111 protein-coding genes, 1 tRNA gene, 2 pseudogenes and 1 riboswitch (2 of these 115 running past the window's edge) are annotated in these 113257 nt (G+C 62.0%); of the genes and pseudogenes, 52 read left to right on the top strand and 62 right to left on the bottom strand.

Annotated features, from left to right (window positions below):
* The 5 genes from IEV88_RS01395 to IEV88_RS01375 all read right to left on the bottom strand — a co-directional run.
* Nucleotides 1–1009, bottom strand: the 5' portion of a protein-coding gene (locus tag IEV88_RS01395; RefSeq protein ID WP_188159511.1) for an NAD(P)(+) transhydrogenase (Re/Si-specific) subunit beta. 407 nt of this gene lie to the left of the window's left edge; only the first 1009 of its 1416 coding nucleotides appear in the window; its start codon is at nt 1007–1009; its stop codon lies off the left edge, out of view.
* 51 nt (nt 1010–1060) lie between these two features.
* Nucleotides 1061–1702 carry a class I SAM-dependent methyltransferase gene (locus IEV88_RS01390; protein WP_188159510.1) on the bottom strand — a complete coding sequence of 214 codons (642 nt, stop codon included), beginning with the start codon at nt 1700–1702 and terminating at the stop codon, nt 1061–1063.
* A gap of 64 nt (nt 1703–1766) precedes the next feature.
* The gene (locus IEV88_RS15300; RefSeq protein WP_206711307.1) at nt 1767–2264 is read right to left on the bottom strand and encodes an NAD(P) transhydrogenase subunit alpha part 2; all 498 of its coding nucleotides are present in this window, start codon (nt 2262–2264) and stop codon (nt 1767–1769) included.
* Nucleotides 2261–3550 carry a Re/Si-specific NAD(P)(+) transhydrogenase subunit alpha gene (locus tag IEV88_RS01380; protein WP_188159509.1) on the bottom strand — a complete coding sequence of 430 codons (1290 nt, stop codon included), beginning with the start codon at nt 3548–3550 and terminating at the stop codon, nt 2261–2263. The genes IEV88_RS15300 and IEV88_RS01380 overlap by 4 nt, the downstream gene beginning before the upstream one ends.
* A gap of 77 nt (nt 3551–3627) precedes the next feature.
* Complete coding sequence (locus tag IEV88_RS01375; protein ID WP_188159508.1) at nt 3628–3855, bottom strand: aa3-type cytochrome c oxidase subunit IV; 228 nt, start codon at nt 3853–3855, stop codon at nt 3628–3630.
* 238 nt (nt 3856–4093) lie between these two features.
* Here IEV88_RS01375 and IEV88_RS01370 point away from each other — a divergent pair, with 238 nt between their 5' ends.
* Both IEV88_RS01370 and IEV88_RS01365 read left to right on the top strand, forming a co-directional pair.
* The gene (locus IEV88_RS01370) at nt 4094–5596 is read left to right on the top strand and encodes a sigma-54-dependent transcriptional regulator (protein WP_188159507.1); all 1503 of its coding nucleotides are present in this window, start codon (nt 4094–4096) and stop codon (nt 5594–5596) included.
* Between the two features lie 75 nt (nt 5597–5671).
* Nucleotides 5672–8419, top strand: a complete 2748-nt coding sequence (locus tag IEV88_RS01365; protein ID WP_188481184.1) for a tetratricopeptide repeat protein — start codon at nt 5672–5674, stop codon at nt 8417–8419.
* A gap of 722 nt (nt 8420–9141) precedes the next feature.
* Here IEV88_RS01365 and IEV88_RS01360 read toward each other — a convergent pair.
* A complete protein-coding gene (locus IEV88_RS01360) occupies nt 9142–9387 on the bottom strand; it encodes a DUF2312 domain-containing protein (protein WP_188160499.1) in 246 nt (81 codons plus the stop codon).
* A 211-nt stretch (nt 9388–9598) separates the two neighbouring features.
* On the opposite strand from IEV88_RS01360, the gene IEV88_RS01355 reads away from it, so the two are divergent.
* The gene (locus IEV88_RS01355; protein ID WP_188159505.1) at nt 9599–9865 is read left to right on the top strand and encodes a DUF7218 family protein; all 267 of its coding nucleotides are present in this window, start codon (nt 9599–9601) and stop codon (nt 9863–9865) included.
* Between the two features lie 48 nt (nt 9866–9913).
* Nucleotides 9914–10927, top strand: coding sequence for a sodium:calcium antiporter (locus IEV88_RS01350; protein ID WP_188159504.1), 1014 nt, complete (start codon nt 9914–9916; stop codon nt 10925–10927).
* Between the two features lie 16 nt (nt 10928–10943).
* On the opposite strand, the gene IEV88_RS01345 is transcribed toward IEV88_RS01350, so the two are convergent.
* Nucleotides 10944–11510: a hypothetical protein gene (locus IEV88_RS01345; protein WP_188159503.1), complete on the bottom strand. Its 567-nt coding sequence runs from the start codon at nt 11508–11510 to the stop codon at nt 10944–10946.
* Nucleotides 11511–11595: 85 nt separating this feature from the next.
* Nucleotides 11596–11721 (bottom strand): type B 50S ribosomal protein L36, encoded by a 126-nt coding sequence (gene ykgO, locus IEV88_RS01340; protein WP_155136725.1) that lies wholly within the window; start codon nt 11719–11721, stop codon nt 11596–11598.
* A gap of 293 nt (nt 11722–12014) precedes the next feature.
* Here ykgO and IEV88_RS01335 point away from each other — a divergent pair, with 293 nt between their 5' ends.
* The 7 genes and pseudogenes from IEV88_RS01335 (at nt 12015) to IEV88_RS01305 (ending at nt 19230) form a co-directional block, all read left to right on the top strand.
* Nucleotides 12015–13229 (top strand): lytic murein transglycosylase, encoded by a 1215-nt coding sequence (locus tag IEV88_RS01335; RefSeq protein WP_188159502.1) that lies wholly within the window; start codon nt 12015–12017, stop codon nt 13227–13229.
* Nucleotides 13230–13296: 67 nt separating this feature from the next.
* Nucleotides 13297–15267, top strand: a complete 1971-nt coding sequence (mnmC2, locus tag IEV88_RS01330; protein WP_188159501.1) for a tRNA (5-methylaminomethyl-2-thiouridine)(34)-methyltransferase MnmC2 — start codon at nt 13297–13299, stop codon at nt 15265–15267.
* A 480-nt stretch (nt 15268–15747) separates the two neighbouring features.
* On the top strand, nt 15748–16194 hold the full coding sequence (locus IEV88_RS01325) for a MarR family winged helix-turn-helix transcriptional regulator (protein WP_188159500.1): 447 nt from the start codon (nt 15748–15750) through the stop codon (nt 16192–16194).
* Between the two features lie 33 nt (nt 16195–16227).
* The gene (locus tag IEV88_RS01320) at nt 16228–17793 is read left to right on the top strand and encodes a PAS domain-containing protein (protein ID WP_188159499.1); all 1566 of its coding nucleotides are present in this window, start codon (nt 16228–16230) and stop codon (nt 17791–17793) included.
* Entirely contained in the window at nt 17790–18179 is a 390-nt protein-coding gene (locus tag IEV88_RS01315) for a response regulator (RefSeq protein ID WP_188159498.1), read from the top strand. The genes IEV88_RS01320 and IEV88_RS01315 overlap by 4 nt, the downstream gene beginning before the upstream one ends.
* Nucleotides 18180–18222: 43 nt before the next feature.
* Nucleotides 18223–18372, top strand: a pseudogene (locus tag IEV88_RS15370) (DUF2256 domain-containing protein); the annotation flags it as partial.
* A 120-nt stretch (nt 18373–18492) separates the two neighbouring features.
* Nucleotides 18493–19230, top strand: coding sequence for an SDR family NAD(P)-dependent oxidoreductase (locus IEV88_RS01305; protein WP_188159496.1), 738 nt, complete (start codon nt 18493–18495; stop codon nt 19228–19230).
* A gap of 39 nt (nt 19231–19269) precedes the next feature.
* On the opposite strand, the gene IEV88_RS01300 is transcribed toward IEV88_RS01305, so the two are convergent.
* Entirely contained in the window at nt 19270–19788 is a 519-nt protein-coding gene (locus IEV88_RS01300) for a type III secretion system chaperone family protein (protein ID WP_188159495.1), read from the bottom strand.
* Between the two features lie 171 nt (nt 19789–19959).
* Here IEV88_RS01300 and IEV88_RS01295 point away from each other — a divergent pair, with 171 nt between their 5' ends.
* Complete coding sequence (locus IEV88_RS01295; protein WP_206711305.1) at nt 19960–21780, top strand: amidase; 1821 nt, start codon at nt 19960–19962, stop codon at nt 21778–21780.
* A 2-nt stretch (nt 21781–21782) separates the two neighbouring features.
* Here the strand turns inward: IEV88_RS01295 and IEV88_RS01290 are convergent, their stop codons facing one another.
* Nucleotides 21783–22541 carry an SDR family NAD(P)-dependent oxidoreductase gene (locus IEV88_RS01290; RefSeq protein ID WP_188160497.1) on the bottom strand — a complete coding sequence of 253 codons (759 nt, stop codon included), beginning with the start codon at nt 22539–22541 and terminating at the stop codon, nt 21783–21785.
* Nucleotides 22542–22561: 20 nt separating this feature from the next.
* Entirely contained in the window at nt 22562–23296 is a 735-nt protein-coding gene (locus IEV88_RS01285) for an SDR family oxidoreductase (protein ID WP_188159494.1), read from the bottom strand.
* A gap of 168 nt (nt 23297–23464) precedes the next feature.
* Between IEV88_RS01285 and IEV88_RS01280 the strand changes: the two genes are divergently transcribed.
* The 4 genes from IEV88_RS01280 to IEV88_RS01265 all read left to right on the top strand — a co-directional run bounded on the left by IEV88_RS01280 (nt 23465) and on the right by IEV88_RS01265 (nt 28185).
* Complete coding sequence (locus IEV88_RS01280) at nt 23465–24352, top strand: AraC family transcriptional regulator (RefSeq protein ID WP_188159493.1); 888 nt, start codon at nt 23465–23467, stop codon at nt 24350–24352.
* Nucleotides 24353–24439: 87 nt separating this feature from the next.
* On the top strand, nt 24440–25576 hold the full coding sequence (locus IEV88_RS01275; protein WP_188159492.1) for a M14 family metallopeptidase: 1137 nt from the start codon (nt 24440–24442) through the stop codon (nt 25574–25576).
* Between the two features lie 95 nt (nt 25577–25671).
* A complete protein-coding gene (locus IEV88_RS01270; protein ID WP_188159491.1) occupies nt 25672–26637 on the top strand; it encodes an early set domain-containing protein in 966 nt (321 codons plus the stop codon).
* A gap of 177 nt (nt 26638–26814) precedes the next feature.
* Nucleotides 26815–28185, top strand: coding sequence for a glycoside hydrolase family 9 protein (locus tag IEV88_RS01265; RefSeq protein WP_188159490.1), 1371 nt, complete (start codon nt 26815–26817; stop codon nt 28183–28185).
* Between the two features lie 50 nt (nt 28186–28235).
* On the opposite strand, the gene IEV88_RS01260 is transcribed toward IEV88_RS01265, so the two are convergent.
* The 4 genes from IEV88_RS01260 to cpdR form a co-directional block, all read right to left on the bottom strand.
* Nucleotides 28236–29834: an ABC-F family ATP-binding cassette domain-containing protein gene (locus IEV88_RS01260; protein WP_188159489.1), complete on the bottom strand. Its 1599-nt coding sequence runs from the start codon at nt 29832–29834 to the stop codon at nt 28236–28238.
* Between the two features lie 131 nt (nt 29835–29965).
* Complete coding sequence (locus IEV88_RS15365; RefSeq protein ID WP_373291169.1) at nt 29966–30163, bottom strand: GIY-YIG nuclease family protein; 198 nt, start codon at nt 30161–30163, stop codon at nt 29966–29968.
* A 94-nt stretch (nt 30164–30257) separates the two neighbouring features.
* Nucleotides 30258–30332: transfer RNA gene (locus IEV88_RS01250), tRNA-Val, on the bottom strand.
* A gap of 160 nt (nt 30333–30492) precedes the next feature.
* Nucleotides 30493–30852, bottom strand: a complete 360-nt coding sequence (gene cpdR, locus IEV88_RS01245) for a cell cycle two-component system response regulator CpdR (RefSeq protein ID WP_188159488.1) — start codon at nt 30850–30852, stop codon at nt 30493–30495.
* Nucleotides 30853–31074: 222 nt separating this feature from the next.
* Here cpdR and IEV88_RS01240 point away from each other — a divergent pair, with 222 nt between their 5' ends.
* Both IEV88_RS01240 and IEV88_RS01235 read left to right on the top strand, forming a co-directional pair.
* A complete protein-coding gene (locus IEV88_RS01240; protein WP_188159487.1) occupies nt 31075–31989 on the top strand; it encodes an N-formylglutamate amidohydrolase in 915 nt (304 codons plus the stop codon).
* A gap of 387 nt (nt 31990–32376) precedes the next feature.
* The gene (locus IEV88_RS01235) at nt 32377–33591 is read left to right on the top strand and encodes a glycosyltransferase family 4 protein (RefSeq protein ID WP_229731387.1); all 1215 of its coding nucleotides are present in this window, start codon (nt 32377–32379) and stop codon (nt 33589–33591) included.
* A 25-nt stretch (nt 33592–33616) separates the two neighbouring features.
* Here IEV88_RS01235 and IEV88_RS01230 read toward each other — a convergent pair whose 3' ends face one another.
* The 7 genes from IEV88_RS01230 to IEV88_RS01200 all read right to left on the bottom strand — a co-directional run bounded on the left by IEV88_RS01230 (nt 33617) and on the right by IEV88_RS01200 (nt 41894).
* A complete protein-coding gene (locus IEV88_RS01230; protein WP_188159486.1) occupies nt 33617–34642 on the bottom strand; it encodes a cupin-like domain-containing protein in 1026 nt (341 codons plus the stop codon).
* Nucleotides 34643–34717: 75 nt separating this feature from the next.
* Entirely contained in the window at nt 34718–36232 is a 1515-nt protein-coding gene (locus IEV88_RS01225; RefSeq protein WP_206711303.1) for an FMN-binding glutamate synthase family protein, read from the bottom strand.
* A 133-nt stretch (nt 36233–36365) separates the two neighbouring features.
* Complete coding sequence (gene gcvPB / locus IEV88_RS01220) at nt 36366–37940, bottom strand: aminomethyl-transferring glycine dehydrogenase subunit GcvPB (RefSeq protein WP_188159484.1); 1575 nt, start codon at nt 37938–37940, stop codon at nt 36366–36368.
* Nucleotides 37940–39280 (bottom strand): aminomethyl-transferring glycine dehydrogenase subunit GcvPA, encoded by a 1341-nt coding sequence (gene gcvPA, locus IEV88_RS01215; RefSeq protein WP_188159483.1) that lies wholly within the window; start codon nt 39278–39280, stop codon nt 37940–37942. The genes gcvPB and gcvPA overlap by 1 nt, the downstream gene beginning before the upstream one ends.
* A 27-nt stretch (nt 39281–39307) precedes the next feature.
* Nucleotides 39308–39670 (bottom strand): glycine cleavage system protein GcvH, encoded by a 363-nt coding sequence (gcvH, locus tag IEV88_RS01210; protein ID WP_188159482.1) that lies wholly within the window; start codon nt 39668–39670, stop codon nt 39308–39310.
* Nucleotides 39671–39694: 24 nt separating this feature from the next.
* Nucleotides 39695–40855: a glycine cleavage system aminomethyltransferase GcvT gene (gcvT, locus tag IEV88_RS01205; RefSeq protein WP_188159481.1), complete on the bottom strand. Its 1161-nt coding sequence runs from the start codon at nt 40853–40855 to the stop codon at nt 39695–39697.
* Nucleotides 40856–40985: 130 nt separating this feature from the next.
* Nucleotides 40986–41081, bottom strand: a riboswitch (glycine riboswitch).
* Between the two features lie 93 nt (nt 41082–41174).
* Nucleotides 41175–41894: a MipA/OmpV family protein gene (locus tag IEV88_RS01200; protein WP_188159480.1), complete on the bottom strand. Its 720-nt coding sequence runs from the start codon at nt 41892–41894 to the stop codon at nt 41175–41177.
* A gap of 195 nt (nt 41895–42089) precedes the next feature.
* Between IEV88_RS01200 and IEV88_RS01195 the strand changes: the two genes are divergently transcribed.
* From IEV88_RS01195 to IEV88_RS01175, 5 genes are all read left to right on the top strand, one after another.
* On the top strand, nt 42090–43433 hold the full coding sequence (locus IEV88_RS01195) for a TldD/PmbA family protein (protein ID WP_188159479.1): 1344 nt from the start codon (nt 42090–42092) through the stop codon (nt 43431–43433).
* A 4-nt stretch (nt 43434–43437) separates the two neighbouring features.
* Nucleotides 43438–44265 (top strand): 3'(2'),5'-bisphosphate nucleotidase CysQ, encoded by an 828-nt coding sequence (locus IEV88_RS01190; protein WP_188159478.1) that lies wholly within the window; start codon nt 43438–43440, stop codon nt 44263–44265.
* Between the two features lie 22 nt (nt 44266–44287).
* Complete coding sequence (locus IEV88_RS01185) at nt 44288–44527, top strand: DUF4170 domain-containing protein (RefSeq protein ID WP_188159477.1); 240 nt, start codon at nt 44288–44290, stop codon at nt 44525–44527.
* Between the two features lie 38 nt (nt 44528–44565).
* Entirely contained in the window at nt 44566–45267 is a 702-nt protein-coding gene (locus tag IEV88_RS01180; RefSeq protein ID WP_206711302.1) for a protein tyrosine phosphatase family protein, read from the top strand.
* Nucleotides 45268–45352: 85 nt separating this feature from the next.
* Nucleotides 45353–45865: a hypothetical protein gene (locus IEV88_RS01175; RefSeq protein ID WP_188159476.1), complete on the top strand. Its 513-nt coding sequence runs from the start codon at nt 45353–45355 to the stop codon at nt 45863–45865.
* A 753-nt stretch (nt 45866–46618) separates the two neighbouring features.
* Here IEV88_RS01175 and IEV88_RS01170 read toward each other — a convergent pair.
* Both IEV88_RS01170 and IEV88_RS01165 read right to left on the bottom strand, forming a co-directional pair.
* A complete protein-coding gene (locus tag IEV88_RS01170) occupies nt 46619–48286 on the bottom strand; it encodes an NAD+ synthase (protein ID WP_188159475.1) in 1668 nt (555 codons plus the stop codon).
* A gap of 51 nt (nt 48287–48337) precedes the next feature.
* Complete coding sequence (locus IEV88_RS01165; protein ID WP_188159474.1) at nt 48338–49258, bottom strand: MBL fold metallo-hydrolase; 921 nt, start codon at nt 49256–49258, stop codon at nt 48338–48340.
* Nucleotides 49259–49430: 172 nt separating this feature from the next.
* Here IEV88_RS01165 and IEV88_RS01160 point away from each other — a divergent pair, with 172 nt between their 5' ends.
* The 5 genes from IEV88_RS01160 to IEV88_RS01140 all read left to right on the top strand — a co-directional run bounded on the left by IEV88_RS01160 (nt 49431) and on the right by IEV88_RS01140 (nt 55414).
* Nucleotides 49431–50810, top strand: a complete 1380-nt coding sequence (locus tag IEV88_RS01160; protein ID WP_188159473.1) for a class II 3-deoxy-7-phosphoheptulonate synthase — start codon at nt 49431–49433, stop codon at nt 50808–50810.
* A gap of 137 nt (nt 50811–50947) precedes the next feature.
* Entirely contained in the window at nt 50948–51862 is a 915-nt protein-coding gene (locus IEV88_RS01155) for a Gfo/Idh/MocA family protein (protein WP_188159472.1), read from the top strand.
* Nucleotides 51863–51889: 27 nt separating this feature from the next.
* On the top strand, nt 51890–53062 hold the full coding sequence (locus IEV88_RS01150) for a DegT/DnrJ/EryC1/StrS family aminotransferase (RefSeq protein WP_188159471.1): 1173 nt from the start codon (nt 51890–51892) through the stop codon (nt 53060–53062).
* Nucleotides 53063–53218: 156 nt separating this feature from the next.
* Nucleotides 53219–53803: a thymidine kinase gene (locus IEV88_RS01145; protein WP_188159470.1), complete on the top strand. Its 585-nt coding sequence runs from the start codon at nt 53219–53221 to the stop codon at nt 53801–53803.
* Nucleotides 53804–54241: 438 nt separating this feature from the next.
* A complete protein-coding gene (locus IEV88_RS01140) occupies nt 54242–55414 on the top strand; it encodes a vWA domain-containing protein (protein ID WP_188159469.1) in 1173 nt (390 codons plus the stop codon).
* A gap of 116 nt (nt 55415–55530) precedes the next feature.
* Here the strand turns inward: IEV88_RS01140 and IEV88_RS01135 are convergent, their stop codons facing one another.
* The 3 genes from IEV88_RS01135 to IEV88_RS01125 all read right to left on the bottom strand — a co-directional run bounded on the left by IEV88_RS01135 (nt 55531) and on the right by IEV88_RS01125 (nt 57381).
* Complete coding sequence (locus tag IEV88_RS01135; RefSeq protein ID WP_188159468.1) at nt 55531–56031, bottom strand: baeRF12 domain-containing protein; 501 nt, start codon at nt 56029–56031, stop codon at nt 55531–55533.
* Between the two features lie 118 nt (nt 56032–56149).
* Nucleotides 56150–56494: an Hpt domain-containing protein gene (locus IEV88_RS01130; protein WP_188159467.1), complete on the bottom strand. Its 345-nt coding sequence runs from the start codon at nt 56492–56494 to the stop codon at nt 56150–56152.
* A gap of 131 nt (nt 56495–56625) precedes the next feature.
* Nucleotides 56626–57381, bottom strand: a complete 756-nt coding sequence (locus tag IEV88_RS01125; RefSeq protein WP_188159466.1) for a hypothetical protein — start codon at nt 57379–57381, stop codon at nt 56626–56628.
* Nucleotides 57382–57569: 188 nt separating this feature from the next.
* Here IEV88_RS01125 and IEV88_RS01120 point away from each other — a divergent pair, with 188 nt between their 5' ends.
* Nucleotides 57570–59081 (top strand): helicase HerA-like domain-containing protein, encoded by a 1512-nt coding sequence (locus IEV88_RS01120; RefSeq protein ID WP_188159465.1) that lies wholly within the window; start codon nt 57570–57572, stop codon nt 59079–59081.
* Nucleotides 59082–59116: 35 nt separating this feature from the next.
* Here the strand turns inward: IEV88_RS01120 and IEV88_RS01115 are convergent, their stop codons facing one another.
* The 5 genes from IEV88_RS01115 to IEV88_RS01095 all read right to left on the bottom strand — a co-directional run bounded on the left by IEV88_RS01115 (nt 59117) and on the right by IEV88_RS01095 (nt 62261).
* Nucleotides 59117–59566, bottom strand: a complete 450-nt coding sequence (locus IEV88_RS01115) for a YHS domain-containing (seleno)protein (RefSeq protein ID WP_188159464.1) — start codon at nt 59564–59566, stop codon at nt 59117–59119.
* 164 nt (nt 59567–59730) lie between these two features.
* A complete protein-coding gene (locus IEV88_RS01110; protein ID WP_188159463.1) occupies nt 59731–60456 on the bottom strand; it encodes a hypothetical protein in 726 nt (241 codons plus the stop codon).
* Between the two features lie 237 nt (nt 60457–60693).
* Nucleotides 60694–60852 carry a hypothetical protein gene (locus IEV88_RS01105; protein ID WP_188159462.1) on the bottom strand — a complete coding sequence of 53 codons (159 nt, stop codon included), beginning with the start codon at nt 60850–60852 and terminating at the stop codon, nt 60694–60696.
* Between the two features lie 129 nt (nt 60853–60981).
* Nucleotides 60982–61446: a DUF2852 domain-containing protein gene (locus tag IEV88_RS01100; RefSeq protein ID WP_188159461.1), complete on the bottom strand. Its 465-nt coding sequence runs from the start codon at nt 61444–61446 to the stop codon at nt 60982–60984.
* Between the two features lie 119 nt (nt 61447–61565).
* Nucleotides 61566–62261, bottom strand: coding sequence for a hypothetical protein (locus tag IEV88_RS01095; RefSeq protein WP_188159460.1), 696 nt, complete (start codon nt 62259–62261; stop codon nt 61566–61568).
* Between the two features lie 241 nt (nt 62262–62502).
* On the opposite strand from IEV88_RS01095, the gene IEV88_RS01090 reads away from it, so the two are divergent.
* Entirely contained in the window at nt 62503–62967 is a 465-nt protein-coding gene (locus tag IEV88_RS01090; protein ID WP_188159459.1) for a hypothetical protein, read from the top strand.
* On the opposite strand, the gene IEV88_RS01085 is transcribed toward IEV88_RS01090, so the two are convergent.
* The 3 genes from IEV88_RS01085 to IEV88_RS01075 all read right to left on the bottom strand — a co-directional run bounded on the left by IEV88_RS01085 (nt 62943) and on the right by IEV88_RS01075 (nt 66642).
* The gene (locus IEV88_RS01085) at nt 62943–64400 is read right to left on the bottom strand and encodes a sensor histidine kinase (protein ID WP_188159458.1); all 1458 of its coding nucleotides are present in this window, start codon (nt 64398–64400) and stop codon (nt 62943–62945) included. The two genes, IEV88_RS01090 and IEV88_RS01085, sit on opposite strands and share 25 nt — an antisense overlap.
* Nucleotides 64401–64462: 62 nt before the next feature.
* A complete protein-coding gene (locus IEV88_RS01080) occupies nt 64463–65887 on the bottom strand; it encodes a dihydrolipoyl dehydrogenase family protein (protein ID WP_188159457.1) in 1425 nt (474 codons plus the stop codon).
* A 29-nt stretch (nt 65888–65916) separates the two neighbouring features.
* A complete protein-coding gene (locus IEV88_RS01075) occupies nt 65917–66642 on the bottom strand; it encodes a DUF547 domain-containing protein (protein WP_188481182.1) in 726 nt (241 codons plus the stop codon).
* 273 nt (nt 66643–66915) lie between these two features.
* Here IEV88_RS01075 and rpmH point away from each other — a divergent pair, with 273 nt between their 5' ends.
* From rpmH to IEV88_RS01025, 10 genes are all read left to right on the top strand, one after another.
* A complete protein-coding gene (gene rpmH / locus IEV88_RS01070) occupies nt 66916–67050 on the top strand; it encodes a 50S ribosomal protein L34 (protein ID WP_188159455.1) in 135 nt (44 codons plus the stop codon).
* A 27-nt stretch (nt 67051–67077) separates the two neighbouring features.
* On the top strand, nt 67078–67557 hold the full coding sequence (gene rnpA / locus IEV88_RS01065) for a ribonuclease P protein component (RefSeq protein ID WP_188159454.1): 480 nt from the start codon (nt 67078–67080) through the stop codon (nt 67555–67557).
* A 12-nt stretch (nt 67558–67569) separates the two neighbouring features.
* Nucleotides 67570–69402, top strand: a complete 1833-nt coding sequence (gene yidC / locus IEV88_RS01060; RefSeq protein ID WP_188159453.1) for a membrane protein insertase YidC — start codon at nt 67570–67572, stop codon at nt 69400–69402.
* Nucleotides 69399–70037 carry a ribosome biogenesis GTP-binding protein YihA/YsxC gene (yihA, locus tag IEV88_RS01055; protein ID WP_188159452.1) on the top strand — a complete coding sequence of 213 codons (639 nt, stop codon included), beginning with the start codon at nt 69399–69401 and terminating at the stop codon, nt 70035–70037. The genes yidC and yihA overlap by 4 nt, the downstream gene beginning before the upstream one ends.
* A gap of 273 nt (nt 70038–70310) precedes the next feature.
* Nucleotides 70311–71201, top strand: coding sequence for a YihY/virulence factor BrkB family protein (locus IEV88_RS01050; protein WP_188159451.1), 891 nt, complete (start codon nt 70311–70313; stop codon nt 71199–71201).
* A gap of 171 nt (nt 71202–71372) precedes the next feature.
* A complete protein-coding gene (fsa, locus tag IEV88_RS01045; protein WP_188159450.1) occupies nt 71373–72026 on the top strand; it encodes a fructose-6-phosphate aldolase in 654 nt (217 codons plus the stop codon).
* Nucleotides 72027–72046: 20 nt separating this feature from the next.
* A complete protein-coding gene (locus IEV88_RS01040) occupies nt 72047–72976 on the top strand; it encodes an aldo/keto reductase (protein ID WP_188159449.1) in 930 nt (309 codons plus the stop codon).
* Between the two features lie 86 nt (nt 72977–73062).
* Nucleotides 73063–73395 (top strand): Grx4 family monothiol glutaredoxin, encoded by a 333-nt coding sequence (gene grxD, locus IEV88_RS01035; protein WP_188159448.1) that lies wholly within the window; start codon nt 73063–73065, stop codon nt 73393–73395.
* Nucleotides 73396–73469: 74 nt separating this feature from the next.
* On the top strand, nt 73470–74567 hold the full coding sequence (locus tag IEV88_RS01030) for an AI-2E family transporter (protein ID WP_188159447.1): 1098 nt from the start codon (nt 73470–73472) through the stop codon (nt 74565–74567).
* Between the two features lie 160 nt (nt 74568–74727).
* Nucleotides 74728–74892: a hypothetical protein gene (locus IEV88_RS01025; RefSeq protein WP_188159446.1), complete on the top strand. Its 165-nt coding sequence runs from the start codon at nt 74728–74730 to the stop codon at nt 74890–74892.
* 119 nt (nt 74893–75011) lie between these two features.
* Here the strand turns inward: IEV88_RS01025 and rpsD are convergent, their stop codons facing one another.
* Nucleotides 75012–75629 (bottom strand): 30S ribosomal protein S4, encoded by a 618-nt coding sequence (gene rpsD / locus IEV88_RS01020; RefSeq protein ID WP_188159445.1) that lies wholly within the window; start codon nt 75627–75629, stop codon nt 75012–75014.
* 492 nt (nt 75630–76121) lie between these two features.
* Here rpsD and IEV88_RS01015 point away from each other — a divergent pair, with 492 nt between their 5' ends.
* On the top strand, nt 76122–76535 hold the full coding sequence (locus IEV88_RS01015; protein ID WP_188159444.1) for an SET domain-containing protein: 414 nt from the start codon (nt 76122–76124) through the stop codon (nt 76533–76535).
* Between the two features lie 150 nt (nt 76536–76685).
* On the opposite strand, the gene IEV88_RS01010 is transcribed toward IEV88_RS01015, so the two are convergent.
* From IEV88_RS01010 to IEV88_RS00975, 8 genes are all read right to left on the bottom strand, one after another.
* Complete coding sequence (locus tag IEV88_RS01010; RefSeq protein ID WP_188159443.1) at nt 76686–78485, bottom strand: glycoside hydrolase family 15 protein; 1800 nt, start codon at nt 78483–78485, stop codon at nt 76686–76688.
* On the bottom strand, nt 78482–79210 hold the full coding sequence (gene otsB / locus IEV88_RS01005) for a trehalose-phosphatase (protein ID WP_188159442.1): 729 nt from the start codon (nt 79208–79210) through the stop codon (nt 78482–78484). The genes IEV88_RS01010 and otsB overlap by 4 nt, the downstream gene beginning before the upstream one ends.
* Before the next feature lie 71 nt (nt 79211–79281).
* Nucleotides 79282–80688: an alpha,alpha-trehalose-phosphate synthase (UDP-forming) gene (locus IEV88_RS01000; protein WP_188159441.1), complete on the bottom strand. Its 1407-nt coding sequence runs from the start codon at nt 80686–80688 to the stop codon at nt 79282–79284.
* A gap of 107 nt (nt 80689–80795) precedes the next feature.
* The gene (locus tag IEV88_RS00995) at nt 80796–81206 is read right to left on the bottom strand and encodes a potassium transporter TrkG (protein WP_188159440.1); all 411 of its coding nucleotides are present in this window, start codon (nt 81204–81206) and stop codon (nt 80796–80798) included.
* The gene (locus tag IEV88_RS00990) at nt 81167–81478 is read right to left on the bottom strand and encodes a hypothetical protein (protein ID WP_188159439.1); all 312 of its coding nucleotides are present in this window, start codon (nt 81476–81478) and stop codon (nt 81167–81169) included. The genes IEV88_RS00995 and IEV88_RS00990 overlap by 40 nt, the downstream gene beginning before the upstream one ends.
* Before the next feature lie 17 nt (nt 81479–81495).
* On the bottom strand, nt 81496–82227 hold the full coding sequence (locus tag IEV88_RS00985; protein WP_373291168.1) for a queuosine precursor transporter: 732 nt from the start codon (nt 82225–82227) through the stop codon (nt 81496–81498).
* Between the two features lie 152 nt (nt 82228–82379).
* A complete protein-coding gene (locus IEV88_RS00980) occupies nt 82380–82673 on the bottom strand; it encodes a GNAT family N-acetyltransferase (RefSeq protein ID WP_188159437.1) in 294 nt (97 codons plus the stop codon).
* A 40-nt stretch (nt 82674–82713) separates the two neighbouring features.
* A complete protein-coding gene (locus tag IEV88_RS00975) occupies nt 82714–83004 on the bottom strand; it encodes a GNAT family N-acetyltransferase (RefSeq protein ID WP_188159436.1) in 291 nt (96 codons plus the stop codon).
* Between the two features lie 250 nt (nt 83005–83254).
* On the opposite strand from IEV88_RS00975, the gene IEV88_RS00970 reads away from it, so the two are divergent.
* Together IEV88_RS00970 and IEV88_RS00965 are read left to right on the top strand one after the other, a co-directional pair.
* Nucleotides 83255–85702, top strand: coding sequence for a CehA/McbA family metallohydrolase (locus tag IEV88_RS00970; protein WP_188159435.1), 2448 nt, complete (start codon nt 83255–83257; stop codon nt 85700–85702).
* A gap of 190 nt (nt 85703–85892) precedes the next feature.
* Nucleotides 85893–87440, top strand: a complete 1548-nt coding sequence (locus IEV88_RS00965) for an alpha-N-arabinofuranosidase (protein ID WP_188159434.1) — start codon at nt 85893–85895, stop codon at nt 87438–87440.
* Between the two features lie 51 nt (nt 87441–87491).
* Here IEV88_RS00965 and IEV88_RS00960 read toward each other — a convergent pair whose 3' ends face one another.
* Complete coding sequence (locus IEV88_RS00960; protein ID WP_188159433.1) at nt 87492–88280, bottom strand: RNA methyltransferase; 789 nt, start codon at nt 88278–88280, stop codon at nt 87492–87494.
* Between the two features lie 165 nt (nt 88281–88445).
* Here IEV88_RS00960 and IEV88_RS00955 point away from each other — a divergent pair, with 165 nt between their 5' ends.
* Entirely contained in the window at nt 88446–89657 is a 1212-nt protein-coding gene (locus tag IEV88_RS00955; RefSeq protein ID WP_188159432.1) for an NADP-dependent isocitrate dehydrogenase, read from the top strand.
* A gap of 137 nt (nt 89658–89794) precedes the next feature.
* On the opposite strand, the gene IEV88_RS00950 is transcribed toward IEV88_RS00955, so the two are convergent.
* The 9 genes from IEV88_RS00950 to IEV88_RS00910 form a co-directional block, all read right to left on the bottom strand.
* Nucleotides 89795–90547, bottom strand: coding sequence for a hypothetical protein (locus IEV88_RS00950; protein WP_188159431.1), 753 nt, complete (start codon nt 90545–90547; stop codon nt 89795–89797).
* A 60-nt stretch (nt 90548–90607) separates the two neighbouring features.
* The gene (locus IEV88_RS00945) at nt 90608–90829 is read right to left on the bottom strand and encodes a hypothetical protein (protein ID WP_206711301.1); all 222 of its coding nucleotides are present in this window, start codon (nt 90827–90829) and stop codon (nt 90608–90610) included.
* A gap of 124 nt (nt 90830–90953) precedes the next feature.
* Nucleotides 90954–92015 carry a zinc-binding metallopeptidase family protein gene (locus tag IEV88_RS00940; RefSeq protein WP_188159430.1) on the bottom strand — a complete coding sequence of 354 codons (1062 nt, stop codon included), beginning with the start codon at nt 92013–92015 and terminating at the stop codon, nt 90954–90956.
* 55 nt (nt 92016–92070) lie between these two features.
* Nucleotides 92071–93327, bottom strand: a complete 1257-nt coding sequence (locus IEV88_RS00935) for an FAD-dependent oxidoreductase (RefSeq protein ID WP_188159429.1) — start codon at nt 93325–93327, stop codon at nt 92071–92073.
* Nucleotides 93328–93423: 96 nt separating this feature from the next.
* On the bottom strand, nt 93424–93843 hold the full coding sequence (locus tag IEV88_RS00930; protein WP_188159428.1) for a hypothetical protein: 420 nt from the start codon (nt 93841–93843) through the stop codon (nt 93424–93426).
* Nucleotides 93844–93942: 99 nt separating this feature from the next.
* Nucleotides 93943–94341, bottom strand: coding sequence for a hypothetical protein (locus IEV88_RS00925; RefSeq protein WP_188159427.1), 399 nt, complete (start codon nt 94339–94341; stop codon nt 93943–93945).
* Between the two features lie 236 nt (nt 94342–94577).
* Nucleotides 94578–95066 (bottom strand): helix-turn-helix domain-containing protein, encoded by a 489-nt coding sequence (locus tag IEV88_RS00920; RefSeq protein ID WP_188159426.1) that lies wholly within the window; start codon nt 95064–95066, stop codon nt 94578–94580.
* A 112-nt stretch (nt 95067–95178) separates the two neighbouring features.
* Complete coding sequence (locus tag IEV88_RS00915; protein ID WP_188159425.1) at nt 95179–96546, bottom strand: L-serine ammonia-lyase; 1368 nt, start codon at nt 96544–96546, stop codon at nt 95179–95181.
* 5 nt (nt 96547–96551) lie between these two features.
* Complete coding sequence (locus IEV88_RS00910) at nt 96552–97349, bottom strand: competence/damage-inducible protein A (RefSeq protein ID WP_188159424.1); 798 nt, start codon at nt 97347–97349, stop codon at nt 96552–96554.
* Between the two features lie 102 nt (nt 97350–97451).
* Between IEV88_RS00910 and sfsA the strand changes: the two genes are divergently transcribed.
* The 3 genes from sfsA to radC all read left to right on the top strand — a co-directional run bounded on the left by sfsA (nt 97452) and on the right by radC (nt 99833).
* Nucleotides 97452–98174 (top strand): DNA/RNA nuclease SfsA, encoded by a 723-nt coding sequence (gene sfsA, locus IEV88_RS00905; RefSeq protein WP_188159423.1) that lies wholly within the window; start codon nt 97452–97454, stop codon nt 98172–98174.
* Between the two features lie 77 nt (nt 98175–98251).
* Entirely contained in the window at nt 98252–99103 is an 852-nt protein-coding gene (map, locus tag IEV88_RS00900) for a type I methionyl aminopeptidase (RefSeq protein ID WP_188159422.1), read from the top strand.
* A gap of 4 nt (nt 99104–99107) precedes the next feature.
* Nucleotides 99108–99833: a RadC family protein gene (gene radC, locus IEV88_RS00895; protein WP_188159421.1), complete on the top strand. Its 726-nt coding sequence runs from the start codon at nt 99108–99110 to the stop codon at nt 99831–99833.
* Between the two features lie 117 nt (nt 99834–99950).
* Here the strand turns inward: radC and IEV88_RS15190 are convergent.
* Both IEV88_RS15190 and IEV88_RS00890 read right to left on the bottom strand, forming a co-directional pair.
* Nucleotides 99951–100817 (bottom strand): annotated as a pseudogene (locus tag IEV88_RS15190) (substrate-binding domain-containing protein); the annotation flags it as partial.
* Nucleotides 100818–100855: 38 nt separating this feature from the next.
* Nucleotides 100856–102625 (bottom strand): response regulator, encoded by a 1770-nt coding sequence (locus IEV88_RS00890; RefSeq protein WP_188159420.1) that lies wholly within the window; start codon nt 102623–102625, stop codon nt 100856–100858.
* A 258-nt stretch (nt 102626–102883) separates the two neighbouring features.
* On the opposite strand from IEV88_RS00890, the gene IEV88_RS00885 reads away from it, so the two are divergent.
* The 3 genes from IEV88_RS00885 (at nt 102884) to IEV88_RS00875 (ending at nt 105135) form a co-directional block, all read left to right on the top strand.
* Nucleotides 102884–103102, top strand: a complete 219-nt coding sequence (locus IEV88_RS00885; protein ID WP_188159419.1) for a hypothetical protein — start codon at nt 102884–102886, stop codon at nt 103100–103102.
* Between the two features lie 70 nt (nt 103103–103172).
* Complete coding sequence (locus IEV88_RS00880) at nt 103173–103430, top strand: ribbon-helix-helix domain-containing protein (RefSeq protein ID WP_188159418.1); 258 nt, start codon at nt 103173–103175, stop codon at nt 103428–103430.
* A 76-nt stretch (nt 103431–103506) separates the two neighbouring features.
* Entirely contained in the window at nt 103507–105135 is a 1629-nt protein-coding gene (locus tag IEV88_RS00875) for a chloride channel protein (protein WP_188159417.1), read from the top strand.
* A 68-nt stretch (nt 105136–105203) separates the two neighbouring features.
* Here IEV88_RS00875 and IEV88_RS00870 read toward each other — a convergent pair whose 3' ends face one another.
* Nucleotides 105204–105524 (bottom strand): YMGG-like glycine zipper-containing protein, encoded by a 321-nt coding sequence (locus IEV88_RS00870; protein ID WP_373291167.1) that lies wholly within the window; start codon nt 105522–105524, stop codon nt 105204–105206.
* Nucleotides 105525–105797: 273 nt separating this feature from the next.
* Between IEV88_RS00870 and purB the strand changes: the two genes are divergently transcribed.
* A complete protein-coding gene (purB, locus tag IEV88_RS00865) occupies nt 105798–107099 on the top strand; it encodes an adenylosuccinate lyase (protein WP_188159415.1) in 1302 nt (433 codons plus the stop codon).
* A gap of 4 nt (nt 107100–107103) precedes the next feature.
* The gene (sseA, locus tag IEV88_RS00860) at nt 107104–107958 is read left to right on the top strand and encodes a 3-mercaptopyruvate sulfurtransferase (protein ID WP_188159414.1); all 855 of its coding nucleotides are present in this window, start codon (nt 107104–107106) and stop codon (nt 107956–107958) included.
* Between the two features lie 455 nt (nt 107959–108413).
* On the opposite strand, the gene IEV88_RS15295 is transcribed toward sseA, so the two are convergent.
* The 5 genes from IEV88_RS15295 to recA form a co-directional block, all read right to left on the bottom strand.
* Nucleotides 108414–108653, bottom strand: coding sequence for an SDR family oxidoreductase (locus IEV88_RS15295; RefSeq protein WP_373291166.1), 240 nt, complete (start codon nt 108651–108653; stop codon nt 108414–108416).
* Between the two features lie 44 nt (nt 108654–108697).
* The gene (locus IEV88_RS00850; protein WP_188159412.1) at nt 108698–109276 is read right to left on the bottom strand and encodes a hypothetical protein; all 579 of its coding nucleotides are present in this window, start codon (nt 109274–109276) and stop codon (nt 108698–108700) included.
* A gap of 93 nt (nt 109277–109369) precedes the next feature.
* Nucleotides 109370–110176, bottom strand: a complete 807-nt coding sequence (locus IEV88_RS00845; RefSeq protein ID WP_188481180.1) for an SDR family oxidoreductase — start codon at nt 110174–110176, stop codon at nt 109370–109372.
* A gap of 81 nt (nt 110177–110257) precedes the next feature.
* On the bottom strand, nt 110258–112915 hold the full coding sequence (gene alaS, locus IEV88_RS00840; RefSeq protein WP_188159410.1) for an alanine--tRNA ligase: 2658 nt from the start codon (nt 112913–112915) through the stop codon (nt 110258–110260).
* A 290-nt stretch (nt 112916–113205) separates the two neighbouring features.
* On the bottom strand, nt 113206–113257 hold the end of the coding sequence (recA, locus tag IEV88_RS00835; RefSeq protein WP_188159409.1) for a recombinase RecA. 1034 nt of this gene lie beyond the right edge of the window; 52 of the gene's 1086 nt are visible here — the last part of the coding sequence; its start codon lies off the right edge, out of view; the stop codon is at nt 113206–113208.

The following is a 113257-nucleotide window of genomic DNA, read 5'->3' as shown; positions in this document are numbered from 1 at the left end:
TTTCGCGCAAGGAGTGCTGCGCCTGGGCCACCGCCATGCCATAGCCCGGCACGATGATGACCTTGCCGGCATTCTTCATGATGAAGGCGGCATCGTCCGGCGAGCCCTGCTTGACCGGGCGGTCGTCTTCGCCGCCGCCGGCGGGACCCGCATCATCGCCGCCGCCAAAGCCGCCGAGAATGACCGAGATGAAGCTCCGGTTCATGCCCTTGCACATGATGTAGGACAGGATCGCGCCGGACGAGCCGACCAGCGCGCCGGTGATGATCAGTGCCATGTTCTCCAGCGTGAAGCCGATGCCCGCTGCCGCCCAGCCCGAATAGGAGTTCAGCATCGACACGACGACCGGCATGTCCGCCCCGCCGATCGGCACGATCAGCAGGAAGCCGAGCGCCACCGCGACGATGGTGAGGAAAAAGAACAGCCACGCGCTCTGCACGCCCGCGCAGAGCAGGATGATCAGCAACAGCGCCACTGCAGCCAGCGCGATATTGATGATGTGCCGCCCCGGCAGGATGATCGGCTTGCCCGACATGCGCCCGTCGAGCTTGGCAAAGGCGATGAGCGAGCCGGAGAAGGTGATCGCGCCGATGGCGACACCGATCGCCATCTCGATGATCGACTGGATCTTGATCGCGCCGGGCTCGCCGATGCCATAGGCAACGGGGGCGAGGAACGCCGACCAGGCGATCAGCACCGCGGCGAGGCCGACCAGCGCGTGGAAGAACGCGACCAGCTGCGGCATCGACGTCATCGGCACTTTCCTCGCGATCATCGCCCCGGGGATCGCCCCGGCGGCAATCGCAAGGATGATCCACACCCAAGAGCCGAAGCCCGCGCCAGCGAGGAACCGCTCGGAGAACAGCGTCGCGGCGACGGCGAGGCCCATGCCGATCATGCCATACTGGTTGCCCCGGCGCGACGTCTCGGGCGAGGACAGCCCGCGCAGCGCCATGATGAACAGGATGCCGGCGGCAATATAGAGAATGGCGGTCAGATTATTGTTCATTTAAGCCCCTCGCTGGTGACTCTGGCGTTGCTGGTGCCTGACACTCCCGGACTAGGAAGACGGGATCAGGATCGAACGGCGCTTGCCCAGTTCGCCTTTTTCGAGGACGACGATGCTGTCATAGATATGCATCGAGACGGTCGACCGGGTGATTTCGGTCGCCTTGATCTCCGAGCTGTGCGGCGCGTGCAGTTCGTCGATGAACCCCTTGCACCGTTCGATGAAGGTCGTCTTTTTAAGGTAACCGCCCTCGAAATTTTCCATATAGGCCGTGTGCAGATCCTCGACGAGATAGACGCCGTGGCGGTCGGTCCGCTGGAACAGGTAATCGAACGTGCTGTTGATATGGCTCATGACATGGCTGCCGTCGTCGATGACGATATCCGGCGTGCCGAACTCTTCGATCACGGATTCCAGAAAGGCGTGATCGGACTGATCGCCGATGCGGACATGGATCTGGTCTTCCTCATAGCCCTTGCAGCGCGGGGCGATATCCATGCCGACGATGGTGGCAAGCGGCCCGAAATAGCGTTTCCACATTTGCAGGGAACCGCCGCGGCCACAGCCGATTTCGAAGACTACGACTGGACGGCCGACATAACGCCGGAAGTGCCTTTCATAGGCATCGAAATAATGCGCCCATTTATGAATCGGCCTGTCTTTATTCTGCAAAAAGCTGTGCCAGAGTTCCATCCTGTTTTCCTTTAATAGGTAAGCGCACTGTGTCGCGTGAAGGCCTTTAATCCCGCCTGCTAGTCTATTTCGCAGGCTTTTCCTTTTTCTTGTACATCGCCAGCATGCGCTGGGTGACCATGAAGCCGCCGAATATGTTGACACTCGCCAGCGCCACCGCGATCACCCCTAACGCCATCGACCAGCCGCCAGCGGCGGTGTCGGCGACCTCCGCCCCGACGGCGATCAGCGCGCCGACGATGACCACGGAGGAAATCGCGTTGGTGACAGACATCAGCGGCGTGTGCAGCGCGGCCGTGACCGACCAGACGACGTAATAGCCGACAAAGATCGCGAGAATGAAGATCGCGAACAGATAGATGAATTCGTTGACATGGGCGGTATCGGTCAGCGCCTGCAGCGCGCCGATCTGGCCGTCCAGCGCATTGGCGGAGGCATCGAGATTGTCAGCGGCCTGACGGGCGGCTGCGGCCGTCTCGCGGATTTCCTCGACCGCCCGTTCGGCTTCCTCGGCGCTTCTGGCGGCCTGTTCCTTGTCGGCATCCTGCGTGAAGAACATCATTGGTTCGTCTCCTTCTCTCCAGACATAGTGCCGTCCGTATCCGCATCGATGATCTCGTCGGTGATGCTGGTGTCGCCGCTGACGATCTCGCCATTGTTATTGTCGGCGTCATTGTCGACGATCTCGGCCTCAGCCGGTGCCGACTGCGCGGGCGGCGCTTCGGCGAAATTCGGGTGGATGATCTGGCCGTCGCGGGTAAGCGCCACGCCCTTGACGATGGCGTCGTCCCAGTCGATGGCGAGCTTGCCGGTTTCCTTGTCCATCAGCAGGGTGACGAAATTCAGCAGGTTCTTGGCATAGAGCGCAGACGCATCCGTGGCCAAGCGGCCCGGCACGTTTCTGTGGCCGATGATCCGCACGCCGTTCTTGTCGACCGTCTCGCCGGGGATCGAGCCCTCGATATTGCCGCCCTGCTCGACCGCGAGATCGACCAGGATCGAGCCCGGCTTCATCGAGGCGACCATGTCGGCCGTGACCAGCAACGGCGCCGGACGGCCGGGGATCAGCGCGGTGGTGATGACGATGTCCTGCTTGGCGATATGCTTGGCGACGAATTCGGCCTGGCGCTGCTGGAAGTCCTTCGACATTTCCTTGGCATAGCCGCCTTCGGTCTCGGATTCCTTCATCGCCTCTTCATCGACGACGACGAATTTCGCGCCCAGGCTTTCGACCTGTTCCTTGGCGGCATAGCGCACGTCGGTCGCGGTCACGACCCCGCCGAGGCGGCGCGCCGTCGCGATCGCCTGCAGCCCGGCGACACCGGCGCCCATGATGAAGATCTTGGCCGGCGAGACCGTCCCCGCGGCGGTCATCATCATCGGCAGCGCCTTGCCGAAGGCAGCTGCCGCATCGAGCACGGCCTTGTAGCCGGCGAGGTTCGACTGGGAGGAGAGAACGTCCATCGACTGGGCCCGGGTGATGCGCGGCATCAGGTCCATGGCAAAGGCATCGACCCCGGCGCTGGCATAGGCAGACAGGCTGTCCTTGTCGCCATGGGGCGACAGGATCGCCGCCAGCTTGGCGCCATTGGCGAAGTTGGCGAGTTCGCTCGCATCGGGCCGGCGCACTTTCAGGATCAATTCGGCATTGTGGCAGGCGTCGGCCGCGGAATGGGCGATCTGCGCCCCCGCCTCTTCATACTGGGCGTCGGGGAAGGATGCCGTGACACCGGCCCCGCTCTCGACCGCGACATCGCAGCCGAGCGCCTTGAATTTCTTCACCGTTTCCGGCGTGGCAGCGACGCGCGTCTCGCCGTCATGTCGTTCTTTGAGAACAGCGATCTTCATGAGTATGCCCCCCTTCCTCAGGATCTCTCTCGGGGACAACCGAGAATGTTAGTGGTGCGGCTGGCTCGAAAATGAACCTAGTGGCTCAGGAATGTCTTCACGAAAAGATGGCACCCGATCAGCACCACGAGGAAGACGAAGAACCCGCCGATAATCCCGGCATTCAGCAGCAGCGCCGTGAAAAAGGCGGTCAGTGCCAGCGACAACGGCGCGCCCCACTGCATCCCGTATTTCATCAATGCGCTATAGGTGGTTTTCTGGTCGCTTACGTCCATGCTTCCGCGGACATAATCATTGTCAGCCATCGGTTTTCTGCTCCTTAGGATCGTACTGCCGGCGAAGTGTGCCCGTGATTCAGGCTTTCCATAGCGTGACTTACCATCTCTGGCCAAGGCAATAAACACCATTCCGCCGAGAATTTGCTGCACCCTGCTACCGGGAGCACGAAGGCGCTTCAAATCGGCACAGCTTAAACTCCCTGTTTACCTGACCAGGCCTAATGTGACGTCATAACACTGTTACTCGAAGGGTGAGTGCGGCCTGATGGCAAAAACAATCATGATCGTCGATGACGACCCGACCCAGCGCCGCCTGATGCAGGCGGTGTGCGAGCGTGCCGGCTATTTCGTCATGCACGCCGACGATGGCCAGAAAGCCGTGGACATCCTGCGCTCGCCCGAGGGTCAGGCCGTCTCGCTGATGATGCTCGACCTGATGATGCCCGGCCTCGATGGCATGGACACGCTGGAACAGGTGCGCAAGATCCGCGACAACCTGCCGGTGATCATCCTCACCGCCCGCGGCGGTATCGACACCGTCGTCAAGGCGATGCAGAAGGGCGCGGTCGATTTCTTCGTCAAGCCGGTCTCGCCGGAACGGGTCATCGTCTCGATCAACAACGCGCTCAACATGAAGACGCTGAAGAGCGAGGTCTCCCGCCTCCAGCGCAAGCAGGTCAACGCCCTGTCCTTTGACGACCTCATCGGCAATGGCGGCACCATGCGCCGGGTCTTCTCGATGGCCGAGCGCGCCGCGAAATCCTCGATCCCGATCCTGATCACCGGCGAGAGCGGCACGGGCAAGGAAATGATCGCCCGCGCCATCCAGGGCACGTCCGAGCGCTCAGGTGCCCCGTTCATCACCGTCAATTGCGGCGCCCTGCCGGAAAATCTCGTCGAATCGATCCTGTTCGGTCACGAGAAAGGCTCCTTCACCGGGGCCCATGCAAAACATATCGGCAAGTTCCAGGAGGCCGATGGCGGCACCATCTTCCTCGACGAGATCGGCGAGCTGCCACTCGATGCCCAGGTCAAGCTACTCCGGGTACTGCAGGAATCGGAAGTCGACCCGATCGGCTCCAAGGCGCCGGTGAAAGTCAATGTCCGCATCGTCTCGGCCACCAATCGCGACCTTGCCGACGAAGTCTCCCGCGGCACGTTCCGCGAGGACCTCTATTACCGCCTCAACGTCTTCCCGATGGAAGTGCCGCCGCTGCGCGAGCGCAAGGAAGACATTCCCGAACTCGTCACCCACTTCATCAACCGCTACAATGCCGAGGAAGGCCGCGATGTCAGCGGCGTCCAGCACGAGGTGATGGATGTGCTCATCGAGCAGCCCTGGCCCGGTAACGTCCGCCAGCTCGAAAACGCGATCTTCCGCGCCGTCGTCCTGTGCGAAGGCAGCTATCTCACCGCCGCCGACTTCCCCTTCCTCGCCCACGAGTTCGAGGCTGCCGACATCCATGCCGGCCCGCCGGTCCATGTCGACGAAATGACCTCCAGCCTGGCGCGCTTCGAACGCGGCAGGGAAGATATCCCCGCTGCCGGCGAAGGCGCTATTGTGAGCCTCGAGGAAGGCGACCTGTCCATCTTCGACCGCGAAGGCCATCTGCGCTCGCTCTACGACATCGAGAAAGACCTGATCACCCTGGCGCTCGACACCTATAATGGCCAGATGTCCGAAGTCGCGCGGCGGCTGGGTATCGGGCGGTCGACGCTGTATCGGAAAGTGCGGGAACAGGGGCTGGATGTGAAAAGGACGGGGTAGGTCGCCCCTTCCCGACTGTCTTTCATTACAAAAGCATGTCATCCTTTAGTCTCTGTTAGGGACTGAGAGGGAACAGTGACAGACTCCGCATTCGCTGAACTCGAAACTGCAATTGGCGATGGCGACGAAAACGCCGCGACAGTTTTCATTTCGAGGCTGCTCACTGGCGACCTCGTCGATTATCTCCGCTCTCCCGAAACGCAATCTGCAATCGCCGAGCAGGTCAGGGCCGAGACGAATTGCAGCCTGCTTGTTGCGAAAGTCGGCGTGCGTATCGTCGCATGGGCAGCAATCAGCACTCTGACACTTGCCGGGACAAAAGTCGCCGATGGCGCCGTACGTCGCATTGTGGGCACTATGGTCGGAAACCCCAACGGACGGAACGTCTATTTTGGCGTGCTGAAGATCCTGTCCGGCATCGACAAGACCGCCGCTGGCAACAGGAAGATGCAGGCATCAATCGGCAGGCTGGATCAGGAAGCCGCAGAACTCTTTCCCTATCTGCCTGCGGAAAAGCGCTCTGCGATGGCCCAGATGACGGCGCTGGAAGCGCTGCTGTCCGGTCAGGCCGAGACACAGGCCGCCATTGAAGCTCTCGCCGAGACGCTCACCAATCCGCGCCCGAAGATTGTAAGCAAGGAGCTGAACCTATCCGAGAGCGGACGGAACCGGTTTTATTTCGGGACGCGGAACGTTCCCATGTTCCAGCGGGAAAACGCCTATGCGACGCTGTCGGACGGTTTCCTCAATGCGCGACAAGCCTTTGCGTGGATCGTCGTGCACGGTCCGGGCGGCATGGGCAAGAGCCGTCTCGCGCTGGAGCTCTTGCGCAACACTGCCGACTGGGGCGGCGGATTTATCGACAAGGACACACTGGGCCGCTTCGATTGGGACAATTGGCGCCCGCAGCAGCCGGAACTGCTCGTCATCGACTATCCCTCCGCAAGGCAGGAGGAGGTTGCGACCATGCTCAAGGCACTGGCACTGCAGGCCGATCAGGGCCGGTTGAGCGCGCCCGTGCGGCTCGTCTTCTGCGAACGCGATTATGACGGCCCTTGGTATAAAAAGGCGATACAGGGCGGCGGCAACCCTGCTGCCGAATTCGAGCATCAACCGGGCAATGGCGATGGCGGACTCGCCCTGCAGCCGCTTAGGGATCTATGGCCGGTGTTCGAGCACCTGCTGGAAGGCAAGCCCCTCCCCGACCGGTCGGACACCCTCGCCCGGCTTGCAGAAATAGACCCGCAGGGCAGACCGCTCTTCGCCGCCTTCTATGCCGATGCCCTGGCCCGCGGTGAACCTGCCTATCGATGGGACAGGCGCGAACTGGTGGAGCGCCTTCTGGCAGATGAGGAGCAACGCTACTGGTGGCTGGGCTTTATTGGCACCGAGGCGGACAAGAAAAAGTACAAGCGCCTCGCAGCCATCGTCACGCTGGCCGGCGGCGCCGATGCCCGGCAGCTGGAAGCGCTGTGCCGTTCGAGCAACGTGTTGCCGGACTGGGACCTTGATACCGTGCCGCCGCGACTTGCCCTGATCACCGGGCGGGACGCCGGCAGCGGCGCCGCCCCGATGGAACCCGACCTCATCGGCGAACTCTTCGCACTGGAAACAGCGGCAAAAGATTCAGACCTCGATGTCGTACTAAACTGGCCGTTCCGACTCGACGGCTATGCGGCACTGGACGCGATCCTCCGTGCCCGACGCGATTATCCCGACCATCCGGTCTTCGCGACCGGAGATTTTGGCTTGGCGCTGGACAATGCAGTGACGGCCTATCAGTCGACTTTATCGTTGACGCCAGAGACCATCAGCGCCTCGTTTCCCTCGCGGGAATTGGATGAGATAAAAGCAGAGTGTGAAAACAGTGCCGCGCTTCGTCATGCCTATGCCACTATTCTCTTCAACCTGATCCACTACCTCGGCCAGAGCGACATGGCAAAGGCCCTTGCGCTGTTCGAGGACCTGAAATCCCTCGCCGCAGGCCATCCGGGCGAACCGGCCATCCGCGAAGAGCAGGCCAAGGCAAGCTTCAACCTGATCAACGACCTCGGCCAGAGCGACATGGCAAAGGCCCTCGCGCTGTTCGAGGACCTGAAAGCCCTCGCCGCAGGCCATCCGGGCGAACCGGCCATCCGCGAAGAGCAGGCCACGGCAAGCTTCAACCTGATCAACGACCTCGGCCAGAGCGACATGGCAAAGGCCCTTGCGCTGTTCGAGGACCTGAAAGCCCTCGCCGCAGGCCATCCGGGCGAACCGGCCATCCGCGAATGGCAGGCCAAGGCAAGCGTCAACCTGATCGACGACCTCAGCCAGAGCGACATGGCAAAGGCCCTTGCACTGTTCGAGGACCTGAAATCCCTCGCCGCAGGCCATCCGGGCGAACCGGCCATCCGCGAATGGCAGGCCAAGGCAAGCGTCAACCTGATCGACGACCTCAGCCAGAGCGACATGGCAAAGGCCCTTGCACTGTTCGAGGACCTGAAAGCCCTCGCCGCAGGCCATCCGGGCGAACCGGCCATCCGCGAATGGCAGGCCAGGGCAAGCTTCACCCTGATCTACCACCTCCGCCAGAGCGACATGGCAAAGGCCCTTGCGCTGTTCGAGGACCTGAAAGCCCTCGCCGCAGGCCATCCGGGCGAACCGGCCATCCGCGAATGGCAGGCCAAGGCAAGCTTCAACCTGATCAACGACCTCGGCCAGAGCGACATGGCAAAGGCCCTTGCGCTGTTCGAGGACCTGAAAGCCCTCGCCGCAGGCCATCCGGGCGAAGAAATTGTGCCGGAGGCATATGCCCGGGCGCGAGAGATAGTGGGTAAGTAAAGTTAGATTTTCTCGGCCAATGATTTCCGAAGCAATCGGACTGCCGGCGGGTCAGTAGTCACGCCTGCGGACAGGTCGCATCGAGCCGTCACGCGATACCTCCCATGTGGTGATTGCTGCGGGCCGGGCGGCTTGGATCGCTTGCGCTCCCCCTGCCCGGCGCCCCTGATTCCGCTCCCAAAATCTCCGTCCCGAAAAACTTGTCCCCGTCCGCCCCGGCGCCCCTATTCTCTCCTGACGTCACGGGGAGGCCCGTGGCGGATGGCGCTGGCCCTTTTTTAGGGTTCGGGCGGGTGCACCTGGCCCGCCCCGGCGCAGCAGGTCCTTGCCGGCCGATCCTTTGCCGAAAGGGGGACGTGTCCCCCGAAGCCTTGGCGAAGGGGGAAGGGAGCGCGTTTGCTGCGCGTTGTCCGGCAGGGCGGTATCCGGGGCGTCGCATCCCCGGCGGGAGAGACACGTATTGTCCCTGTGGTAGAGAATGCCGCCGTGGCGGGGAAAGCCCGTCTCGATTTCTTCTCCGACGGCCCCGCCACGGACCCCCTTCCTTCGGGGGCACGTATTGTGTGCCAGACGCTCGCATCGGGAAATGGCGGCGCTTTTCGTGCTTGCGTAGAGATCCGGCTCTGGTGAGCTGTTCAGGATGAGGCTCAGTCGGTGATCAACGGGAAGAAGTCCTCATCCTGAGGTGCCCCGAAGGGGCCTCGAAGGACGAGGACGGGCTGCTACTCCCCGAGCGCGCTCAGATACAGGTCCAGGATCGCTTCCTGTTCCTGGCGCTCGGCGCGGTCCATCTTCCTTATACGGATCACCTGGCGGAGGATCTTGACATCATACCCCTCGCCCTTGGCTTCGGCGAAGACTTCCTTGATGTCTTCCATGATCGCGGCCTTGTCTTCTTCCAGGCGCTCGACCCGCTCGATGAAGGAGCGCAGGCGTTCGGCGGCGACCCCGCCGGAGCCCTCAGCCATTGTTTCCATATTTGCTGAACCGTCGGCCATTGTCTGATCCTCTTCGAAACTGAAACGGGTATCGCTTTATCGGGAACGCCTAATACACCTGCCGCCCCCTTGGTGGACAAGGCGATGTTTTCCACAACGCCCCAGCCACGCCGATCCGCCGCAGCGGGAACCGCCGCCCGCTCCGCGCCGTTCTCACCCTTTAGCCATATCGGAGGACATCATGCCAAAGGGAAATCACGGCCCCCAGGTCAAGGATGACGCGCTCTATGACAAGCTGCGCGAGGACGGCAATTCGAAAGAGAAAGCCGCGCGCATCGCCAATGCGAAAGCCAATGACGAGCAGCACCCGTCGAAGAAAGGCGGCGAGTCGCCCGCCTATGAAGACTGGACCAGGGACGAGCTCTATGACCGCGCCCAGGAGATCGGCATCGACGGCCGCTCCGACATGGACAAGGACGACTTGATCGAGGCCCTTCGTCATCACTAGCTGCGCAATCACCGATCCTGTCCCCCTCCTCAGTGCGAGGCTGTCCGCATGAGCGCCACCGTCGCCCTTGCCATCTTTGCCCTTGCGACGCTGGTCATTCTCGCGGCCGGCGCGCGCCTTGCCGGTGTCGCCGACAGGCTCGCCGATCGCACGGGGCTGGGCGAAGCGCTGGTCGGCGCCGTGCTGCTCGGCGCGGCGACCTCGCTGTCCGGCCTGACCACCTCGATCGTCGCCGCCTCGCGCGGCCTGCCCGAACTCGCCGTCAGCAATGCCGTCGGCGGCATCGCCGCCCAGACCGTGTTTCTGGTCGCGGCTGATTTCTTCCACAAGCGCGTCAATCTCGAACACGCCGCTGCCTCGATCGAGAACCTGGTCTACGGCATCATGCTCGCCGGCATGCTCGCCGTGCCGCTGATCGCCATGGGCGGGCCCGACTGGACCCTTTTCGGCATTCACCCGGCCAGCCTGTTTCTCGTCGGCTTCTACCTGCTCGGCCTCCGGCTGGCGCGCAGGACGCGGCACTTTCCGCAATGGCAGCCGGAAAACACGCAGGAAACCCGGATGGACGAGCCCGACGGCGACAATGCAGACATGTCGCTGTCGAGCCTGATCGTCCAGTTCGCCGTCCTTGCGGGGATCACCGGCATTGCCGGCTGGGGCATCGCCATGAGCGGCGAGACGCTGATGGTCTCTTTTTCGCTGTCGGAGAGCGTCACCGGCGCCCTGCTGACGGCCGTGGCGACCTCGACACCGGAACTCGTCACCACCATCGCCGCCGTGCGCCGCGGGGCGCTGACGCTTGCCGTCGGCGGCATCATGGGCGGCAATCTGTTCGACGTGCTGTTTCTCGCCGGCGCCGATGCGGCCTATCGCGATGGCTCGATCTATCATGCGATCTCCGGCCAGCAATCCTTCTTGCTGGCGCTGACGATCCTGATGACGGCAGTGCTGATCGCAGGCCTGATCGTGCGCGAGAAGCGCGGCTTTGCCCGCATCGGCTTTGAGAGCAGCCTCGTGCTGCTGCTCTATGTCGGGGGAATGGCCCTGCTGGCGGCAGGGTAGCAGGCCGGATTTCCGTCTAGATTTCCTGGCCCGTCAGCACCTGCCGCAGGCGCGAGGACGCATCGCGCGCCGGCTCGTAATGGGGGTTCCATTTCAGCGCCTGCTGATAAAGATCGAACGCCGCCCGGTCCTCGCCATTGGCGTAGAGAATATCGGCGAGCTGGCTGGAGGCGATGAAGTGGCGTGGCTCCAGTTCCAGTGCCTCGCGATAGGCGTCGAGCGCGCGCTGACGCTCGTTCAGGGCGATCTTGATATTGGCCTGCAGCACCCAGCCCTGGGCGAAATGCGGCGCGAGCCCGGTGATGTGGTTCGCCAGTTCGTCGGCGAGGTCATATTCGTCATTATACATGGCCTCGGTCGCCCGCTCATACAGGATGTTGACGGTCGGGCTCGGCGCCGTCGCCCACACTTCGACAATGCGGTCGGTCGTCGCCTGCGCGTCGATCACGGTGCCGTCACGCAGTTCCGCGAACAGCGCCTCGAGCGACGGATCGGTCTGGTCGGCGGCTGCCGGCGCAAGGCTGGCGGCACCGATAGCGGCGAGGATGGCAAGAGCGGAAAAGACACAAGCAAAAAAGCGCATGCCCCGACTGTAGAGGGCGCTGCGCTGTTCGGCAATTGAGGTTTTTGTCAGAATCGTCGCGGGCACAGGACCGGCAGGCCGACGTTTAGCCCTGACGGGCCTTGTAGCGGCGCTGGGTCTTGTTGATCACGTAGATGCGGCCCTTGCGGCGCACGACGCGGCAGTCGCGGTGACGATTCTTCAGGGATTTAAGCGAGCTTCTTACTTTCATGGCCTTGGCCCTTAAATAATGCGGTTCGTGTTCAGGAATGCCGTGAGGCTGCGCATGGCGCCGCCGTGAGCGCCGGGACGTAGCGGACGGCCCCTTCACTGTCAAGGCCCGGCTTGTTGATGGCCCGGCTTATTCATGGCTCGGCTTGTCTGTGGCCCAGCTTATCCCCGTACCGCCTGTAGGTGCTATCTTAACCACCCTTTCCGCATCGTCACTGGACGGCCCGGCTTAATTTTGCCTAGAATCACCGGCAGTTACCCAGAACAGCCCTGACCCGACGGAGTGCCTGACCCATGACGCTACGCCCCCTCGCCTTCCTTGCCGCCGCTGGCGCGCTTTCGTTTGGCGGTCTTGCCGCGGCCCAGGATGACGGCGAGACCGGCTTCGCCGCCTGGAAAGACGCGTTCCGTGCCAGCGCGATCGAGCAGGGTATCCCGGCCAGCGTCTATGACGCGGAGATGGAAAGCGTCACCCGCATCCCCCGCGTGATGGAGCTGAACGCCGATCAGCCGGAATTCACCAAGGCGATCTGGGAATATCTCGAGATTGCCGTCTCGGACACCCGTGTTTCCAACGGCCTCAACAATTACAACGCCAACCGGGAATTACTGGCCGAGATCGAGGGCGCCTATGGCGTCGATGCCGAGATCATCACCGCCATCTGGGGCCTGGAATCCGCCTATGGCCAGATCCTCGGCAATTATGACGTGCTGTCGGCGCTGGCAACCCTCGGCTATGAGGGCCGCCGCACCAGCTTCGGCCGCGAGCAGCTGGTCGCCGCGCTCGAGATCATCGCCAAGGATTATGCCGACCGTGACCAGCTCAAAGGCTCCTGGGCCGGGGCGATGGGCCAGACCCAGTTCATCCCGACGACCTATCTCGCCTATGCCGTGGACCAGAATGCCGACGGGCGGCGCAATCTGTGGGCCGACCTGCCCGACGTGTTCGGCTCGACCGCAAATTACCTGCGCAAGTCGGGCTACACCGCCGACCAGCCCTGGGGCTTCGAGGTCTCGCTACCGGATGATTTCGACTATTCGACCGCTGACCGCTCGATCCGCAAATCCGCCGCAAGCTGGTCGCAGGCCGGCGTGACCCGGGCCGACGGCACCCCCCTCGGCGACCATATCGACCTGAACGAGGAAGGTTTCATTTTCGTGCCCGCCGGCTCGGCCGGGCCGGCCTTCATCGCGTTTTCGAATTTCAACGCGATCCTGCGCTATAACAACTCGACCTCCTACGCTCTCGGCATCGGCCTGTTGAGCGACCACATCGCCGGGCGCGCGACCGGCTTTTCAAAAGACTGGCCGCGCAATGACCGCCCGCTGTCGCTCAGCGAGCGCAAATCGCTGCAGCAGGCGCTTGCCGATGCCGGCTACGATCCGGGCCCGGTCGACGGCATCATTGGCGCAGGCACCCGCGCCGCCTTGCGCAAATGGCAGGCCGACAACGGCATGGAGCCGGACGGTTATGCCTCCGACGCGGTCCTTGAAGCGCTGCAGGGCTAGTTGCAGACTGCCATGGTTGCAGACTGCCATGGTTGCAGACTGCAAGAGGCGGGCTTAATCAGCCCTCATGACCGACCAGGGCAAGGCACCCCCTTTCAGCGAGACCCTTCCCACCGCCGACCTTGACTGGTCGGCGGGCGATGCGGTGCGGTCCGCCGCCTTCGGCGATGTCTATTTCTCCGACCGCGGCGGCCTCGAGGAAACGCAGCACGTCTTCCTCGCCGGCAATGATCTGTCCGCGCGTTTTGCCGCGCTCGACGAAGGCGGGATTTTCACCATCGCCGAAACGGGTTTCGGCACCGGGCTCAACATCCTCGCTGCCTGGCAGGCTTGGGACGACCGCGGCCACGGCAAGGGTAACCTTCATGTTTTTTCCGTTGAGGGCTTTCCCCTGACAGCGGCTGATTTCGGTGCGGCACAGGACCGCGTCGGCAGGTGCTGGCCGATGCTTGCTCCCTATGCGGAGCGCCTGGCCGTGGCCTATCCGGCGCTGACACCGGGCGTTCACACGATCTATCTTGCCCCGGATGTGACCCTGACCCTCGCTCTCGGCGAGGCCGGGACGATGTTGGCCGAGGCGGATTTCAGGGCCGATGCCTGGTTTCTCGACGGCTTCTCCCCGGCACTCAACGAAGACATGTGGCGCGATGACATCTTTGCCGCGATCGGCAGGCTCAGTGCGCCGGGCACGACCGCCGCCACCTTCACCGTTGCCGGCACCGTGCGCAGGCGCCTGCAGGCCAATGGCTTCGAGATCGAGAAACGCCCCGGCTTCGGCCGCAAGCGGGAGATGCTGACAGCGATACGTCCGGACACAGAGGATCTGCAAGATGATAAGGATAGAGCCGGCAGGCGGGATGAGCCAGCGCCCTGGTTCAGCCTGCGCCAGCTGCACAGGCCTGCCATCGAGGAACCGGTCCACATCGCCGGTGCCGGTATCGCCGGCGCGAGCCTTGCCTGGACCCTGCGCCGCGCGGGCCGCAAGGTCGCAATCCATGACCCGGCCGGCATGGCGGCGGGCGCCTCCGGCAATCCGGCGGGCCTGATCATGCCGCGGCTCGACCTCGGCGATACGCCGGCGCGGCACTTCTATCGCCAGGCATACCTGCACACGGTGCGGCTGATCGAACAGCTGGAAAAAGAAACGGGCACAGACATCTTTGCCTCCCGCGGCGGGCTGATGCTCGCCTTGTCGCCTGAGGACACAGACCGCCATCGCGCCCTCGCCGCGAGCGGGATCCTGCCGGCCGGCTGGCTGGAACTCGTCGACAGCGGCCGGGCCCGCCAGATCGCGGCAACGGATATGACCCTGCCCGACGATGCCCTTCATCTGTATCTGCCGCAGGCCGGAACGATCAGGCCGCCCCGTTTCGTCGCAGCGCTTCTGCGCGATGTCGACATTGCCGGCGAGCCTGCCCCGGAGACGGCAGGCGTCATCATCGAGGCGAAGGGCTCCAGCGCCATCGTGCCGGGTGACGGTCATCTCGCAGCCTCCCTGGGGCAGATAGATCGCCTCGACATGCCGCCGCCAGCCTGCGCCATCACCTTTGGTAATTACATCGCCCCGCTCGGCGGCGGGGTCGTGACCGGTGCGACCTATGACAAGGCGCCTGCTGGCTATGGCAAGCTGCCCGCCCCGGAGCCGGATGCAAGCCGCAGCCGGCGCAATATCGATGCCGCGAGCATGGTAATGCCGGCCATCGCCTCGGCACCGCTCACGGACGCCCGCGCCGCCTGGCGCTGCGTCACCGCCGACCGTCACCCGGTCGCGGGCCCGCTGCCGGATTTGGCTGAATTCCTGGCTGACTATGATGAGTTGCGCACCGGGATGAAAGGTCCCTACCCGCCTGCGACATGGCGCAAAGGCGCTTTTACCCTGACAGGGCTTGGCTCGCGCGGACTTGTCACCGCGCCTCTATGTGCAGCTATGATAAGCGCCATGATCACGAACGCGCCGATGCCCGTCAGCCCCGCGGTTGTTGCGATGCTGTCGGCGGCACGGTTTGTCGTCCGCGACCTGAAAAGGAACGCAGGCTGAATATCGGGGCTGAGAATCAGGAAAGCGGGCAAGGCGGGGGCCGGCCCCTGAGGAACCGGCCCCCTGATCCTGCCAGCAGGGGGAGAGAGAGCTGACAGGATGTCCAACAGCCCGTACGGGCCGAAACCAGAAGGCCCGCTGTGGGGCCAAAATCAGAGAGGGCGTTGCCGATACGCAGGCAACGCCCTCGGATGTTTCGCCGGTCAGGGGGGAGAGAGAGAAACCGACGAAAATCAAATCTGGCTTGCAACAGGGGCTGATACCCCGTCGGCAGAATGGCTCGTACTGACAGTGCGCAACGCTCGAGCCATTTGCCGGAGCTGATGTGGCAAGCACCTCAACTCATTGCTAGTAGCAAACATATATTTTGTAACATCGTTACGGTCAAGATTATTGATTGCTACTAGCATTGTTTTTTTGTAACGTCGCGCTAGGTCAGCAAAAACAATAGTTTAGCTGGCGTCTCATTTGGGGGAGTAAATGAGTGAGGAACGAGACATCGCACCAGACCGCAAAGCCCGCGGCATAGCGTTATTGCTGGAACAGACTGCCCGGCTCGTCTATGACGAGAAACAGCCAAGGGCATTGCACGCTGTGCAATGGTCGGCCCTGCGATATCTGGAACGGGCCGGCGCCAAGAGCCGCAACGTGGCGGGGCTTGCGAAATATCTCGGCGTTACGAGCGGTCCGGCATCGCGCACCGCCGCGTCGCTGGTCAGCCGGGGCCTTGCCGAAGTCATGGATTCGCCCACGGATTCGCGCACCAAGATCATCAACCTTACCGATGCAGGCCATGCCGCGCTGGAACATGATCCGCTCAACCGCTGCGCCAGGATCGTCCACGAACTCGGCGATGACGAGCTTTCCACGCTTGCCCTTGCCCTGAACAAGCTGCATTCAAGGCTGTCAAAGCCGTCGGACGATTGATCCTTACACGGCATCCGCATACGGGCACTTGTCATGGAACCGCTGAACAAGGACATTCTGGAAGCGATCGACCGGTCGATGATCGGCTATGCGATCTTCCATCGCGATGGCCGTGTCGTTCATGCCTCCTCCAGCGCCCGCTATCTGCTCGGCTTTTCGCCCCAGGCCGAGCTTATCGGCAAGCGCTGGCATCAGCTCGATCACGACACGGAGAAAATGCAGTCCTTGCGCTGGGCGGCCTATGAAGACTTCCTCGCATCCCGCGCACACTGGCAAGGCGTTCTGCGCTGGGTCTGGCCGGACGGGTCGAAGCGCTATTACGATTCGACGGCCAGCTATTATTCTGACGATCAGATCGTCATCGTCCTCAACGACCGCACCGAGCAGGTTCTCGCCCAGCGCAAGCTTCAGGAGCGCGAACGCCTGATCTCGAACATTCTCGACCGACTGCCCCTCGGCATCATGCTGCAGGATCGCGACGGGACGATCCGGTATATCAATAACGAGCTGGCCAGAAGCTATGGCGTGCGGGCGCAAGATGCGATCGGCCGCAAGCCCCATGACGTTCCCGGTCTGGAGTATCGCAATCATATCGAGCCGCTATTCGATGAAGCGCTTGCCTCCGGCGCGCCGGTCACAGGCCGGCCGCTGAGAGTTAATGCCGGCCCCCTCAAAGGCACCCACTGGCTCGTCCATCTGTATCCCCTTGCCGGAAGCAGTGGCACGTTAGACCGCCTGCTGACGGTCGAGTTCGACAGGACGGACCGGGTCAGGCTTGCCGAGGAAAAGAGCGTCTATCAGCGAAAGCTCCACGAGCTGCAGAAGATCGAAGCCCTGAACCGGTTCGCCGGCGGCCTCGCCCACGAACTGTCCAACATTCTCCATCCCGCAGGGGTCTATGCCCGTGCGCTCAAAGCGCAGCCGGACCAGCCGGACCGGGAGAAACTCCTTGAACGCATCAATACCGCCGTGCTGCAGGCGGGCGAAATCCTGCGGCAGACCCTGTCCATGGCCCGTGGCGGCACCAGCGGCCTCAAGCCGGTTGATCTGAAGTCCTTTCTGGAAGACCTGCTCTCCTATGCGCAGGATGTCGCGACAACCGGCCTCGTCTATCATCTCGATATCGCCGGGGATGATCTGATCGCGATGGCGGACGATGTGGAGTTGCGCCAGGTGATGCTGAACCTCATCGTCAACGCATCCGATGCCCAGAATGCCACGGGAAACATCTTCATCTCCGCCGGCCGCGGCGGCATACCGCCGGCGGAGATGGATATTGCCCCCCTCTCGGCCGGGCCGTTTGTATGGATCGAAGTGCAGGACGAAGGCAACGGCATCTCCGCAGAAACCCGCGCCAATATCTTCGAGCCGTTCTTTACAACCAAGAAACGCGGGAAAGGCATCGGTCTCGGGCTTGCCGTGGTGCAGGGCATGGTGACAGGATGGGGCGGCATTGTCAGCGTGCGTAACAGTGCGAAAGGCGGCGCGGTCTTCCGGGTCTGGATGCCGGAGAGCCGGGCCCATCCGCAAGTTCCGGCCGTACCGCAAGGCGCCAACCAGAAAGACGCCATCCAGAAAGACGATGGGGATACGGAGTGAAGTCAGTCCTGATCATTGAAGACGACATTTCGGTCGCCGAAGCAGTTTCCTTCGTCCTCGAACGCAATGGCTTTCGCACGACACGGGTCGAGACCGGTGCCGCAGCGGCGGCGCTGCTGAAGAGCCAACATTTCTGCGGTGCCCTCGTCGATGTCTGGCTGGGCGAAGAAGACGGCCTCGACGTGCTCGCCAGCCTGCGCGCGCAGGGCAATACCCTGCCGGTGGTCGTCATGTCCGGCGGCGGCCCGGGCCACACGCTGGAATCCGTTTCGGCACGCGCCGATGTGCTCGATGCCTGCGCCGTCCTGTTCAAGCCTTTTACCGACGAAGAACTGCTCGATGCCGTCAATCGCTCCTGTCCTGACGCCGGGTGTGCGGCGGATTGACAGGCTCCCTTTCCGCAATCCCGCCGCCGGCTATATTCCGGCCATGAAACGCAATGGCAAGACGGTGAGCAAGTATGACCTGCCGCAGAAGACCTGCGCGGCCTGCGGCCTGCCATTCGCCTGGCGCAAGAAGTGGGAACGGGACTGGGACAGCGTCCGCTATTGCTCCCAGCGCTGCCGCCAGTCGAAATCTATAGCGTTTCCCGGTGAAGTGGAAACCGGTTCACCGTCAGGAAACACGACAAACGAGGAGTCTGGGTCGTTTCAGCGTTTCCACAGAATGCTGAAACGATCCAGTAGCAAGGAGTGAGCAATGACGGTCGATCTGTCGAGTTTCGGGAAGGATATCACCGCAGTCGTCTTCGGCGCCGGCGGCGGTATCGGCTCTGCCTTCGTCAACCAGCTCGCTGCCCATGATGCTGTCGTCAGGGTCCACGCCTTGTCACGCAAGCCTGCCGCCAGTTCCGGCAAGGTCCGGTTCACCGGCTGCGACATCACCGACGAGGAACAGGTCCGCGCCGCAGCTCAGGCGATTGACGGCCCGATCCAGCTCTGCCTCATCGCCACGGGTATTCTGCATGGTGACGACATAGCGCCGGAAAAATCCACCAGCGCCCTTGAGGCCGAGATGATGGCCCGGGTGCTGCGCATCAACACGATCGCCCCCGCCCTCGCCGCGAAGCACTTCCTGCCCCTTCTCGACCGCGACCGGAAATCCACCCTCGCCGCGCTTTCGGCCCGGGTCGGGTCGATCGGCGATAACAGGATCGGCGGCTGGCACAGCTATCGCGCGTCCAAGGCCGCCTTGAACCAGATCATCCGTACCATGTCGATCGAGCTCGCCCGCAAGAACAGGCAGGCGCTGATCGTCGGCCTGCATCCCGGCACCGTCGATACCGGCCTGTCCGAACCGTTCCAGAAAAACGTGCCGGATAACAAGCTGTTCTCGCCGGATTATTCGACCGGCGAGATGCTGTCCGTGATCAATCGATTGACGGCCGACGACAGCGGCTGGTGTTTCGACTACGCCGGGAAGCGCATCGAGCCCTGATCGCCGGCCAGGCTGGCCTACTTGTTCGCCGGGATTTGTCTATTCGCCGGCATAATCCGGCCAGATGTCCTGGACGATGACGTCTACCGCCGAGAGGAAATTCTCGTAATTGACCTTGATGTTTTCCATCGTCTGGCCGCCATCGAGGATGAGATAGCGGCTGATGCCAAGCTGGCCATCCTCCTGCCAGACGCTGGTGACGAAAGTGCGTTTGCTCGCTGCATTGACGACAGCGTCGTCGACCCGGTCACTCGCCGCATAGGTGACGACCATGTGGATCCCGTTACAGCTTGGCACACCGTCTTCCGAACAGACTGTACCGATCATGCGATAGTTGAGCCCCTCAGGCGTCGCCGCGTTGACCGACACGGCACCATTCTCGCCGGTCGATATGATTTCGTCGCCAGCCACGGCAACAAGCGCTTCCAGCTCTTCCAGCGTGATTGAACGGACAAGACGCGAATCATCTGCCAGCGTCAGGTCCTGCGCCATTGCCATGCCGGCCAGGACGGTGGCTGCAGCGGCGCCTGCCAGCAATTTTGATACCGGGTTTTTCATGGTTCTCTCCCTCAAAATATCCCCTGCTTTCGAGACTAGGCCGGTTGGCGCCCTCGAATCAAGCCGGGGCTGAGCAGGACTGTATCCGGTCGCCAAACGGCAGCTTGACGCGCCGCACGGGCTGCTTACCCTTGCCCGGATGACACGAGGGTCGGGACGAGGAGCCATCAGATGACCGAACAAGACAAGCGCGAAAAACCGGCTGCGCAGCATGGTGACCTGCGCCGTGATTTCCTGCGCAAGGCAACCCTTGGCGCCCTGACCGTCCCGCTGGTCAGCGCCTGCTCGCAACAATCGTCCCAGGGCTCATCAAAGGGAGACAGCCAGATGCAGGGCGTTCCTCAAGGACTGGTCAAGGGTGAAGCAGAGACCGGCGGTCTGACGGTCGACACGTTGGCGCAAGCCGAAAAGGTTCTCGGCCTCGACTATACCGGCGCAGAGCGTGAGCAAATGCTCGGCTTCGTCGAAAGCCAGCTGGAATTGATCGCCAGCATCCGCGCCCAGGCGATGCCGAACGACCTCTCCCCGGCCTTGACCTTCGATCCGCGCCTGCCCGACAGCCCGCAGCCGCCGGCGCAGGAAGTCTTCTCCCCGGCAGCAGAAGCGACAAGCCTTCCGTCCACGGATAGCGAAATCGCCTTCGCCTCGGCCCTGTCGCTCGGGCGCTGGTTGCGCGACGGGTCGATTACCTCACGCCGGCTGACGGAACTCTATCTTGACCGGATCGAGCGCTTCGGCGGCCAGCTTGAATGTTTCGTCACGGTCACGCCCGAACTGGCGCTGCAACAGGCCGATGAAGCCGACCGTCTGCTCGCGGCGGGCACGGACAAGGGACCGCTGCACGGCATCCCCTATGTGATGAAGGACATCATCGACACGGCCGGCGTGCGCACCAGCTGGGGCGCGGAACCGTACAAGGACCGCATCGCCGGGAACGATGCCACCGTCACACGACTGCTGAGGGAAGGCGGCGCGGTGCATCTGGCCAAATCCACCGCCGGGGCGATCGCCTATGGCGACATCTGGTTCGGCGGCGTCACCCGCAATCCGTGGAACCCGAACGAAGGCTCTTCCGGTTCCTCCGCCGGGTCGGCCTCGGCAACGGCAGCGGGCCTGTGCGCCTTCTCTATCGGGACGGAAACGCTTGGCTCCATTGTCTCCCCGTCGGAGCGCTGCGGCACAACCGGCCTGCGCCCCACTTTCGGGCGCGTATCGCGCAGCGGCGCCATGGCGCTGTGCTGGTCGCTCGACAAGATCGGCCCGATCTGCCGTTATGCGGAGGATACCGCGGCGGTGATGAGCGTCATCAACGGATATGACGCCTCGGACCCTTCGAGCCTGCGCAGCAATTTTGCCTATGACGGCACGAGCGACCTGTCCGGCCTGACCATCGGTTTTGTGCCCGGCTGGTACGAAAACGCCGACGATGTCGACAAGGCGGCGCTGGAAGCGGCCCGCGGCCTCGGCGCGAGCTTGCGCGAAATCGCCTGGCCGGACCTGCCCTATGGCGACCTGACCACCATCGTGCTTGCCGAAGCCGCTGCAGCCTTTGCCGAGCTGACACTGGAAAACCGCGACGACGAGCTGACCTGGCAGGACGACAATGCCTGGCCGAACTCGTGGCGCGGCGTGCGCTTCTATTCCGCCGTCGACTATATCCAGCTCGACCGGCTGCGCCGCCGGGTGATGCGCGAAGTCGGTGCCACCTTCGACGGTATCGACGCGCTGATCGGTCCCAGCTTTGCCGGCGGCGCGCTGACAGCGACGAACTTTACCGGTCATCCCTGTCTTGCGCTAAAAGCCGGTTTCGCCGACCGCCCGACACGGACGATCTTTGGCCAGCCTGCGGACGAGAGCGGCGAGACGTTCCGGGTGCCGCGCTCGACCTCGATCTGGGGGCCGCTCTTCGGCGAGAATGCCATTGTGCGGGTCGGCGCAGCGCTCGAACGCGAACTGGGCGTTTCCAATGAACACCCAGCCGCCTTCATCTGACGTCAGAGGAACATCCCACCGGATGCCTCTATACGCTGGCCGGTGACCCAGTCCAGGTCACCGGACACGAGGGCCGCAATGGCAGCCCCGATATCCTCAGGCCGCCCGGCCCGGCCGAGGCCCGTGACGCTGGCGACGAAGGCGTTGAGTTCCCCATTGTCTCTCACTGCACCCCCGCCGAAATCGGTCTCGATTGCGCCCGGCGCCAGCGTATTGACGCGGATCTGCCGTGCGCCCAGTTCCTTGGCGAGATAGCGGGTCATCACCTCGATGCCCCCTTTCATCATCGCATAGGCGGCATAGCCCGGCAGGGAGAACCGTGCGAGACCGGAGGAGATATTCACGACATGCCCGCCATCCTTCATCATCGGCAGCAGCGTCTGGGTCAGCATGAACGGGCCCTTCAAATGCACGTTCATCAGCAGGTCGAACTGCGCCTCGCTCGTCTCCATGAAGGGTGCGTGAACGCCCATGCCGGCATTGTTGATCAGGATGTCAAAATCCGCACGATCCCAAATTGCCTGCAGGCTGTCACCGACCTGTGCGGCGAATTCGTCGAAACTCGCCGCATCACCGGTGTTGAGCTGCAGGGCGACAGCCTTGCGGCCTTTCTGTTCGATCGTTGTAACGACCTCTTCCGCCGCCTCGGCGTTGGAATGATAGGTCAGAATGATATCGTGACCCTTGCCGGCCAGATGCTCGGCCATGCTGCGACCAAGGCCGCGGCTGCCGCCGGTAATCAGTGCAATGCTCATAGTTATCCTCCTTGGGTATTTCGATGTTAGATTGCGCTTGTTCTGGGACGGATGATGATTTCGTTCGTATCCACATCATCCGGCTGCGAAATGGCGAAGAGAACGCCGCGGGCGATCGCCATCGGATCGAGGGAATCCTCGCGAAGCTGGCGCAGAAACTCCTTGGCCGTGTCGTCGGTGATGTCATGACCAAGCTCGGTTGTGGTCACGCCCGGCGAGATGAGCGTCACGCGGACAGACCTGCTCTCCTGACGCAATCCCTCTGACAGGGCGCGGACGGCATATTTACTGGCGCAATAGACCGCCGCCGTCGGGGCGACGGCGTGCGCGGCAACGGAGGCCGTATTGATGATCTGGCCGCCACCCTGGTCTTCCATGACCGGCAGCACAGCCGCGATGCCGTTCAGGACGCCCTTGATGTTGATGTCGATGATGTCGTTCCACTCATCGGTCCTGAGCGCGCTCATCGGCGCCAGTGGCATGATCCCGGCATTGTTGAACATCACGTCTACCCGGCCGAAGGCTTCGATGGCCAGGTTGACCACCGCGTGAACCTGAGCGGCATCGCGCACATCGCATGTCTTGAAGACCACCTCCCCGCCTGCGGTCGCGATCTCGTCGGCAAGCCCCGCCAGCCGGTCTTCACGCCGGGCTGCGAGCACGAGTTTCGCCCCCGTGCCCGCAAGCAGTCTGGCCGTGGCCTCGCCGATCCCGCTGCTCGCGCCGGTGATGATCACAACCTTGTTCTCTACGTTTTGCATGGTTAGCTCCATTTCTGTTTCGATGGACAAACCCTAGTCAACGAGGACCCGCCCGGTAACTGACAGAAATCCGGCATTCTTGCACGATCCTGCAAATGTGCGGCGCAAGCCCTGTTGCCGGTGAAGCAAAGCCGCTATAAAAGCCCAGTCAAAGAGAGGATTCTTCTCATGATCACGCATCAGCAAACTCGGGAGCTCGCGAGCCTTTTTGCCGGTTTCTCTGACGGCCTGAGCGAGCAGCAAACCGGTGTCGCCGGTCTTTCCTGTTACAAGGCGACGGAGTCAGGCCAGTCCATGCCGAGTGTCTATGACCCGTGCCTGTGCCTGATCGTCAGCGGTCGAAAGGAAATCCGCGCAGGCGATCGGCTTTTCAGCTATGGCGGGGGCGACCTCCTCGTTGCTTCCATAGACATGCCGGTGACCGGCTGCGTCGTCGAGGCCGGGCCGCAAGAACCCTATCTCTGTATCAAGATCGATCTCGACCGCGCGATCCTGACGGAGCTTGCCGCAGGCCTGCAAGCCCCCGGACCGGACCTGCCGTCACCTTCCGGCATCGTCATCGGCCAGGCCGGCGAGGCCCTTGCCGACGCGGTCCTGCGCCTTTCCCGTCTGACGCAGACGCCGGAAGACGCCGCAACCCTGGGACCGCTGATCACGCGGGAAATCCATTATCGCCTGCTGAAAAGTCCGCAGGGCCACGACATTGCCGCGCTGGTCATCAAGGGCAGCATGCTGCAGCGCCTGTCTGCCTCGGTTCTCCTGATCAAGGAAAACTTCAACGAGGCGCTCAGTGTAGAGACGTTGGCGTCGGCGGCCAATATGAGTATCTCGTCCTTCCACCACCACTTCAAGGCCTTGACCGGCGTCTCCCCTATTCAGTACCAGAAGCGCCTGCGCCTGAACGAAGCACGCCGTCTCATGCTGGCGGACGGCGTCACTGCATCCGGCGCCGCCTTCCGTGTCGGCTATGAAAGTGCGGCGCAGTTCAGTCGCGACTATGCACGGCTGTTCGGCGCTCCGCCGGCCCGAGACATCAGGAAGATGCAGGCTGCCTGATGGTTACCCACCCGGTTGCCCGGTTGCCATGGCCCGGCACACGGCCTACCTATCCCGCACGAGACGTAGAAGCTTCAAGGAGCGGTCATGCCGGAAAAACTCTTCATCTCCAGCAATTTCGATGGCGGGAACATCATCTGCAAATCTTGCGATGACGCGAGCGATATTCGCCTTGAAATCCGCAAGGACCACCAGTCCGATTTCTATCAATGGTTCTATTTCCGCCTGACCGGCGCCGAGGCCGTGCCCTGCACCATGACCATTGAGAACGCGGCGAGCGCCGCCTATCCGCAGGGCTGGCCGGACTATCGCGCCGTTGCCTCCTATGACCGCGAAACATGGTTTCGCGTCGATACGGCGTATAAGGATGGCAAGCTGGTCATCAACCATACGCCAGGGCTGAATTCGGTCTATTACGCCTATTTCGCGCCCTATTCCATGGAGCGCCATGCCGACCTGATCGCCTCCGCAGCCCTGTCGGACCGCTGCCACGCCTCCGTCCTCGGCCAGACCCTCGACGGGCAGGATATGGATTTGCTTACCATCGGCGAGCCCGGAGACGGCAAGAAGGTCTTCTGGGTCGATGCCCGCCAGCATCCGGGCGAGACCATGGCTGAATGGTGGATGGAAGGCTTCCTCGACCGTCTGCTCGACGAGGCTGACCCGGTCGCCCGCACCCTGCTCGACCAAGTCGTCTTCTATGTCGTGCCGAACATGAACCCGGACGGCGCGCGCCGCGGCCATCTGCGCACCAATGCGGTCGGCACCAATCTCAACCGCGAATGGGACAAGGCCAGCCTCGAGAAAAGCCCGGAAGTCTATCATGTGCTGGAAAAAATGAAGGAAACGGGCGTCGATCTCTCTTTAGATGTCCACGGGGATGAAGCCCTGCCCTATAATTTCATCGCGGGCGCCGAAGGCATCGAGGGCTGGAGCAATCGCGACCAGATGCTGCTCGACCATTTCAAAAACGCCTATGTCGCGGCGAGCCCCGACTTCCAGACCAAGGTCGGCTATCCGGTAGGCGCACCGGGCAGTGCGGACCTGTCGATCTGTACGAATTATATGGCAAAGACCTTCGGCTGCCTCGCCATGACCTTGGAGATGCCGTTCAAGGACACGGTCGAAACGCCGGACCCGGAGTATGGCTGGTCTCCCGCCCGCTGCGCCCGCCTCGGCGGTGCGGCGCTCGACGCCATGCTGTCGACCCTGAAGCAGATGTAGCGCCCCCCGCGCTTCCCAGTGGCCCTTGGGGCGCGCGCATGCTATGTTAGCGCTCACCAAAACAAGAATCAAAAGCCACAGGGAAGGAAATCAACATGACCATCAAGGGATTACGCCTGTTTGCCTGCGCCGCTGCCTATGCCGCCGCCGGCGCTCTCACCACCGCCAGCGCGCAGGACATGGCACTGACCGAAGACGGCTATTACGCCAAGCCGGGTGCCAATGTCCTCGTCTTCTCAAATTATTATGACAGCCTGTTTTCGGATTCGAAGATTTCCGGCGTCGAGATCGTGCAGCACGGCATCCGCACCGCGACCAATGGCGATGTCCGCCTCTCGGCAACGCCCGGCCAGTGGGACCCGATCGGCCTGTTCGTCGAGCGTGAGGTGAACGAGGAAGACGGCGTCATCACCGCAACCCTCAATTATGACGAGTACGATTTTTCCTATACGATCCGTTCAGAGACCAAAGGCGACGCGGTCGTAATCAGCGTCACCCTGCCCAAGGCCCTGCCGAAGGAACTGGAGGGCAAGGCCGGTTTCAACCTCGAATTCATCCCGTCGCAATATTGGGACAAGCCCTATCTCGCCGATGGCAGGCCCGGCCTGTTCCCGGCCTATGCCGCGAGCGCGATGGAGATGCCCTATCAGGACGAGGCCTGGGGCACACGGGCCGAGCCGAAAGCCATCGCGACGGCCAAGACCTTCGTACTCGCCCCCGGCGATGACAGCCATCAGGTGACCATCAGTGCCGGGACCACCGATATCTCCCTCTATGATGGCCGCAACCAGGCGCAGAACGGCTGGTATGTGTTCCGCTCGCTGCTGCCCTCAGGCAAGAAAGGCCGCGTGCTGGAATGGACCATCAACGTTGCCAGCGACCCTGATTTCGTGCGTGAACCGGTCGTCTCCTTCTCCCAGGTCGGCTATACACCGGACCGCCAGAAAATCGCCGTCGTGGAGCTGGACGAAAACGACACGGCCTCGGCCACTGCCACAATCCTGAAAATGGGCGCCGACGGCTCCGTCACAGCCGTGCTCGAACCGGCGGTCGAGCCATAGGGCGATTATCTGCGCTATGACTATGCGACGATCGACTTCAGCGAGATCACCGAGCCCGGCCTCTATGCCATCGACTATGACGGCCAGCGCACGGTCACCTTCCCAATAGCGGAAGACGTCTACGACACGACGTGGCATGCGACCCTCGATGTCTTCTTCCCGGCGCAGATGGACCACATGTTCGTCAATGAGGGCTATCGCGTCTGGCATGGCGCCTCGCATCTGGATGACGCCCTCCAGGCCCCCGTCGATCACATCCACCACGACCTTTATGCCCAGGGTCCGACGACCGACACAGCCTTCGAGCCACTGGAACATATTCCCGGCCTGAATGTCGGCGGCTGGTATGATGCGGGTGACTTCGACATCCGGACTCAGAGCCAGTATGGCACGATCCGCGGCCTTGTTGCGACCTGGGACAAATTCGGCATCACCCGCGACCAGACGCAGGTTGAGCAGGAGATTCGTCATGTCGAAATGCATATCCCCGACGGCAAGGCCGACCTGTTGCAGCAGATCGAGCATGGCACGTTGCAGCTGGTCGCCCAGTTCGACGCCGTCGGCCACGCCATCCATGGCATCGTCGAGCCGGATCTGGGTCAGTACACCCATCTTGGCGACGGTGTGACCAAGACCGACAACCTCGTCTATGATGCCAGCCTCGGCGAGCACGAGGTTGCCGGCGAGGCTGGTAGCGGGCGCTCCGGCAAGCTCGACGACCGCTGGGCGTTCACCTCGAAATCGAGCGCCCTCAATTATGGCTCCCTCGCCGGGCTCGCCGCCGCTGCCCGCGCGCTGGAGGGATATAATGACGACCTGGCAGACAAGGCGCTGTCGATCGCCGTCGAGACCTTTGCCGAGGAGGAAGGCAGGGAGCCGGACCTCTACCGCCATGGCAACACCACCGGCGGGCCGCTGGAGGTCGAACGCTTCCGCGCTGCTGCCGAACTGCTGCTGACAACAGGCGAAGACATCTATGCAGAGGCCGCTGACCGCTACTGGGATGAAGCCAAGGGGGAGTTCTTCTCCGCAATTGGCACATCGGCTCTCGCCATCGTGCCGATGATGCCGGAGGACTACGCCGCCGAGGTTCGCACCGCCTCACAAGCCTGGCTCGCCGAGCGCGAAGAGAGCGCATCCGACAATCCCTTCGGTGTCCTGATCACAAGGGGCGGCTGGGCTGGCAGCGGCACCGTCGTCAACGGCGCGATCCTGCAATATGACATCCACCGCACCTTCCCGGGTCTTGTCGACACCGCCGAGATCTATGACGCGGTCGACTTCATCTTCGGCCGTCACCCGGCGCATAATCTGTCCCTCGTCTCGGGTGTCGGGGCGCAGTCGAAGAAAGTGTCCTATGGCACCAACCGGGCGGACTTTTCCTACATCGCCGGCGGCACGGTGCCGGGCATTCTGATCCTGAAACCGGACCTGCCGGAGAATCGTGAGGACTGGCCGTTCTTCTGGGGACAGAATGAATATGTCATCCCCAACGGCGCCTCGCATATCTATCTGATGAATGCGGTGATGGATCTGTCTGACGACTGATCTTTCCAACCGCGTAAAAGTAATACCCGCGCCACACAGCGCGGGTATTTTTATGCGACCTTGTTCTTGCTTCTGTCGGCCTGGGTCACCAGCGCGCGGTAATCGTTGAGGTCACCATCATAAACGCTCGCCCGGCCATCCTTGACCAGCCACAGCTGGTCGGCTGTCGCCTCTGCCAGGAAAACGTCGTGGGTGATCAGCAGGACCGCGCCCTTGAAATCGTTGATCGCGTAGATCAGCGCCTCGCGGCTGTCGATATCGAGGTGGGAGGTCGGCTCGTCGAGGATCAGGATATGCGGCTTGTCGAGCGACATCAGCCCGAGCAGCAGGCGCACCTTCTCGCCGCCCGACAGTTTCTCGACCGCCGTATCGACCTTTTCGTTGGAAAAGCCCATCTGCGCTGCCGTCGCGCGCTGCTTGCCGACCGGCGTACCCTTGGGCAGTGCCTCGGCGACATGTTCCAGCACGGTGTGGCCGGGGGTCAGCTCGTCCAGCTGGTCCTGCGAGAAATAGCCTACACGCAGGGCGCTGGCGGCAGTGCATTCGCCGGCCATCAGCGGCAGGCGCCGCGCGATCGACTTGACAAGCGTGGTCTTGCCCTGCCCGTTCGTGCCGACAATGGCGATGCGATCATCCGGATCGACCCGCAGGTCCACGCCGGAGAGTATTTTCGCGTCCTTGCCATAGCCGAGATCGGCATCGTGCAATTGCAGCATTGGCGGCGACATCTGATCCTTCGGCGCGGGAAAATTGAACGGCACCGTGCGCTCTGCCAGCGGAATGGAAATGTCCTGCATCTTTTCCAGCATCTTGACCCGCGACTGGGCCTGCCGCGCCTTGGAGGCCTGAGCCTTGAACCGGTCGACGAAGGACTGGAGGTGGGCGCGATCGGCGTCCTGCTTGGCCCGCTGGCTCTCCAGTTGGGCGACCTTGGCCGCGCGCAGGTTCAGCCAGGCATCATAGCCGCCGGGGCAGATCGACAATTGTCGGTGCTCCAGCGCCATCGTGTGGGTAACGCAGCGGTTCAGCAGGTCGCGGTCATGGGAGACGATAATGACTGTGTACGGATAGCGCTGGATATAGCCTTCCAGCCACGCCGCGCCTTCCAGGTCGAGATAGTTGGTCGGCTCATCGAGCAGCAACAGGTCGGGCTGGGAAAACAGCACGCCGGCAAGGGCCGCGCGCATGCGCCAGCCGCCGGAGAATTCGCGGGTCGAGCGGTAGAGATCGTCATTGGTAAAACCGAGGCCGGTCAGGACCGAGGCGGCGCGCGCTTCTGCCGTCCACGCATCGATATCGAGAAGCCGTGTATGAATGTCGGAGATCCTGTCGGGGTCGGTCGCCGTTTCCACTTCCTGCATCAGCCGGTGGCGTTCCTCATCGGCGGCCAGCACGACCTCCAGAATGGTCTCGTCGCTGGCCTCGACTTCCTGCGCGACCCAGCCGAGCCGGGCGCGGTTCTGCATCTTCACCGAGCTGTCCGGCGACGGCTTGGCGATTTCCTCCCGGATGATCCGTAACAGGGTCGACTTGCCCGTGCCGTTGCGGCCGACCAGCCCGACCTTCCAGCCCGGCGCGATATGGGCCGTGGCATTTTCGAAAAGCGGGCGGGCATCGACACGATAGTCGAGATTGGTGATTTTCAGCATGGAGGAAGCCTTAGACGTTGCAGTGCAACATGGCCATCTGTTTTTGAGGAGAATAGAAGAATGGCTGCGCCACTGGGAGCCGTAGGCCTACCAGAAGCGCTTGGCAGCGAATGCCTGTCCCGATCCTGACTTCAGATATCTTTCGAAAGCCAAGGCCTTTTCCTTGGATTCGAAAGCAGGATAGCCGACCAGCTTCCAAGGAACATATTTCGACGTATGTCGGGACTGGCCTGCATATGGGCCTTCACACGCTGCTGTAAGTCCTCGGTGAACCCCACATATTTTTGATCAGGGCTCGAAGTACTGCGGATCAGATAAACGTGATACATCTGAGAATAGCCCCCCTTCGCCAAGGCTTCGGGGCGCACTCCTTCGCCTATATCGCCTGGGATGGCTGTGCCACCCGAATCAGAAGGCGAAGGGTGGTGGGCGTACGTAGGATCGAACTACGGACTTCTACCATGTCAAGGTAGCGCTCTACCACTGAGCTATACGCCCGTCACACCATCAAGGCCAGGCGGAACGATGGCCGCCGGAGCGATGGGTATTAGCGCGGGGATTTACCGATTGCAACCCGAAAAAACTGCCGGAACGGCCCAAAAAGAAAAAGGGCAGCACATTGCCGCCCTGCCGGTTTCTTCGATCCAGAAGTCCTGTCTCAGGCAGCGATCATGCGGTCGACCTCGTTGACGAGATCCTTGAGGTGGAACGGCTTGGACAGCACCTTGGCGTCTTCTGGCGCTCTGTTGGCCGGGTTCAGCGCGACGGCGGCAAAGCCGGTGATGAACATGATCTTCATGTCGGGATCGATTTCGGAAGCACGGCGCGCCAGTTCGATGCCGTCCATGACCGGCATGACGATATCGGTCAGCAACAGGTCGAATTCGCGCAACTGCAATTCGGTCAGCGCCTCATCCCCCTGGCCTGCGTCGACCACGCTATGGCCCGCTTTTTCCAGCGCTTTTTTCAGAAAAGAGCGCATGCTCTCATCGTCTTCTGCCAACAGGATCGCCGCCATACTCAAGTCACCCTCTAGTGGTCGTCACACAGACATTATGTTTTTTTCGCTGCCCTTGATAGACCGATCAGGCTTAACACGCTCTTAATTGGCAGTCACTCATCTCCTGTGGGCAGGCTCTTTTTCCCCAAACCGTTATTGATTCGCCGGGCAAATGAGTGCCTTTATGAAACCGACGGAAAACATGCTGCCAAAACGGCATAAGGCTGCTAGATCAGGATCATGGCTTCGCGACCGACAGACAGGCTGACCGGCCACGACATGCAGGAGCGTTTTGCCCCGATAGAAATCGTGCGGCCCGTACAGTGGTCAGCGCCCTTCATTTTCGCCTCGCCCCATTCCGGCCGCCGCTATCCCGCCGCCTTTTTGAAGGACAGCGTTCTCGACCTGCACACGCTGCGCCGGTCCGAAGACAGCTATGTCGACCTGCTTGTCGACATGGTGCCGGGGCTGGGCGCGCCGTTCCTGAAGGCGCTGTTCCCGCGCGCATTCGTTGATGTGAACCGGGCAGCGAATGAGCTCGATCCGCTGATTTTTGCCGAACAGTTGTCGTCGGACAGCGATACCCGATCGAACCGCGTGCTTGCCGGGTTCGGGGTCATTCCCCGCCTCGCCGCCGATGGCCTGTCGATCTATCGCAAGAAACTGCCACTGTCGGAGAGCGAACGGCGGCTCCAACACTATTACCGGCCCTATCACGTCGCGCTGCAGGAGCTGATTGACGAGAGCATGGACCGCTTCGGCTGCGCCATCCTGATCGATTGCCACTCGATGCCGTCGCGCCATGTCTGGAACAGGCAGCGCAAAAGCAATGTCGACTTCGTGCTGGGCGATCGCTACGGCGCGTCCTGCTCGCCGGCGCTGGTGAGCCTCGTCCAGGGACTGCTCAACGATCAGGGTTACGCGGTGGCTCAGAACGCCCCCTATGCCGGCGGCCATGTCACCCAGTATTACGGCAATCCGGCAGGCGGCGTCCACGTGCTGCAGATCGAAATCAATCGCAGCCTCTATCTCGACGAGGCGCGCATCACCCGCACAGCAGGTTTCACCGTGCTGCGCTCTGCCCTGACCGCAATCTTCGCTGACTTTCTGAAAATAGACCCTGGCGCCCTCACCGTGCGGCAGGCGGCCGAATAGACCCTGGATTGGAGAACGATACTTGCGCCCGCTTCGGGCGGGAGCGCTATCATAGCCCCAAAAAAAAGCCGCGGCTCAGAGCCGCGGCAAGTTTAATAGGGAGGAAACGCCCAGGAAGGGCATGACGTCGAAACGTCGACTATGATAGTACTCATTTTTTTTAGGCACGCGATAGCAATTTTGCGGCGCAACAGTACAAAGACACAAACCGCCATTTATTTCATATAGGTTGATATTATATGTCACTTTAGACACCTTCTAAGGTTTTTTATGCTAAATACTCAGTATGAATTCTAGACTTAACGAGTTTTTGCGCTCGGAGAATTGGATTTGCCGCGACTGCTTTTGGCAGTACTATGCCTGAAACGACTCACCCGGAAGGTTTGAATGACGGAAACAGATAAACCGACAGAGGCCGAAACCGCTACCACCAGCAAGAAGCGGGGTGCCCTGAACCGTCTGGGCGCGGGGATGGCCCGGCTGACACGGGCAAAACAGAAATTCACGATGCCAAATCCGGAAAGCGGACTGAAGATCGTGATCGTTACCGATGCCTGGAAACCGCAACTCAACGGCGTGGTGACCACCCTCGACACGCTCGGGCGTATCCTCACGGCCAAGGGCAACAAGGTGATGTACATCACGCCGCTCGACTTCAAGTCGATGCCGATGCCGACCTATCCCGAAATCCGGCTGTCGCTGTTCCCCAACCGCAAGGTTGCCAAGATGATCAACGACTTCAAGCCGGATGCGGTTCATATCGCGACCGAGGGTCCCCTCGGCCGTGCCGCCCGGCGCTTCTGCCGCCGCCGGTCCTATCCCTATACGACCAGCTTTCACACCCGCTTTGCCGAATACACCTATGAGCGGTTCCGCTTCCCGGTCGAGTGGGGCTATGCCCTGCTGAGGGACTTCCACAAGCATGGCGAGACGATGATGGTCGCAACGCCCGGCCTGATGGACGAACTGGAGGGCCGCGGCTTCACCAATATGAAACTCTGGGCGCGCGGGGTTGACACCAAGATCTTCAAGCCGACCCCGTCAGACGTGATGGCAGACCTGCCCAAACCGATTTTCACCTATGTCGGACGCCTCGCCGTCGAGAAGTCGCTGGAGGATTTCCTCGATCTCGACCTCCCGGGCACCAAGGTGCTGGTCGGCGCCGGGCCGCAGGAGGCCGAACTCAGGGTCAAGTACAAGGGCAAGAACGTCCACTTCGCCGGGCCGCAGTTTGGCGAGGAGCTGGTAAAGTACTATTCAGCGACGGACGTCTTCGTCTTCCCGTCCCGCACGGACACATTCGGTCTCGTCAATGTCGAGGCGCTCGCCTGCGGCGTGCCGGTGGCCGCCTATCCGGTGCGTGGCCCCGCGGAGATCATGGCCGATGCCCCCGCCGGTGCCGGCTGCCTTGACGAGGATCTGAAAACGGCGTGCATGACGGCGCTGGAAAATCGCGACCCGGAAGCCTGCCGCCAGCATTCGATGAAGTTCAACTGGGAAGCCGGCGCCCGCCAGTTCATCGCCAACCTGGAAATCCCGGGCTTTGACGAGGAATTCTGGTTACGATCTGCCCAGATGATCGAGGACCCGTTTCTTCCCTGATCAGGCCACGAACTTTCGCGACCGGCTACTGCAGCTTGCTGGCCAGAAACCCTTTGAGGCGGCGCAAATTATCAGGGGTCATGTCGGCAAAGATGCCGCGGGCGTCCATCGGCACGTGGTCCATCGGCTCGCCATCGAGCCGGAAGATGTAGTGGTCGAACATCACCCGCCAGGCCGCTCTTTCCGGCGCCGGCAGGTCGCGCAGGGTCGTCAGGGCATGGAGGAGCGTGAAAAACGGCGTCACCATATAGTCCGGCCCTTCGCGCCACCAGTAATTCATCAGCATGCCAAACGACGTGAAGCTCTCCACATGGTGCCACCACATCGGCGGCACATAGACAGCATCGCCGGGTTCGAGATCGGCGATCTGCGCGGCCTTCATGGCCTCCCGGAATTTCGGGAAACGCCCGAAATCCGGCGCATGGAAATCGACAAGGCTTGAAGGTTGCCCGGCGAGGGTCAGGTCGAGCGGACCGACATAGAGATTTGCCACCTGTTCTATGGGGAACAGCGTATAGCGGCGGCGGCCGGCGGCGACGACGGCGATATTCTGCGGCAGGTCCCAATGCGCCGGGATGCGCGTGCGGTTGCCGATCCAGGCGGAGACGAGCCGGTCGGAGCCGGGTTCGAGCAGCGGCATCGGGTTGTCCGCATCCATGGTCGGCAGATGGGCTGGCACCGGTATGCCACCGGCATAGAGTGCATCGCCTTCCTCATCCAGCCGCGCCAGCAGGGCGTCGAGCAGGTCGCCGACAGGCATCGCCTGCCGCTCGAAATTGAAGCCTTTCAGATCGTCCGTATAGGCAAACCGCCCCTCGATCGCAGCGGCCCCGATAAAGGCCTGGACCGGCTGGGTATTGGCGTGAGACCGGAGATAGGCAGCAAGGGCTTCCGGCCCCTGCCTGCCTTTTTCGACCAGGGGCCAATGAGCACCAAGACCCTTCATCAGCACCGGGCAATTGGCCGGCTTGATCTCGTTTTCAAAAAGCGCCCGGTCGACATCATGGTAGACCGGCACGGAAGGGGTGTCGTTCCAGATATCGTCTGTCATGGCCGCAGTATGAATGCCAGTCATCCATGAAGGCTAGCACGACTTGCCGTGATGGTCAGGATGATCCACAGCCAATCAGCTGCGGCGCAGCAGAACTGTTTCAAGCGATTGATCAGGCTTGTTCGGCTGGATGGGCGGATAGACATCGCCATAACAAATCGAGCGGCCATTGCCCTGTACGATCCGCACATGGCGGCGCTGCAGCGCGCGTGGATGCGGGACGCCGCAGGAATGGGCGATATAGCCGACATCCTGATTGATCTTCTTCACATACATTGCCGCCTGTTGGGCCTTCGATATCGGATTCAGCCCGGCCTGCAGGCGCTTGTTGTGGGTCGTCACGCCGGTCGGACAGGTGTTGGTGTGACAGCGCATCGCCTGGATACAGCCGATCGCGAACATGAAGCCGCGGGCAGAATTGACGGCATCCGCCCCGGCGCAATAGGCCCAGGCAACTTCAGCGGGAGTCACAAGCTTGCCCGAGCAGATCACCTTGATGCGCTCGCGCAAGCCGTTGCGGGCGAGACCGTCGACGAGCATCGGCAAGGACTCACGCAACGTCAGGCCAACATTGTCCATCAGCGCCAGCGGTGCCGCGCCTGTGCCGCCATCACCGCCATCGAGGGTTATAAAATCGGGCGCACACTCCTCGCCACGCTTCATCACAGCCGCGCATAGATCATCGAGCCAGGTGGAATCACCGATGACGGTCTTGATGCCGACCGGCTTGCCGGAAAGCTTCCGCAGGCGGACGATGAAGTCAAGAAGGTCGTCGAAGCTGTCGATCTCGGGGTGACGGTTGGGGGAGATGGACGCCTCGCCCTGGCGGATACCGCGGATCATGGCGATCTCCCGCGTCACTTTCGCGGCAGGCAGAATGCCACCCTTGCCGGGTTTCGCGCCCTGGGCCAGTTTCAGCTCGATCATCTTGACCTGAGGTTTCAAGGCATTCTCGCGGAATTTTTTCTCGGAGAAATTCCCGTCCTCGTCGCGCGCGCCATATTTGGCCGTGCCGATCTGGAAGACGATGTCGCAATTACCCTCAAGGTGATAGGGAGACAATCCGCCCTCGCCCGTATTCAGCCAGCAGCCTGCCTGCGCCGCGCCATGGGAGAGGGCCCTGATCGCCGGTGCCGACAGGGAGCCATAGCTCATTGCCGATACGTTGATGATCGACTTGCCTTCATAGGGATGATCGGTGTGCGGACCGAAGATGACCGGCGGGCATTCCTCGGCCTGCGACTCCAGCGTCGCGAAGCTGGCCGGGACGAAGATCGGGGTGCCTGGTGTCAGCAGGTTCCGTGTCGAGCCGAAGGGCGCATTGTTGTTGCCGCCTTTGGAAGAAATATAGATCCAGTCGCGCTCGGCCCGGTTGAACGGCATCTCCTCGCGGTCGAGCGCAAAAAAATACTGCCGGAAAAACTCCCCCAGATGGCTGAAGAGATAACGAAAACGGCCGACGACCGGGAAGTTGTGCCGGATGGAATCCCGGGTCTGTGTCTTGTCGATAATCCACAGGAAAATGACCAAGAGGAAGGCAGTTCCCACCGCGAACACGAAGAGCGAGGCCAGAAGGTCTAGCCCGCTCATCGTAACATTAGCCAGCCAATCCATCACGCACCCCCGGAAATCAGTTGACGAAACTATAACAGATGCGATCGGCAAGTCTCATCACAAAGTGTCATGCCCCGTGTGAAGGGAGACGGGCACGGCACAGACCGTCTCATTCTGCAGCCATGCTCTTGTCGTCAGACGGCTCCCAGCGCAGCACCGGCTTTCGGGCGGCGGCGGTCTCGTCGAGGCGGCGGCGCGGCGCGAGCACCGGCGCGGCCTTGAACTTGTCGGCATTTCCGGCCTTCGCCTCTTTCGCGAGCGACAACAGCGCATCGCAGAACAGGTCGAGCTCGTGTTTGGACTCGGTCTCGGTCGGCTCGATCAGCATGGCGCCATGGACGACCAGCGGGAAATACATCGTCATGGGATGATAGCCCTCATCGATCATCGCCTTGGCGAAATCGAGCGTGCCGACGCCGGTATCCTTCAGGAAATCATCATTGAACAGCGCCTCGTGCATGCAGGTGCCCTCGAAGGCCGGGGTCATCTCCTCGGACAGACGGGCGAGCACGTAATTGGCGTTGAGCACGGCGTCTTCTGCTGCCTGGCGCAGGCCGTCACCGCCATGGGACAGCATATAGCTCAGTGCCCGGACGAACATGCCCATCTGGCCGTGGAAGGCGGTCATGCGGCCGAAGCTGTGATGGTCGCCCTCTTCCTGGCTGCGTTTCTCCACCAGGTGGAACCCATCTTCATCGCTGACCACATAGGGGATCGGCGCGAAGGGCGCGAGCGCCGCCGACAGAACCGTCGGACCGGAGCCCGGGCCGCCGCCGCCATGGGGCGTCGAAAAGGTCTTGTGCAGGTTGATGTGCATCGCGTCGATGCCCAGATCGCCCGGCTTCACCTTGCCGACGATGGCGTTGAAGTTCGCACCGTCGCAATAGAAATAGCCGCCGGCCTCATGCACCGCATCGGCCATTTCGCGGATGTCGCGCTCGAACAGGCCGCAGGTGTTCGGGTTGGTGACCATGATCGCGGCAACGTCCGGACCGAGCTTGGCCTTGAACGCCTCGATATCGACCCGGCCCGTCTCGTCAGCCGGGATGCCATCAACGGTGAAGCCGCACTGGGCCGCCGTTGCCGGATTCGTTCCGTGGGCGGATTCAGGCGCGAGAACGCGGGTGCGGGTCTCTGCCTCACCGCGCGCTTCCAGCGCCGCCTTGATGGTGACCATGCCGCATAATTCGCCATGGGCGCCGGCTTTCGGCGACATCGCGACAGCGGGCATGGCGGTCAGTTCCTTGAGCCAGCCGGCGAGCGTGTCGATCAGTTCCAGCGCGCCCTGCACGGTGGACACCGGCTGCAGCGGGTGGATGTCGGCAAAGCCCGGCAGGCGCGCCATCTTCTCGTTGAGGCGTGGATTGTGCTTCATCGTGCACGAGCCGAGCGGAAACGGGCCCATGTCGATCGCGTAGTTCTTCTGGCTCAGGCGCACGAAATGGCGCATCGCTTCGGGCTCTGCGAGACCGGGCAGGTTCATACTGCTCTTGCGCTCCAGCCCGCCAAGGCGCGATGTCGTGCCCTTTGGCTCCGGCAGGTCGACGCCGGTCGCGGCCATGTGGCCGGTCTCGAAGATCAGCGGCTCCTCGATCTGCAGCGCGCGATTGCCGGTGAAGGTCGTGACCGACTGGACCTCGATGTCTTCGGGACGGGACGGACGGCCCTGATTGTTCATGGACATTACAGCACCTCTTTCAGGGCGTTGGCGAACGCTTCGATATCTGCGTCTTGGGTGAGTTCCGTGGCGGCGACGATGAGGAGGTTGTGTTTGCTCTCGTCCTCCGGCCACAGACGGCTTCCGGGCACGCCGGCGAGGATGTCCCTCGCGGCGAGCGCCTCGACGACGTCCGCGGCATCCTTCGGCAGGCGCAGGGTGAACTCGTTGAAGAAGGCGTCATTGATCAGCTCGACACCGTCAATCGCAGACAGGGCGTCGGCAGTGGCGCAGGCGGCCTCGTGGTTCAGCGTTGCCAGCTTGCGCAAGCCTGTCTCACCCAGCAGGGTCATGTGAACGGTGAAGGCGAGCGCGCACAGGCCCGAATTGGTGCAGATATTCGACGTCGCCTTGTCGCGGCGGATATGCTGCTCGCGGGTCGACAGCGTCAGCACGAAACCGCGCTTGCCATCGGCATCGACGGTCTCTCCGCACAAACGGCCCGGCATGTTGCGCATGTATTTCTGGCGCGTCGCGAACAGGCCGACATAGGGCCCGCCGAAGTTCAGTGCGTTGCCGATGGACTGGCCCTCGCCGACGACGATGTCCGCGCCCATCTCGCCCGGGCTCTTCAGCGCCCCGAGGGAGACGATTTCGGTGACCACGGCGACGAGCAGCGCGCCCTTGTCCTGGGCAGCCTTCGCGATCGGTTCCAGATCGACGACATTGCCGAAAACGTCCGGTGTCTGAACGATGACGCAGGCGGTCTCATCCGTGATCAGGTCGATGACATTATCCTTGCCGTCGGGCGAGGCCTCGGAAACCGACGCCTTGCCGCCGACAAGGCCGCCATTCATGCGGGTGACCGATTCATAATGCGGATGCAGGCCGCCGGACATGACGATGCCGTCGCGGCGGGTGACGCGGCGGGCCATCAGCGCCGCCTCGGCACAGGCGGTCGAGCCGTCATACATCGAGGCGTTGGCGACATCCATGCCGGTCAGGGACGCGACCTGGGTCTGGAACTCGAACAGATATTGCAGCGTGCCTTGTGCGATTTCCGGCTGGTAGGGCGTGTAGGACGTCAGGAATTCGGAGCGCTGAATGATATGATCGACCGTTGCGGGCACATGGTGCTTGTAGGCCCCCGCCCCGACAAAGAACGGCCCGGCCCCAGCGGCGCGGTTCCTTGCCGCCATCGCCGCCATCTGCCGCTCCACCGCGAACTCGCCGGCATGGTCCGGCAGATCGAGCGGCGGGTTCAGCGCATCGGCGGGCACATCGGCGAACAGATCATCGATGGCCTTCGCGCCGACCACGTCCAGCATGGCACGGCGGTCTTCTGTGTCGAGGGGTAGGTAACGCATATCAGCTCTGTTTCCTTCAGCCGGTCTCTATTTCACAAACTCTTTATACGCCGCTTCGTCCATCAGCTTGTCGAGCTCTGAAGCATCCGACAGCTTGATCTTGACGAACCAGGCGGCACCGTCCGGATCGTCATTGACCTTGGCAGGCTCGTCGACGATGTCATTGTTGACCTCGACGATCTCGCCAGAGATGGGAGCGTAAACGTCGGACGCGGCCTTGACGGATTCGACCACTGCCATTTCGTCCTTCTGGCCGAAGCTCTTGCCGACATCCGGCAGCTCAACGAAAACGACATCGCCCAGCTGCTCGGCGGCGTGCGCGGTGATGCCGACAGTTGCGATATCGCCATCGACGCTCACCCATTCATGGTCTTCAGTAAATTTCTTCATTGCTCGCTCCTCTTGATCAAACTCTTATTTCTTGCCGCGGTAATAGCGCTGGGGCACGAAGGGCATCGCCACAACGCTCGCCGGCACCTGCTTGCCGCGCACGACCAGCATCACGCCAGTACCTTCTTGGGCAAATTCTGCATCGACATAGCCCATGGCGAGCGGGCCGCCATAGGTCGGGCCGAATCCGCCGGAAGTGACGGCGCCGATGGTCTTGCCGTCAGGGGACTGAATTTCCGTGCCTTCGCGGGCGGGCGCGCGGCCCTCGGGCTTCAGCCCGACGCGCAGGCGGCCCGTGCCTTCGGCGAGGTCCTTCAGGATACGATCGGCGCCGGGAAAGCCGCCTTCCTCGCGGCGGCGCTTGCCGATGGCAAAATTGAGATTGGCCTCGACCGGCGAGGTTGCCGTGTCCATGTCATGGCCATAGAGGCAGAGGCCTGCCTCCAGCCGTAGACTGTCGCGGGCGCCAAGACCGATGGGCTCGACATCGACATGATCGACCAGACGGCGGGCGACCTGCTCGGCTTCCTCCGCCGGAACGGAAAGCTCGAAACCATCCTCGCCGGTATAGCCGCAGCGGCTGAGGCCGATGGGCATGCCGTCGAAGAAGGTGTCGATGGACGACATGAACGGCATGCTCTCCGCCTCGGGAATGAAGGTCGCGAGGATTTCAGCCGCCAGCGGGCCCTGCAGGGCGAGCAGCGCGCGCTGTTCCATCACGTCGAGGATGGCAAGATGGCCGAGCTTTTCGCGGATCAGATCGAAGTCCTGATCCTTCACCGCAGCGTTGACCACGAGGAACAGACGGCCCTGATCTTCTTCCGTCGACGGGCGCGTGATCATCAGATCGTCGAGCACGCCGCCCTCTTCGTTCAGCAGGACAGTGTATCGGATACGACCAGTAGCGAGCTTCTCGATTTCGCCGGGCACCAATTGCTCGATCGTCGCGGCGATCGCGTCATGCGCTTCTGCCGTGCCGAGCGGGCCGGCCTTTGTGGTCAGCCACGCCTGGCCCATATGGGAGACGTCGAACAGGCCCGCCTTCTCGCGGACATGCAAATGCTCCTTCATCACGCCGAGCGGATATTGCACCGGCATGTCATAGCCGGCGAAGGGCACCATCTTGCCGCCCAGCTTCCTGTGGAACGCATCAAGCGGCAGTTTTTTCAGAGTTTCGTCAGTCATTCAGTGTCAGTCCCGGGATGGCTGCCTCAAAGCAGCGCCCCGGCTGTCACGGGACCTGAGAGATTCCGCAAAGCCCTGAGCGGGCCTGCTTGCTCCTTCGGTAGGATCGACCGATCCTTTTCCAGCCTTTGTCGCGTCGGCGGTCCCTTGTACCTGAGAGTTTCCGGGGCGGTTGCTCCTTCGGTGCCGGCCAGTCGTCAGAGCCGGGCTCTCCCGCCAAACGCGAAGCCCGGCAGAATCACCGGGCTTGACGCGGAGAATAGGCCGTCGAAGGGTTGAGTCAATCGACTCATTGGGTCACGGCAAAAAAAGCGCTCAACTAGAATTTTCGTACCAGCCCGAGCGCCACAAATAGCTGGTCTTCCCGCTCGACGATCGGGCTGTCGGCAGCATCGCCGGTCAGGGTGTCGCTGGCGATGATGCCCGTCGCGAACAGGCGGTCAGTGAGATCGTAAAAACCTGCCAGCTGAACGCCATAGGAGGTCACGCCGCCATCGGGATCATAGGGCGTGAAATTGCTCGCCGCGGACTGGTCCGGCGTGACACCGAAAAAGGCGTCGTGGCGCTGGTCATTGCCGATGGTCGCCCGCACGGACGGAATGATGGTCAGACGCTCACCGGTGGGCAGGCGCGTGCTGGCGTCAAGGACCAGTTCAGCGCCGGTGTCGCCGCCGAGGGACTGCATCAACGTCGCGCCGAGCGCCACATATCCCAGCCGATAGCGGCCGGCCACGCGCAGCGCCGGTCCGCCATCGAGATCGCCGAGCCCGCGAAGCGCTGCGCTGTCATCCTCGTCACGGCCGAAATCCCAGGCGATGCCGGCGGCAAGCGATGTCCCGGTTCCCCGCTCCCCGGCCAGCTGGACGCCAATGCCACGGATCGGATCGATGAAATATCTGTCGCGCCAGGTGATATCGAAATAGGGCACGACCATGCCCTGAACGGCGTCGGCGCCAGGATAGTCATTGCCGGCAATCGCGATGGCGCCAACCTGAATGTCCCAGTCGCCTGCCGTTGGCACCGGATCATAGCCCGGCACGCTTTCGCCCTCCTGCGCGACGGCAGCGCAAAAACCTGTGGCAGGAAAAAGAATGGCGGAAACAAAACCCAAAACGCGACGATGCATGATACCTCGATAATACCCGGGTCGATCTGACTGAGGATAACATAAGGCGGCCGGCGGCCACGTCGAGTGCTGTTGCACGGCGGGCGGTTCCAGCCTATCTCGGATGACATGACAAAGATTTCCCCTGAAGACGCGCTTGGCCTGCTCATCGAGGATGCGATGAAGGCCGGTGCCGATGCCGCCGACGCGATGATGTATGAAAGCGTCTCGAATGCCGTTTCCGTGCGCCTCGGCGAGGTCGAGGACGTCGAGCGGTCGGAGAGCCGCGATCTCGGCCTGCGTGTGATCTATGGTAAGCGGCAGGCGAGCGTTTCGACGACCGATTTTACCCCGCAATCGCTGCAGGAGACCGCAGAGCGCTGTGTTTCCATGGCCAAGGCGGCCCCCGAAGACCCCTATTGCGGGCTGGCGCCGGAAGACCGGCTGGCGAAGGCGCCCTTTGCCGACCTTGACCTGTTCGACGGAGTCGAACCGTCGACCGAACAGCTGAAGGAGCGCGCGCTGGCCTGCGAGGAAGCGGCCCGCGCCGTTGACGGCGTAACCAATTCCGGCGGCGCTGATGCCGGCTTCGGCTCCGGCACGTCGTGGTTTGCGACCAGCCACGGCTTTTTCGGCGCGTCAGCCGGTGGCAGCCATTCGGTCTCCGTTTCCGTCCTCGCCGGGGAAGGCCTCGGCATGGAGCGCGACTATGACTATGACAGTGCGACCCATCTCGACAGCTTGCGCGATGCGGGCTCCGTCGGCACCAAGGCCGGTGAGCGGGCGGTCAAGCGCCTGAACCCGCAGCGCCTGTCGAGCCGTCAGGCACCGGTGATCTTCGAACAACGCCTCGCCAAATCATTGGTCGGCAAGCTCGCCGCCGCCATCAATGGCGCGTCCATCGCGCGCGGGGTCAGCTTCCTGAAGACCCGGATGGGTCAGCAGATCTTCCCCGAGACGATCACCATCATCGACGATCCGCTGATCAAGCGCGGCTTCGGCTCCAGCCATTTCGACGGCGAAGGCGTCGTCAACGAACGCCTGACCGTGATCGACAAGGGCGTGCTGACGACGTGGATGCTCAACTCCTCGCAGGCGCGCCAGCTCGGGCTTCAGACCAATGGCCGGGCGACCCGCGGCACTGGCGGCCCGCCGGGATCGGGCTCCACCAATATGTGGATGGAGCCCGGCACGATGAGCGTCGACGCGCTGATCCGTGACACCGGCGAGGGCCTGTACCTGACCGACATGTTTGGTCCGCAGGTCAATTCCAACACCGGCGACTATTCGGTCGGCTGTTCCGGCTTCTGGATCGAGAAGGGCGAGATCGCCTTTCCCGTCTCGGAAATCACCATCGCCGGCAATCTGCTGGAGATGTTCGCCACGCTGACCCCGGCCAGCGACCTGGAGTTCAAGGGCGCCAAGAACGCCCCGACCCTGCGCATCGAGCGCATGACCATCGCGGGCAATTAGCGCGATGGCGGCGGAGCGCTTTCCGGGGCTTGCCGGGGACCGGCAGGCGATGCGTGAGGCCGTGCGTGAGGCCGGCGCCGCCGTGCTTGCCCTGTTCGGCGGCACCGTCGATGCCTGGACCAAGGCCGATTCCAGCCCGATCTCCGAGGCTGACCTTGCCGCCAACCGTATCCTCAAGACCCATCTGATCGACCGCCATGGCGGCGGCTATGGCTGGCTGTCGGAGGAGAGCACCGAGGAACATGGCCGACTGAACGCGCCGCGCACCTGGGTGATCGACCCGATCGACGGGACCCGCGCCTTCCTCAAGGGCCGCCCGCATTTCACCATCTGCGCCGCCCTGATCGAGGATGGCGATGCCATCGCCGCTGCGGTCTACAACCCGGCGACGCGGGAATTCTTCGAGGCCGAACGCGGCGCCGGCGCGACGCTGAACGGCACCCCCATCGGCGCGAGCAGCCATGACGCGGTCGAGGACTGCGCCATGCTGGGGGCCGAGCACATGTTCCGCCATCCCGGCTGGCCAGAGGACTGGCCGTCCATGCGCATCGACCAGCGCAATTCGACCAATTACCGCATGGCACTGATCGCCAAGGGCGAGTTCGACGCGACCCTGGCGCTGGCCCGCAAGGCCGACTGGGACGCCGCCCCCGGCGCCCTGATCGCCGAGGAAGCCGGCGCGATCGTCAGCGACCATCTCGGCGAGAAATTCACCTACAACAAGCCCGACCCGCGCCAGAGAAGTCTTGTGTGCACGGCCCCGGCGTTATACGAGCATGTGCTCAAGCGCCTGGCGCACCTGCCGCCGGATTTCACGAGCGGCAGCAATTGATCACTTAGAAAGAGGCACCCTGATGAGCGACAAGGACCCGCAACTCCTGCACCTCGTATTCGGCGGCGAACTGGAAAACCCGGCCGAGGCCCGGTTCAAGAATATCCAGGAACTCGATGTCGTCGGCATTTTCCCGAACTATGCCCTCGCCGAGAAGGCGTGGAAGGCGAAAGCCCAGCAGACGGTCGACAACGCCCATATGCGCTATTTCATCGTGCATCTGCACAGATTCCTCGATCCGGACGGCGACGGCAGATTCTAGACTGCCGCCCAGCAAAGCCCTGAAGCAAAGGAGCCGCCATGGCCGGGCCGATGACCCGCGAGGAATTTGCCACGCCCGAGGGCAGGAAACGCGCCTGGCGCAACCTGTTCCTTGGCGATCATGGTTTCCTGCGCAAGATCTACGACAACAGCCACCAGATTTCCGACAAGGTCTGGCGCACTTACCAGCCCTCCCCTGCCCGCCTGAAGGAATGGCGCGACAAGGGCGTGAAGACGGTGATCAATCTGCGCGGCCTGCGTAACTCCGTGCCGCAATCCGGCTTCTACTGGCTCGAGGAAGAGGCCTGCGACCAGCTTGGCCTGACCCTGATCAACCACCGCGCCTGGTCGCGCGAAGCCCCGCCGAAGGAATTCATCCTTGAGCTGAACGATCTGTTCGAGACGATCGAGTATCCGGCGATCCTGCACTGCAAGTCCGGCGCCGACCGGGCCGGGATCGGCTCTGCCCTCTATCTGTTCCTGCATGAGCGCCGCCCGCTGGACGAGGCGCTGGAGCAGCTGTCGTTCAAATACGGCCATGTCAAGGAAGGCAAGACCGGGGTGATCGATCATTTCTTCGAGACCTATCAAGCCGCCGCCAAGGCAGAGGGCGCCGAGCCGACCCCGGAACATTTCCTCGCCTGGGTCGAAAACGATTATGACAAGGATGCCGTTCAAGAGAGCTTCAAGCCGACGGCGCTCGGCTCCCTGCTGACGGAAAAGATCCTGCGGCGGGAATAGGCGCTCCCCGCCCTCCCCCGAACGGGGGCTTTGTGCCCGGCCTGTGGACGCGCTAGTCTCATGCCTGTTTCGAGGGAGCGAGATCATGAAACCATCCATCCTTTCAGCTGCCGCCGGTCTTGCCATGCTGGCCGCAGGCGGCCCCGCCCTTGCCCAGTTCGGCGATTTGCCGGCGAGCGGAAAATATGCCGTGCCCGCCGCCGATGGCAGCTCGCTGTGTGCCAAACCCGGCACGGCGACGCTCTATCTCTCCTTCGAGGGTCTGACCGCGACCGGGCCGAACGCCAATGTCGACAAGCACGAGAACCTTGATGGCAGCTTCGGCCTCGTTCTCGACGGCGGCGCATACCGGACCTTCGAGTTCAGCATCGGCCATGCCGGCGACGGCTTCGTGCAGCTGCGCGGCCAGGAATTTACCGGTACCGGTTTCACCCGGAAAGACCTGCCGACCATCGCCTATATGCTGATCGCGACCAAGAGCGCACCCGCCATGCACACGCTGCGGTTCATCAATGGCGCGAGCGGGGTCGAGAACATCATCACCGCGTATCAGTATGCGGATGGATCGAAGACGGCGTATCTCGAGAAGTGCGGGTGATGCTGGATTGTCTTTCTGTTTAGGGATCGAAAAGTGGTTCACCGGCGGCGGGGCCTCAGCGCGGCACCCTGTTGAATTTTCTTTCCGAACTACCCCGCTTGTCATCCCGGGGCGCCCGTCAGGGTGAACCCGGGACCTATTTTCCAGAGACGGTGAGGCTGGCTTGAGAGAGCAGCGGCAAGGCCTCTGGAAAATGGATCCCGGGTTGATGCCGCGCATCCCCCGGGAAGACAAGAGAGGCAGCACTGAAAACACCGTCAGATTTCGCTGCGGTGTGAATATGAAATCGAGGGGGCCCGTGTGTAGCGGCCATTGCCTCAAACAAATAATAATGACTGGCATAGCTCTCGCTACACACGGCGGCGATCGATGCGGGGCCAAAGTGCATAGCTCTCCCGCCCGGGGGCTACCCCGGGTCACCGCTCCGCCGGACGATGCAAAGCTGTACACACCCTCAATTGCCGGCGGAAACCTGATGCGCCCTGCCCTCACCGCAGGTCACGGCAGAACAGAACGCCTCCACCCGGTCCTCACCGGGCTTGGGGATGGTTATAAGGGGGGTACTTTGGGCGGGGATAACTTTCGTGAGGGGTTTTTAGTTGAGAGCTTAGAGTACCCTCACCCGAAATCCGTAAACGGATTTCGACCTCTCCCAGAGGGAGAGGTAGGGCATCGCGCAAAGCTGATTGTACGTTCTTCACCTCTCCCTTGGGGAGAGGTCGGAAAATGCGCCGGCATTTTCCGGGTGAGGGCCTACCTATCCCTGAACCCGTTGACGATCGGATAGCGCCGGTCTCTGCCGAAATTCCGTGTGGTGATCTTCGGACCCGGGGGTGACTGGCGGCGTTTGTATTCGGCGACATAGAGCAGGTGCTGGATGCGGCGGACGGTTTCCTCGTCATGGCCTTCGGCGATGATGTCGCGCACGGCCATTTCCTCCTCGACGAGGCAGGTGAGGATCGCGTCGAGGATTTCATAGGGCGGCAGGGAATCGTCGTCGCGCTGGCCGGCGCGCAGCTCGGCCGAGGGCGGCTTGTCGATGATGTTGACGGGGATCACCTCGCCCGGCGGGCCGAGGCAGCCCCTGGGCACTTTGGTGTTGCGCCAGCGGGCGAGCGCGAAGACATCCGTTTTGTAAACATCCTTGAGCGGATTATAGCCGCCATTCATGTCGCCATAGAGGGTGGCATAGCCGACCGACATTTCCGACTTGTTGCCGGTGGTCAGCACCATCGGCCCGAATTTGTTGGACAGCGCCATGAGGATGACGCCGCGGATGCGCGACTGCAAATTCTCCTCGGTCGTGTCGGGCTCGCGACCGGCGAATGTCTCGCCCAGCATCTCGTCAAAGGCCTTCACCGCCGGTTCGATGGCGATGGATTCATAGGAGACGCCCAGGGCCTCAGCGCATTTTTCTGCATCCGTCAGACTATCGCCCGCCGTATAGCGCGACGGCATCATCACGCAGCGCACGCGCTCCGGCCCCAGTGCATCGACGGCGATGGCGGCGGTGAGCGCGGAATCAATGCCGCCGGACAGGCCGATGACGACGCCGGGAAATCTGTTCTTGTTGACATAATCGCGCACGCCCGTGACAAGGGCCGGATAGGTGAGCTCATGCCCGGTCGGCCAGGCGACCATAGGGCCATCCGTACACTTCCACTTGCCGGCTCGGCGTTCCCAGCCGGTCATGAACACGCCGGTCTCGAAACATGGCGCCTGCACGCGGTCGTTCTGGCAATTGCCGGCGAAAGACGAGCCATCGAACAGCAACTCGTCCTGCCCGCCGACCTGGTTGACGAAGATCAGCGGCAGGCCGGTCTCCTCCATACGGGCCTCGGCGGTCGTCAGGCGTTCGGCATGGCAGGTGGTGCGGAAGGGCGAGCCATGGGGGACGATGAAGATTTCCGCGCCCTGCGCCTTCAGCTCCTGCGCGGCGTCGGGATACCACATATCCTCGCAGATCATCAGGCCGAGTTTCATGCCGCGCCACTCGGTCACCGTCACGCTTTCGCCGGTACGGTAGCGGCGCGGTTCGTCGAACACGGAATAGTTCGGCAGCCTGGTCTTGTAGACGATGCGCTGGATCAGGCCTTCATCGCACAGGATCGCGGCGTTCCACGCCTTGCCGCCGCCGCGCTCGGTCTGCGGCCAGGGCGCGCCGATGATCATGGCCGGGCCGCCATCGCCGGTGTCTTGCGCCAGCTCCTCCGCCGCTTCGCGGCAGGCGCGCTGATAGGCGGGTTTGAGCACCAGATCCTCCGGCGGATAGCCGGAGACGATAAGCTCGGGGAACACGACGAGGTCAGCGCCCTGCTCCGCTGCCTGCCTGCGGGCGTCGCGGATCAGGGCCTTGTTGCCGTCGAGATCGCCGACGGTCGGGGCGATCTGGGCCAGGGCGATTTTCAGTGTCTCTGCCATGGCCCAGATTTATGCTCGATCGGCGGATAACGCCAGAGGGGGATCACACTATCAGTGATCGTGATCTGCGGCGCTGTGATCCATAGCCTCATGGGCTTTTTCACTCATCAGGTCGGTGACGATGGTGCGGGTCATGCGCTCGCCATTGATGAAGCCCCACGCCCAGGTCTCGTTCCATTCTGCCAGCGGGTCGGCGGCGACGATCTCGTCCGCGCTGAGCCCCTCGTCGACCAGCGCCTGAACGGCGGCTTTGGCCTCGACAAGTACGTCGTGCAGCGCGCGCACGTCAGCCTCGGTCGAGAGCGGGCCGTGGCCGGGGATGATCTGGGTGTCCGCGTCAGCCATTTCCACGATATTGGCGAGGTTGGCGATATAGCCGTCGACGGTACCGCCGCCATCGAGGTCGATATAGGGGTAACGGCCGGAGAACAGCGTGTCGCCGGTGTGGATGATGTTGAGGTTCGGGATGAAGACCATGGAGTCGCCGTCCGTGTGGGCGTTCGGGACGTAATGGATCTGGATCTCGTTATCGTTCCAGAAGAAGGTCATGCCGTCTTCATGGGTGATGACCGGCAGGGCCTCGTCGGGGCGCGGCTCCTCGCCGCTCGCCAGCCGCACGCGCACATTGGCATGGGCGACGATGGTGCCGCCGGCAGCGGTCATCGCCTCGTTCCCGCCGGTATGATCGCCATGATAATGGGTGTTGAGCACATATTTCAGCTCCTGGCCGCCGGTGATCTCCTCGACCCTGGCGAGGATGTTCTCAGACAGGCGGTCGAACTGGTCGTCGATCATCAACACGCCATCGGGACCGGCAGAGATGCCGATATTGCCGCCCTGGCCGACCAGCATGTAGACGCCGCCGCCGAGATCGGTCGCCTCTATCGTGACGTCCTGGTCCTGCGCGATTGCTGTCGCGGTGATCGCCAGGGCGAGGCCTGTCGCCGCAGCGGTGAGAAATCTGGCTGTCATCTTGCTTCCCTCTCTGGATGTTTTGCCTTGAGCCAATATCTAGGGTTTATGGGCGAAAAGACACCTGGCGCCCGCGTGAGCCGCAATTTACGGCAATTTGTACGCGCGGGGCGGTTGATTGGTCAGGGCCGTTAGCATAAAGGGTTAAGCCCGACTTGGATTGAGACATAAAATGGCACGAGAACAGGCACATTGGGCACCCGACACGTGGCGGGCACGCCCGGCAAAACACATACCGGAGGATTACCCCGATCCGGCGGCGCTTGCCGCTGTCGAGGAGGAGCTGTCGAGCTATCCGCCGCTGGTGTTTGCCGGGGAGAGCCGGACGCTGCGCCAGCGCCTTGCCGCCGTGTCAGAGGGCAAGGCCTTCCTGCTGCAGGGCGGGGATTGCGCCGAGAGCTTCAAGGAATTCCACCCGAACAAGATCCGCGACACGTTCCGCGTGCTGCTGCAGATGGCCGTGGCGCTGACCTATGGCGCGGCCATGCCGGTGGTCAAGGTCGGGCGCATCGCCGGGCAATATGGCAAGCCGCGCTCCTCGCCCGTCGAGACGATCGACGGCGTCACCCTGCCGTCCTATCGCGGCGACAATATCAACGCGATGGACTTCACGCCGGAAGCGCGGGTGCCGGACCCGCAGCGCCTGCTCAAGGCCTATGGCCAGTCGGCGGCGACGCTGAACCTGATCCGTGCCTTCGCCAAGGGCGGCTATGCGGACCTGCGCAACGTGCACAAATGGAACCTGGAATTCGTGCAGGGCAATCCGCAGTCCGAGCATTATCACGAGATCGCCGACAAGATCTCCGACGCGCTGACCTTCATGGAAGCCTGCGGGGTGACGTCGGATTATTCCAAGCCTTTGTCGGAGGTGGAATTCTTTACCTCCCATGAGGGCCTGCTGCTGGGTTATGAACAGGCGATGACGCGGGTCGATTCGACGAGCGGGAAATATCACGACACCTCGGCGCATATGATCTGGATCGGCGACCGCACGCGCCAGCCGGACGGGGCCCATGTGGAATTCGCCCGCGGCATCGAGAACCCGATCGGCATCAAATGCGGTCCGACGCTGGAGCCGGACGAACTGATGGAACTGCTCGATATTCTCAACCCGAAAAACGAGGCCGGGCGCATCGTGCTGATCGCCCGCTTCGGCGCCGGCAAGGTGCAGGCGGGGCTGCCGCGCCTGGTCCAGCGGGTCAACGCCGAAGGCCGCAAGGTCGTGTGGTCGTGCGATCCGATGCATGGCAACACGATCAAGGCGGAGAACGGCTACAAGACGCGGCCATTCGATTCGATCCTGTCGGAGGTCAATTCCTTCTTCGAGGTCTGCCGTGCCGAGGGCGCCCATCCGGGCGGGGTCCATTTCGAGATGACCGGCCAGGACGTGACCGAATGCATCGGCGGCGCCCAGGCGATCACCGAGAGCGATTTGTCGAGCCGCTATCACACCCATTGCGATCCGCGCCTGAACGCGACGCAGGCGCTGGAACTGGCCTTCCGGCTGGCCGAATCCCTGCGCATCGACAGGGCCGCCCGCGCTGCGGCATAGGCGTCAGGTCTGGCGGCAGTGGATGGCGGCGGGCTTGCCTCGTGGTGTAACAGCCCGAAATATCATGTGACGTTGGCCTGATTGCCTCCTGTGCCAGCACTATTTATGGTGCGGCGCAATAGAAAGGTGTGCACGACATGACTTTGAAAGCAGGCGTCGCCGGGGCTGGCGTGTTCGGCGGCTATCATGCCAACAAATATGCCGAAGCAGCCGATGCCACCCTGACCGCGATCTATGATCCCGACCCGGACCGCGCCACCCTCGCCGCGAAGATGCATGATTGCGAGGCGTGCACGGATTACAGCGATTTCCTGTCGAAGATTGACCTGCTGACGATCGCTGCGCCGGCAAGCTTTCATTACGAGCTTGCCCTGCGCGCGCTGAAGGCTGGCCGTCACTGCCTGATCGAGAAACCCATAGCCCTGAATGTCGCCGATGCCGACCGGCTGATCGAGATTGCCGCCGGGGAAAACCTTATCCTCCAGATCGGCCACCAGGAGCGCTACGTGTTCGAGGCCTTCGGCATCCTGTCGCGGGCCGACAAGCCGCGCGAGGTGCGCTCGCGCCGGCTGAACAAGTTTTCCGGCCGGGCGATGGATGTCTCGGTCGTGTTCGACCTGATGATCCACGATCTCGACATGCTGGGCCAGATTGCTGGCGGGACGGTCGAGAGCCTGACCGCCAGCGAAGTGTGCGAGCACGGCCCGCATGCCGATCGCACCGATGCCGAGATCGTCTTTGCCGGCGGGCTGAAGGCAAGCCTTGCCGCCTCGCGCCTCGAGCAGACACCGACGCGCGACATGACCCTGGTCTATGATGACGGCGAGATCGTGATCGACTTTCTCAAGCGCGAGATCACCAACACCACGGGCACGCCGCTGGCGCTGGAATTCGGCGCGCAGGACGCGCCGCTGGCGTTCCGCGACCCCCTCGCCTTCGGCACGCAGAGCTTCATCAGATCGGTCTTGACCGGGGACGCGCCAACCGTTTCCGGCACGGCAGGCCGCGCGGCGCTCGACCTCGCCATCCGCATCGAACAGGCTGCGGCCTGAGTTAGAGTTTCAAGGAGTGTACTGAGCATGAATGGCGTATCGAACCTGGCCCTGGAACGCGAAAGCCGCGTCGGCAATATTGCCTTTATCGACCTGAAGGCGCAGCAGAAGGTGATCCGCGAGCGGGTCGAGAAACGCCTGCTCGCCGTGCTCGACCATGGCCGCTATATTGCCGGGCCGGAGATCGACGAGCTGGAGGAGACGCTGGAGCAAAAGACCGGCGCGAAACATGTCATCGCCTGCTCCAACGGCACCGATGCGCTGATCATCCCGATGATGGCGCTGAACCTGACCCGCGAGGACGCCGTGTTCATCCCGGGCTTTACCTATAACGCGACCGCCAACGCCGTGCTGATTGCCGGCGGCACGCCGGTGTTCGTCGACATCGATCCGGACACGTTCAACATGTCGACGACGGACCTGATCACCAGGATCGAGGAAGTGAAGCTGGAGGGCCGGCTGAAGCCGCGGGTCATCTGCGCCGTCGACCTGTTCGGCTCACCCGCCGATTATAATGTGCTCAACAGGATCGCCGAGGCCGAAGACATGCTGGTCTTTGCCGACGGCGCGCAGAGCTTCGGCGGCAAGCTCGACGGCCAATGGGTCGGAAACCTGGCGCCGGTGACCGGCACGTCATTCTTCCCCGGCAAGGCGTTGGGCGCCTATGGCGATGCGGGTGCAACGCTGGTGCGCGACGATGACGAGATGGCGAAAATCTGCGAATCGATCCGCTGGCATGGCACGGATGAACAGCGCCGCGAATCCGTCCGCGTCGGGATCAATGGCCGCATGTCGACCTTCATGGCCGCCGTGCTGCTGGAGAAGGTCGCGATCTTCTATGACGAGCTGGAAGCGCGCCACCGCATCGCGAGGATCTATAATGAACGCCTGTCCGACATTGCCCGCCCGCAACAGCATGTGGATGGCGCGGAAAGCGGCTATGGCTATTACACCATCGCCATCGACAACCGCGACGCCGTGCGCGAAAAGGCCGGCGAAGCCGGGGTGCCGACCGCGATCTATTACATGCAGCCGCTGCACCAGATGAAGGCGTTCGAGGCCTATGCCCCGGAAGGCGGCCTGCCGAATTGCGAAAAGGCAGCGGGCGACGTGCTGTCCCTGCCGATGCACCCGTACCTCACCGAGGAGCAGGCGCATTTCATCTGCGACGTCATGCACGCGGCGGTGAAGGAAGTCTGAAATCCTCGTGCTTCGTGGCCCGCTGCGGCGGGCACCTCAGCATGAGGATTTTCAATCAGGCAAATAAAAGATAGCCTCATCCTGAGGAGCTGCGCAGCAGCCTCGAAGGGCGAGGCGCTGTCGAGCTTCAAAACACGACTCGCTTCACAAGTAGGTATGGCAAAGCTCTATTTTTCCTATTCGGCGATGAATGCCGGCAAGTCGACGATCCTGTTGCAGGCGGCGTATAACTATCGCGAGCGCGGCATGGTGCCCGTGCTGTTCACCGCTGCCATCGACAAGCGCGGCGGCGAAGGCAAGATCGCCTCGCGTATCGGCCTCGACGAAGACGCGCTGATGTTCGATGACAGCCACAACCTGTTCGCCTGGGTCGAAAGCCTGATGCCGTGCCATTGCGTGATGATCGACGAGGCGCAATTCCTGACCGAGACCCAGGTCTGGCAACTAGCCCGGGTGACGGATGATCTGGGCATCCCGGTAATGACCTTTGGCCTGCGCACGGATTTCGCCGGCAAGCTGTTCCCCGGCAGTGCGACCCTGCTCGCCATTGCCGATACGGTGCGGGAAATTCGCACGATCTGCTGGTGCGGGCGCAAGGCGACGATGGTGCTGCGCATCGGCGCCGATGGCCGCCCTGTGCTGGAGGGCGACCAGGTCGCGATCGGCGGGAATGAGAGCTATGTCTCGCTGTGCCGCAAGCACTGGCGCGGACAGCTGGCCGGGCCGGATGAGGATGAGTGAGCCCATCCTTCGAGGCTCAGCAGAGCTGAGCACCTCAGGATGAGGATAGTTCAGTGTTCGCCGCCCCTCATCCTGAGGTGGTCGCGCAGCGACCCACGAAGGATCGGAAGCCAACCGCAGCATTCCGCCTGAAGAACCTTCGTCTAGTTAGCATCCAAGGCCTGTAAGGCACTTCATGCCTTACAGGCCTTGCTTGATTGTCATTAGACGGACCATAGCTTGTCAAGGCGGCACCCGCTGCGCGCCGCGAAGCGGGTGCCGCCTTGACAAGCTATGGTCCGTCTAATAGCGCCCGCTACGCTCCTCCTCTTTCAAAACAAATGCTCAGATTCCTCCGGCAATCATCGAGATCGTTGAGGCTGAGGTCGCGATACCGGCTGCCACATTTCACTGCACCCTGCCCTTGCACGCGCCGCGCCGAACGCTACCCTCTTTGCCATGTTCACAAGATTTTTTCACGAGCTGAAAGACGCCGGGCTGCCGGTCTCCTTACGCGAATACCTCACCCTGATGGAGGCGATGGAGGCCGACCTCGCCGGCAAGCGGGTCGAGGATTTCTATTACCTGTCCCGCGCCGCGCTGGTGAAGGACGAGCGCAATCTCGACAAGTTCGACCGGGTGTTCGCGCATGCCTTCAAGGGCATCGAGAGCGTTGGCGAAGGCATCGAGGCGGAGATCCCCGACGAATGGTTGCGCAAGCTGACCGACAAATTCCTGACCGAAGAGGAGAAGGCACAGATCGAGGCGCTCGGCGGCTGGGACAGACTGATGGAGACCCTGCAGGAGCGCCTGAAGGAACAGAAGGAGCGCCATGAGGGCGGCAACAAGTGGATCGGCACGGGCGGCACCTCGCCCTATGGCCATGGCGGCTATAATCCGGAAGGCATTCGCATTGGCGGGGAGAGCACCCAAAAGCGGGCGGTGAAGGTCTGGGAAAAGCGGGAATACAGGAACCTCGATAGCTCGGTCGAGCTCGGCACGCGCAACATCAAGATGGCCTTGCGCCGCCTGCGCCAGTTTGCCCGCGACGGCGCGCCGGACGAATTCGACCTCGACGGCACGATCGACGGCACCGCGCGCAAGGGCTACCTCGATATCCATATGCGGCCCGAGAGGCGCAATACGGTCAAGGTCCTGATCTTTTTCGATATCGGCGGGTCGATGGACCCGTTCATCACGATCATGGAGGAGCTGTTCTCCGCCGCGCGGGCGGAGTTCAAGCACATGGAATATTTCTACTTCCACAACTGCCTTTATGATTTCGTGTGGAAGGACAACAAGCGGCGCTGGACCGACAAGATCCCGACCTGGGACGTGCTGCACAAATATGGCAATGACTACAAGGTGATCTTTGTCGGCGATGCCTCGATGAGCCCCTATGAGATCACCGTGCCCGGCGGCTCGGTGGAATATTTCAACGAGGAGGCCGGCGCGGTCTGGCTGCAGCGCCTGCTCGACATTTACGAGACCGCGGTGTGGCTGAACCCGGTCAGGCGGCAGAGCTGGGACTATGTCGGCTCCATCGGCATGATGCGCCAGCTGTTCGCAGACCGGATGTATCCACTGACCCTGGACGGGCTGGAAGGCGCGATGGCCGAGTTGAAGCGGTAGGGCTTCACAGGATCAGGCTAACCGGCCACTTTCGCGTCATGAGCCCAAAAAAGGGAGAGCCGAGGCTCTCCCTGCGTAATTGTAATATCTCGACGCGCAATGGCAGGGCGCGATGATCAGGCGTGCCTTTTCAGGTCCTTGTCATAGTCGGGCGCGGGCCCGGAGAAGAGCTCACTCAGCTTGGCCTCGATCTTCTCGACCGGATGATTCGTCAGATCGCTGCTGACTTCCTTGACGACGCGATCCCTGGTTTCCTTGTGGAATCCGTCGCGCAGTTCCCCCAGTGCCTGGGGCGGCGCGAAGACAACGAGACGATCAAAGGCGTTCTTGAGCGCAGCCTTGTTGAGGCGCTCCGCAATTTCGCCGATGAAGCGTTCCTTTTCGAATTCGTGCCAGTCCGTGTCCTGAACGGCGGAGCGCTGGGCACCGCCGGCACCGTCATCGTTGAAGCGGCCCGGACGGTTCGCGGCCTGGTCGCGGGTCGGCGGGTTGTCCAGTTCCTCTTTCCTGATGACATTCAGAATGGGCTGGCTGTCGATATCGTCATTGCGGAAGAACAGGGCCTTTTCGCCATCGGCAACGAGCACCCAGGTGATCTTGTCAGCAAAATCTCTCATGATCGTACATCCTTTCCGTTTCCCCCTTAAAGGATACGAACAGGCGTCGCGGGCGAATGTTCCTGTATGACCTGTTTGTCAGGTCACCAGTCAGGTCGCCCAAGTCAGGAAACAGAGATCAGGCAGCGTCACGCAGGCGGCGGATTTCAGCGATGGTCTCGCGGCCGGTCCGGCGTAATTCCTCAAGCAGCTGTGCGCGTTCCTCGCGGCGACGCGCCAGCCCGACCAGCGTTTCCGCGCGGGCGCAAAGCTCGCCCAGTTGCCAGGCACCGACGCCGCGGGCAGCCCCCTTCAGGGCATGGGCCGCATCGCGCCAGGCTGCATCTTCCGCCGACGGATCAAGCAGCCCGGCCCACATCTCGGCCTGTGTCTCGAAAATACCGAGGATCTCGTCACGCAGCGCATCGTCGCCGGCAACATAAAGATCAAGATGATCCAGGTCTATCAGACACGCTGCAGTCATCGTCGTCGCCCCTTCATCGCCACAGCCCTCAATCGTCAGGGTCCGGGCCGTCCTCGTTGCGGAAAGGATGACGGTCAGTGATTAACAGAGTGTTCACGATATTGGCGGGAGTTTACGCGCCGTCAGTCGCTTTACTGCGGGTCGGCGTTTTCCTCTGCCGGGTCCGATAGCGGGGCATCCGCCTCTGGCTCGGGCTCGGCTTCCGGCTCGGTCTTGGCGGGCAGCATGACATTCTGCGCCGCTGCATCGGCTTCCGACGCGGCTGTCATCGCCTCGCGGGCATAGGATTCCGCGTCCAGCGCCGCTGCGACGGCCTCGTCGGCGGCATCCCGGGCCTCCTTGGCTTCAGCCATTGCCTGGGCACGATATTCGTTCGTCATCGTCTCGGCGGTCTCTGTCGCTTCGCGGGCGGCGACAAGTGCGGCCTGCGCCGCTTGCGAGGATGCCTCGGCCGATTCCATCGCGGTGACGGCAAGCCTGTCGGAATCCTTTGCCGCTGCGACGGGGTCGGTTTCCAGCATCATGGCAATGTTCGAGATCGCCTTGTTGGCGTCGTCACCGGCCCTGTCAGCCAGGATGACTGCCTCACGGGCGCGGGTGATGGCTGTCGCCGCGGCTTCATTGACCATGTCTCCGAGAGGGAATTCCTCCGCGACGGCCTGCTCGACCCCGGTCGGGTCTTCATCGTCGACGACTGCCTGTTCCCCGGCTGCCGGTGCGGGCTCATCCTCGCCGGTCACGGCCTCGCCGATATCTTCCGCTGTTTCCTGCACTTCCTCAACGGCCTGCTCGGCAACCACCGGCACCTCACGTCCGGAGAACAGGATGGCCGCAACAGTGGCGGCGAGGACCACCGCGATGATGAGCAGGATTTTCAAGATATTCATGACGACCCCCAGTCGAATTTGAGATGCTGACGAATACCTTACCCGTGATGGCGGGCATTCCAAAGCGAAACCATCGCCCGAAACGCCGCCTGGGGCGGCCCGGTTCCCTGAATCGCGCGTCTATTGCCTTGTTTCAGGCAGCGATATTGCCGATTATCCCGGAAATCAGGAGAGGACCGGCAGGCATCATGAGCGACCAGAAGAACGAAACGGCAGGCAATCCGGGTATTTTCGTCGGCAAGGGTGACAATCCCGTTTCCCTGACCCTGAAATATGCCAACCGCCATGGCCTGATCTGCGGCGCCACCGGCACCGGCAAGACCGTGACCCTGCAAATCCTGGCCGAGGGTTTTTCCGATGCGGGCGTGCCGGTCTTCATCTCCGATGTGAAGGGCGATGTCGCCGGACTGTCGCAGCCGGGCACGATGAAGGGCTTCCTCGAGGAACGCGCCGGGGCGATCGGCCTCGACCCCTATGAGATGACCGGCTATCCGACCGTGCTGTGGGACCTGTTCGGCAAGCAGGGCCACCCGGTGCGCGCCACCATCACCGATATGGGCCCGCTGCTGCTGGCACGGCTGCTGGGCCTGAACGACACGCAGGAGGGCGTGCTGGTGCTCGCCTTCCGCGTCGCCGACGACGAGGGCATGTTGCTGCTTGACCTCAAGGATCTGCGCGCCCTGCTGATCAATATTTCCGACCGGCGCCTGGAATTGCAGGCCGCCTATGGCAATGTCTCGGCTGCCTCGATCGGCGCAATCCAGCGCAAGCTGCTGGCACTGGAAGAACAGGGGGCGGACAAGTTCTTTGCCGAGCCGGCGCTCGACCTGAACGATTTCATGCGCACCGCGGGGGATGGCCGCGGGATGATCAACATCCTCGCCGCCGACAGGCTGATGATGTCGCCCAAGCTCTATGCGACATTCCTGTTGTGGATGCTGTCGGAGCTGTTCGAGATGCTGCCGGAGGCCGGCGACCCGGACAAGCCAAAGCTCGTCTTCTTCTTCGACGAGGCGCATTTGCTGTTCGACGACTGCCCGCCTGCCCTGCTCGACAAGGTGGAGACGGTGGTGCGGCTGATCCGCTCAAAGGGGGTCGGCGTCTATTTCGTTACCCAGAACCCGATGGATGTGCCGGACAGCGTGTCGAGCCAGCTCGGCAACCGCATCCAGCACGCGCTGCGCGCCTTCACCCCGAAGGAGCACAAGGTCATCCGCGCGGCCGCCGAGACGTTCCGGCCGAACCCGGCCTTTGCGACGGTGGATGTGATCACAGAGCTTGGCATTGGCGAGGCCCTCGTCAGCACCCTGATGGACAAGGGGATCCCGGGCGTGGTCGAGCGGACGCTGATCCGCCCGCCCTCGTCCCGCATGGGGCCGCTGACGGCGGCAGAGCGCAAGGCTGTCCTGCAATCCTCTCCCCTCGCAACGGTCTATGACAAGACGATAGATCGTCAGTCTGCCTATGAAGTCCTATCGCAGCGCGCGGAGAAGGCTGAAGAGGAAGCGCGCCGCGCCGCGGCATCGAAGGAGCGCAAGCAGGCAGCAGCCGAGAAAAAGCAAAGAAAAGCGCCTGCCCGCGGCCGGGCGCGGCGTGGCAACAGCCTCGGGGGTTACATCACCAAGCAGGCGACCAGCGTCCTGACCAGGACCCTCATCCGTTCCGCGCTACGCGGGATTCTCGGCAGCCTCAGAAAGTAAAACTGACCCTCTGAATTCGGTGTCGGGAAAACTGGTTATTCGATGATTGCCGGCCAGTTGGCATCGGCTTTCATGATGAAGCCCGGAATGTCCGTTTCCCACATTTCCTGGACCTTGCGGTCATAGTTGAGATAGAGCCTGCCATTGACGATGGCCCAGTAGGCAGGATCACCCTTGGCCAGCTTGCCTTGAGCAGCGGCCCAGGCGCAATAGCCGCCATATTGCGGTGCGTAGGCGGATGGATTTGCGATAAAGCGGTCGCGGTTCTCAGCCGAGGAAAAACGCCATTCGGCACCTTTGTACTCGGTCACAAAATCCTTCGAGCCTTCGACAGGCGCGCCTTCATTGAAATAAGCGACTGGGTCGTAGCCGCCGACAGCCGTATTGGAAAACACACCGGTATAGACAGGATCGGCGGCCTTGGCGGCGGCGATCTGAACCAGCCCTGCAAACAGGGCAACAAAGAGGATGGACAGGCGTTTCACGGGAAGTGCTCCTTGCAAAAGTCATGACGGGAACTGACTGGCCAAGGTGGTAGCGCACTTTCCCGATCCGGTCCCGTCACGGCTTCTCACAAGAAGCGGAAGCCTGCCGCGTCCCGGATCAATGGGGGGATCAGTGGGGGGATCAGCGGAGGATCAGCGGAGGATCAGCGGCTGTCGTCGTCGTCGGCCAGGTTGCCGGTGACGTAGCGATTGCGGTCGTCCTCATAGACGAGGTCGGGGCGGCCGGTACCGGCATAGCCCCGGTTGTCATAGGTAGAGGCGATGCGACGGTCTTTCGCGATGGTGCCATCGCGTTCGGCCAGAAAAATCTGCGCATCATCCGTGGCCCTGGCGACCGCCTCTTCTGCCTGCTCGAGCTTGGCCGCCGCTTCGACCGCCTCCGCCTTCGCCTCGCGCGCCTCGCGCTGGCTTTTCTCGACGGTGACGGCGACGCTGGTCAATTCGCCCGCCTCATCGGTGACCTCGCCGGCATCTTCGGCAGCCTGGGCGAGCATGATCGACACCTCGCGGGCGATGACGGCAGTGGCGCGTGCGCGGTCGGCAGCCTCCACCGACGCCACGACGGAGGCGTCTGCGGCATCGTTATAAGTGGCAAGCTGCGCCGATGCCTGCGCGCTTTCCTCGGCCCGGTCGGCATTTTTCTCGAGTTCCTCGGCCAGTGCATAGGCCTGCTCGGCAAGGTCGCCGGCGCGCTCGACGGAACGGTCAATACTCCGGACTGCCCGCTCCTGCCGCGCCATGACATCGACATCGCTATCCGACGCAAGGGTGGTCTGACCATCCCGGTCGAGGGCATCCCGCTCGATGAGGAACCATGCACCCCCGACAGCCAGAACGATGAATATGATAAATCCAAAAATGCGGGCCATGTCACGTCTCCATGCGTTTTCCATTACAGAACAGCGCAGCGGTGAGTTTGGTTCTTGGCAGGGATGAATGAGAAAGGCGCCCGGCCTATCGGGTCATCCGGTGGCTCAGCGCGACAAGGCGGGCAATCGTCCTGGCTGGAGGAATGACTGAGCGAATGACTGAACGAATGACAGCGGGAGCAGTCGCGATCAGTACACCGACCACCCGCCAGGCTTCGCCTCCATCAAGGACGGTGCCTACATCATGGACGCGGCTGAATAGGGTGCCTGTTGCTCGGCAAACGCATCTTCACCGTAATCAATCTCTGTCGGCTGGTCCTTCTGCACTCCAAGAGAGATCATGACCAGCGGCAGACCGACGGCGACAATAATCAGAACAAGAACATAGCGGAGCATGATTTTCTCCTGTTTCTGTTACGCTACTTTACATAAAACGATTCTTGGACTGATCAGTTCACGGCGACGGCATAAGAAATCCGGCGCTTTTGACGCCGGATTATTGGATCATTGAATTATTTCAGACACTTACTGGCCAGAGGGAGCATCACCACCTGTTGCATTATTGTCCCAGCGCGCCTTGAAACGCTCGAATTCTTCCTTGTCGCGGGCCTTCTGCATCTCTTCCATATAGGCTTGGAATTCACGCTTCGCGGCTTCGAGCTTCTGGCGCTCTTCCTCGATGCGGCGCAGTTCGGCGTCGCGCCATTCATCGAAGGCGCTATTGCCGGTGCGCGAGGACGAGGCCTTGCCATCGAACGCCTTGTCGAAAGCGGATTTCATCTTCTCGCCGGCGCTGGACACGCCATCAGTCTTGCCCCACTGGCTGAAATCAAGGCCCCAGGCCTGACCCCAGATCATGTAGGCGATCATGAAAACGCCGATGGGCCACGCGCCAATGATAAAGGCGACAACCATGATGGCGATGTTGACGGGCGTCCATGCCGGCCGCAGCTGTTCATGGATAGACCCTTTGCGGGTAGTTGAACTCATTCTTTCATCTCCTTGCAATGTCTGCGGCCCTCTACGCTTTTGCATATGGGTTCACGGTCCCGTGACTTCAAGAAGAAGAGACCGAATCACCAGGCTGTTCCGGGAAGGCTCAAGCGGCTCTACCAGCGGCCGTAGCGGACACTGCCCGGCACGACATAGCCGTAGCCATAGCGATCATAGCACATGGTGGCGGTCACCGGCACGCGGCGCCCCCGATGCCATTCGCTATAGCTCACCGGATGGCAGCGATAGGCGTAGCTGGTGTAGCCGGAGCGCCAGTCGCGGTGGCGATAGCGGCTGCGGCCACTGTTGTAGACATAGTAGCCATCGCGATAGCCGTCGGAATAGCCGATGGTGACGTCACCCAGATCGACGGAAAAATCGAAGCTGCTGCCCCGGTAGCGGTCGTCGCTATAGCGATAACTCCGGTCCGGATATTCGTAGCGGCTGCGATAGTCGCGATCATAGCGACGGCTATCATCGTATCGGGGGCTGTAATTGTCGGAATAGCGGCGGTACTCATCAGTGTAGCTGCGTGCCTGTTCCTGATAGCGGCTGCCATCCTCGCCCCGCACCTGACCCCTATCACGGCCATAATCACGGTCATCATCGCGATATCGGTCATAGCCTGTATCGTCATAGCTGCGGTCGTTGCGTCCATAGCCGAGATCGCGATCATCGCCCCGGCTGTCACGGCCGCCGGCCAGACGGTCATCAATGTCGCCATCCCAGCCTTGCGCGCCTTGAGCGGCAATTTCTGCACCGGTTTCGGCATCGACGGCGGCGCTGCCACGCACCTGGGCCGATGCGGGCAAGGAAAGGCCTATCAGTGCCGACGCCGCCAGCACAATTGGCCCGATGAGAGAGCGGAGAGTCCTGTTCATACAGGGTAAAAGGACGCAAGAATGTGGCATCAACATGGCTGCGATTCCGCCGACCGCCCCAAATATGCTATTGATAATTATTCTCAATATTGTTATGTCTGTCTCCGCCCGCCAATGCCGGCGGGTCACAACGATTCGGGATGACCGGAGCCGGAAGGGAGATCACAGAGCTATGAGCGCAACCCAGTCCCACCCCCTGCCCTTGCCTCTGCCAACCGACAGGACGGAGGATCCGGCCCTGTTCATCGTGTCGGCCCTGCGCCTGTTCGCCTGTCCCTGCGCCGCGCCGGTGCATGACACGCTTCGAGAGGACAGCCCGGCGCGGGCGCTGCTGCAGGTGATGCGGCTGATCGATACCCATGCCCGCCGTCCGCTGCGCCTTCATGCGGCCCATAGCGCGGTGATGAGTGCCGACGAAACGGCCTTTGCCGCCCTGCTCGCGGCGACACAGGCCGGGCGTGAGCGTGAAGCACAATTGCGCTGCCGGACCATGGTCCGCCCGGCCGGCCAGGATGCCCTGGGCCAGGCAATGCGCGTGCTTGCCCGAAAACTTTCAGTAGACGGTATAATTGTCGCCGCGCCAACCTCCGGACCCCCGAGTGGCACCCCCTGCTATCCCAAACTGGTCGGCGCCTGAAGCGGCAGGGTGATGCGGAAGATGGTGCCGGCGGGCCCTGTCTCGTGCAGCACGATGTCGCCACCATGGGCGCGGACGGTTTCGGCTGCGATGGCGAGGCCGAGACCTGAACCTCCCTGGCGCACCGAGCCCTTGAACGGCACGAAGAGATGTTCCCGCGCCGCAGGCGGCAGGCCGGGGCCGTTGTCCTGTACGTCGATGATGACGAGACGGTCCGTGCGTTCCGCCGAGAAGGTGACCCTGGGCGCCGGCTGATCGCTTGTTGCCAGCGCCTCGGCTGAATTGCGGGCCAGATTGAACAGTCCACGGAAGAGTTGAGTGCGGTCGGCCATCAGTTCCACGCGCGGCGAGACCTCATTGATGAACTGGATCGGCGGCTCGCCCTCGGTAAAGATCTTCAGCGCGTCCGACGTCTCCTCGACAATGTCGAACAGGTTGACCCGTTCGCGTTCCTTGACCTCGGCACGGCCGTAATCGAGCGTCGCCTGACACATGACGACAGCCCTGTCGAGCGCCTTGATCAGCCGGGGCGCGAGACGCTTGACCTGGGGGTCCTCGCTGCGCGACAGCCGGTCGGACATCAGCATGGCACTGGCAAGCACGTTCCTGAGGTCGTGGTTGATCTTGGACATACCCTCGCCCAGGGTCGCCAGCCGGGATTTCTGGCGCAGGGCGGATCTCAGCTCCGCCTGCATGTCGGCGAGCACACGCTCGGCCTGGCCGATCTCGTCGCGGCGGCCTGACGGGCGCATCATCGCGCCTTCATCCTCCGGCTTGCGCTGGAAGCGGGCCATATTGGCGGTCAGCTTGACCATGGGGCGAACGAAGATGAACAGGATGGTGAAATAGATCGCGCCCGCAACGATGATGCAGATAACGATGGACAGGCCGAGAATACCGATCGCGTAGCGCCACAGCGCCTCGCGCAGGGGTGCCTTCTCGATCACGATATCGACAGTCATACCGGGCGCCGAGGGCGGAGCGCCCTGCACCATCAGATACATGTTGGACGGCGAGACCATGTTGCCGAGCGCGTCGCCGATCAGCTGCAGTGGCGACGCCTCGCGCAGGTCGACCGGCTTGCGGTCCATCTCTTCGTCGCCTTCCCTGCCGTCTTCACTTCCGGGGGCAAGGATGAGCTGGCTGCGCCCGCCTGCGTCGATGCGCACGCCGATGATCTCCGCCGTTTCGAACAGGGTGCGGACGGTCTCTGGCTCGATCATGTTGTCGGGCGCGATCTGGAACGAGACCGAGATGAGATAGGCGCGCTCGATCCGCTCCTGCAGATAGTCGTACCGGAACTTGGCGACGGAGGGCACGAAGACGACGATCTCGGCGATGATGATGAAGACGACGGTCAGCGCAAGCAGGCGCGCCGGCAGATTGTGCCGCCGCTCGACCAGATAGTTGATTGATGTCCCGATACCGGCCATGCCGCCCGCTCCTTTGCCCCCTATCTAGCGCAGTTCGGCGCCGGTGCCATATGCCCGTGCGATCAGTCGAAGGTCGACAGCAGCCTGACAACGAAACGGGTGCGGTCGGAGAACAGCGTCGGCGTGTAATAGGCGCCGGCGACGCGCTTCGTGATCTCGCCCATGGTCGGGTATGGTGCGATCATGTTGGTGAAGGCCTTGATCTTCAGCCCGTTGGCGATGGCCAGCGCCCATGGCCCGATCAGGTCGCCCGCACCCGGCCCGATGATCGACGCGCCGAGCACCTTGCCGCCCTTGCCGACGACCACCTTGGCCATGCCCGAGGTTTCATGCTCTGCATGGGCGCGGTCGTTTTCCTCGAATTTCCAGCGGGCAATGGTGTATTTCTCGCCCTGGTCCTTCGCCTGCGCCTCGGTCAGGCCGACATGGGCGAGCTCCGGATCGATATAGGTGACCCAGGGCGCGTTCTCTTCCTTGTTCTTGGCCGGGACCTTGAACAGGATGTTCTGGACGAGCACGCCGGCGTGATAGCCGGCGACATGGGTGAACTGGCGCCCGCCAGCAACGTCACCGGCGGCATAGATGCGCTTGTTGGTCGTACGCAGGCGGGCGTTCACCTTGATGCCGCGCTCGTCATACTCGACGCCGGCCTTTTCGAGGTCGAGGCCTTCCACATTGGCGCGGCGGCCGGTCGCGACGAGGAGATGGGAGCCGGTGACGGCGTGCTCACCCTCGTCCGTCCTGTAGTGGACGGTGATGTCGCCTTCGCTGCCACTGACCCGCGCGACCTTGCCGCCCTCGATGATCCGCACACCCTCACTGGTCAGGTGCGCGCGGGCGATGGCGACGAGTTCGGGGTCGTCCTTGGGCAGGATCTTGCCGCCCTCGATCACGGTCACCTCCGCCCCGAGGCGGCGATGGGCCTGGGCCATCTCGACACCGATGGGGCCGCCGCCGATGATCAGCAGGTGCGCGGGCTGGTCCGGCATGTAGAAGATTGTCTCATTGGTCAGCCAGGGGACGCTGTCGAGCCCCTCTATCGGCGGCACGAAGGGCGATGAGCCGGTGGCAATGACAAAGTGCTTTGCCTTGACGACATGCTCGCCCGCCGTCACCTCGCGCTCGCCGGTAAATCGCGCAGGGTCTCGCAGCACGGTGCAGCCGAGACCCTCGAACCGCTCCTGGCTGTCATTGGGCTCGATCTCGGCAATGGTGCGGTAGACATGGTCGAGCACCGCCTTGTAGTCGATCGCGGGCTCGACACCGGCGATGCCGAAGCGGGCCGCCTCGCGCATGTGCTGGGCGCGCTTGCCGGCAGCGAGCATCGCCTTGGACGGGACGCAGCCATAATTGAGGCAGTCGCCGCCCATCTTGCCCTTTTCGATCAGCACGACCTTTCGGCCAAGCTGCGCTGCGCCGGCGGCGACCGACAGCCCGCCGGAGCCGGCGCCGATGATACACAAATCTGCCTTGATCGTCTGTGTCATGATAAATCCTCTGGATATTCGTTCCGGGCTCAGTCAGCCTCGTTCAGCGACCAGTCATAGGCATAGCCGTCGATTTTTGTCCGGCCGTCAAGCATTGCAGCGGTCTCGCCGTCGGCATAGGGGCGCAGCCAGTCGAGAATGGCCGCGTCGCTGCCGCCGAAATCGCCGCCATACCAGTCGAAGATCGAGGACAGGATGAGGTCGCCGTCTTCCACCATTACGGCGCGGCCTGAATTGACGAAGGCGCGGGTCGCGGCGTCGAGGCGGGCGTCCAGCGTGGCAGCAGCGAAGGGCTCGGGCAGCAGCGCCGGGCAGCCGATGGAGGCGCAGTTGACGGCGAAATGCACGCGCGGCTCGTCCCAGTTCTCGCGCAGCGTGCCATGCTCGATATCGTCGAGGCTCATTTCCTCGCCATTGACGGTCACGAGATCTTCCCGCCACGGGCCGGGGCGAATGCCGAGGCCGAAGCGGATATCGCGGATCGAGGCGACAGGATAGTTGTCGAGGACCACATCGAGGGTGACGGCATTGTAGAGATTGACCCACCAGGCGAAGGCGGCGTCGCGGTCGTCAGGCGGCCCCGAGGCGGCCTGATCGCCGATCCAGTCTTCCAGGGCCGCGTGATCAGCCTGCGCTACCGCGCCGTAGCGCACGGCGGTGACGCCCGGGGATTTCTCGACGACATAGGCCCCGAGAAACCGGTCATAAGCAGTGTCACCGGCTGCCTGCACCGCTGGCGCCAGCAGTATGGTCATGAGGCTGACAAGACTCAAAAGGCTGGCGAAGAAGCGCATTCCTGGATGTTTCCCGTTCCGTCTGGTGTCATAACGGCTGCGCCGCCCGGCTGGTTTGGTCGTAATACTGCAAAAGGCCGCCGGGCAGCGTCACAGCTGCGCGATGGTGCCGTCACCATCGCGTGTTGCGGAACACAAGAATTTCACCCATCTGCACCCTTGACGAGGCCGCCCTCATGACGTAGTCACGCGCCTTCGAATTCATATTTATTGACGCCTTCAAAGGGGCAGACGATGAAAAGAACATATCAGCCAAGCCGCCTGGTGCGTAAGCGCCGTCACGGTTTCCGCGCCCGCAAGGCCACCAAGGGCGGCCAGAGAGTACTCGCAGCGCGCCGTTCCAAGGGCCGCAAGAAGTTGTCAGCTTAACGCAGACAGCTAAAGGGAGGGCTTTGCTTGACAGGCCCCGCCAGCAAAAACGCAGCAATGCTGCCGGTCCGCTCTTTGAAAAAAAGGGCGGATTTTTTGCGTTTGAGAGATTGCCGCGGGGCATCGACGAAAGGCTTCCTGCTGCTCAGTGCTCCTTCCCCGGCAGAGAAAAAGGGGCCGGCGGATAAAACGGGCCGCGCCGGCGAAGGCATTGCCCGGCTCGGCATTACGGTGACGAAAAAGCTCGGCAAGGCGGTCACCCGCAACCGCATCAAGCGGCGGCTGCGGGCTGCGGGCAGAGAGGTTCTCGCCGTTCACGGCACGCGAGGCCACGACTATGTGCTGATCGCGCGATCCGCGGCGGAAGAGCTTCCTTTCGCCATTCTGCTTGACGATCTGAAACAGGCCCTTGTAAGCCCACCTGTGACCAAGCGCCCGGCGGCAGGACCGGGCAGCATGACGCGGCCACCAAGACGATCTTCGCGTTCAGGCCCTGACAAAGACTAGACGGAACATTCAATGGACAATCGCAATCTCATTATCGCTGTCGCCATCTCCATGGGCCTCTTGCTGCTCTGGGACGTGTTCTACATGCAGCCCCAGCGCGACGCGATGGAAGCGCAGCGTCAGGCCCAGCAGACGATGCAGGTCGACGAGCAGGCAGCAGGCGATCTCGGCACGCTGGAGGATCCGTCTTCGGTCAACCGCATCCTGACACGGGAAGAGGCATTGGCCCTTGCCCCGGGCCGGGTGCGCATCGAAACGCCGATGGTGACCGGCTCGATCAACCTGCAGGGCGCGGTTATCGACGACCTCAGCCTGAAACAATATCACATCACGCCGGATGACAGCTCGCCGATCGTGACCATGCTCAATCCGCGCGAGACGCAATACGGCCATTACATGCAGACCGGCGCGATCGCGCGGGCCGGCGAAAATCCGCTGCAGGACGACCGCACGGCGATCTGGACCGCCGACGAGAGCGCGGTGCTGACCGTCGACAATGATGTCACCCTGACCCGGACCGAGGGCGGCCTCGTCCACACCATGACCATCGGCATCGACGACCAGTACATGTTCAACGTCACCCGCACGGTGGAGAACACCAGCGGCGAGCGCGCCATTGTCGCCCCCTTCGGCCTGACGGTTCAGCGCGGCGACCCGCCCTTCCTGAAGAAATTCATGATCCTGCATGAAGGCCCGGTCGGCGTGCTCGGCTCGGTCGGCCTCAAGGAACGCAAATACCAGAACGTCTACAAGAAGGGGGAACGCTCAGCCGAGGGCGTTTCCGGCGGCTGGGTCGGCCTGACCTCGAAGAACTGGCTTGCCGCCCCGATCCCGGCGCAGGACCTCGTCTATACCGGCCGTCTTGGCCATGAGGCGAACACCACCCGCGACAACCCGGTCTATCTTGCCCAGTATCGCGGCGCGCAGCAGGTGGTCGAGCCGGGCGAGACCTGGACCTATCAGGCTCACATGTTCGGCGGCGCCAAGCGCATGGAAATCCTCAATCATTACGAGGAGCCGGTCGAGGAAGGCGGGCTCGGCATCAAGGATTTCGACAAGGCCGTCGACTGGGGCAATTTCTTCTTCCTGACGCGCCCGATCTTCTGGCTGATGCATTTCTTCGCCGAGCTGACCGGCAATTACGGCGTCGCCATCCTGCTGCTGACCCTGGTCATCAAGGCGATCCTCTTCCCGCTTGCCAACAAGAGCTTTGCGTCCATGGCCGGCATGCGCAAGGTCCAGCCGGAGTTGAAGAAACTGCAGGAGCGCTACAAGGACGACAAGATGAAGCAGCAGCAGGAAATGATGGCGCTGTACAAGAAGTACAACATCAATCCGCTGGCTGGCTGCCTGCCTGTGATCATGCAGATGCCGATCTTCTTCGCCCTCTACAAGGTCCTGTTCGTGACCATCGAGCTGCGTCACGAGCCGTTCCTTTACATCAATGACCTGACCGCGCCGGACCCGGCCGTGCTGCTGAACCTGTTCGGCCTCGCGCCATGGGATGTCGCCACGCTTCCGCTCGTCGGACCCTATATCGCCATCGGCCTGCTGCCGATTCTGATGGCGATCGCGATGTTCTTCCAGACCAAGCTGAACCCGCCGCCGCCAGACCCGACCCAGGCGATGATCTTCAACTTCATGCCGCTGATGTTCCTGTTCATCTTTGCGCCGTTCCCGGCAGGTCTCGTCCTGTACTGGTTCTGGAACACCTTCCTTGGCGTGATCCAGCAATATGTGATCATGAAGCGCCATGGCGCCGACGTGGATTTCTTCGGCAACATCAAGCAGAGCTTCGGCAAGGACGGCGAGAAAAAGCCGGCCTCTGCGAATGACTCCAAATGACGGACACCACGTATTCCGACGATGACATCGAGACGGGCCGCGTTCTGTTCGCCGGCCCGTGCGATTTCATGCTCGGGGTCGTGTCGATGGAGACCCTGCCGCCCCCGGTGATGCCGGAAGTCGCCTTTGCCGGGCGTTCCAATGTCGGCAAGTCGTCCCTGCTCAACGCGATCACCGGCCGCAAGGCGCTGGCGCGGACCTCGAACACGCCGGGGCGCACGCGCGAGCTGAACTTCTTCAACCTCAATGACAGGCTGCGCCTCGTCGACCTGCCGGGCTATGGCTATGCCCGCGCCTCGAAAAAGGAATCGTCCGGCTGGAACCGGTTGATCCGCGATTACCTGAAAGGCCGGGTCACCCTGCGCCGGGTCTGCCTGCTGATCGATTCGCGCCACGGGCTGAAGGACAATGATGCCGAGATCATGAAAATGCTCGACATCGCCGCCGTGCCCTATCAGATCGTCCTGACCAAGACCGACAAGATCAAGCCGACCGATCTGGAGAAGCTGATCGCAAAGACGGCCGAAAAGATCGCCCGCCGCCCGGCCGCTTTCCCGTTCATCGCGGCGACCTCGTCGGAGAAGGGTTTCGGCATCCCCGAACTGCGCGTCGGCCTGGCGCAGCTGGCGGAATAGCCGGCTCATTGCCGCTTAGACTTCCCGTCGCAACCACGGTACCGCTGGTCGCAGAGAGAGTGCCGGGGGACCGGGATTGGACAAGCTTTTCAGGGAATTGCGCAGGCGGAATGTGTTCCGCGGCGCCGCCATCGTTCGCGAACGGCGAGAGTATGGCCTGCCCGACCGCCAGGGCGGATAGCTGACCCGGTCCAGCTTACCGGAACCATCCGCTTCTTTTGGCCGTTACCGCATGCGGTGCAGACTTGCATGAGGAACGGGGCTGAGGCAGGCATGATTGCGCAAATAAAGGACAGGCTGACGAAAATGCCGTTTTACGGTCTCTACCAGAGGGTGGAGAAACCCGTCTCGCGCGTTTTTGCCAGCATCGGTAACGACAATATCGGCCTGATCGCCGCCGGTGTCGCCTTTTTCGCCTTCCTGTCGATCTTCCCCGCCATTGCCCTGGCGCTGACGATCTGGGGCCTGTTCAACGATCCGGACCAGCTCGGCAATCACCTGACGCTATTGCGCGGGATCGTGCCGCAGGACGCCTTCGACCTGATCGCCAACCAGATGATCCGCATCGCGGAATCCCAGGAAGGTAAACTCTCATGGGGAGCGATAGTGTCGCTCGTCCTGGTGTTGTGGAGCTCTTCGCGGGCGATCAACGCGCTGTTGTCGGCGATGTCCGTGACGATCAAGAAGGACCATCAGCGCGGATTTGTCCGGCAGAACCTGCTGGCGCTCGGCTTCACGGTTGGCGGCATCTTTTTCGCGCTTTTATCCATCACCATCATCGGCGCCTTCCCGCCGATCATCGCGGCGCTGCGGCTGGGTGCCTTTACCGACGCCCTTCTGCATACATTCCGTTGGCTGACGATGTTCGCGCTGTTTTTCGGGGCGGTCTATGCGTTTTACCGCATCGCCCATCCGCGCACCGCAGATGGTGAGCGGATCAGGCCGAAACGGCTATGGCCTGGCGCCCTGCTCGGGGCGGTCATCTGGCTGATGGCGTCTATCGGTTTCTCGCTCTATCTGTCCCATTTCGAAGTCTATAACGAGACATTCGGGTCGCTGGGGGCCGCCATCGCCCTGATGATGTGGTTCTGGATCTCGGCCTTCGCGATCTGTGTCGGCGCAGAGGCCAACGCCGAAATACAGCACGAGGCAAGTTCAGACTGATCGCCTCTGGCCTTGCGGCGCGGCTTATGATAGCGTTATCATGAAAATGTCACCATGTACCGCCATGATGGACGCCGGGACCGCGACAGGCCCGGCCGGTCATGCTATAGGACGGCACGAGACTGGTGCAGGACAACGACCCTGTAACAGGGGCAAACCATAGGGAAAGACATGCAGATCTTCATCGATACCGCCGACACAAAAGAACTGAAAGCCGCGTTTGACACGGGCCTCGTTGACGGGTGCACTACCAATCCGTCTCTGATCGCCAAGGCAGGTCGTGACTTCAAGGAAGTGATCGCGGAAATCTGCGAGATGACGACCGGCCCGGTCTCCGCCGAAGTCGCCTCGACCGAAGCCGACATGATGCTGAAAGAAGGCAAGCGCCTGGCACAGATCGCCGACAATGTCGTCGTCAAGCTGCCGCTGACCTGGGCCGGCCTCAAGACCTGCAAGACGCTGACCGAAGAAGGCATCAAGACCAATGTCACCCTGTGCTTCTCACCGAACCAGGCCTGGCTCGCGGCCAAGGCCGGCGCGACCTATATCTCCCCGTTCATCGGCCGCCTCGACGATCTCGGCCTCGATGGCATGGAGCTGATCCACGACATCCGCCAGATCTATGACAATTACGGCTATGAGACGAAGATCCTCGCTGCCTCGATCCGCTCTGCCGGCCATTGCATCGACGCCGCCAAGGCAGGCGCAGATGTCTCGACGATCCCGCCGAAAGTGTTCAACGCCCTGCTCAACCACGTGCTGACCGACAAGGGCCTCGCCGATTTCGTCAAGGATTGGGAAGGCACTGGCCAGACAATTCTGTAGAATCAGGGCTTTCATCCGGCATGGATGAGACCGCAGACAATAACAAGGCCCGGATGCGACAGCGTCCGGGTCTTTGTCGTCTCGGTCTGGGTGTTTCAGGCCCGCTCGGGGCTGACTGGTTCAGCGACGCCAAGGCTTCGGCGCTGATCGAAGGCGCGATCGAGCGCGGTATCAGCCGGTTCGATACGAGCCCGCTTTATGGCGTGGCGGAAACGCGTCTCGGCGAGGCGATCAGATCAGTCGGCCCGGCCGCGGCCAAATCCCTGAAAGTGTCGACCAAGGTCGGAAACTTTCTCGATCACGAGGGACGGCGACGGCGCGACTTCTCCCCCGAAACCATCCGGCGTCTCGTCGAGCAGAGCCTTGGCCGGCTTGGCCTCGACGCGCTGGAAATCCTCTATCTGCATGGACCCGATGAACATGAACTGATGACCTCTCTGCCTGTGCTGGCGGACCTGCAGGACGCAGGCCTGATCAGGCAAACAGGGGTCTGCTCGGAAGGTTCCCACCTCGCCCGGGCGGCGCGGGAAGACAGCGTCGACATGCTGATGGGCACGTACAATCTGTTCGACCGGCGCCACGAAACGATGTTCGACGAGGCGTCCTCGGCGGGCAAGACAGTCACCGCCATCGCGCCCCTGGGCCAGGGGCTGTACCGGCGCGGGTTCCTTGTCCCGAAAAGCCTCGCCGATGGCTGGTATATCGCCCGGGCGCTGGTCCGCAACCGCCGCCAGCTGGGCGCGGCGACGCAGGAGCAGTGGCTGCATGAGGTCGAGGGCTGGGATGCGCCGTCCCTCGCCCTGGCCTTCACGCTCGCCAATCCGGCCGTCGATTGTGCGATGACCACCACCACCCGGCTGGCCCATCTCGAGGCGAATATTGCCGCCGCCGGAAGAGAGCTGCCTCACGATCTCATGATGCGTCTTGCGAGCGTCGCGTCCGACGGATAACAAGGGACAAGATTACCCGGATGGCGCCGTTGACTTGTGGCAAGCCCGGCCCCATCTGCCGCCCGTACGCAAAAGGAAGAATCGCCATGTCCGATATCAAATCCCACATCCAGTCCCAGATCGATGCCAACCCGGTGATGCTGTTCATGAAGGGGACCCCGCAGTTCCCGCAATGCGGTTTCTCGGCGGCTGTCGTGCAGATCCTCGACTATGTCGGCGTTGAGTACGGATCCGAGAACGTCCTCGCCAGCGACGAGCTGCGCCACGGCATCAAGGAGTTCTCCGACTGGCCGACCATCCCGCAGCTCTATGTGAAGGGTGAATTTGTCGGTGGCTGCGACATCGTCCGGGAGATGTTCGAGAATGGCGAGTTGAAGCCGTTTCTCGCCGAAAAGGGCCTGATCCAGCAAGACGCCTGACCGGCCGACAGGGACGCAGCCGCTTCCTGTTCCGTCACATGCAACTAACGGGCTGCCTCACGCATTAGTGAGGCATGCCTGATCCATCCTCTTCTCAAGGCGATACCGCCTCCCGCCATGCTGCCCTGACCCGCACCTTCGTCGTGCGGGTGCTGTTCATTCTCGGGCTGATTGCCCTGGCCTATGCAGCAATGAAACTGTCGACGGTGTTCCTGATGGCGACCGGCGCCGTCGTCGTCGCCGTGATCATCCACCTGATCGCCGACCCGCTGAAACGGCGCCTCAACGTGCCGAAGAAATACGCCGTGCTCAGCGCCATCCTCATCCTCGCGCTGATTCTTGCCGGCTTCGGCTGGCTTTTTGGCAGCCAGCTGGCAGCACAGGTCGACACGTTTCTGTCCGAACTACCTCGCTCCGTCGAACAGGTGCGGTCCTCCGTCGAGCAAAACCCCTTCGGCGAGGTGGCCGTGCAGGCCTGGAACGGCGCGAGCGAGCAGGCCGGCGCGGCGCTCGGCTATCTGCGCGGCCTCGTCAGCAATGTCGTCAATTCGGTCGTTGGCCTCGTCGTGATCGTTGTTGCGGGCGTGATGCTCGCCTCGCGGCCCACCACCTATCGCGACGGCTTGCTGCTGCTCCTGCCGTCGACATCGCGCGACCGCATGCGCGCGGTGATGAATGCCTCCGGCCGCTCTCTGAAAGGCTGGATGATCGGACAGCTGATCGCCATGGCCGTGATCGCGATCCTCGTCAGTATCGGGCTGGCCATTGTCGGCGTGCCATCCTGGCTGATCCTCGGCCTGCTTGCGGGGCTTGCGCAGTTCGTGCCGCTGATCGGCCCGATCGTCTCGGCCGTACCGGGATTGCTGATCGCCGCGTCGATGGGCTGGGTGCCTTTCGCCTGGACCCTGGCGATCTATGTCGGCGTCCAGCAGCTCGAGAGCAATTTCCTGACGCCGTATGTCATGAACCGGACCACCAGCCTGCCCATGGTCCTGACCCTGTTCTCAATTCTCGCCTTCACGACCCTGTTCGGGCCACTGGGCGCGGTCTTCGCCACACCGATTACGGTCGTTCTCTATGTGATGGTGCAGATGCTTTATGTCGAGGATACGCTCGACGAGACGCTCGATGTGAAGGGTGAGAGGTCTCATGAGGCGCCGGCGGGAGACTGAACAGCGATGAAATGCGTCCCTCTATGCTGGCGGAAATAGGAGCTGTAGCGCCCTCAGTGCGCATTTTGCGCACTGATTGCGGATAAACCCTTGACAGTGCGCACTCATTGCCCATATACTGTGACAGTTATATGACAACTGCTAGTCAGGAGTATTTTAAATGGCACATATTACAGACGATACTGGTTATCACGGCGAACCGGATAGCTTTTTTGACAATCACTCGATGACGTGGCGGGTTCTCGCCTGGCTCGGCATCGGCACGGTCGCCGCGATTGTCGGTTTTGCCGGCGTGATAATGACGGTGAATGCGACACCGCTCTAAGGCTGGATGACGGCATAATTGCCGCCACCCCCGGAAACTGAAAAAGCCCGCGCTGATCGCGCGGGCTTTTTCGTGTGCGTAACAGGATTGCCACCGGCGCGACGCCGGCAGCAAGGACCTTAGGATGCGTAGAATTCGACGACGAGGTTCGGTTCCATCGTGCCGGCATAGGGCACTTCGGAAAATTCCGGGATCCGGACGAGAGTCGCGGTCATCTTCTTCGCGTCGACCTCGACATAGTCGGGGATGTCGCGTTCCGGCAACTGCAGGGCTTCGAGAACCAGCGCCATGTTCTTGGACTTTTCGCGGATCTCGATGACGTCGCCCGGCTGGCAGCGATAGGATGGGATGTTGGTGCGCACGCCATTGACCATGACATGGCCGTGATTGACGAACTGGCGGGCAGCAAAGACGGTCGGCACGAATTTCGCGCGATAAACGATCGCGTCGAGACGGCTTTCCAGAAGGCCGATCAGGTTCTCGGCGGTGTTGCCCTTGCGGCGGTCGGCCTCTTCATAGATCTTGGCGAACTGTTTTTCCGTGATGTTGCCGTAATAGCCCTTGAGCTTCTGCTTGGCCATCAGCTGGACGCCGAAGTCGGACAGCTTGTTGGCGCGGCGGGCACCATGCATGCCCGGCTTGGTTTCGCGGCGGTTGAACGGAGATTTGGGGCGACCCCAGATATTTTCGCCTACGCGGCGGTCAATCTTGTACTTGACCGTATGTCTCTTGGACATGCGATTTCCTTTTCTTCAATGCGGCCCGGTGCGCCAGCCAATCCGGCACACGATCTCAACGGCGGTCCACGCATCTCCCGTCATCAGAAGCGCGGGTTTTAGGGCGCGATGCCGGGCCTGTCAACCGCCCGGCGCCCGCCAGTCGCCTGGGCTCGGGCGGCATACAACACCCTGCCCCGAGGCGAGGGCGAGGTCAGGACAGGCAGGAACGCGCCAGGTACAGGCAGCCCCTGTCTGACTTGCCTGCTCCAGGTCTCTCTTGCACAAGGCGCTTCTGCTCAAGTCTCGCCTGCTCAGGTCTCCCCAGCTCAAGTCTCTGGGGGCAAAGATTAAATTAAAGCCGCCCGCGCATTTCCCTCTTGTATTTGCCGCAAAAGATAGCATCCTATTTTATGCGATCAGACAGCACGCGCGGAATAACGCCTCGACGGTGAGACGCATGCTAACGGCGGGAGCGGCTGGTCCCATTTTCTCTGGAGATATAGACAACTCATGTTGTTGATTAAGACCTTTGTCGCTGCAAGCGCCATCGAAGGCGTTGGCGTGTTCGCTGGCGAAGCCATCAAAAAAGGCCACCTGATCTGGAAACTCGACCACCGTTTCGACCTGCTCATTCCGCGCAGCGTTCTGGAGGACGGCGAGATGGCGTACCGCGAATTGCTGATGCGCTATTCCTATCCGCATGCGCCGGACCCGCGCTATGTCGTTTATGAAAGCGACAATGGCCGGTTCATGAACCATTCTTTCGATCCGAACACGGACTTCACCGGACCGGACCAGGGCTATGCCCGCCGCGATATCGCGGAGGGCGAAGAACTGACCGGCGACTATTCGGAGTTCTGGCCGGAGTTCACCGCGGTTCACCACGTCGCCCCGACGGCGCATATGAACGGACACGCCCATTAAAGCAGCCTGCGTCCGGATGGACGCAGCTACGCTACTGCAAGACCCTGGAAACGGTCACATTATCTGCGTTCGAATGATTCCGGTTGACTGCAGGGTGATGTGTCCTGCCGAAGTGGACCGGGCCGGAGGCATTCCCGGCCCGGCTTCTCGTCATATTGACTCCGCCCAGCGGCTGGAGAGCCGTGTCGCCGAATTGATGATGCCGACCATGGAATAGGTCTGGGGAAAATTGCCCCAGAGCTGGCCGGTCTTGGGATCGAGATCTTCCGACAGCAGGCCGAGCTTGTTGCGCATGGACAGAAGGTCCTCGAATATCTCCCGAGCCTCTTCCTTGCGCCCGATATGGGCGAGCGCGTCGATATGCCAGAAGGTACAGGCCGTAAACGCGGTCTCTGGCGTGCCGAAATCGTCCGGCGCCTTGTAGCGATAGACATGCATGCCATGGCGCAGCTGCTTGTCGACCGCATCGACGGTCGCGGCAAAGCGCGGATCGTCCTTGGGCAGGAAACCGACTTCGGCCATCAACAGGACAGAGGCATCGAGCGCCTCGCCGCCATAGGCACCGGTGAACGCCTTGATCTTGTCATTCCAGGCCTTGTCATAGATCGTCTCGCGGATTGTCGTTGCCCGCTCGTTCCAGTAGTCGGCCCGCGCGCTGTCGCCGAGATAGGCGGCGATCTTGCCGAGGCGGTCGCAGGCAGCCCAGCACATCAGCGCGGACGATGTGTGCACCTGGCTGATCGTGCGATATTCCCAGATGCCGGCATCGGGCTCGTTATGCATGGCCCAGGCTCGCTCGCCGACCTGCTCGAGCTGGCGGAATTCGGCAATGCCTGCCTGATTGCGCAGGCGCGTGTCGAAGAATGCCTGGGATGCGCCGAGGATAACCTGTCCGTAGACGTCATGCTGGATATGTTCTGCAGCCTGGTTGCCGAACCGGACCGGCTTGTGGCCGCGATAGCCGGGCAGCGCATCGGCGATCTGCTCTTCCAGCTGCTGTTCGAGGCTGATCCCGTAAACCGGCTGGATATGCCCGCCCTTGGTCGAGGCGACGACATTGCGCAGGAAGCGCAGATAGATTTCCAGCGTCCCGACGGAGGACAGCCGATTCAGCGCGGTGACGGTGAAATAGGCATCCCTGATCCAGCAATAGCGATAATCCCAATTGCGCGACGAGCCTTCATGCTCCGGGATCGACGATGTTGCGGCCGCGATGATCCCGCCGGTCTCTTCGTATACGCACATTTTCAGGGTAATGGCGGCGCGGATCACCGCCTCCTGCCACTCGAACGGAATGGCGAGACGGCGGGACCAGTTCTGCCAGTAGTTGACGGTGCGCTCTTCCCATTCCCGCGACAACGTGTTGACCCCCTCGGAGACGGTCTCGTCGGGCCCGCAGATGAAGGACAGCGGCTTGTCGAGCAGGAAGGATGTGCCGCTCATCACATAGGAGATCGCCGCATCGGTCGTCACCCGGAAAGCCAGCGTATCGCTGGCAAAGCGCACATGGCTGACGCCCCGTGTGACCTGCATCGGCTTGTCATCCCACCCGGTCGACGGATCGAGACGGACCTTGATGCGCGGCGTGCCGGAAAGGGGCCGCAAGCGCCGGACGATGCCCATGGGCTGGAAGGTGCGCTCCCGCGCCTCGAAACGCGGCGCGAAATCGGTGATTTCGACGGCACTGCCATCCTCGGCCTCAAGCACCGTACACAGAACAGCGGTGTTGCGGACATAGTATTGACGGCTGCGTACGAAGCCTTCCAGCTCGACCGCGAAAGTGCCGCCGCCGCCGAGCAGCGCGTTGAAGACGGGCTTGCCGTCGAGGCGCGGCAAGCAGAGCCAGCCATAGGCCCCCTGCTCGTCAATCAGCCCGGCGATCGTGCCATTGCCGATCATGCCCAGTTCGAGCGAAGGTTTGTTGAGCACAGGTGGTGCGTTCCCATTCATTCGGCAATTCCCTTTTCCAGCCAGTCTGCAACAGCCTGCGGCGACGCGAGCCGGTAGGCGGCAAGGCTCTCGCCCTCTCCAACCTTGACGGCAAAGCCGCCAAGGTCAAGGACGGCCGCAAAGCCATCCTCATCGGTCACGTCGTCGCCTGCCATGACAGGCACACGCCCGGCAAAGGGCTGCTGTTTCATGACTTCACGAATCGCAAGGCCCTTGTTGGCGCCGGACGGCTTGGCCTCGATCACCATCTTACCGCTTTGCACGCCATAACCCTCGACGGCGTCGACGATGCGCCGCGCCGCGGCGAGCAATGCCTCGCCATGCTGCGGGCAGGCACGATAATGCAGCGCGAGGACGGAGCCCTTGTTCTCCACCTTCGTGCCCGGATAGTCCGCACTGAGCCCGGTCAGGCCGCCGCGAAGCTCTGCCGGTGCCATGTCGGTACGGGTCAGTGCGGCGGCGCCGGGGGCCATGATGTTGAGGCCATGATTGCCGAGCCGCCAGAGCGTGTCCGGCACGCGGCGTGCAAGGTCATCGATGTCGCGGCCGCTGATCACCGCCAGCGCGCCATCGAGCCTGTCGGCGAGCCTGGCCAGCAGCGGAGCCGCGCCATCGACCAGCGCGACCGTGTCAGGATCATCCTGCAAGGGCGCAAGCGTGCCGTCAAAATCCAGAAACAGGGCCTGGCCCTTTTCCGGCAGGGGGGGATAGGTTTCGTTCGTCATGTGCAATCCGGTCTGGCAGGCACCCTCGCCTCCACGCTCCTGAAACTAAGATAGGGCAAGTCGGCAAAGTGTCAGGCTGCGCCGTTCAGTTCAACCGGGGGAAGGTCGCTTTCCGCGTCGATATGGCCGAGGTCGTGCAGGAAGGTCTGGCGCCACCAGTAGATATCCTTTTCACGGATTGTCTTGTCGATGGCACTCCAGCGCTCCTTGCGCTCTTCAAGCGGCATGTGGATCGCGCGATAGATTGCATCGGCGACCTCGTGGGTGTCATAGGGGTTGACCAGCAGCGCCTCCGGCATCTGCGACGCAGCACCGGCGAAATGCGACAGCACCAGCACACCCGGATCGTGGGGGTCCTGCGCCGCGATGAATTCCTTGGCGACGAGGTTCATGCCATCGCGCAGCGGCGTGACGAGGCCGACGCGGGCGATGCGATAAAGGCCGGCGAGTTCGTCGCGTGTATAGGAGCGGGCGAGATAGCGGATGGGAATCCAGTCGAGATCGCCATGGTCGCCATTGATCGAGCCGGACAGCTGGTCGAGCTGCTCGCGAAGCTCCGCATACTCATCGACCTTGGTCCGTGATGGCGGCGCGATCTGCGTGTAGGAGACCTTGCCGTGCAGGTCCGGATAGTCGCGAATCAGGCGGCCGACCGCCTCGAAGCGCTGCGGCAGGCCCTTGGAATAGTCCATGCGGTCGACCCCAAGGACGAGTTCGCGGCCGCCGAGAAACCTGCCGATGCGGGTGCTGGCTTCGCGTGCCTTGTCCTTTTCGGCGAGGGCGGCAAAATCGTCGACATCGATCCCGATCGGATAGGCCTTTAGGGTGACCGTGCGACCGTGAACGGAGACGGTGCCGTCATCGTTCTTCCTGCCGCCGGCGAATTCCAGCAGGTAGCGCTCGAAATTGGCCTTGTGGTCCTCTGTCTGGAAGCCAAGCAGATTATAGGCGGTCATCGCCCTTGCGAGACGGGTATGTTCAGGCAGGGTACGGAAGACTTCCGGTGCCGGGAACGGAATATGGAGGAAATAGCCGATGCGGCCGTCAAAGCCATGCTGGCGAAGCTCCTCGCCCATCAGGCAGAAATGGTAGTCATGGACCCAGACGACATCGTCCGGCTTCAGTTGCTTCGACAGCAGCCTGGCGAAACGGTGATTGACGGCTTCATAGCCCGCGAAGTCCTCGTCGTCGAAATTGGCCAGGTCGGTACGGTAGTGAAAGATCGGCCACAGCGCCCGGTTGGAATAGCCGAGGTAAAAGCGCTCATGTTCTTCATGGGTCAGGTCGACCAGGGCGAAATCAACACCTCCATCGGAGAACATCTCGATGCCGCGGGCCTCGTCAACCGTGCGTCCGCTCCAGCCGAACCAGGTCCCGTTTGACGCGACAAGAGCATCCCAGAGCGCGACTGCCAGCCCGCCAGCGCGCGCATTCGGGTCGGCTGCGGTGCGGTTTGAAACGCCGATCAATCTGCCCATAGCTAGTAATTTCCCTTTTTGGCCGTCTTCGAATTCCGGAACACCCACTAAAGACACAAGTTCGTGTGCTTAAGGTGAGTATATTGCTGCAACGCAAAAAGGCAAGGTCAGTAGCGCCAGAACTCCGGATCGAACAGCATCAGGACGGCAAAAATCTCGAGACGGCCGAGAATCATCAGGAAACTGATGATAATCTCGTCATAGGAATTCATAGACGAGAAATTGCCCGCCGGGCCAACGATATCGCCAAGCCCGGGGCCGACATTGCACAGTGCAGTGGCACTCGCCGCCAGTGCGGTGATGAAGTCCATGCCGCTGAACGACAGCAGCAGCGCACCGATCAGGATCGACATGGTGAACAGGGTCAGAAAGGTCAGGATCGAGACGATCGTGTCCTCGGTCACGTCGCGCCCGTTGAAGGTGATCGGCACGATGCGGTGCGGCGTCTGCAGTTTCCACAGGCGTGTCCGGATGATCTTCAGCAGGATGACGAGTCGATAGACAGACCTTGATGCCACCCGATGTCGAGCCGGCGCAGCCGCCACGGAACGGCGTGACGCGTCCGGATCGCCCCGAACTCGCCATTCCACATGGCAATGCCAACCATCAGGCCGATGACGAGGGTCAGGAGGGCGCTCATTGCGAAGGAGTACTGGCCCCGCTCGCCATAGGCCAGTTCGGCAAACGTAGGGATCACCATCAGGACGCCGATCATGAAGATCACGATGCCGAAGAAAAACAGGGCCTGGCGCCACGTGGCCGGGCTGGTCGAGACCGAAAAGTTGAGCACGGCTTTCGTTCCGTATGTCAGGATTTGACCGAGAAGGGTGTGAAGTCGGTCTCGGCGTCGTATATGTCAACACCCTCTGCCTTTTTAAGCCAGCCGACAACCCGGTAGGTCACCGGCGTGAGCAGCGCTTCCCACAGGACTTTCAGGACGTAATTGGTGATCATCACCGTAATGACCTGACCCGTGTCCCAGATGCCGAGAAAGGCGACGGGATAGAAGATCAGCGAATCGATGCCCTGACCCACGATGGTCGAGCCGATCGTGCGCTGCCACAAATGCTTGCCCTTCGACCAGACCTTCATGCGCGCCATGACGAAGGCATTGGCAAACTCACCAGCCCAGAAGGCGATGAGCGATGCGAGCACGATGCGCGGCACGACGCCGAAGACCTGCTCATAGGCCGCCTGCCCCTCCCAGCCGTCGGCGGGCGGCAGGGAGACGACGACCCAGCTCATCAGCGCCATGAACACGACGGCGCCGAAGCCGGCCCAGACGACGCGGCGGGCGCGGGCATAGCCATAGACCTCGGTCAGCACATCGCCGAGAACATAGGAAAGCGGGAAGAACAGGATGCCGGCGCCGAACACGAACGGGCCGATGCCAGGCAGGTCGACCTGGGCCGGCTTGGCCGCACCGATGACGTTGGACAGGACGAGGATGACGACAAAGGCCGCCATCGCGAAATCGTAATATTTGAACCGCTGCTGGCTGATCGCGTCAGCGCTGTCGATGCGCTGCGTCGGCGACATGGCATTCTGATCCTTCATAGAGCCCTCGTTGCGGCCATGGCGGCCATCGGGCTCTTATACGCCCTGCCAGTCGCAGGGGAAAAGAGACATTATGGCACGCTCAGCCGGTGCCGGAGGATTGGGAGGACCGGACAGTTAGCCGGTACCGGCACTCAGGCCTTTTCGGCCTCGAAGCCGCGCCATTCGGGCTTTCGGCGCATTTCTGCGGCTACATAGGAGCAGGACGGCACGATCTTCCAGTCACGGGCTTTCGCGTCTTCCATCAGGCGCTCCAGCAGCTTGTAGGCGAGGCCCTTGCCGCGCTTGCGATGGGGCACATAGGTGTGGTCGGCGGTGATGGTGCCGTCCTCGTTGAAATGAAAGGTAAGCTCGGCGACATCCTGGCTGCCGAACTCGGGGATGAAATACCGGCCACCGGTTTCGCATTCCTCGAACTTGATCTTCATCGGGCACCTCCTGCCCTGGGTTGGGTCTATGACTCTAATCCTATCTGCTCAAAACGTCATGCCATTCCGGATGTTTCTGGAACTGGGCTTTCAGGAACGGGCACAGCGGCATGATCCTGAAGCCCTTCTCCCTCGCATCGGCGATGACCCGGTCGGCCAGCTGCTTGCCGACACCCTGGCCGCGATAGCGGTCCGGTACGTAAGTATGATCTACAATGATCAGTTTATCACTGGCGCGGGAGAACGTCATCTCGGCAACGTCGTCGCCCGCTGCCGCATCCGGCAGATAGTATTGACCGCCCGATCCCGTTTCCTTCAGCTCGACGTTCATCCCGCTCTCCTCGCTGTGCAAACGCCTTCATTGTGCCGATTGCAAGAGAAGCAGGCAAGCGGCAAGCGCAAGGGACAGCATGATGCGCCTGATCCCGAACGGCTCGCGCAGCAGGAAAGTTGCAGGCACCGCGCCGAAAACGACGCTGGTTTCGCGCAGGGCAACGAGCGGGACCAGCGCATGCGTGTCGACTCATCCGCCGGAAGGGTGATAGACGAGGGCTCAAGGATCGGGTTCGATGGAGGGCTGGATGAAGATACGGGTATTCCTGCGCACAGGCGCGGCGCTGGTTGCAGGAGCGGCAATCCTCGCCGGCGCGGCAAATGCGCAATGGACCAATCATTATCCCAAGCTCGATGATTTCGGCCATCATGTCTATCTGGAGCAATATGAGCTGCCCTTCCTGGCCGCCGGACCGACGGCGCCTGCCCCCTCCCCCGATGGCCGCCATATTGCCTTCGCGGCGAAAGGCTGGATCTGGCTGCTCGATATCGAAAGCGGCATCGCCGAACGCCTGACCGATGGGGCGGAGATGGATAGCCGCCCGCGCTGGTCGCGCGATGGCGACCGGCTCACCTTCGTGCGCGACAGCGGCAGCGACACGTCGGTCATTATCCGCGACATGGCCACTGGCCGCGAGAGCGTGATCGATTCCCCCGGCATCGAGCTGGATCCGGAATTCTCCGCCGACAGCACCTATCTCTATTACACCTCGGCACAAGATGGCGTGCTCAGCCTGTGGAAACGCCATATCGATGCGGGCACGGAAGAAAAGCTGACGGACCTGCGCCAGGTCGAGCGCAATGCGAGGGTGCTGGCGGATGGTTCGGGGCTCGTCTATCTCCACAGTGCCTATCCAGTAAGCAGCCTGCGCCTGCGCGATTTCCGGGCGGGTACGGATGAAGCGCTGAACGAGATCAATTTGCCACCGCTGCTGGCCGCCGATGTGCACCCGAGCGAGCGGACCCTGGTCTATACCGCGCCGCAGGCGGACGATCATCACCTGATGCTTGCCGATCTCGCCCGGCCGGGCATCACCCGCCAGCTGACCAATGGCGAGACCTATGCGCTGATGCCAGCCTTCAGCGGCGATGGGTCGATGATTTATTACGTCACACCGGATGAAAACCAGCAGTTCAATCTGATGCGGATTCCCACGGCCGGCGGCAAGCCGGAGGCGGTGGAGATCGCCAGCTGGGACTACGGCCAGCCGACCGGCAGCATGGTGGTGACGACCACGGATGAAGACGGCAGCCCGCTGCCTGCCCGCCTGTCGATCACTGATGGCAATGGCCACCCGGTAGCCAACCCGGACGGGCCGACCTATTTCGACCCGCAGCATGGCCGCGTCTATTTCTATGCCGATGGCAGTGTCGACCTCGGCGACGTGCTGTCCGGGCGCTATGAGATCACTGCCGTACACGGCCCGATGTCGATACCGGTGACCACCACCGCCCGCGTCAGTCGCGGCAGCACCGCCGAGGCGAGCCTCGCCATTACAACGATCTGGGATGCCGACGGCGCAGGCTATGTCTCCGCCGACCATCACATCCATCTGAACGCTGACGGCCCGCACCGCATGACGCCGGGCGACCTGCTGCCGCTGATGGCGGGCGAGGATCTCGACCAGGTCGCGCCGATGGCGTGGAACCGCTACAGCCGCCAGGTCGACGAATTCATGGTAGGCGACCGGGTCACAGAGCGCGACATGACCGTGGCAATGTCGCAGGAGGTGCGCTCCAACTTCCATGGCCATGTCGGGCTGATCGGCGTGGGCAAACCGTTCTATCCATGGTATTTCGGCCCGGATACGCCGCGCTTCGGCTCGCCCGACCGCAGCAATGGCGAGGTGATTGCCTATGCGGCGGAAACCGGCGCGCTGGCGACCTATGTCCATTCCGTCGGCAGTCATGACGATCCGTTTGCGGAGGATATGCCGCGCGGCATCCCGCTGGAAATGATATCCGATACCGTGCTGTCGCCCGAGACCGGCATCGAGCTCGTCTGCATGTGGACGAGCCCGCTGGGTACGGCTGAGGTCTGGTATCGTCTTCTGAATATCGGCCAGCCGACACCGGCGACGTCCGGCACCGACATGATGTCGGACTTCACCCGTGCCCCGGCGATCGGCACCGCCCGCGTCTATGCTCGCGCCGAGAACGGCACGGCTTTCGACGCGATCCTAGACCAGGTACGCGCCGGCAAGACCTTCCTGTCGACCGGCCCGGCCCTGTTGTTCGAGATTGCTGGCGCCGAGCCCGGCGAAACGGTGGCGAGTGGCGAGCAGGACTGGAAAGTCACGCTGGCGAGCGCAGCCGCAGTCGAAAAACTGGAGATCATCGTCAATGGAGAGGTCGTGGAGACGCTCGAGGGCGTCAGCGCGGGCGAAACGCGCGTCTATGAAGGCAGCGTCACCCTGCCGGAGGGCGGATGGATCGCAGCGCGGGCCCATGGCGGCGAGCCCGCCTGGCCGTCGATGGCAGTGACGCGCTTTGCCCATTCTTCGCCGGTCTGGATCGGCGAGATCGGCAGCACCGACCCGGCAGCGAAGGCGGCAGCGGCTTCTGACCTCCTGCGGGCCCTCGATGCCGCCGAGGCCCGTGCGAAGACCGCCTATGACCAAACGCCTACGCCAAGGCTGATGGCGCGTTTCAAGGACGCGCGCCAGAAATTGCAGGCAATGGCAGGCGCGGAGTAATCAGGTGCCCGACCGGTTCAACGGCTATGTCTGGACCAATCGAATAGAGCTTGTCGGCGCCTTCGCGGCACCGGAGTGAAACAGTTCAGGCGGCATACCACCGCTGCAAACCATTGCAACATTGGCGGAACCCGGCTGCCGCTGTAAGTAAAGACTGGAAGAATAACGACAAAACGTCAGGGAAGAAAAAATGCTCAGAAACACGATCGCCGCTTTCGCCATGTCCACGGCCCTGGCCGCCGTCAGCGCCCTGGCTGTTGCCAGCGCGCAAACCGATATCGAGATCGACCGCGATGCGCCGATCGGCACGATCCAGCCAGAGGTCTACGGCCAGTTCCTGGAACATCTCGGCACGCAGGTCTATGATGGTATCTGGGTCGGCGAAGACAGCGACATTCCGAACACGGACGGCATCCGCGACGACGTCTATGGTGCCCTCGACAGGCTCGACATTCCGGTGATCCGCTGGCCCGGCGGCTGCTATGCCGACATGTATCACTGGCGCGACGGTATTGGCGCCCCTGAGGAGAGAACCCCGCGCGTGAACATGAGCTGGGGCGGCACGCCGGAGCCGAACGGGTTCGGCACCCATGAATTCTTCAACCTCGCTGAAAAGCTGGGCGCCAAGACCTATCTCAACGTCAATCTCGGCACCGGCACGATCACCGAAGCCTCAGACTGGCTCGAATATATCACCGCCACCGGCGAGTCCGCCCTGGCACAGGAGCGCCGCGCCAATGGCCGCGACGAACCGTGGACCATCGATTACCTGTCGATCGGCAACGAGACATGGGGCTGCGGCGGGAACATGCGCCCTGCCTACTACGCCGATCTCTATGCCCAGTGGGCGACGCTGCTGAAGGTCGAGGGCGAGATGCCGGTACGCATCATCTCCGGCTCCCATGAAGGCAATATGGACTATTCCGACGAGATCCTCGATCACCCGGCAATGGGCGATCTCGGCGACGGCATCTCCGTCCACTTCTACACCCTGCCGACCGGCGACTGGGGCAAGAAGGGCGATGCGCTGGGCTTCCCCGAGGACGAGTGGATGTCGACCCTGTCGCACACGATCAAGATGGACACGATCATCGAGGACAAGCTGGCGATCATCGACAGCCATGATCTGGGCGAGGATTTCCATCTCTATGTCGATGAATGGGGCATGTGGGTCGACGGCGAGGAAGGCGCGCCGGCGCTGAACCAGCAGAACACGATCCGCGACGCGGTCGTCGCCGCGCTCAACCTCAACATCTTCCACAAATATGCCGACCGGGTGCCGATGACGAATATTGCCCAGATGGTCAACGTGCTGCAGGCGATGATCCTGACCGACGGGCCGGAGATGATCCTGACACCGACCTATCATGTCTATGAGATGTATGTGCCGTTCCAGGGTGCGACGGCCCTGCCGGTCGACTTCGACAGCCCTGACTACAGCCATGGCGGCGAGACGATCCCGGCGGTGAGTCTTTCAGCGGCGATCGCCGAGAATGGCGATATCCTGATTGCCGTAGTCAATGCCGATGCGAGCAAGGCACACGAAATCGCCTTGCCGGCCTTTGGTGCCGACAGCGCAAGCGTGCGGCAACTGACCGGCGCCAGCATGGATGCCCATAATTCGTTCGATGATCCGGAAGCTGTATCACCCGTCGAAATGGACGTATCGGCGACCCGCGGCAAGCTGCGCATGACGCTGGAACCGCGCTCCGTCAGCGTGATGCGCATCGCGCAATAAGCGACTGTCAGAGTTCAGAACGAAAAAGGCGGGGATCATTCCCCGCCTTTTTTATTCCTCGCTGGCGGCCCTGCCGGCGCCACGCCCTCTCGCCAGCGCCTTGATAATCCCGCGCATCAACTGGGTATCGGCGCGGGTAAAGCCTGCCCGCTTGATCGTGGTGCGGATATTGCGCTCCATCACCTCGCGTTTCTCCGGCGGGAAGAAAAAACCCGACGGCTCGAGCTCGGCGAACAGGTGGTTGATCAACCCGTCCGTATCGGCCTGGGTCGGGACCTCAGCGTCGTCCATCCGCGAGGGGAAGCGCTCGCCCTTGCCCGCCAGTTTCGACCATTCCCAGGCGGCAAGCAGCACCGCCTGACCGAGATTGAGCGAGGAGAAAGCGGGGTTCAGGGGCACGGTCAGGATGCCATGGCACAAGGAAATGTCATTGGTGTTGAGGCCCGATTTCTCGCCGCCGAACAGGATCGCGCAGGTCTGGCCGTCATCGATGCGCGGCTTGATCTCGGCCATGGCCTCGCCCGGCTCATAGACCGGCAGGTACAGCTCGCGCTGGCGGGCGGTGGTCGCGAGAATGTATCCGCAATCGGCGGTCGCGTCCTCGACACTGTCGAAGACCCTTGCATTGTCGACGACGCTGGACGCCCCGGCGGCCATCGCGCCTGCCTTCGGGTTCGGCCAGCCATCGCGGGGACGCACCAGCCGCAGGCCGGTCAGGCCGAAATTCAGCATCGCGCGGGCCGCCGCGCCGATATTCTCGCCCATTTGCGGATCGACCAGCACGATCACCGGGCCGGGCCCTAACCCGTGCTTTCGCCCGTATTTTCTTTTGTCTGTCATTTTTCATGTCCGCCCGCGCCGGGGCGCCCTATGTCGTCGGAATGTCTCGCTTACTGCCGGGATGTTGTAGCCCCTGCCCCTTGTGCATCAAAGAGAGCGGATGCTATAGCCCTGCCGTAATCACCGAATTCAAGATCCGTCAAACCTCAGGGGTTAGAAATTTCCATGGATAAAATCAAAGTGAAAAATCCGGTCGTCGAACTCGACGGCGACGAGATGACCCGCATCATCTGGCAGATGATCAAGGACAAGCTCATCCATCCTTACCTCGATATCGACCTGCATTACTACGATCTCGGCATCGAGGAGCGCGACCGCACCGACGACCAGATCACGGTCGATGCGGCAAACGCGATCAAGGAACATGGCGTCGGCGTCAAATGCGCAACCATTACGCCGGACGAGGCCCGCGTCGAGGAATTCGGCCTGAAGAAGATGTGGCGCTCGCCGAACGGCACGATCCGCAACATTCTCGGCGGCGTCGTCTTCCGCGAGCCGATCATCATCAAGAACGTCCCGCGCCTGGTGCCGGGCTGGACCCAGCCGATCATCATCGGGCGTCATGCCTTTGGCGACCAGTACCGCGCCACCGACATGCTGTTCCCGGGACCGGGCAAGCTGACCCTGAAATGGGAAGGCAAGGACGGCCAGGTCGAAGAGCACGAGGTCTATGATGCGCCGTCTGCCGGCGTCTATATGGGCATGTACAACCTCGACGACTCGATCCGCGACTTCGCCCGCGCCAGCTTCAACTATGGCCTGCAGCGCGAATACCCGGTCTACCTGTCGACCAAGAACACCATCATGAAGAAATATGATGGCCGCTTCAAAGACCTCTTCATGGAAATCTTCGAGGCCGAATTCAAGGACCAGTTCGACGAGAAGGGCCTGACCTATGAGCACCGCCTGATCGACGACATGGTCGCGGCCTGCATGAAATGGTCCGGCGGCTATGTCTGGGCGTGCAAGAACTATGACGGCGACGTCCAGTCCGACACGGTCGCCCAGGGCTTCGGCTCGCTCGGCCTGATGACCTCCGTGCTGCTGACGCCGGATGGCAAGACAGCCGAGGCGGAAGCCGCCCACGGCACCGTCACCCGCCACTATCGCGCCCACCAGCGCGGCGAGGAAACCTCGACCAACTCGATCGCCTCGATCTTCGCCTGGACGCGCGGCCTCGCCCGCCGTGGCAAGATGGACGACACGCCGAAGGTCGTGGAATTCGCCGAGAAGCTGGAAGCGACCGTGGTCCAGACCGTCGAGAACGGCGACATGACCAAGGATCTCGCGCTGCTGATCGGTGCCGATCAGGGCTGGCAGACGACGACCGGCTTCCTCGACAAGGTCGACGAGAACTTCCAGAAGGCCATGGGTTAAGCCCCTTCCCGTCTTCACACGGATAAAAAAAAGCCGCCGGTATGACCGGCGGCTTTCTCGTATCCCGCGGCGGTGTTGATCAATGACCCTGCCTTCGGCGCTGGGGCAATCTGGATCGGGCTATCAGGATCGGGCTATCAGGATTGGGCTGCCAGCATCGTGGCATCGGCGGCGGCGGTGGCGTCGCCCGGTTCTTCGTCCAGAGTATCAGCGTCGCTGTCTTCGCCGGTCTCGCCTTCGGGTGAGACGGTATCTTCGCTGTCCGGCTGAGGATCACCTTCATTCTCCTCAGGGAGCGAACCTTCCGGCAGTGCATCGACCAGCAGGGCGATGGCATCGCGCTCGGCCCGCAGGCCCGGCAGGATTTCCTGGAAGAATGTCTTGGTTTCCACACTGATGGCCGGGTCGGAAAGATAGCCGCGCAACCTGTCGATCAGATAGGTTTCGCCAACAAGCGCCTCGGCCAGGACAAGCGCCGGTCCCTTTTCGACGGCATTGGCGATATCCACGATAACATAGAAGCCCTCGCCGTCTGCAGAGGCCGTCTCGCGCAGCTCACCACCTAAATCGGCAACCCGGGCCTGAACCTCCCGCGCCAGGGACTGGCGGGCACCGCCCAGGGTTTCGTAAAGGGATGGCGCTTCTCCGGCCCGCACGAGGCTGGCAGCAGCGGCATCGGTATTGGCGATGTCATAGCTTTCGGACGCGGCAAGAAGGATGCCCGTCAGTTGGTCAAGCGCCCGAAGGTCAGCCGTACGCTGGTCGGCGGTACTGGGTTGCTTTTGGGAATTATTACCTGCCGTGGCAGGGTTTGCCTGATCGGCAGGCACCGTAGCGCAGCCGGTCACCAGGACTGCTGCAGCGATGAGGGTAAATACTATACGAACCATGCCACCGCCTGTTTTGATGAGAGGATGTCCCGGCACAAGACCGGGACATCCCGGTATTACCTAGAGCTGCTCGGGCTCCATTTCCTCGCCGACTTCTTCCATTTCATCGGCCATATCGTCACCGGCTTCTTCCATTTCGTCGCCAACGTCTTCCATCGCATCTTCGGAATCTTCTACCGCTTCTTCTACGGCATCGCCTGCATCGTCAGCGGAATCGTCGCCACAAGATACAGCAAAGAAACTGCCGAACATAATTACTAACAGCGCAAAAAGTTTCTGCATCGTCATTCTCCTTTGACGGTTGCTTCAGTCTGCCGGCACCTGCCGGGCTACTGGTACAATCCCACACAAATACAGTGCATTGCAGCAAAGTTCCACTGATTCTATGATCCCGGTGCCCGGGCAATCAGGCGCCACCGACAGAAAGCAATAGTCTTGCGGCGTTGAGAACCGCCGCATGGGTCGTGGTTTCCCGGTTCGAATGATAGTTCCAGGTCGGGATCTGCAGCGTGGTGCCGGTAAACTGGCCCTGGGACATGGTCACGAGCCGGCCGAGTTCAGTGATGCCAAGACCCTGTTCCGGCTCTCCGGCGGCTCTCGCTTTCCCGTTCGCTTCCTCGATGAAGGCGTCCTTGAACAGGACGGGAATATTCAGGGACGCGGCCCCCGTTTCAAGCCGGCCAACCATGGCGTCGTCGAACGCGCCGTTGGCATCCTTGCGGCGCAGGACGACAGTGCCCTTTCCCGCCTCTCCGCCGTCGGCAAAAGGGGATGTGTCGATGATCAGGAACGCGCTGAACGAGGTCATCCGCTCGCCTGCCCATTGCAGGATATGCCCGGCCGACCGGCCGATCTCCTCTTCGGCAGCGAAGACGATCTTGCCGGTCAGCCCTGCCTCGGCAGCGACCCGCAACAAGGCCGCAGAGAGCGGGTTGTCAAGCTGGCCGGAGACGAGGTTGTCACCTTCGCGCTGCACCGTCCGGGAAAAGGCGACTGGCGTGCCCGCAGGCAGCGGCGGGAACCCCCTGAAGTGAAACCGTACACGCTCATTATCCGTATCGAAGACAACATCTTCGACATCGCCATAGGCCAGGCGCCCGCCGGTTTCGCGGTCATAGGCGAACATCTCCTCGCCGCGATAGCGGCTGGCGATCTTGTCGAACAGCGACCTCGTTGGCGCGGCCATTTGGCCGTATTTTTCCGTCTTCACCGCAAAGGCGGCAAAATTGCCGTGTCCCGCCCCGTCCATGATCACGCCATGGCGATCGACATGGGCGCAATGGATCGGCCCGGGAGAGCCGGTTTCGACGATGGTCAGGTTCCGGCGGCGCGTGACGGCAAAACCGGCGCCGGAGAAATCCCGCTCGAGGTAATCGAGAAATGGCGTCTCGTGGCCAACGACACTCGGAAAATCGAGATATTCGGCGGTCTTGGCGATAATTCTCGCCGTCAGGGTAAAATCATCCATTCAAGCAATCCATGGCGTCATCCTTTGCGGAACACACCATGGATAATTTGCCGCCTCAGGGCGAGGGGAAAATGATCGCGTCCGAGCCGTCCCGTCCCTGGGCCAGCGGCGTGCCCCGGAACGGTGCCGCGCGCATTGCCCGCAGAGGATAGCCAAGCTCGCCGGCGACCATGCCGCCGAGCAGCCATTGCACCGGCGCGAGGCGCGAGGCCGGCGAGAGGAGATGGTCTCGCAGGGCAGCCACGAGCCGGCTGTCGGACTGGTAGAAGGGCGTGAAGACCAGGCTGATGAACTGGTAGAGCCACACATGGGTCGCCCTCATGCGGGCATATTCACCGAGCGCGGTGTCGAGATCAGGCTGCATGTCGAGCGCGGTATCGAGCGCCAGCGCGTCGAGCAGGGCCATGTTGGCTCCCTGCCCGAGTTGAGGACTGGTCGCATGGAAGCTGTCGCCCAGATGAACTGTCCGTCCACTGACGGGATCGCGGCGGGTCCGGTGGCGGTAGCGCGCCATGACCAAATCGTCATGGCTGGCGATCTGGTCGACGAAGGCGATTGCCTGCGGCCAGACCCTCAGAACTGCCTCTTTCCACTGGTCGAGCGGCACACGGCGCCAGCTGTCAAAGTGCTCCTGTTTGATGCTCCAGAAGAAAGCCGCCTGCCTGACATCGCTGCCGGCAGGCTGGCCGATCGGCAGCACCCCTGCCATGCAGGATGCATATTCATATCGCTGTTCCAGCGTGTTATCCATGAAACCGCTCGCGGGCCAGTCGAGGCTTGCCCACAGCGCGCCATAGCTGAGCTCGCGCCCGCTCCCCGGCGACAGGGCAGAGCGCGCGCCCAGGCCGTCGATGACGAGATCGAACGGGCCATGACGGGCGCCATCAATCATCTGCAGCCATTCGCCGCCGCGCCCCTGTACCACACTGGCGACGTTGCTGCTGTGGGTGATCGCCAGCCCTTCGTGACGGGCGGCAGTCAACAGGGCGCGGAACAAGGTGTCACGGTGAACGGCAATGCCATGCTTGCCGGAGCCGGGGGAGCCATAGCGCACATCGAGGACGATGCGGTTCGACGGCACGACGCGGCCGAACAGCCGGTCGATGCGAGCACCCCGATCGCTGATCGCCTGCAGGCAGCCGAGCCGGTTGAGGACCGCCAGACCGACGGGCTGCAGGATCAGCCCCGATCCGACCGGGGCGGGCGCCGGCGATTTGTCGAATATCTCGACCCTCCAACCACGCCGCGCCAGCAAGGTGGCGGCGGCAAGACCGGCAATGCCTGCCCCGGCAATGGCAGCCGATAGTGTCATATCTCGCATCCCGCTCTGTCCGGTGGACAGCATGAGCCGGTTCAGCACCACCGCAAAGCCCGGCGGCGCTGCCGGGTCGTCGCAATCGGTCCGGGTCTATCTTTTCTTGAGGCGATTGAACCAGATAACCCCGATCATGAACAGGACCTCCACGCCGAACAGGATATTGATGAGGATGACGTAATAGGTCGGGCTCATGGTGATCCGGGTCATGTGCGACAGGAAGATGCACAACTCGAAGACCATCATGTAAACCGGCCAGACCGGGCCGCTATTCTCGCCCTCGGGCCAGAAATGGAGCTGGAAGAAGATATAGATGAGCGCAATGTTGATGATGATCTCGACCAGCAACGGGCTGTAGTCGGAGATGATCATGTGGATGACATTGCTCGTCACCCAGGAAAAGACGATGGCAAGCACCCCGATATGGATGCGCCGGTCCTTGACGAGCCAGGCGCTGACGATGAGGGTCACCATCAGAACCAGAAAGACGACCGTGATAAACGTCTTGAACACGATATCCCCAACGTGCAGCCCCGTGAATCACATTCGATCCAGGGAGGCTGAATAGTCAAGGAAAACCGGGTGGTTAGCCCTCAGAATGCGGCGAACGGCCTAACCCAGGCCCAACGCTGAGCCAAGAATGCCCGACAGGCGCATCAGCGTTTCCGGCGCGATCGTGTCCTCGCCGCGCAATGATAGCGGCACCAGTTCGGCAAACGCGCCATGGGCCTCCGTCAGGGACGCATAGAACTGCATGGCGGCCGCCATGATCGCATCCTTGTCCGAGGAACCGACGACGGCGCTCAGCCCGTCGAGACTGCCGGAAATATTCTGATATGCGGCAGAAACAAGTTCATTTTCTCCAGTCGTCGCGATAAACTGGGCCTTGATGGTATCGAGGTCATTCAGTTGCTGCTGCCAGCTTGCTACCACGGCAACCGCACTGGCACCGGCGAGCGCCTTGGCACCGGTGAATACTTCGCGTTCATAGGCGCGCAAACTAGCTTTCATGGAAGATAAAGTCATCGTCAGCCTCATTCCAGTTGACCAACCCGAAGTTGTTTCGAATTGAGGCTTCCAAATTTTAGGAAAAGGCTTTAAGAAACCGTGAATTGAGGGAATCACTCGAACGATGTCCGATAAAGACGACAACGTTACATATCTGCCGAAATGGCTGACTCATGGCCGCACCATCCGGGCGGACCAGAGCATTATCTATCGCGCCTTACGCAGCTATATGGATCGTCTCAACAGGACCTATCAGGAGAAGGAGGCTGTGTCTCTAGAGCCTCGAAAAGAGACCGAAGAGTAGACGACGGATCGTCGCGATACGACTTCAGAAATTCCATCAATTTCAATAACTTGTCCGATTGGACTTCCCAGTATTCGTCGGGCAGCTCATCATTGATGAGATCGTCGAGCTTGCCCTTGTCCCTGAGGCTGGAGACGACATCGGGCAGGAAGATGCGAAGCAGCGCTGACAGCGCCTCCGGCGTCATCGCCTCGCGCAGGCCATCCTTCTCGAAATGAACCGCCGGATGGGTGAACAGCCTGAAGGCGTCAATATCGAAAATTCTCGCCAGGCGGTAGACCATTTGCGGCGTGTAAGGGCTTTCGTTCTTCTCGAGGGCGTCGAGCTGGTCGCGCGGAACATCCATCAATTCGGCGAGTTCGTCCTCTGTCAGGCCGCTCTCCAGTCGCCAGTCACGAATAAATATGCGCGTAAAATCGCCCATCAGTCCAAACACTCCTGCCGGTTTTCAGAACAGGGCCGCTCCATCCTGCATTAAGGACCCGATTCAAGGCAAGATGCCTTAACACAATCCTAAGCTGGCTCGGACCCGTTCATCAGCACTCGACGACATTGACGGCGAGTCCCCCCTCACTGGTTTCCTTGTATTTGCGATTCATGTCTACGCCCGTCTGACGCATCGTTTCGATCACCTGATCGAGCGAGACCTTGTGCGGCCCGTCGGACTGCAGGGCGAGGCGCGCGGCATTGACCGCCTTCACCGCGCCAATCGCATTGCGCTCGATACAAGGGATCTGGACGAGACCGCCAACCGGATCGCAGGTCAGGCCGAGATTGTGCTCCATACCGATCTCGGCGGCATGCTCGATCTGTTGCGGCGTGCCGCCCCAGACAGCGGCAAGACCTGCGGCTGCCATGGAACAGGCAACGCCGACTTCTCCCTGGCAGCCCATCTCCGCGCCGGAGATCGAGGCGCGCTGCTTGTAGAGGATGCCGATACCGCCTGCCGTCATCAGGAAACGCCGGATCTTTTCCATTTCTGCGAGCCCGTCCATGGCACAATAAAACTTGATCACCGCCGGGATAATGCCCGCGGCACCATTGGTCGGCGCGGTGACCACCTGACCACCGGCGGCGTTCTCTTCATTGACCGCCATGGCAAAGACGTTGAGCCAGTCGAACAGGGCCTCGCGTTCGTTCAGCGGGCCATGCCGGGTCAGCTTGCCATAGAGGGCCGGCGCCCGGCGATTGACCCTCAGCCCGCCCGGCAGGATACCCTCGGTACGCAAGCCCCTGTCGATACTGGCCGACATGACCTTCCATATCGCGTCGAGCTTGCGCAGGGTCTGCGCCCGCGGCCGGAAGGAATCCTCGTTGCGCGCGATCAGCCTGTGGACTGAAATATTGTCCTTGTCGCATTGCCGGAGCAGCTCTGCCGCCGAGCCGAACGGGTATCGCACCTCGACCGCGTCGGCGATTTCGTCGCGGCCCATTTCGCTTTCCTGACGCACGAAGCCGCCGCCGACCGAGTACCAGGTCTGCTGGAAAAGCTCTGCCCCCGCATCGTCAAAGGCGACGAGGCGCATGCCATTGGGGTGCAGGTCCGGCATGATATCGCCGCGCAGGTCGACATCGCCCCTGGCATCGAAGGCAATCTCCTTCCTGCCGAGCAGGCTGATGCAGCCGCTGTCGCGAATCTTCTGCAGTTTGTCTTCGATGCCAAGCGTGTCGATCTTTTCCGGCGTCTCGCCCGACAGGCCGAGAAGCACGGCACGGTCCGTGCCATGGCCGATGCCGGTCAGCGCGAGCGAGCCCTGAAGCTCGACCATTACCCGGAACGCAGCCTCGAAATGCCCGGCTTCCTCGCAGGCGAGAAGGAATCGGCGGGCAATCAGCATCGGCCCGACCGTATGGGACGAAGAGGGGCCGACGCCGATCTTGAAAATATCGAAGACGCTGAGCATGGCGGTCAGTCCTCATCCGTGACGGGCATTCCCTCGATAAGCTCCGGCCTCATCTCTTTCTGCTGCATGATCTCATGGACCTTCAGGGCCACCGCATGGACGTCTTCCCTGACATAGCCTCGCAGCACGATGGCGACGTTGCGCCCCTGCCCGGTCTTGCCCGGATAGCTGCCGATCGAAATATCCGGGTGGGATGCCTGCAGCGCCGCCAGCGCCTCGGCGATCTCGCTTTCCCTGGCATTGCCGCGCACGGTGAAGGAAATGCGCGAGGGGCCGCGCTCTATCTGGTCGTCAACAGCCTCGAGCATGGCCTGAAAGATTTTCGGAACGCCGGCCATGACGAAAACATTCCCGATACGGAACCCCGGTGCGCCGGACACGGCATTGGCGATCAGGCTGGCCCCCTCGGGCACGCGGGCCATGCGGCGGCGGGCGGGTGTGATCTCCTCGCCCCTTGCATCATACCATTCCTTGAGGATTGCCAGCGCATCGTAGCGAACATCCGTATGCGCCTCGAATGCCTTGCCGATGGCGAGCGCGGTAATGTCGTCATGGGTCGGGCCGATACCGCCCGAGGTAAAGACATAATCCGCCGTGGCCCGGACATCGTTCACGGCCGCGACGATCACGTCTTCGACGTCGGGCACCACGCGCACCTCGATCAGGTTGACCCCGCGCGCTGTCAGCCAATTGGCGAGGTAATGCATGTTGGCGTCGCGGGTGCGGCCGGAGAGGATCTCGTCGCCGATCGCGACCATGGCGGCGGTGGGATTGCGCTGTGTCATGTTCTTGTTCTCGCTCATAACCCTAGTCATAGACCGTCACTTAGGAGATTGCACCTTCTTGACAAAAGATAGCGCGTCCCACACCCCTGCCGCCCCAGTAGCCACCGGACAGATTGCCTGATGCGTTTTCCCTCGCCCCTGATCGAAGGCACGCTGCTCAAGCGATACAAGCGCTTCCTCGCCGATGTGCGCCTTGCAACGGGCGAGGACGTGACCGTGCACTGCCCGAATCCCGGCGCAATGACGGGCGTCGCCGCGACCGGCGCGCGCTGTTGGGTGTCTGTCAGCCCGAACAGGGCGCGCAAGCTGGCCCACACGCTGGAACTGGTCGAAATCACAGACTATGGCAGGCCGATACTGACCGGCATCAATACCGGCCATCCGAACAGGATTGCCGAGGAAGCGATTGCGAAGGGCGCCGTCCCGGAGCTGGCAGGCTATGACAGCCTGCGTCGCGAGGTGAAATATGGCGGGAATTCCCGCATCGACCTGCTGCTGGAAAGCGCCAGGCGCAAGCCCTGCTATGTCGAGGTGAAGAACGTTCATCTGCGCCGGTCGCAAGCCCCGCTGGCGGAGTTCCCGGACAGCGTCACGGCGCGGGGTCTGAAACACCTGAAAGAGCTGGAACAGGTCGTGCGCGACGGCAACCGCGCGGTGATGTTCTATGTCGTCCAGCGCAGCGACTGCTTCACCCTGTCGCCGGCCTGGGATATCGACCCGAAATATGCCGACGGGCTGGTCGCGGCGCAAAGGGCCGGAGTGGAACTGATCGCCTGGGATTGCGAGGTCACGACCGGCGAGATCGTTCTGCGCCGGGCCATGGAGATCGATCTGAACAGGTAACGCGGGACCCGCCCATTATGCCACCGCTTGCCATCGCCCGGCTTGTTCTCCCCCCGCACAACCGCTAAATAGGCCGCATGACAGACGCTGCGATTACCGACACACCACGCCGCACCGGCGAGATCCGCCAGCACGGAGAAGAAGGCTTTGAAGGCATGCGCAAGGCCGGCCGCCTTGCCGCCCAGTGCCTCGACCTGCTCGCCGGGCATGTGCAGCCCGGCGTCTCGACCGAGGAAATAGACCGCATCGCGCGGGAATTCGTGCTCGACAACAACGCCCTGTCGGCGACGATCGGCTATCGCGGTTATCGCCATGCGACCTGCATCTCGCTGAACCATGTTGTGTGCCACGGCATTCCCGGCCCGAAACTGTTCAAGGATGGCGACATCGCCAATATCGACGTCACCGTGATCGTCGATGGCTGGCATGGCGACACCAGCCGGATGTTTTATGCCGGCGAGCCCAGGGTCATCGCCCAGCGCCTGACTGATGTGACGTTCGAGGCGATGTGGAAGGGCATCGAGCAGGTCCGACCGGGTGCGACCCTCTATGATATCGGCAAGGCGATCCAGACCCATGCCGAGGCGGATGGCTTCTCCGTGGTGCGCGATTTCTGCGGCCATGGCCTCGGCCAGGTGTTCCACGACGCGCCGAACGTGGTCCATTACGGCGAATATCGCGACCGCATGCTGCAGGTCCACAAGGCGCCTTCTATTCCGCTGAAGGAAGGCAATTTCTTCACCATCGAGCCGATGATCAATGTCGGCAAGCCGGATGTGAAGATCCTGAAGGATGGCTGGACCGCCGTGACCCGCGACAAGTCCCTGACCGCCCAGTTCGAGCATTCCATTGGCGTGACAAAGGATGGCTATGAGGTGTTCACCGCCTCGCCCCTAGGCCTCGACAAACCGCCCTATTCCGCAGGCTGACGGCATGGCCGAGGGGGAAGAGCTTTTTCCAGTCAACCCGGCCAGCAAGAAGCAACCGGACGATCACCGCGCCGGCCACCGCGAGCGCCTGCGCGCCCGCTTCGTCAAGGCCGGCGTCGACGGCGTGCAGGATTATGAGTTGCTGGAGCTGGTCCTGTTCCGCGCCATCCCGCGCAAGGATGTCAAACCCCTCGCCAAGACCTTGCTGGCCCGCTTCGGCTCCTTCGCCGACGTGCTCGCCGCCCCGCGCGAAAGGCTGAAGGAAATTACCGGCGTCTCCGACACGGTCGTCACCGAGATGAAGATCGTGCAGGCCGCAGCGGTGAAATTTGCGCAGGACAACATCCTGCAGCGCACCGTGCTATCCTCCTGGGCGGATCTTCTGTCCTACTGCCGCACGGCAACCGCCTATGAGAAGATCGAACAGTTCCGGATCCTCTTTCTCGACAACAAGAATATCCTGATTGCGGACGAAAAGCAGCAGACCGGCACGATAAATCACACGCCGGTCTATCCGCGAGAGGTCGTCAAGCGGGCGCTCGAGCTGGACGCGGCATCGATGATCCTCGTCCACAACCACCCGTCGGGCGATCCGACGCCGTCACGGCCGGATATCGACATGACCAACCGCATTGTCGAGGCCGCCGGGGCTGTCGGCATCAGGGTCCACGACCACCTTGTCATCGGGCGCGGCCAGCATGTCTCCTTCAAGGGGCTGGGCCTGCTCTGAATCGTCAGCACCGGTAACAAATCTGTAGCGGATGTTTTCGGCTGCGTCTTTACCGAAGGGCACCAGACCCGTTTTCGCCAGATATCCGCCGGGCCCGAGCGCTTCACCGGAAATGAATTCCGCAGCATATTCCTGCAGTATGATCGATCTCGCATAGGTCTCTGCGTCGATGTAAAACCACATTCCCCGGGAGAGCGGGTATGATCCGTCTGCGATCGTTTCGGGCCCGACGGCGATCCCATCTATCGTGACCGCGCTGATGACGTGACCATGGCTGAGGACCTGTGAGTAGCCGAAAACACCGAGAGCGGACGTAACCTGAACCAGCGCCGCAACGACGGCATCATCATTCTCGCCTGCATCGACCCAGGCCCCATCTTCGCGCAAACGGATTGCCTCGCCCAGAAGCGAACCATCGCCCTGCTCCCTGGCTGCTGCGAGGCATTCCACCTCCATCGCGCCGGCATGCATGACGAGTTCCATGAACGAATCCCTTGTCCCGGAGGTGTCGGGAGGGCCGAATATCTCGATTGGGCGTTTTGGCAGATCGTCACTGACATCATCCCACGTCTTGCGTGTATTCGGCTCAAGCGAACAGTCCTGATCCGATATGGGGGTGTACTGAGCCAGAGCGAGATAGATTTGCTTCAGGGTCAGAGGCAGATCACGATTTCCGCTCGCCTGGGCAAGGATGATCCCATCCTTGCCGGCCGGAAATTCTATCAGGGGATATCTGCCCAACTGCCGGCAGCGTTCGACTTCTTCCGGTTTCACAGGCCGTGACGCGTTGACGATGTCGACGTCGTTACCCGCGCTGCAGAAGATTTCAAAGCCGCCGCTCGTCCCCGTCTGGTTGAGGACAAAATCGACATCCTTGCCGCGCGTCAACCGCTCTGCAACCTCATGGGAGAAGGGTGCAAGGGTCGATGAACCGGTGATGACAATCGTTTCCTGCGTCAATGCCAGTTCGTCCGGATACAGCATCGCTGCCAGGAACAGGCCGGCTGCTGGAAGAAGATGTATCACGCTATCGCTCCCTTGTTTACCGACGCCGGACGGTCGACGACATATGACGAGACACTGGACACCAGAACTTCCTTGCGAATCGGCTTGTGCAGAATATCCGCGAAGCCGTTCTGCATGAGGCCGCTGACCTCTTCCTGCTGAACATGCGCGGTAAGGGCAACAATCGGCGTTTCAGCGTTCAGCCCGGTGGTCTCGCGGATAAGGCGCGTTGCCTCGACGCCGTCCATGACAGGCATGGAAATATCCATGAGGATCAGGTCGAAGGACTGGATGGCAGCCATTTCCACCGCCTCCTCGCCATTGTTCGCGAGAATTATGACTGCCCCTTCGGCCTTCAGGAAGGTGGAAGCCACCATCTGGTTGGGGATATTGTCATCGACGACCAGGATCGTCCGGCCATCAAGTCCGGAATTCTCGTCCCGTAGCGGCCTGTCAAATGTCAGGGTAAAGCGCATCTCGCACCCGCTGTCAGCACAGGGCAGCATGACCAGTTGCCCGCCGAGACGCTTGATGATGTTGCGCGCGATGGCCAGCGTGAAAGTCGCGTCGGCATCGAGGCGATGCACCTCGTGTTCTGCGGTGCCCCCATTGACAAGATCGAGTTCCGCAAGCGTCAGGCAGTCATGAACAAGGCTGAAAGAGACTTTCATACGGCCGTCATCACCGGTCATCCCGATAGCGAGCCGGATCGCGCCATGTTCCTTTTGCGCAAACAGGCAGGCCAGCAAATTGCCGATGATCTGACGCACTTTATCACGATCGTAAAAGAACAGCTCGTCAGCCTGCGCCGGTATATCCGTCTCCAGGCTAACCTTTCCACCGCCGCGCTGATCCGCATAAAGACTGCAGATGTCGTCGATGTCGGATTTCAGATTGCCACTGCTGACCTTGACTGCAATCTTGTCGCGGCCAAGCCGGTTCATTTCGAGCATGTTGTCGATCAGATGCAAAAGATGTTCTCCGGCATTCTCGAGCTGGCGCAGCTCATCTTCATGAGCGCCGGACTTTCCCTTCTCCTTCAGCACTCTCGCAATGCCAAGGATCGCGTTGAGGGGAGTGCGCAATTCATGGCTGGCCGACCTGAAGAAGCGGGTCCGAGCGGCGCTCGCCATCTCTGCGGCTCTGGCCGACTCCTTGCTGCGTGCCTCGGCTTTTTCGACAGCGTCGACAGATGTGGCAATGCGGCGGCTCATCGGACGGAACACGAAAATGCCCTCCAGGACCAGAAGCAGCAATGTGGTGATCCACAGGACCAGTTCCGCGCGCTCGGCAGCGCTGATCGCCTTGTTTGCCTCATGTTCCATGACCCGTGTAATAAGCCCATGTGTCTGCATCAACGAGTTTGTGCCGGCGGCGTTTACGCGCACGAGAGCTGCATCCACGGCCGAGGCATCGCCAGCGGTTGCGATCATCCGCGCATCGTCGAGGAAACCCATGACCTGCAGGTCAAAGGGCATTGCTCCACTGAAATAGATATCCTTCAGCGGGGTGATGAATCGCTCTGTCCGCCCGTCAGTCTTGTCGACACCGGTCAGAACACCATGGGCTCTCTCCATGGTACGCACATTCCTGAGAATGCTTTCGGCAAGACGGGCTCTCTCGGCATCGGACTGTGCGTCCGCATGGGCATTGGCCAGAAAGGCAATTCGTTGTGACAGGGCGCGCTGGTTGGCGGCAATGGAGACATACTCGGCCCTCGATTCCTCCATGGCGGTGAGGCGGAATGTCAGCATGAAGGTGAGAGTCGCCAGCAGGGCAAGAAGCACAAGTCCTGCGCGGTATCGAAAATCAAACGCCTGACGAAGACGGAGCGCTAATTGTGTCATGACCCACCAGAATGACTTTTTCTCCGCCCGGGTCCTGACTAGCCGAAACCCTTTATCCAATGGTTAAGCGCGCCGCTTTTCGATGAGATACCTATCGGCGCGCGCGGCCTTATCCTTCACGGTGTCTTTACCATTTTCGGCGTAGTGTCAGATACGTTCTGCCCGCGTGTCCGGGCGTCAGCGATAGCGGATTGTTCCATGACCGAAAAACCCTCCCATAGCCGCCTGCGGATCATGCTGGCGCAATTCCTGATCGAAAACAAAATCGACCTGGAAGATCTCTATGCCGCCCTCGGTGCCGACACCGAGGATTGCGACGAAGGCGCCCTGTCGCACATTGCCGGCGTGCTCGACGGCATGAATGTCGCGTCCACCCGCATCCGCCAGCATGGTCTCGACCAATGGACGAAACCCTGAACCTGAGCCGGAATGACTCGACCTGCCGGACGCGCCGTAACAGGCGCGTTTTGTTTTTGGGACGCTTTTCATGAAGAAACGCTCCGTCTCCATCTCCGGCCACCGCACCTCGATCTCCCTCGAAAAGGAGTTCTGGGAGTTGCTCAACGCCATAGCCCGGAAACAGAACCGCCCCCTGGCCCGCCTGATCGCGGAAGTCGACCGCAACCGCATCAAGGCTGCGGACCCCGCGAACCTGTCCTCGGCGCTGCGCGTCTATGTGCTCAAGCATGTCATGGCCGCACGTGACGAATCAGGAAGCGGCAGAAACGGGCGAGAAAAAGACTGATTGCCCACGCCTTCAGGCTGTCTTGTGCGGCGAATAATGCTACGAGCGAGGCAGTGTCATGGTGAAACCGCATACAATGAGGGTCCGGCTCCTGCTCTGGCTGCGCCACGCGCGCCAACGGGCCTATCAGCTTGCCAATTACAAGGTCTGGATCCTCTCTGCCCTGATCGGCGTCGTCGTTGGCTATGGCGTCATCGGCTTTTCCCTTGCCATCGACTGGATGAGCGCTCTTTCCTATGGCGAGGGGCGGATCGCCATGGCAAGCGGCATCCGCGACCTGAACCCGGCCCGGGCGTGGATCGTGCCGGTGGTTGGCGGGGTCGCCGTCGGTGCCCTTCTGTATATTGCCAAGCAGCTGAAATGGTTGCCCGAGGTCAAGTTCCAGGGCGTCGCCGAAGTCATCGAGGCCCGCGCCGGCCCGCCAGGTCATGTTTCCTTCCGTGCCGGGATGGTCAACACCGCCGCTGCGGTCGTGGCGCTCGGCTCCGGCGCCAGTGCCGGGCGTGAAGGGCCTGCCGTGCTGCTCGGCGGTGCCATTTCGACCGCCATGTCGGAGCGCTGGGGGCTGTCGGGAAAGGACGCCCGCACGCTGCTCGGTTGCGGCGCCGCGGCAGCGGTCGCGGCAAGCTTCAACGCCCCGATCGCCGGCATGCTGTTCGCGCTCGAGGTAATCCTCGGCAATTACGCCCTGTCCGTGTTCGGGCCCGTCGCCCTGTCCAGCATCACCGCCGCGGTCATCGCGCGTATCCATCTGACCGATGTGCGCGCCTTCGTCATCCCGCTCTATGGCGACTCCGGCCCGTGGGACATTCCCTTTTCCGCCGCACTTGGCATCGTCTGTGGCCTGGTCGCCTTCTGCTTTCTCCTGCTCACCTCGTCGCTGCAACTCTGGGTCCGCCGCCAGGTCGTCCGGTTCAAGGTCGAGCAGGCCCTGCTGCCGCCTATCGCCGGCATGCTGATGGGCACGATCGCGCTGTTCTATCCGGAAGTGCTGGGGGTCGGCTATGAAGCCACGACCGAAGCGATCCAGGGCAGCTACACGCTGGCCATGCTGACGATCCTCCTTATCGTCAAGCTGGGGGCGACCGCGGTCTGCCTGTCCTGCCGGTTCGGCACCGGCGTGTTTTCCGGCGGCATCTTTTTCGGGGCGATTTCCGGCGCTGCCTTCGGGGCGGTGCTCGGTATCTTCATCCCGGGCCTGTCAGCGGACCCGACCTTTTATGCGATGGTCGGCATGGGGGCCGTCTCCGGTGCCATTCTCGGCGCACCGATCTCGACGACGCTGATCGTCTTCGAGCTGACCGGCGACTATCAGATGACCGTTGCGCTGATGATCGCTGTCGGGATCGCCACGCTGATTTCCCAGACCTTCTTCGGCTCGTCCTGGTTCCATTGGCAGCTCGGCCAGCGCGGCTACGATCTGTCCGAAGGCCCGCAAGGGATGATCCTGCAGACGATCCGTGTCCGCGATGTCATGCGGTCGATGCCGGAGGATTCTAGCCCGCTGGAAGAAGGCGTGGCGCGGCTTCGCCCGGACCATTCCCTCGGCGAGGCGCTTGCCCGGATGCGCGACCATGACCGTGACGGCATGCCGGTGACGGATATCGACGACCGCTCGAAGGTGATCGGCTACATCACGCAGGTGCGAGCCCTTGCCGTCTATAACCGGGCGCTGATCGAAAGCAATATCGAGCACCACCGCTAAAAGCATGAAAAAGCCCGGCTCGAGACGCGAGCCGGGCTCTTTTACGCTACAGACATGCGCGGGAGGGGTTAGCCGCGCAGACCGCCATTTTGCCAGTAGGTCCGGCCATTGGCACCGTAATAGTAGTAACGGCCGGCTGACTGGTCGTAATAGAGTTGCTGACCGGCGGCATCCTGCTTGAGGCGGGTGCCTTCGCCGGAATTGACGTCCTGCTGGCGGCCACGGGCTGCACCGGCAGCGCCACCGACGACAGCGCCGATGGCAGCGCCGGTTTCGGCATCGCCGTCGCCGACATTGTTGCCGATGATACCGCCGGCAATCGCGCCAAGAGCGGCACCGCCAGCAGTGTTACGCTCGATATTACCCGTGGTCGTGCACGCGGCAGCCATCAGGGCAATCGCCGAGATGCCGGCAAAAACTTTGAATTTATTCATTTTCTTTCTCCTCTGAACCGCCCCGCAGGGCATAAAGCGAACTCTAAACACAGCTTGCATTGTAACCGTTCGCTTGTGGCAATATGGTGGAGCAATTAAGGCACGCATATCAGCTTTTCGTGAGCATCGGAAAAACCCGAAAGAGAGCCGGAAACAGGCACTTGCGATCTTGCCTTCGCTGCTGCCGGCGCGTACCAACCCGTTTTCAGGAACAGGAATGCCACAATCATGATCCCTCGCTATACCCGTCCCGACATGGCCGCCCTCTGGGAACCGCAGGCGAAATTCCGGATCTGGTTCGAGATTGAGGCCCATGCTGCCGACAGGATGGCCGAGCTCGGCATCATCCCGGCGCAAGCGGCCAAGACGATCTGGGACAAGGCGGGCGACGTCGCGTTCGATGTCGAGCGAATCGACGAGATCGAACGCGTGACCAAGCATGACGTCATCGCCTTCCTGACGCACCTTGCTGAAATCGTCGGCCCGGAAGCCCGCTTCGTGCACCAGGGCATGACCTCGTCGGATGTGCTCGACACCTGCCTGTCCGTGCAGCTGACCCGCGCCGCCGACATGCTTCTGGCCGGTATGGACAAGGTGCTGGCGGCACTGAAGACGCGCGCGCTGGAGCACAAGGACACGGTCTGCGTCGGGCGCAGCCACGGTATCCATGCCGAGCCTGTCACCTTCGGTCTGAAAATGGCGCGTTTCTATGCCGAGATGGAGCGCGGGAAAAAGCGCCTCGAGGCCGCGCGCGAGGAAATCGCGGTCTGCGCCATATCCGGCGCCGTCGGCACCTTCGCCAATATCGACCCGTCGGTCGAGGAACATGTCGCCGAGAAGCTGGGCCTGAAGCCGGAGCCGATCTCGACGCAGGTGATCCCGCGCGACCGCCACGCCGCCTTTTTTGCGACCCTCGGGCTCATCGCGTCGTCGATCGAGAACATCGCCACGGAGATCCGCCATCTTCAGCGCACGGAGGTTCTCGAGGCGGAGGAGTATTTCTCCAAGGGCCAGAAAGGCTCGTCGGCCATGCCGCACAAGCGCAACCCGGTGCTGACCGAGAACCTGACCGGCCTTGCCCGGCTGGTGCGCATGTGCGTGGTCCCGGCGATGGAAAACGTCGCCCTGTGGCATGAGCGGGATATCTCCCATTCTTCCGTCGAACGCGGCATCGGGCCGGATGCGACGATCCATCTGGATTTCGCGCTCAACCGCCTTGCCGGCGTTATCGAAAACCTCGTCGTCTATCCCGAGCGGATGCTCGCCAACATGAACTCGCTGAACGGCCTGATCTTCTCCCAGCGCGTGCTGCTGGCCCTGACCCAGGCAGGCGCGAGCCGCGAGGACGCCTATGCGCAAGTCCAGCGCAATGCCATGCCGGCCTGGCGCGGCGAGGGCCTGTTCCTCGACAATCTGAAAGCCGACAAGGACGTCACCGACAAGCTGCCGGTGGAGGAGCTGGAGGCCCTGTTCGACCTCGACTATCACACCAAGAATGTCGATGTGATCTTCAAGCGCGTATTCGGCTAGATAGATGAACGCAAGCCTCGACTATCCAGAACTCTTCGTCTCGCCTGACTGGCTCGCCGCCAATATGGGCCGCCGCGACGTGAAAATCGTCGATGGCTCCTGGCACATGCCCGCCGCGGCGCGCGACGCCCGGGCGGAGTTCAAGGCCGAGCATATTCCGGGGGCGGTGTTTTTCGATATCGACCGCGTCGCCGACACATCCCTGCCCATGCCGCATATGCTGCCGGAGCCGGAAATGTTCGCCGATGCCGCCGGCGCAATGGGCATCAGCGAGGATGACATGGTCATCATCTATGACAGCGTCGGCCTGTTCTCCGCCGCGCGGGTGTGGTGGACCTTCACCGTGATGGGGGCAGAAAAGGTCCGTATCCTCGACGGCGGCCTGCCGGCCTGGAAGGCGGCAGGGTTCGAGGTGACGGATGCGACCCCGCTGACAAGGCCTGCGAATTTCCACCCGGTCTTCAACGCCCGCCATGTGCTGGACCTGGCCGATATGCGCCACGAGATTACCAAGGGCGATGCACTGATCCTCGATGCCCGCCCGCGCGGACGGTTCGAGGGGCGCGACCCGGAACCGCGCGAGGGCCTGCCCTCCGGCCATATGCCGGGCGCCGTCAGCCTGCCTGCCAGTGACCTGATCGAGAATGGCACCCTCGTCTCGCGTAACAAGCTGGACCTGCTGTTTGCCGCTGCCGGCGTGACAGGCCGCAAGCCGGTCATCACCACCTGCGGGTCCGGCGTGACTGCCGCGATCATCTCTCTGGCGCTTGCCGCCGTGGGTCACGACAACAGGGCCCTCTATGATGGGTCGTGGACGGAATGGGCCGGGCACAAGGACAGCGAAATCGTGGTGGAATAGTGTAGAGTTTTTAGTTGTCAGTTTTTAGTCTTCAGTTTTTGGGTTTTAGTTTGTTTTCGGTCACTGGAAACGGCTAACTCAAAACAGAGGCAGCACTCAACGCACCGGCAATTTTTGCTGCGGTGTCGAGAATTTTGAGGGGGTCCGTGTGTAGCGGCCATTGCCTCATTTAGAATAATAGTGACTGGCATAGCTCTCGCTACACACGGCGGCGATCGATGCGGGGCCAAAGTGCATAGCTCTCCCGCCCGGGGGCTACCCCGGGACGCCGTTCCGCCGGACGGTGCAAAGCTGTACACACCCTCAACTGCCGGCAGAAACCTGATACGCCGATACTCCGTGCAGGTCACACTTCGCGATCAGCGCCTCCACCGGGTCCTCACCCGGCCTGGGGAGATTTATACTTGCCTTTCGGGCGGCGGGGATAAGTATCTGCCGCGAAAAGCGGCCGACCGTTACTTCCCCACCCGCCCGGCCGTCATGCCGCCATCGATGCGGAATTCAGACCCGGTGACGAATTTTGCCTCGTCGCTGGCCAGATAGACCACCATATGGCCGACCTCTTCCGGCTCGCCGAGGCGTTTCATCGGGATGCCGCGGGACAGCTTGGTCTCGCCCTCCTCGCCAGACGCTTTATGATGGCTCCTAAACGGAATGGGCCGGGCACAAGGACGGAGAGGTTGTAACGAGTGAATGAGGGACGCCTGGATTGGCAAGAACGCTAAACCGAACACCGCCGTCACACAGAAGCTAGACGCGAAATTTCAGCTGCATTCCACCACAATAATCCTATAGCCACGACTGGATTCGCTAAAATAATGACAATAAACATGCGCACAGCAGTTCCCAGAAAGGTAACTGTCTCGTACAAATACACAGCATCATCTTGTGATTTACTATAGCGAACAGTTTTCCAAAGCGCTTTATGTTCCGCTTTTGTAAGCCACATGCCGCGCATCATCCCCAATGTCCCTAATGGACCCAAACAGAATAACAGCGGTGCAATTATAAGCCAATGACCAAGAACCCTGCGCAATTCATACTTAAGAATCTTTGTCCATGGGTTTTTATAGCTGTCATTACCAAAGAATCCCCTGAACAGGTAAATTGGATCTTTTCCTTTCAGAAATAAAAGCCTTACATTTGAAAAAGAAAACATCAACCAAAGCACGATCAAATCGGTCAACAACTGTGGAATTGTTACGTCAAACCACAATTCAATCAAATAGTAAGAAAGCAAATCTGTAAGCTGTAGGTACGCATTGATTATTACTTCAGGCGCCGAGACAAACGTTACCCCGAGACCATTCGCAACCATATTCGCAATTCCTATCCCTGAGAGAACAACCCCAAATACTAATGGGACCCATAATGCCTTTCTGAGAATTCGCATGTGACCTCTACCGTGTCTTTACTTCCCCACCCGCCCGGCCGTCATGCCGCCATCGATGCGGAATTCAGACCCGGTGACGAATTTTGCCTCGTCGCTGGCCAGATAGACCACCATGTGGCCGACCTCTTCCGGCTCGCCGAGGCGTTTCATCGGGATGCCGCGGGAGAGCTTGGCTTCCCCTTCCTCGCCGCCGCCGCCCATCTGCACGATCGGGTCGATGATCGGCGTGCGGGTGAAGACCGGGTGAACCGAATTGCAGGTGATGCCGTAGCCCGCCTTCGCGCAATGGAGCGCGACGGATTTCGACATCATCGCGACGCCGGCCTTGGCGACATTATAGGAAAGCAGGTTCGCGTCCGCCATCAGTCCGGCGACGGAGGAGATATTGATGATCGAGGCGGGGGAGTTCTTTTTGAGGTAGGGCAGCGCCGCCCGGGTGCCGATGAAGATCGAATCAAGATCGATATCCATGACCTTGCGATAGCCTTCCCAGGTCTCGGCCTCGATATTGGCCATGGTGCCGATGCCGGCATTGTTGACCAGCACGGAAATGCCGCGCATCGCCTCATTGGCCTGTTCCAGCACTGATGTCCACTGGTCGTGATCAGTCACGTCATGGGCAAAGGCGACGGCGGCGCCGGGGAAGTCCGCGTTGATCGCCCCGGCAGTCTGCGCGACCTTGTCGCCCTGCAGGTCCGTCAGGGCGACGCGCGCGCCCTCTGCGGCGAACATGCGCGCAAAACAGGCGCCAAGCCCCTGCGCAGCGCCGGTGATGAATGCCTTTTTCCCGTCGAGACGGCCCATGTGCTGATCCCTTCCTGTCATCTTGCTGCCATTGGTCATAAACCGGATGGCGCGGCGACTGAACGGTTTTTGTCAGTCGCGGCTGCAGGCAAGGGGAATGGATCAGCCGATGGCGGCGCGGATCGCGTCGATGGCCTTTGCCGCCTCGGCGCCATTGGGGCCGCCGGCCTGGGCCATGTCCGGCCTGCCGCCGCCGCCCTTGCCGCCAATGGCTTCGGCGCCGGCGCGCACGAGTTCGACTGCCGAGAGTGTCTTCGACAGTTCCTCGGTGACGCCGATGGTGATCGCGGCCTTGCCGTCATTGACGGCGATGAAGGCGGCGACGCCCTCTCCAAGTTTCGACTTGGCTTCATCGACCATGCCGCGCAGTTCCTTCGCCGGCACGCCGTCGAGCACGCGGCCGACGAATTTTATACCGCCGATATCCTCGGCTTCGGAGGGCGCGGCGCCATTGGCAGAGCCGCCACCGAGCGCGATTTTCTTGCGCAGTTCGGTGACTTCCCGCTCCAGCCTGCGGCGCTCATCGGCCAGCGCCCTGGCCCGGTCAGCCAGTTCGCCCGGCGTCGTCTTCAGCGCGTCTGCGGCGCGTCTGGCGTTGCGCGCCTCGTCTTTCAGATATTGCCGCGCGCCCTCGCCGGTCATCGCCTCGATCCGGCGAATACCGGCGGCGACGCCGCCTTCATTGACGATGGTGAACAGCGCGACATCGCCGGTGCGCGACACATGGGTGCCGCCGCACAGCTCCATCGAATAGGGGCGCCTGGCGTCTTCGAGATCGCGCCCCATGCTCAGCACACGGACGTCATCATCATATTTCTCGCCGAACAGCGCCATGGCGCCGGCCTCGACCGCGTCGTCATAGGGCAGGATACGCGTTTCAGCGGCATCGTTCTGGCGGATCACGCGGTTGACTTCCGTCTCGATGCGCTCGATCTCGTCATCGTTCAGCGGCGCATTGTGCGAGAAGTCGAAGCGGAACCGGTCAGGCAGGACCAGCGAGCCCTTCTGGGTGACGTGGTCGCCGAGCACGTTGCGCAACGCCCGGTGGACCAGGTGCGTGCCGGAGTGGTTGGCGCGGATCGCGTTGCGGCGTTCGGTATCGATGACGAGACGCACGGCCTCGCCTTGTGCGAGGCTGCCCTTGACGATCCTGCCGCCATGGCCGTGCAGGACACCGGCGCGCTTGCGCAGGCTCGTCACCTCGATCTCGGCGCCATTATCCGTATACGCCATGCCGGTATCGCCGGTCTGGCCGCCGGATTCGGCATAGAACGGCGTCTGGTTGACGACGAATTCGACCTCGTCGCCCTCGCCGGCTTCCGTGACGATCTCGCCGCCCCTGACGATCGCCTTGACGATGCCTTCGGCGTCGGTGTGGACATAGCCGATGAATTCGGTCGGGCCGGCCTCGGCGCGGATATCGAACCAGACCTTGTCGGTGGCTTCCTCGCCGGACCCGGCCCAGGAGGCCCGGGCGGCGGCGCGCTGGGCGTCCATTGCCTTGGCAAAGCCATCCTCGTCGACGCCGAAGCCCTCGCGGCGCAGCGCGTCCTGGGTCAGGTCGAGGGGGAAGCCGAACGTGTCATAGAGCTTGAACGCGGTCTCGCCGGGCAGCTTGTCGCCCTTGCTCATGCCGGCGGTCTCCTCGGCGAGGATCTTCAGGCCGCGATCGAGCAGCGAATGGAATTTCTCTTCCTCCGAACGCAGCGTCTGTTCGATCAGGCTCGATGCGCGATGCAGCTCGGGGAAGTGATTGCCCATTTCCTGGCGCAGCACCGGCGCGAGGCGCGCGAGCAGCGGCTCTTTTGCCCCCAGATGGTGGGCATAGCGCATGGCGCGGCGCATGATCCGGCGCAGCACATAGCCGCGACCTTCATTGGACGGCGAGACGCCATCGGCGATGAGGAAGGAGGAGGCGCGCAGATGGTCGGCGACAACCCGATGCGCGGCGGTGAACTCGCCATCAGCCGGCTTGCCGGTCAGGTCGGAGGAGGCCTCGATCAGGGTACGGAACAGGTCGATATCGTAATTGTCATGCACGCCCTGAAGGACGGCGGAGATGCGCTCCAGCCCCATGCCGGTGTCGATGGAGGGCTTGGGCAGGTCGGTCTGCTTGCCGCCCTCATGGCGCTCGAACTGCATGAAGACGAGGTTCCAGATCTCGATAAAGCGGTCGCCGTCCTCGTCCGGCGATCCCGGGGGGCCGCCGGGGATATGGGCGCCGTGATCGTAGAAGATTTCCGAGCAAGGCCCGCACGGGCCGGTATCGCCCATCGACCAGAAATTGTCAGAGGTCGCAATACGGATGATCCTGTCATCGCCGAAGCCGGCGATCTTCTTCCACAGGCCGGCGGCTTCGTCATCTGTGTGGTAGATGGTGACGAACAGCTTTGCCGGATCGAGGCCGAACTCCTTCGTGACCAGGGTCCACGCGCTCTCGATCGCCTCTTCCTTGAAATAGTCGCCAAAGGAGAAATTGCCGAGCATCTCGAAGAAAGTGTGGTGGCGGGCGGTGTAGCCGACATTGTCGAGGTCGTTATGCTTGCCCCCGGCGCGCACGCATTTCTGCGATGAGGTCGCGCGCGAATAGTCGCGCTGTTCCGCGCCGGTGAAGACGTTCTTGAACGGCACCATGCCGGCATTGACGAACATCAGCGTCGGGTCGTTCTGCGGCACGAGCGGCGCAGACTGGACCTTTTCATGGCCGCGACCGGCGTAGAAATCGAGAAAGGCGGAGCGAATGTCATTTACACTTGTCATAGCGACCTGATTTAATCGGGCGCGGGGCGACAAGCAATAGTTCTCTTGGCGCTGGGTCCTGGTACCGGGTCTCAGGACTGGCGGAAGCCGCCTGGCCGGGCAGGCCGCGGCGCTTTTCGCGCCCCCAGCGGAGCGCGCATGGTGAGGGTCGTCGCGCGCGCGCAGCAGCGAGAGGATTTTGCGGCGGGCCGGAGGGCGGCGGGCCAGAGAGACGAGCGGCCGCTGCGCACTGAAAAAGGCACCGGCCCTGCCGGACCGGTGCCTTCCCAATCATTCAGTCCGAAACGGGATCAGGCTTCGGCCTCGATGGTCATGTCATCCTCACCGCCGGGCTGCACCAGC

The organism is Aquisalinus flavus, from assembly GCF_014640095.1.
Lineage (GTDB): Bacteria > Pseudomonadota > Alphaproteobacteria > Caulobacterales > Parvularculaceae > Aquisalinus > Aquisalinus flavus.
The sequence above is the reverse complement of the archived record's forward strand: the minus strand, read 5'-3'. Positions and strand labels throughout refer to the sequence as shown.

Excerpts from the sequence above, each read along its gene's own strand:
- IEV88_RS01390 (WP_188159510.1), bottom strand. The coding sequence starts at position 1,702 with ATGGAACTCTGGCACAGCTTTTTGCAGAATAAAGACAGGCCGATTCAT.
- IEV88_RS15300 (WP_206711307.1), bottom strand. The coding sequence starts at position 2,264 with ATGATGTTCTTCACGCAGGATGCCGACAAGGAACAGGCCGCCAGAAGC.
- IEV88_RS01380 (WP_188159509.1), bottom strand. The coding sequence starts at position 3,550 with ATGAAGATCGCTGTTCTCAAAGAACGACATGACGGCGAGACGCGCGTC.
- IEV88_RS01375 (WP_188159508.1), bottom strand. The coding sequence starts at position 3,855 with ATGGCTGACAATGATTATGTCCGCGGAAGCATGGACGTAAGCGACCAG.
- IEV88_RS01370 (WP_188159507.1), top strand. The coding sequence starts at position 4,094 with ATGGCAAAAACAATCATGATCGTCGATGACGACCCGACCCAGCGCCGC.
- IEV88_RS01360 (WP_188160499.1), bottom strand. The coding sequence starts at position 9,387 with ATGGCTGAGGGCTCCGGCGGGGTCGCCGCCGAACGCCTGCGCTCCTTC.
- IEV88_RS01355 (WP_188159505.1), top strand. The coding sequence starts at position 9,599 with ATGCCAAAGGGAAATCACGGCCCCCAGGTCAAGGATGACGCGCTCTAT.
- IEV88_RS01350 (WP_188159504.1), top strand. The coding sequence starts at position 9,914 with ATGAGCGCCACCGTCGCCCTTGCCATCTTTGCCCTTGCGACGCTGGTC.
- IEV88_RS01345 (WP_188159503.1), bottom strand. The coding sequence starts at position 11,510 with ATGCGCTTTTTTGCTTGTGTCTTTTCCGCTCTTGCCATCCTCGCCGCT.
- ykgO (WP_155136725.1), bottom strand. The coding sequence starts at position 11,721 with ATGAAAGTAAGAAGCTCGCTTAAATCCCTGAAGAATCGTCACCGCGAC.
- IEV88_RS01335 (WP_188159502.1), top strand. The coding sequence starts at position 12,015 with ATGACGCTACGCCCCCTCGCCTTCCTTGCCGCCGCTGGCGCGCTTTCG.
- mnmC2 (WP_188159501.1), top strand. The coding sequence starts at position 13,297 with ATGACCGACCAGGGCAAGGCACCCCCTTTCAGCGAGACCCTTCCCACC.
- IEV88_RS01325 (WP_188159500.1), top strand. The coding sequence starts at position 15,748 with ATGAGTGAGGAACGAGACATCGCACCAGACCGCAAAGCCCGCGGCATA.
- IEV88_RS01320 (WP_188159499.1), top strand. The coding sequence starts at position 16,228 with ATGGAACCGCTGAACAAGGACATTCTGGAAGCGATCGACCGGTCGATG.
- IEV88_RS01305 (WP_188159496.1), top strand. The coding sequence starts at position 18,493 with ATGACGGTCGATCTGTCGAGTTTCGGGAAGGATATCACCGCAGTCGTC.
- IEV88_RS01300 (WP_188159495.1), bottom strand. The coding sequence starts at position 19,788 with ATGAAAAACCCGGTATCAAAATTGCTGGCAGGCGCCGCTGCAGCCACC.
- IEV88_RS01295 (WP_206711305.1), top strand. The coding sequence starts at position 19,960 with ATGACCGAACAAGACAAGCGCGAAAAACCGGCTGCGCAGCATGGTGAC.
- IEV88_RS01285 (WP_188159494.1), bottom strand. The coding sequence starts at position 23,296 with ATGCAAAACGTAGAGAACAAGGTTGTGATCATCACCGGCGCGAGCAGC.
- IEV88_RS01280 (WP_188159493.1), top strand. The coding sequence starts at position 23,465 with ATGATCACGCATCAGCAAACTCGGGAGCTCGCGAGCCTTTTTGCCGGT.
- IEV88_RS01275 (WP_188159492.1), top strand. The coding sequence starts at position 24,440 with ATGCCGGAAAAACTCTTCATCTCCAGCAATTTCGATGGCGGGAACATC.
- IEV88_RS01270 (WP_188159491.1), top strand. The coding sequence starts at position 25,672 with ATGACCATCAAGGGATTACGCCTGTTTGCCTGCGCCGCTGCCTATGCC.
- IEV88_RS01265 (WP_188159490.1), top strand. The coding sequence starts at position 26,815 with ATGTTCGTCAATGAGGGCTATCGCGTCTGGCATGGCGCCTCGCATCTG.
- IEV88_RS01260 (WP_188159489.1), bottom strand. The coding sequence starts at position 29,834 with ATGCTGAAAATCACCAATCTCGACTATCGTGTCGATGCCCGCCCGCTT.
- IEV88_RS15365 (WP_373291169.1), bottom strand. The coding sequence starts at position 30,163 with ATGTATCACGTTTATCTGATCCGCAGTACTTCGAGCCCTGATCAAAAA.
- cpdR (WP_188159488.1), bottom strand. The coding sequence starts at position 30,852 with ATGGCGGCGATCCTGTTGGCAGAAGACGATGAGAGCATGCGCTCTTTT.
- IEV88_RS01240 (WP_188159487.1), top strand. The coding sequence starts at position 31,075 with ATGGCTTCGCGACCGACAGACAGGCTGACCGGCCACGACATGCAGGAG.
- IEV88_RS01235 (WP_229731387.1), top strand. The coding sequence starts at position 32,377 with ATGACGGAAACAGATAAACCGACAGAGGCCGAAACCGCTACCACCAGC.
- IEV88_RS01230 (WP_188159486.1), bottom strand. The coding sequence starts at position 34,642 with ATGACAGACGATATCTGGAACGACACCCCTTCCGTGCCGGTCTACCAT.
- IEV88_RS01225 (WP_206711303.1), bottom strand. The coding sequence starts at position 36,232 with ATGAGCGGGCTAGACCTTCTGGCCTCGCTCTTCGTGTTCGCGGTGGGA.
- gcvPB (WP_188159484.1), bottom strand. The coding sequence starts at position 37,940 with ATGTCCATGAACAATCAGGGCCGTCCGTCCCGTCCCGAAGACATCGAG.
- gcvPA (WP_188159483.1), bottom strand. The coding sequence starts at position 39,280 with ATGCGTTACCTACCCCTCGACACAGAAGACCGCCGTGCCATGCTGGAC.
- gcvH (WP_188159482.1), bottom strand. The coding sequence starts at position 39,670 with ATGAAGAAATTTACTGAAGACCATGAATGGGTGAGCGTCGATGGCGAT.
- gcvT (WP_188159481.1), bottom strand. The coding sequence starts at position 40,855 with ATGACTGACGAAACTCTGAAAAAACTGCCGCTTGATGCGTTCCACAGG.
- IEV88_RS01195 (WP_188159479.1), top strand. The coding sequence starts at position 42,090 with ATGACAAAGATTTCCCCTGAAGACGCGCTTGGCCTGCTCATCGAGGAT.
- IEV88_RS01190 (WP_188159478.1), top strand. The coding sequence starts at position 43,438 with ATGGCGGCGGAGCGCTTTCCGGGGCTTGCCGGGGACCGGCAGGCGATG.
- IEV88_RS01185 (WP_188159477.1), top strand. The coding sequence starts at position 44,288 with ATGAGCGACAAGGACCCGCAACTCCTGCACCTCGTATTCGGCGGCGAA.
- IEV88_RS01180 (WP_206711302.1), top strand. The coding sequence starts at position 44,566 with ATGGCCGGGCCGATGACCCGCGAGGAATTTGCCACGCCCGAGGGCAGG.
- IEV88_RS01175 (WP_188159476.1), top strand. The coding sequence starts at position 45,353 with ATGAAACCATCCATCCTTTCAGCTGCCGCCGGTCTTGCCATGCTGGCC.
- IEV88_RS01170 (WP_188159475.1), bottom strand. The coding sequence starts at position 48,286 with ATGGCAGAGACACTGAAAATCGCCCTGGCCCAGATCGCCCCGACCGTC.
- IEV88_RS01165 (WP_188159474.1), bottom strand. The coding sequence starts at position 49,258 with ATGACAGCCAGATTTCTCACCGCTGCGGCGACAGGCCTCGCCCTGGCG.
- IEV88_RS01160 (WP_188159473.1), top strand. The coding sequence starts at position 49,431 with ATGGCACGAGAACAGGCACATTGGGCACCCGACACGTGGCGGGCACGC.
- IEV88_RS01155 (WP_188159472.1), top strand. The coding sequence starts at position 50,948 with ATGACTTTGAAAGCAGGCGTCGCCGGGGCTGGCGTGTTCGGCGGCTAT.
- IEV88_RS01150 (WP_188159471.1), top strand. The coding sequence starts at position 51,890 with ATGAATGGCGTATCGAACCTGGCCCTGGAACGCGAAAGCCGCGTCGGC.
- IEV88_RS01145 (WP_188159470.1), top strand. The coding sequence starts at position 53,219 with ATGGCAAAGCTCTATTTTTCCTATTCGGCGATGAATGCCGGCAAGTCG.
- IEV88_RS01140 (WP_188159469.1), top strand. The coding sequence starts at position 54,242 with ATGTTCACAAGATTTTTTCACGAGCTGAAAGACGCCGGGCTGCCGGTC.
- IEV88_RS01135 (WP_188159468.1), bottom strand. The coding sequence starts at position 56,031 with ATGAGAGATTTTGCTGACAAGATCACCTGGGTGCTCGTTGCCGATGGC.
- IEV88_RS01130 (WP_188159467.1), bottom strand. The coding sequence starts at position 56,494 with ATGACTGCAGCGTGTCTGATAGACCTGGATCATCTTGATCTTTATGTT.
- IEV88_RS01125 (WP_188159466.1), bottom strand. The coding sequence starts at position 57,381 with ATGAATATCTTGAAAATCCTGCTCATCATCGCGGTGGTCCTCGCCGCC.
- IEV88_RS01120 (WP_188159465.1), top strand. The coding sequence starts at position 57,570 with ATGAGCGACCAGAAGAACGAAACGGCAGGCAATCCGGGTATTTTCGTC.
- IEV88_RS01110 (WP_188159463.1), bottom strand. The coding sequence starts at position 60,456 with ATGGCCCGCATTTTTGGATTTATCATATTCATCGTTCTGGCTGTCGGG.
- IEV88_RS01105 (WP_188159462.1), bottom strand. The coding sequence starts at position 60,852 with ATGCTCCGCTATGTTCTTGTTCTGATTATTGTCGCCGTCGGTCTGCCG.
- IEV88_RS01100 (WP_188159461.1), bottom strand. The coding sequence starts at position 61,446 with ATGAGTTCAACTACCCGCAAAGGGTCTATCCATGAACAGCTGCGGCCG.
- IEV88_RS01090 (WP_188159459.1), top strand. The coding sequence starts at position 62,503 with ATGAGCGCAACCCAGTCCCACCCCCTGCCCTTGCCTCTGCCAACCGAC.
- IEV88_RS01085 (WP_188159458.1), bottom strand. The coding sequence starts at position 64,400 with ATGGCCGGTATCGGGACATCAATCAACTATCTGGTCGAGCGGCGGCAC.
- IEV88_RS01080 (WP_188159457.1), bottom strand. The coding sequence starts at position 65,887 with ATGACACAGACGATCAAGGCAGATTTGTGTATCATCGGCGCCGGCTCC.
- IEV88_RS01075 (WP_188481182.1), bottom strand. The coding sequence starts at position 66,642 with ATGACCATACTGCTGGCGCCAGCGGTGCAGGCAGCCGGTGACACTGCT.
- rpmH (WP_188159455.1), top strand. The coding sequence starts at position 66,916 with ATGAAAAGAACATATCAGCCAAGCCGCCTGGTGCGTAAGCGCCGTCAC.
- yidC (WP_188159453.1), top strand. The coding sequence starts at position 67,570 with ATGGACAATCGCAATCTCATTATCGCTGTCGCCATCTCCATGGGCCTC.
- yihA (WP_188159452.1), top strand. The coding sequence starts at position 69,399 with ATGACGGACACCACGTATTCCGACGATGACATCGAGACGGGCCGCGTT.
- IEV88_RS01050 (WP_188159451.1), top strand. The coding sequence starts at position 70,311 with ATGATTGCGCAAATAAAGGACAGGCTGACGAAAATGCCGTTTTACGGT.
- fsa (WP_188159450.1), top strand. The coding sequence starts at position 71,373 with ATGCAGATCTTCATCGATACCGCCGACACAAAAGAACTGAAAGCCGCG.
- IEV88_RS01040 (WP_188159449.1), top strand. The coding sequence starts at position 72,047 with ATGGATGAGACCGCAGACAATAACAAGGCCCGGATGCGACAGCGTCCG.
- grxD (WP_188159448.1), top strand. The coding sequence starts at position 73,063 with ATGTCCGATATCAAATCCCACATCCAGTCCCAGATCGATGCCAACCCG.
- IEV88_RS01030 (WP_188159447.1), top strand. The coding sequence starts at position 73,470 with ATGCCTGATCCATCCTCTTCTCAAGGCGATACCGCCTCCCGCCATGCT.
- IEV88_RS01025 (WP_188159446.1), top strand. The coding sequence starts at position 74,728 with ATGGCACATATTACAGACGATACTGGTTATCACGGCGAACCGGATAGC.
- rpsD (WP_188159445.1), bottom strand. The coding sequence starts at position 75,629 with ATGTCCAAGAGACATACGGTCAAGTACAAGATTGACCGCCGCGTAGGC.
- IEV88_RS01015 (WP_188159444.1), top strand. The coding sequence starts at position 76,122 with ATGTTGTTGATTAAGACCTTTGTCGCTGCAAGCGCCATCGAAGGCGTT.
- IEV88_RS01010 (WP_188159443.1), bottom strand. The coding sequence starts at position 78,485 with ATGAATGGGAACGCACCACCTGTGCTCAACAAACCTTCGCTCGAACTG.
- otsB (WP_188159442.1), bottom strand. The coding sequence starts at position 79,210 with ATGACGAACGAAACCTATCCCCCCCTGCCGGAAAAGGGCCAGGCCCTG.
- IEV88_RS01000 (WP_188159441.1), bottom strand. The coding sequence starts at position 80,688 with ATGGGCAGATTGATCGGCGTTTCAAACCGCACCGCAGCCGACCCGAAT.
- IEV88_RS00985 (WP_373291168.1), bottom strand. The coding sequence starts at position 82,227 with ATGTCGCCGACGCAGCGCATCGACAGCGCTGACGCGATCAGCCAGCAG.
- IEV88_RS00980 (WP_188159437.1), bottom strand. The coding sequence starts at position 82,673 with ATGAAGATCAAGTTCGAGGAATGCGAAACCGGTGGCCGGTATTTCATC.
- IEV88_RS00975 (WP_188159436.1), bottom strand. The coding sequence starts at position 83,004 with ATGAACGTCGAGCTGAAGGAAACGGGATCGGGCGGTCAATACTATCTG.
- IEV88_RS00970 (WP_188159435.1), top strand. The coding sequence starts at position 83,255 with ATGAAGATACGGGTATTCCTGCGCACAGGCGCGGCGCTGGTTGCAGGA.
- IEV88_RS00965 (WP_188159434.1), top strand. The coding sequence starts at position 85,893 with ATGCTCAGAAACACGATCGCCGCTTTCGCCATGTCCACGGCCCTGGCC.
- IEV88_RS00960 (WP_188159433.1), bottom strand. The coding sequence starts at position 88,280 with ATGACAGACAAAAGAAAATACGGGCGAAAGCACGGGTTAGGGCCCGGC.
- IEV88_RS00955 (WP_188159432.1), top strand. The coding sequence starts at position 88,446 with ATGGATAAAATCAAAGTGAAAAATCCGGTCGTCGAACTCGACGGCGAC.
- IEV88_RS00950 (WP_188159431.1), bottom strand. The coding sequence starts at position 90,547 with ATGGTTCGTATAGTATTTACCCTCATCGCTGCAGCAGTCCTGGTGACC.
- IEV88_RS00945 (WP_206711301.1), bottom strand. The coding sequence starts at position 90,829 with ATGCAGAAACTTTTTGCGCTGTTAGTAATTATGTTCGGCAGTTTCTTT.
- IEV88_RS00940 (WP_188159430.1), bottom strand. The coding sequence starts at position 92,015 with ATGGATGATTTTACCCTGACGGCGAGAATTATCGCCAAGACCGCCGAA.
- IEV88_RS00935 (WP_188159429.1), bottom strand. The coding sequence starts at position 93,327 with ATGACACTATCGGCTGCCATTGCCGGGGCAGGCATTGCCGGTCTTGCC.
- IEV88_RS00925 (WP_188159427.1), bottom strand. The coding sequence starts at position 94,341 with ATGAAAGCTAGTTTGCGCGCCTATGAACGCGAAGTATTCACCGGTGCC.
- IEV88_RS00920 (WP_188159426.1), bottom strand. The coding sequence starts at position 95,066 with ATGGGCGATTTTACGCGCATATTTATTCGTGACTGGCGACTGGAGAGC.
- IEV88_RS00915 (WP_188159425.1), bottom strand. The coding sequence starts at position 96,546 with ATGCTCAGCGTCTTCGATATTTTCAAGATCGGCGTCGGCCCCTCTTCG.
- IEV88_RS00910 (WP_188159424.1), bottom strand. The coding sequence starts at position 97,349 with ATGAGCGAGAACAAGAACATGACACAGCGCAATCCCACCGCCGCCATG.
- sfsA (WP_188159423.1), top strand. The coding sequence starts at position 97,452 with ATGCGTTTTCCCTCGCCCCTGATCGAAGGCACGCTGCTCAAGCGATAC.
- map (WP_188159422.1), top strand. The coding sequence starts at position 98,252 with ATGACAGACGCTGCGATTACCGACACACCACGCCGCACCGGCGAGATC.
- radC (WP_188159421.1), top strand. The coding sequence starts at position 99,108 with ATGGCCGAGGGGGAAGAGCTTTTTCCAGTCAACCCGGCCAGCAAGAAG.
- IEV88_RS00885 (WP_188159419.1), top strand. The coding sequence starts at position 102,884 with ATGACCGAAAAACCCTCCCATAGCCGCCTGCGGATCATGCTGGCGCAA.
- IEV88_RS00880 (WP_188159418.1), top strand. The coding sequence starts at position 103,173 with ATGAAGAAACGCTCCGTCTCCATCTCCGGCCACCGCACCTCGATCTCC.
- IEV88_RS00875 (WP_188159417.1), top strand. The coding sequence starts at position 103,507 with ATGAGGGTCCGGCTCCTGCTCTGGCTGCGCCACGCGCGCCAACGGGCC.
- IEV88_RS00870 (WP_373291167.1), bottom strand. The coding sequence starts at position 105,524 with ATGGCTGCCGCGTGCACGACCACGGGTAATATCGAGCGTAACACTGCT.
- purB (WP_188159415.1), top strand. The coding sequence starts at position 105,798 with ATGATCCCTCGCTATACCCGTCCCGACATGGCCGCCCTCTGGGAACCG.
- sseA (WP_188159414.1), top strand. The coding sequence starts at position 107,104 with ATGAACGCAAGCCTCGACTATCCAGAACTCTTCGTCTCGCCTGACTGG.
- IEV88_RS00850 (WP_188159412.1), bottom strand. The coding sequence starts at position 109,276 with ATGGTTGCGAATGGTCTCGGGGTAACGTTTGTCTCGGCGCCTGAAGTA.
- IEV88_RS00845 (WP_188481180.1), bottom strand. The coding sequence starts at position 110,176 with ATGACAGGAAGGGATCAGCACATGGGCCGTCTCGACGGGAAAAAGGCA.
- alaS (WP_188159410.1), bottom strand. The coding sequence starts at position 112,915 with ATGACAAGTGTAAATGACATTCGCTCCGCCTTTCTCGATTTCTACGCC.